This window comes from Burkholderia sp. MSMB1498, assembly GCF_001526245.1.
GTDB classification, from domain to species: Bacteria; Pseudomonadota; Gammaproteobacteria; order Burkholderiales; family Burkholderiaceae; genus Burkholderia; species Burkholderia savannae.
In genome coordinates, this window is sequence record NZ_LOYJ01000044.1 from 1 (window position 1) to 100,368 (window position 100,368).

The 100,368-nt window shown below is 68.2% G+C and carries 95 protein-coding genes and 2 pseudogenes; 46 read left to right on the forward strand and 51 right to left on the reverse strand.

Annotated elements, in window-relative coordinates; genetic code table 11:
- Nucleotides 1-133: 133 nt before the first annotated feature.
- Entirely contained in the window at nucleotides 134-1,048 is a 915-nt protein-coding gene (locus WS91_RS08065; protein ID WP_081989558.1) for a DMT family transporter, read from the reverse strand.
- 111 nt (nucleotides 1,049-1,159) lie between these two features.
- Here WS91_RS08065 and WS91_RS08070 point away from each other — a divergent pair, with 111 nt between their 5' ends.
- On the forward strand, nucleotides 1,160-1,648 hold the full coding sequence (locus WS91_RS08070) for an Lrp/AsnC family transcriptional regulator (protein WP_038748296.1): 489 nt from the start codon (nucleotides 1,160-1,162) through the stop codon (nucleotides 1,646-1,648).
- A 303-nt stretch (nucleotides 1,649-1,951) separates the two neighbouring features.
- Here WS91_RS08070 and WS91_RS08075 read toward each other — a convergent pair whose 3' ends face one another.
- Nucleotides 1,952-2,845, reverse strand: coding sequence for an alpha/beta fold hydrolase (locus tag WS91_RS08075; RefSeq protein ID WP_038748297.1), 894 nt, complete (start codon nucleotides 2,843-2,845; stop codon nucleotides 1,952-1,954).
- Nucleotides 2,846-3,141: 296 nt separating this feature from the next.
- On the opposite strand from WS91_RS08075, the gene WS91_RS08080 reads away from it, so the two are divergent.
- Nucleotides 3,142-4,101, forward strand: a complete 960-nt coding sequence (locus WS91_RS08080; RefSeq protein WP_059670087.1) for an NAD(P)H-dependent flavin oxidoreductase — start codon at nucleotides 3,142-3,144, stop codon at nucleotides 4,099-4,101.
- A gap of 300 nt (nucleotides 4,102-4,401) precedes the next feature.
- Here the strand turns inward: WS91_RS08080 and WS91_RS08085 are convergent, their stop codons facing one another.
- The 3 genes from WS91_RS08085 to WS91_RS36725 all read right to left on the reverse strand — a co-directional run bounded on the left by WS91_RS08085 (nucleotide 4,402) and on the right by WS91_RS36725 (nucleotide 7,489).
- Complete coding sequence (locus tag WS91_RS08085; protein ID WP_038748302.1) at nucleotides 4,402-5,364, reverse strand: LysR family transcriptional regulator; 963 nt, start codon at nucleotides 5,362-5,364, stop codon at nucleotides 4,402-4,404.
- Nucleotides 5,365-5,523: 159 nt separating this feature from the next.
- Entirely contained in the window at nucleotides 5,524-6,600 is a 1,077-nt protein-coding gene (locus WS91_RS08090) for a porin (protein WP_059670088.1), read from the reverse strand.
- A gap of 406 nt (nucleotides 6,601-7,006) precedes the next feature.
- Nucleotides 7,007-7,489: a hypothetical protein gene (locus tag WS91_RS36725; protein WP_038748305.1), complete on the reverse strand. Its 483-nt coding sequence runs from the start codon at nucleotides 7,487-7,489 to the stop codon at nucleotides 7,007-7,009.
- 379 nt (nucleotides 7,490-7,868) lie between these two features.
- Between WS91_RS36725 and WS91_RS08100 the strand changes: the two genes are divergently transcribed.
- From WS91_RS08100 to WS91_RS08125, 6 genes are all read left to right on the forward strand, one after another.
- The gene (locus WS91_RS08100; protein WP_038748307.1) at nucleotides 7,869-8,912 is read left to right on the forward strand and encodes a bile acid:sodium symporter family protein; all 1,044 of its coding nucleotides are present in this window, start codon (nucleotides 7,869-7,871) and stop codon (nucleotides 8,910-8,912) included.
- A 512-nt stretch (nucleotides 8,913-9,424) separates the two neighbouring features.
- Nucleotides 9,425-10,984, forward strand: coding sequence for a methyl-accepting chemotaxis protein (locus tag WS91_RS08105; protein WP_059670089.1), 1,560 nt, complete (start codon nucleotides 9,425-9,427; stop codon nucleotides 10,982-10,984).
- Nucleotides 10,985-11,199: 215 nt separating this feature from the next.
- Complete coding sequence (locus tag WS91_RS08110; protein ID WP_038748310.1) at nucleotides 11,200-12,219, forward strand: LacI family DNA-binding transcriptional regulator; 1,020 nt, start codon at nucleotides 11,200-11,202, stop codon at nucleotides 12,217-12,219.
- Entirely contained in the window at nucleotides 12,216-13,658 is a 1,443-nt protein-coding gene (locus tag WS91_RS08115; RefSeq protein WP_059670090.1) for an AGE family epimerase/isomerase, read from the forward strand. Before WS91_RS08110 ends, WS91_RS08115 begins: the two co-directional genes overlap by 4 nt.
- A complete protein-coding gene (locus WS91_RS08120; RefSeq protein WP_059646913.1) occupies nucleotides 13,655-14,563 on the forward strand; it encodes a carbohydrate kinase family protein in 909 nt (302 codons plus the stop codon). The genes WS91_RS08115 and WS91_RS08120 overlap by 4 nt, the downstream gene beginning before the upstream one ends.
- A 637-nt stretch (nucleotides 14,564-15,200) precedes the next feature.
- Complete coding sequence (locus tag WS91_RS08125) at nucleotides 15,201-15,425, forward strand: hypothetical protein (protein ID WP_038748316.1); 225 nt, start codon at nucleotides 15,201-15,203, stop codon at nucleotides 15,423-15,425.
- A gap of 237 nt (nucleotides 15,426-15,662) precedes the next feature.
- On the opposite strand, the gene WS91_RS08135 is transcribed toward WS91_RS08125, so the two are convergent.
- Nucleotides 15,663-15,857 (reverse strand): DUF2905 domain-containing protein, encoded by a 195-nt coding sequence (locus WS91_RS08135; RefSeq protein WP_038748319.1) that lies wholly within the window; start codon nucleotides 15,855-15,857, stop codon nucleotides 15,663-15,665.
- 18 nt (nucleotides 15,858-15,875) lie between these two features.
- The gene (locus WS91_RS08140; protein WP_059670091.1) at nucleotides 15,876-17,066 is read right to left on the reverse strand and encodes a class I SAM-dependent methyltransferase; all 1,191 of its coding nucleotides are present in this window, start codon (nucleotides 17,064-17,066) and stop codon (nucleotides 15,876-15,878) included.
- Between the two features lie 13 nt (nucleotides 17,067-17,079).
- On the opposite strand from WS91_RS08140, the gene WS91_RS08145 reads away from it, so the two are divergent.
- The 5 genes from WS91_RS08145 to glmS all read left to right on the forward strand — a co-directional run bounded on the left by WS91_RS08145 (nucleotide 17,080) and on the right by glmS (nucleotide 23,045).
- Nucleotides 17,080-18,180 (forward strand): SDR family NAD(P)-dependent oxidoreductase, encoded by a 1,101-nt coding sequence (locus WS91_RS08145; RefSeq protein WP_059670092.1) that lies wholly within the window; start codon nucleotides 17,080-17,082, stop codon nucleotides 18,178-18,180.
- Between the two features lie 76 nt (nucleotides 18,181-18,256).
- Nucleotides 18,257-18,661, forward strand: coding sequence for a dihydroneopterin aldolase (locus WS91_RS08150; RefSeq protein WP_038748324.1), 405 nt, complete (start codon nucleotides 18,257-18,259; stop codon nucleotides 18,659-18,661).
- Nucleotides 18,658-19,653 (forward strand): tRNA 2-thiocytidine(32) synthetase TtcA, encoded by a 996-nt coding sequence (ttcA, locus tag WS91_RS08155; protein WP_059646918.1) that lies wholly within the window; start codon nucleotides 18,658-18,660, stop codon nucleotides 19,651-19,653. The genes WS91_RS08150 and ttcA overlap by 4 nt, the downstream gene beginning before the upstream one ends.
- A gap of 135 nt (nucleotides 19,654-19,788) precedes the next feature.
- The gene (gene glmU / locus WS91_RS08160; protein ID WP_059578328.1) at nucleotides 19,789-21,150 is read left to right on the forward strand and encodes a bifunctional UDP-N-acetylglucosamine diphosphorylase/glucosamine-1-phosphate N-acetyltransferase GlmU; all 1,362 of its coding nucleotides are present in this window, start codon (nucleotides 19,789-19,791) and stop codon (nucleotides 21,148-21,150) included.
- A gap of 62 nt (nucleotides 21,151-21,212) precedes the next feature.
- Nucleotides 21,213-23,045 (forward strand): glutamine--fructose-6-phosphate transaminase (isomerizing), encoded by a 1,833-nt coding sequence (gene glmS, locus WS91_RS08165; protein WP_059670093.1) that lies wholly within the window; start codon nucleotides 21,213-21,215, stop codon nucleotides 23,043-23,045.
- 75 nt (nucleotides 23,046-23,120) lie between these two features.
- Here the strand turns inward: glmS and WS91_RS08170 are convergent, their stop codons facing one another.
- The 9 genes and pseudogenes from WS91_RS08170 to WS91_RS08210 all read right to left on the reverse strand — a co-directional run bounded on the left by WS91_RS08170 (nucleotide 23,121) and on the right by WS91_RS08210 (nucleotide 32,947).
- Nucleotides 23,121-23,504, reverse strand: a complete 384-nt coding sequence (locus tag WS91_RS08170; RefSeq protein WP_038748331.1) for an avidin/streptavidin family protein — start codon at nucleotides 23,502-23,504, stop codon at nucleotides 23,121-23,123.
- A gap of 267 nt (nucleotides 23,505-23,771) precedes the next feature.
- Nucleotides 23,772-24,113, reverse strand: a complete 342-nt coding sequence (locus WS91_RS08175; RefSeq protein ID WP_038748333.1) for a copper-binding protein — start codon at nucleotides 24,111-24,113, stop codon at nucleotides 23,772-23,774.
- Nucleotides 24,110-27,319 (reverse strand): annotated as a pseudogene (locus WS91_RS08180) (efflux RND transporter permease subunit). The gene WS91_RS08175 and the pseudogene WS91_RS08180 overlap by 4 nt, the downstream one beginning before the upstream one ends.
- Nucleotides 27,316-29,001, reverse strand: a complete 1,686-nt coding sequence (locus tag WS91_RS08185; protein WP_059670094.1) for an efflux RND transporter periplasmic adaptor subunit — start codon at nucleotides 28,999-29,001, stop codon at nucleotides 27,316-27,318. Before WS91_RS08185 ends, WS91_RS08180 begins: the two are co-directional and overlap by 4 nt.
- 10 nt (nucleotides 29,002-29,011) lie before the next feature.
- Nucleotides 29,012-30,310, reverse strand: a complete 1,299-nt coding sequence (locus WS91_RS08190) for a TolC family protein (RefSeq protein ID WP_059670095.1) — start codon at nucleotides 30,308-30,310, stop codon at nucleotides 29,012-29,014.
- Nucleotides 30,311-30,403: 93 nt separating this feature from the next.
- Nucleotides 30,404-30,772 (reverse strand): hypothetical protein, encoded by a 369-nt coding sequence (locus tag WS91_RS08195; RefSeq protein ID WP_038748341.1) that lies wholly within the window; start codon nucleotides 30,770-30,772, stop codon nucleotides 30,404-30,406.
- A gap of 164 nt (nucleotides 30,773-30,936) precedes the next feature.
- On the reverse strand, nucleotides 30,937-31,434 hold the full coding sequence (locus WS91_RS08200) for a TPM domain-containing protein (RefSeq protein ID WP_038748342.1): 498 nt from the start codon (nucleotides 31,432-31,434) through the stop codon (nucleotides 30,937-30,939).
- On the reverse strand, nucleotides 31,434-32,282 hold the full coding sequence (locus WS91_RS08205; RefSeq protein WP_059670096.1) for a TPM domain-containing protein: 849 nt from the start codon (nucleotides 32,280-32,282) through the stop codon (nucleotides 31,434-31,436). The genes WS91_RS08200 and WS91_RS08205 overlap by 1 nt, the downstream gene beginning before the upstream one ends.
- A complete protein-coding gene (locus tag WS91_RS08210) occupies nucleotides 32,279-32,947 on the reverse strand; it encodes a LemA family protein (RefSeq protein WP_059670097.1) in 669 nt (222 codons plus the stop codon). The genes WS91_RS08205 and WS91_RS08210 overlap by 4 nt, the downstream gene beginning before the upstream one ends.
- 651 nt (nucleotides 32,948-33,598) lie before the next feature.
- Here WS91_RS08210 and WS91_RS08215 point away from each other — a divergent pair.
- Together WS91_RS08215 and WS91_RS08220 are read left to right on the forward strand one after the other, a co-directional pair.
- The gene (locus WS91_RS08215) at nucleotides 33,599-33,805 is read left to right on the forward strand and encodes a DUF2933 domain-containing protein (protein ID WP_231752000.1); all 207 of its coding nucleotides are present in this window, start codon (nucleotides 33,599-33,601) and stop codon (nucleotides 33,803-33,805) included.
- Nucleotides 33,806-33,979: 174 nt separating this feature from the next.
- The gene (locus tag WS91_RS08220; RefSeq protein WP_059670098.1) at nucleotides 33,980-36,385 is read left to right on the forward strand and encodes a heavy metal translocating P-type ATPase; all 2,406 of its coding nucleotides are present in this window, start codon (nucleotides 33,980-33,982) and stop codon (nucleotides 36,383-36,385) included.
- Between the two features lie 80 nt (nucleotides 36,386-36,465).
- Here the strand turns inward: WS91_RS08220 and WS91_RS08225 are convergent, their stop codons facing one another.
- The 4 genes from WS91_RS08225 to argG form a co-directional block, all read right to left on the reverse strand.
- Nucleotides 36,466-36,666 carry a heavy-metal-associated domain-containing protein gene (locus WS91_RS08225; RefSeq protein WP_038748349.1) on the reverse strand — a complete coding sequence of 67 codons (201 nt, stop codon included), beginning with the start codon at nucleotides 36,664-36,666 and terminating at the stop codon, nucleotides 36,466-36,468.
- Nucleotides 36,667-37,099: 433 nt separating this feature from the next.
- Nucleotides 37,100-37,807, reverse strand: a complete 708-nt coding sequence (locus WS91_RS08230; protein ID WP_059578396.1) for a hypothetical protein — start codon at nucleotides 37,805-37,807, stop codon at nucleotides 37,100-37,102.
- Between the two features lie 98 nt (nucleotides 37,808-37,905).
- Nucleotides 37,906-38,409 carry a hypothetical protein gene (locus WS91_RS08235; protein ID WP_038748353.1) on the reverse strand — a complete coding sequence of 168 codons (504 nt, stop codon included), beginning with the start codon at nucleotides 38,407-38,409 and terminating at the stop codon, nucleotides 37,906-37,908.
- Nucleotides 38,410-38,700: 291 nt separating this feature from the next.
- A complete protein-coding gene (argG, locus tag WS91_RS08240; RefSeq protein ID WP_038748355.1) occupies nucleotides 38,701-40,041 on the reverse strand; it encodes an argininosuccinate synthase in 1,341 nt (446 codons plus the stop codon).
- Nucleotides 40,042-40,874: 833 nt separating this feature from the next.
- Between argG and WS91_RS37235 the strand changes: the two genes are divergently transcribed.
- The 3 genes from WS91_RS37235 to WS91_RS08260 all read left to right on the forward strand — a co-directional run bounded on the left by WS91_RS37235 (nucleotide 40,875) and on the right by WS91_RS08260 (nucleotide 42,645).
- Nucleotides 40,875-41,060 carry a hypothetical protein gene (locus WS91_RS37235; protein ID WP_197430323.1) on the forward strand — a complete coding sequence of 62 codons (186 nt, stop codon included), beginning with the start codon at nucleotides 40,875-40,877 and terminating at the stop codon, nucleotides 41,058-41,060.
- A 656-nt stretch (nucleotides 41,061-41,716) separates the two neighbouring features.
- Nucleotides 41,717-42,163, forward strand: coding sequence for a hypothetical protein (locus WS91_RS35655; protein ID WP_156432329.1), 447 nt, complete (start codon nucleotides 41,717-41,719; stop codon nucleotides 42,161-42,163).
- 176 nt (nucleotides 42,164-42,339) lie between these two features.
- Nucleotides 42,340-42,645, forward strand: coding sequence for a DUF4148 domain-containing protein (locus WS91_RS08260; protein ID WP_038748633.1), 306 nt, complete (start codon nucleotides 42,340-42,342; stop codon nucleotides 42,643-42,645).
- A gap of 146 nt (nucleotides 42,646-42,791) precedes the next feature.
- Here the strand turns inward: WS91_RS08260 and gor are convergent, their stop codons facing one another.
- The 5 genes from gor to WS91_RS36730 all read right to left on the reverse strand — a co-directional run bounded on the left by gor (nucleotide 42,792) and on the right by WS91_RS36730 (nucleotide 47,072).
- On the reverse strand, nucleotides 42,792-44,153 hold the full coding sequence (gene gor / locus WS91_RS08265) for a glutathione-disulfide reductase (RefSeq protein WP_059578286.1): 1,362 nt from the start codon (nucleotides 44,151-44,153) through the stop codon (nucleotides 42,792-42,794).
- 182 nt (nucleotides 44,154-44,335) lie between these two features.
- Complete coding sequence (locus WS91_RS08270) at nucleotides 44,336-44,560, reverse strand: hypothetical protein (RefSeq protein WP_038748363.1); 225 nt, start codon at nucleotides 44,558-44,560, stop codon at nucleotides 44,336-44,338.
- Between the two features lie 350 nt (nucleotides 44,561-44,910).
- Entirely contained in the window at nucleotides 44,911-45,096 is a 186-nt protein-coding gene (locus WS91_RS08275; protein ID WP_038748365.1) for a hypothetical protein, read from the reverse strand.
- Nucleotides 45,097-45,169: 73 nt separating this feature from the next.
- Nucleotides 45,170-46,819 carry an NRAMP family divalent metal transporter gene (locus WS91_RS08280; protein ID WP_038748366.1) on the reverse strand — a complete coding sequence of 550 codons (1,650 nt, stop codon included), beginning with the start codon at nucleotides 46,817-46,819 and terminating at the stop codon, nucleotides 45,170-45,172.
- Between the two features lie 112 nt (nucleotides 46,820-46,931).
- A complete protein-coding gene (locus tag WS91_RS36730; RefSeq protein ID WP_038748367.1) occupies nucleotides 46,932-47,072 on the reverse strand; it encodes a hypothetical protein in 141 nt (46 codons plus the stop codon).
- A gap of 1,080 nt (nucleotides 47,073-48,152) precedes the next feature.
- On the opposite strand from WS91_RS36730, the gene WS91_RS08290 reads away from it, so the two are divergent.
- The 6 genes from WS91_RS08290 (at nucleotide 48,153) to WS91_RS08320 (ending at nucleotide 54,566) form a co-directional block, all read left to right on the forward strand.
- Nucleotides 48,153-48,422, forward strand: coding sequence for a hypothetical protein (locus WS91_RS08290; RefSeq protein WP_038748370.1), 270 nt, complete (start codon nucleotides 48,153-48,155; stop codon nucleotides 48,420-48,422).
- 98 nt (nucleotides 48,423-48,520) lie between these two features.
- Nucleotides 48,521-50,059, forward strand: a complete 1,539-nt coding sequence (locus WS91_RS08295; RefSeq protein ID WP_059670100.1) for a carbohydrate porin — start codon at nucleotides 48,521-48,523, stop codon at nucleotides 50,057-50,059.
- Nucleotides 50,060-50,465: 406 nt separating this feature from the next.
- Nucleotides 50,466-51,713 carry a bacteriohopanetetrol glucosamine biosynthesis glycosyltransferase HpnI gene (hpnI, locus tag WS91_RS08300; RefSeq protein WP_038748373.1) on the forward strand — a complete coding sequence of 416 codons (1,248 nt, stop codon included), beginning with the start codon at nucleotides 50,466-50,468 and terminating at the stop codon, nucleotides 51,711-51,713.
- 91 nt (nucleotides 51,714-51,804) lie between these two features.
- On the forward strand, nucleotides 51,805-52,785 hold the full coding sequence (locus WS91_RS08305; RefSeq protein ID WP_197422224.1) for a lysylphosphatidylglycerol synthase domain-containing protein: 981 nt from the start codon (nucleotides 51,805-51,807) through the stop codon (nucleotides 52,783-52,785).
- A 348-nt stretch (nucleotides 52,786-53,133) separates the two neighbouring features.
- The gene (locus WS91_RS08315; protein ID WP_038748377.1) at nucleotides 53,134-53,697 is read left to right on the forward strand and encodes a hypothetical protein; all 564 of its coding nucleotides are present in this window, start codon (nucleotides 53,134-53,136) and stop codon (nucleotides 53,695-53,697) included.
- Nucleotides 53,698-53,756: 59 nt separating this feature from the next.
- Entirely contained in the window at nucleotides 53,757-54,566 is an 810-nt protein-coding gene (locus tag WS91_RS08320; protein ID WP_059670102.1) for a hypothetical protein, read from the forward strand.
- Between the two features lie 162 nt (nucleotides 54,567-54,728).
- On the opposite strand, the gene WS91_RS08325 is transcribed toward WS91_RS08320, so the two are convergent.
- The 4 genes and pseudogenes from WS91_RS08325 to WS91_RS08340 all read right to left on the reverse strand — a co-directional run bounded on the left by WS91_RS08325 (nucleotide 54,729) and on the right by WS91_RS08340 (nucleotide 57,555).
- On the reverse strand, nucleotides 54,729-55,865 hold the full coding sequence (locus WS91_RS08325; protein ID WP_038748634.1) for a porin: 1,137 nt from the start codon (nucleotides 55,863-55,865) through the stop codon (nucleotides 54,729-54,731).
- A gap of 182 nt (nucleotides 55,866-56,047) precedes the next feature.
- Complete coding sequence (locus WS91_RS08330) at nucleotides 56,048-56,419, reverse strand: glyoxalase superfamily protein (protein WP_059670103.1); 372 nt, start codon at nucleotides 56,417-56,419, stop codon at nucleotides 56,048-56,050.
- Nucleotides 56,389-57,193 (reverse strand): annotated as a pseudogene (locus WS91_RS08335) (YoaK family protein). Before WS91_RS08335 ends, WS91_RS08330 begins: the two are co-directional and overlap by 31 nt.
- A 17-nt stretch (nucleotides 57,194-57,210) precedes the next feature.
- The gene (locus WS91_RS08340; RefSeq protein ID WP_038748385.1) at nucleotides 57,211-57,555 is read right to left on the reverse strand and encodes a zinc ribbon domain-containing protein YjdM; all 345 of its coding nucleotides are present in this window, start codon (nucleotides 57,553-57,555) and stop codon (nucleotides 57,211-57,213) included.
- A gap of 112 nt (nucleotides 57,556-57,667) precedes the next feature.
- Here WS91_RS08340 and WS91_RS08345 point away from each other — a divergent pair, with 112 nt between their 5' ends.
- Nucleotides 57,668-58,006: a hypothetical protein gene (locus WS91_RS08345; protein WP_059670104.1), complete on the forward strand. Its 339-nt coding sequence runs from the start codon at nucleotides 57,668-57,670 to the stop codon at nucleotides 58,004-58,006.
- Between the two features lie 285 nt (nucleotides 58,007-58,291).
- Here WS91_RS08345 and WS91_RS08350 read toward each other — a convergent pair whose 3' ends face one another.
- Nucleotides 58,292-58,822 carry a chromate transporter gene (locus WS91_RS08350; RefSeq protein WP_059643261.1) on the reverse strand — a complete coding sequence of 177 codons (531 nt, stop codon included), beginning with the start codon at nucleotides 58,820-58,822 and terminating at the stop codon, nucleotides 58,292-58,294.
- Complete coding sequence (locus WS91_RS08355; protein WP_038748389.1) at nucleotides 58,819-59,421, reverse strand: chromate transporter; 603 nt, start codon at nucleotides 59,419-59,421, stop codon at nucleotides 58,819-58,821. The genes WS91_RS08350 and WS91_RS08355 overlap by 4 nt, the downstream gene beginning before the upstream one ends.
- Nucleotides 59,422-59,518: 97 nt before the next feature.
- Here WS91_RS08355 and WS91_RS08360 point away from each other — a divergent pair, with 97 nt between their 5' ends.
- A complete protein-coding gene (locus WS91_RS08360) occupies nucleotides 59,519-60,400 on the forward strand; it encodes a transcriptional regulator GcvA (RefSeq protein ID WP_059670105.1) in 882 nt (293 codons plus the stop codon).
- 265 nt (nucleotides 60,401-60,665) lie between these two features.
- Here WS91_RS08360 and WS91_RS08365 read toward each other — a convergent pair whose 3' ends face one another.
- The 13 genes from WS91_RS08365 to flgB form a co-directional block, all read right to left on the reverse strand.
- Entirely contained in the window at nucleotides 60,666-61,973 is a 1,308-nt protein-coding gene (locus WS91_RS08365) for a solute carrier family 23 protein (RefSeq protein ID WP_038748393.1), read from the reverse strand.
- A 710-nt stretch (nucleotides 61,974-62,683) separates the two neighbouring features.
- Complete coding sequence (gene flgL, locus WS91_RS08370) at nucleotides 62,684-63,916, reverse strand: flagellar hook-associated protein FlgL (protein WP_059578219.1); 1,233 nt, start codon at nucleotides 63,914-63,916, stop codon at nucleotides 62,684-62,686.
- Nucleotides 63,917-63,931: 15 nt separating this feature from the next.
- Nucleotides 63,932-65,935, reverse strand: a complete 2,004-nt coding sequence (gene flgK / locus WS91_RS08375; protein ID WP_059578216.1) for a flagellar hook-associated protein FlgK — start codon at nucleotides 65,933-65,935, stop codon at nucleotides 63,932-63,934.
- A gap of 197 nt (nucleotides 65,936-66,132) precedes the next feature.
- Nucleotides 66,133-66,891, reverse strand: a complete 759-nt coding sequence (locus WS91_RS08380) for a flagellar brake protein (RefSeq protein WP_038748403.1) — start codon at nucleotides 66,889-66,891, stop codon at nucleotides 66,133-66,135.
- 215 nt (nucleotides 66,892-67,106) lie between these two features.
- Nucleotides 67,107-68,042, reverse strand: coding sequence for a flagellar assembly peptidoglycan hydrolase FlgJ (flgJ, locus tag WS91_RS08385; RefSeq protein ID WP_038748405.1), 936 nt, complete (start codon nucleotides 68,040-68,042; stop codon nucleotides 67,107-67,109).
- Complete coding sequence (locus WS91_RS08390; RefSeq protein WP_052145091.1) at nucleotides 68,043-69,236, reverse strand: flagellar basal body P-ring protein FlgI; 1,194 nt, start codon at nucleotides 69,234-69,236, stop codon at nucleotides 68,043-68,045.
- A 5-nt stretch (nucleotides 69,237-69,241) separates the two neighbouring features.
- The gene (gene flgH, locus WS91_RS08395) at nucleotides 69,242-69,964 is read right to left on the reverse strand and encodes a flagellar basal body L-ring protein FlgH (RefSeq protein WP_038748409.1); all 723 of its coding nucleotides are present in this window, start codon (nucleotides 69,962-69,964) and stop codon (nucleotides 69,242-69,244) included.
- A gap of 20 nt (nucleotides 69,965-69,984) precedes the next feature.
- Nucleotides 69,985-70,773 carry a flagellar basal-body rod protein FlgG gene (flgG, locus tag WS91_RS08400; protein ID WP_038748411.1) on the reverse strand — a complete coding sequence of 263 codons (789 nt, stop codon included), beginning with the start codon at nucleotides 70,771-70,773 and terminating at the stop codon, nucleotides 69,985-69,987.
- Nucleotides 70,774-70,805: 32 nt separating this feature from the next.
- Nucleotides 70,806-71,567, reverse strand: a complete 762-nt coding sequence (gene flgF, locus WS91_RS08405; protein WP_038748414.1) for a flagellar basal-body rod protein FlgF — start codon at nucleotides 71,565-71,567, stop codon at nucleotides 70,806-70,808.
- 25 nt (nucleotides 71,568-71,592) lie between these two features.
- The gene (gene flgE / locus WS91_RS08410) at nucleotides 71,593-72,834 is read right to left on the reverse strand and encodes a flagellar hook protein FlgE (protein ID WP_038748416.1); all 1,242 of its coding nucleotides are present in this window, start codon (nucleotides 72,832-72,834) and stop codon (nucleotides 71,593-71,595) included.
- A 27-nt stretch (nucleotides 72,835-72,861) separates the two neighbouring features.
- The gene (flgD, locus tag WS91_RS08415; protein WP_059578202.1) at nucleotides 72,862-73,737 is read right to left on the reverse strand and encodes a flagellar hook assembly protein FlgD; all 876 of its coding nucleotides are present in this window, start codon (nucleotides 73,735-73,737) and stop codon (nucleotides 72,862-72,864) included.
- Nucleotides 73,738-73,789: 52 nt separating this feature from the next.
- Nucleotides 73,790-74,215, reverse strand: coding sequence for a flagellar basal body rod protein FlgC (gene flgC / locus WS91_RS08420; protein ID WP_038748420.1), 426 nt, complete (start codon nucleotides 74,213-74,215; stop codon nucleotides 73,790-73,792).
- 84 nt (nucleotides 74,216-74,299) lie between these two features.
- Nucleotides 74,300-74,791 carry a flagellar basal body rod protein FlgB gene (gene flgB / locus WS91_RS08425; RefSeq protein WP_038748422.1) on the reverse strand — a complete coding sequence of 164 codons (492 nt, stop codon included), beginning with the start codon at nucleotides 74,789-74,791 and terminating at the stop codon, nucleotides 74,300-74,302.
- A 235-nt stretch (nucleotides 74,792-75,026) separates the two neighbouring features.
- Between flgB and flgA the strand changes: the two genes are divergently transcribed.
- The 15 genes from flgA to WS91_RS36740 all read left to right on the forward strand — a co-directional run bounded on the left by flgA (nucleotide 75,027) and on the right by WS91_RS36740 (nucleotide 85,362).
- Complete coding sequence (gene flgA / locus WS91_RS36735; RefSeq protein ID WP_059670106.1) at nucleotides 75,027-76,625, forward strand: flagellar basal body P-ring formation chaperone FlgA; 1,599 nt, start codon at nucleotides 75,027-75,029, stop codon at nucleotides 76,623-76,625.
- 103 nt (nucleotides 76,626-76,728) lie between these two features.
- Complete coding sequence (gene flgM, locus WS91_RS08435) at nucleotides 76,729-77,073, forward strand: flagellar biosynthesis anti-sigma factor FlgM (RefSeq protein ID WP_038748426.1); 345 nt, start codon at nucleotides 76,729-76,731, stop codon at nucleotides 77,071-77,073.
- 25 nt (nucleotides 77,074-77,098) lie between these two features.
- Entirely contained in the window at nucleotides 77,099-77,593 is a 495-nt protein-coding gene (locus WS91_RS08440; RefSeq protein ID WP_161788665.1) for a flagella synthesis protein FlgN, read from the forward strand.
- A 1,056-nt stretch (nucleotides 77,594-78,649) separates the two neighbouring features.
- Nucleotides 78,650-78,940, forward strand: coding sequence for a RebB family R body protein (locus WS91_RS08445; RefSeq protein ID WP_006024230.1), 291 nt, complete (start codon nucleotides 78,650-78,652; stop codon nucleotides 78,938-78,940).
- 32 nt (nucleotides 78,941-78,972) lie between these two features.
- Entirely contained in the window at nucleotides 78,973-79,242 is a 270-nt protein-coding gene (locus WS91_RS08450) for a RebB family R body protein (RefSeq protein ID WP_006024229.1), read from the forward strand.
- Between the two features lie 38 nt (nucleotides 79,243-79,280).
- Nucleotides 79,281-79,547, forward strand: a complete 267-nt coding sequence (locus WS91_RS08455; RefSeq protein ID WP_038748430.1) for a RebB family R body protein — start codon at nucleotides 79,281-79,283, stop codon at nucleotides 79,545-79,547.
- Between the two features lie 54 nt (nucleotides 79,548-79,601).
- Nucleotides 79,602-79,874, forward strand: coding sequence for a RebB family R body protein (locus WS91_RS08460; RefSeq protein ID WP_006024227.1), 273 nt, complete (start codon nucleotides 79,602-79,604; stop codon nucleotides 79,872-79,874).
- An 88-nt stretch (nucleotides 79,875-79,962) separates the two neighbouring features.
- Complete coding sequence (locus WS91_RS08465; RefSeq protein WP_038748432.1) at nucleotides 79,963-80,154, forward strand: RebB family R body protein; 192 nt, start codon at nucleotides 79,963-79,965, stop codon at nucleotides 80,152-80,154.
- Nucleotides 80,155-80,159: 5 nt separating this feature from the next.
- Nucleotides 80,160-80,693, forward strand: a complete 534-nt coding sequence (locus WS91_RS08470) for a RebB family R body protein (protein ID WP_059670107.1) — start codon at nucleotides 80,160-80,162, stop codon at nucleotides 80,691-80,693.
- Between the two features lie 49 nt (nucleotides 80,694-80,742).
- Nucleotides 80,743-81,090, forward strand: a complete 348-nt coding sequence (locus WS91_RS08475; RefSeq protein WP_038748436.1) for a hypothetical protein — start codon at nucleotides 80,743-80,745, stop codon at nucleotides 81,088-81,090.
- Between the two features lie 42 nt (nucleotides 81,091-81,132).
- On the forward strand, nucleotides 81,133-82,233 hold the full coding sequence (locus tag WS91_RS08480; protein ID WP_059670108.1) for a hypothetical protein: 1,101 nt from the start codon (nucleotides 81,133-81,135) through the stop codon (nucleotides 82,231-82,233).
- A gap of 56 nt (nucleotides 82,234-82,289) precedes the next feature.
- Nucleotides 82,290-82,571 carry a hypothetical protein gene (locus WS91_RS08485; protein ID WP_226383081.1) on the forward strand — a complete coding sequence of 94 codons (282 nt, stop codon included), beginning with the start codon at nucleotides 82,290-82,292 and terminating at the stop codon, nucleotides 82,569-82,571.
- Entirely contained in the window at nucleotides 82,568-82,924 is a 357-nt protein-coding gene (locus tag WS91_RS08490; RefSeq protein WP_038748441.1) for a hypothetical protein, read from the forward strand. The genes WS91_RS08485 and WS91_RS08490 overlap by 4 nt, the downstream gene beginning before the upstream one ends.
- A gap of 182 nt (nucleotides 82,925-83,106) precedes the next feature.
- Nucleotides 83,107-85,062, forward strand: a complete 1,956-nt coding sequence (locus WS91_RS08495; RefSeq protein WP_231752002.1) for a hypothetical protein — start codon at nucleotides 83,107-83,109, stop codon at nucleotides 85,060-85,062.
- A gap of 81 nt (nucleotides 85,063-85,143) precedes the next feature.
- Nucleotides 85,144-85,362 (forward strand): hypothetical protein, encoded by a 219-nt coding sequence (locus WS91_RS36740; RefSeq protein ID WP_059670109.1) that lies wholly within the window; start codon nucleotides 85,144-85,146, stop codon nucleotides 85,360-85,362.
- On the opposite strand, the gene WS91_RS08505 is transcribed toward WS91_RS36740, so the two are convergent.
- Nucleotides 85,343-86,914: a helix-turn-helix domain-containing protein gene (locus WS91_RS08505; protein ID WP_059670110.1), complete on the reverse strand. Its 1,572-nt coding sequence runs from the start codon at nucleotides 86,912-86,914 to the stop codon at nucleotides 85,343-85,345. The genes WS91_RS36740 and WS91_RS08505 overlap by 20 nt on opposite strands.
- A 475-nt stretch (nucleotides 86,915-87,389) precedes the next feature.
- Here WS91_RS08505 and WS91_RS08510 point away from each other — a divergent pair, with 475 nt between their 5' ends.
- On the forward strand, nucleotides 87,390-88,112 hold the full coding sequence (locus WS91_RS08510) for a response regulator transcription factor (RefSeq protein ID WP_059670111.1): 723 nt from the start codon (nucleotides 87,390-87,392) through the stop codon (nucleotides 88,110-88,112).
- On the opposite strand, the gene WS91_RS08515 is transcribed toward WS91_RS08510, so the two are convergent.
- The 5 genes from WS91_RS08515 to WS91_RS08540 form a co-directional block, all read right to left on the reverse strand.
- Nucleotides 88,076-90,310, reverse strand: coding sequence for an ATP-binding protein (locus WS91_RS08515; protein ID WP_231752003.1), 2,235 nt, complete (start codon nucleotides 90,308-90,310; stop codon nucleotides 88,076-88,078). The genes WS91_RS08510 and WS91_RS08515 overlap by 37 nt on opposite strands.
- 961 nt (nucleotides 90,311-91,271) lie before the next feature.
- Complete coding sequence (locus tag WS91_RS08525) at nucleotides 91,272-92,513, reverse strand: multifunctional CCA addition/repair protein (protein ID WP_038748450.1); 1,242 nt, start codon at nucleotides 92,511-92,513, stop codon at nucleotides 91,272-91,274.
- Complete coding sequence (locus WS91_RS08530) at nucleotides 92,510-93,157, reverse strand: glutathione S-transferase family protein (protein ID WP_038748452.1); 648 nt, start codon at nucleotides 93,155-93,157, stop codon at nucleotides 92,510-92,512. Before WS91_RS08530 ends, WS91_RS08525 begins: the two co-directional genes overlap by 4 nt.
- Before the next feature lie 64 nt (nucleotides 93,158-93,221).
- Nucleotides 93,222-94,181, reverse strand: coding sequence for a complex I NDUFA9 subunit family protein (locus WS91_RS08535; protein WP_038748454.1), 960 nt, complete (start codon nucleotides 94,179-94,181; stop codon nucleotides 93,222-93,224).
- 138 nt (nucleotides 94,182-94,319) lie between these two features.
- A complete protein-coding gene (locus WS91_RS08540; protein ID WP_059670114.1) occupies nucleotides 94,320-96,275 on the reverse strand; it encodes a lytic transglycosylase domain-containing protein in 1,956 nt (651 codons plus the stop codon).
- A 21-nt stretch (nucleotides 96,276-96,296) separates the two neighbouring features.
- On the opposite strand from WS91_RS08540, the gene WS91_RS08545 reads away from it, so the two are divergent.
- A complete protein-coding gene (locus WS91_RS08545) occupies nucleotides 96,297-96,893 on the forward strand; it encodes a 5-formyltetrahydrofolate cyclo-ligase (protein WP_038748458.1) in 597 nt (198 codons plus the stop codon).
- A gap of 150 nt (nucleotides 96,894-97,043) precedes the next feature.
- On the opposite strand, the gene WS91_RS08550 is transcribed toward WS91_RS08545, so the two are convergent.
- A complete protein-coding gene (locus WS91_RS08550) occupies nucleotides 97,044-97,556 on the reverse strand; it encodes a winged helix DNA-binding protein (protein ID WP_038748460.1) in 513 nt (170 codons plus the stop codon).
- 149 nt (nucleotides 97,557-97,705) lie between these two features.
- On the opposite strand from WS91_RS08550, the gene pxpB reads away from it, so the two are divergent.
- The 3 genes from pxpB to pxpA all read left to right on the forward strand — a co-directional run bounded on the left by pxpB (nucleotide 97,706) and on the right by pxpA (nucleotide 100,267).
- Complete coding sequence (gene pxpB / locus WS91_RS08555) at nucleotides 97,706-98,362, forward strand: 5-oxoprolinase subunit PxpB (RefSeq protein WP_038748462.1); 657 nt, start codon at nucleotides 97,706-97,708, stop codon at nucleotides 98,360-98,362.
- The gene (locus WS91_RS08560; RefSeq protein WP_059670115.1) at nucleotides 98,359-99,438 is read left to right on the forward strand and encodes a biotin-dependent carboxyltransferase family protein; all 1,080 of its coding nucleotides are present in this window, start codon (nucleotides 98,359-98,361) and stop codon (nucleotides 99,436-99,438) included. The genes pxpB and WS91_RS08560 overlap by 4 nt, the downstream gene beginning before the upstream one ends.
- 64 nt (nucleotides 99,439-99,502) lie before the next feature.
- Nucleotides 99,503-100,267 carry a 5-oxoprolinase subunit PxpA gene (gene pxpA, locus WS91_RS08565; protein WP_059578165.1) on the forward strand — a complete coding sequence of 255 codons (765 nt, stop codon included), beginning with the start codon at nucleotides 99,503-99,505 and terminating at the stop codon, nucleotides 100,265-100,267.
- Nucleotides 100,268-100,368 lie beyond the last annotated feature (101 nt).

Consider the following 100,368-nt stretch of genomic DNA (forward strand, 5'->3'; position numbering starts at 1 on the left):
TCGCACCCGCACTCGCACTCGCACTCGCACTCGCACTCGCACTCGCACTCGCACTCGCACTCGCACTCGCACTCGCACTCGCACTCGCACTCGCACTCGCACTCGCATCCGCATTAGCATTCGCACGCGGCGCTCAACCGCGCGCCGCGACGCGTCGCGACGGCACGATCCGCCAGCCGAGATTCACCCCCGCCGCGGCGAGCAGGATCAGCGCCGCGCCGAACATCTGGCTCCACGCGAGCGTCTGCCCGAACGCAATCCGATCGACGACGATCGCGACGACCGGATAGACGAACGACAGCGCGCCGATCGTCGCGGTCGGCAGCTTCTGGATCGCGCCGTAGAGCAGCACGTACATGATCCCCGTGTTGACGACGCCCAGCGCGACGAGATCGAGCCACTGGCCCGCCGTCGCGGGCAGCGCGTCGTAGTGGACGAACGGCGCGAGCGCGAGCACGCCGACGCCCGTCTGGAACAGCGCGAGCAGATGCGGCGGCGTGCCCTTCAGACGCTTCGTGACGATCGACGACACCGCGTACAGAAACGCCGCGCCGAGCGCGAGCACGACGCCGTCGAGATACTGGCCGGGCACCGCGAGCACCGCCGGCTCGACGCGCACGACGAGCGCGAGCCCGCCGAACGCAATCGCGAGCCACGCGACGACCGACGCGCTGAGCCGCTCGCGGAACACGATCGCGCCGAGCGCGACGAGCATGAACGGCTGCGTGTTGTAGACGGCCGTCGCCATCGAAATCGACGCGCGCGAATACGCGGCGAACAGCAGCACCCAGTTCGCGACGATCGCGACGCTGCCGATCGCGGCGAGCGCGACCGTGCGCCTGGTCAGCAGATCACGGCGCAGAAAGCCGAGCGCCGCGCAGATGATCAGCATCGTCGCGCCGCCGAACAGGCAGCGAAAGAACACGACGTTCATCAGATGCTGCTGCGACGACACGACGAGCCAGCCGATCGTCCCCGACATCAGCATCGCGACCACCATTTCGAGCGCGCCGCGGCGCGTTTCGTTCGAAGCCATGTCCGAAGCCATGAGAGTTCTCGCAAGAGGAAAGCCTGGCTTTGATTTTAGGGACTTGATTTGCGCATCTCCATCGCTAAACTGAGCGCAGAACGTCTTTCCACCTGTGAAAAGAAGGCTGTCATGCAAAAACGCCTTTCGACGCCGCAGCCGGCGGCGAGCATGCTCGATGTGATCGACCGCGAACTGCTGCGCGCGCTCGCCGACGATGCGCGCCAGCCCGTCAGCGAGCTCGCGCGGCGCGTCGGGCTGTCCGCACCGAGCACCGCCGACCGTCTGCGCCGGCTCGAAGCGCAGGGCGTGATCGCGCGCTTCACGGTCGAGCTCGATCCGCGCGCGCTCGGCTACACGCTGCAGGCGATCGTGCGCGTGAAGCCGCTGCCCGGCCAATTGCATCTCGTCGAGGAACTGTTGCGGCGTATTCCCGAGTTCGTCGAATGCGACAAGGTGACGGGCGACGACTGCTTCGTCTGCCGGCTGTACCTGCGCTCGATCGAGCAGCTCGACGGCATACTCGCGAAGGTGACCGAGCGCGCGGAGACGAGCACGGCGATCGTCAAGTCGACGCCCGTCGCACGGCGATTGCCGCCGCTTGCGATCGAAGAGGATTGACGCGCGCGGCGCGCACGCGAAGCGCGGCGGCGCTGCAAGAGGCGAGCAACCCAAACGCCCGGCTCGCGCAAGCAAAGCCGCATGCCGGGCTAAGGGCCGGCTCGCGGCAACGCCGGCCGACGCCGCGAGCATGTCGCGCTTCGCGGCTGCAACGCACCCGCAACGCAACGCCCCCCGACGCGCCGCATCGCGCCACGCCCGCAGCCCGCAGCCCGACGCACGCTGCACGCTGCACGCTGCACGCTGCACGCACGCCGCGAGCGATTCGCCATCGTCGCCTCCGACTGCCGCAGCCCGAGCAGGTCACGCCACTTCGCGCGCCTCGAAGAACGACAGGATCTCGTCGATCAGCGCGATGGGCGCTTCTTCCGGAATGTAATGCCCGCACGCGAGCGCACGGCCGCTCACGTCGCGCGCGACGCGCCGCCATTCGTCGAGCGGATCGAAGCAGCGCGCGACGACGCCGCGCTCGCCCCACAGCACGCGCAGCGGGCACGCGAGCTTGCGGCCGCGCTCGATGTCCGCGCGATCGTGGTCGAGGTCGATCGTCGCCGACGCGCGATAGTCCTCGCACATCGCATGCACCGCGCCCGGCTGGCGCAGCGCTTCGCGATACGCGTGCAGCGCCTGCGGCGCGAACGGCGCGAGGCCCGCCGAGCGATTGCCCATCACCGCCTCGACGTACGCGTCCGGATGGCCGCCGATCAGCGTCTCCGGCAGCGGCTCCGGCTGGATCAGGAAGAACCAGTGGAAGTACGCGGTCGCGAACGCGCGATCGGTGCGCTCGTACATCGCGAGCGTCGGCGCGATGTCGAGGAGCAGCATCCGCTCGACCGCGTCCGGATGATCGAGCGCCATCCGATGCGCGACGCGCGCGCCGCGATCGTGCGCGCACACGTGGAAACGCGGAAAGCCGAAATGACGCATCACGGCCACCTGATCGGCCGCCATCGCACGCTTCGAATACGGCGCGTGCCGCGCGTCGCTCGCCGGCTTGCCCGACGCGCCATAGCCGCGCAGATCGGTGGCGATCACCGTGAAATGCCTGGCGAGCGTCGCGGCGACGCGATGCCAGATCATGTGCGTTTGCGGGTGCCCGTGCAGCAACAGAAGCGGCGGTCCCGCGCCTCCTTTGACGCCGAAGATGTCGACGTCTTGCGCCGTGACGCGAAACGGCGCGAACTCCTCAAACGACATGGTCTTGTTCTCTCGAATTGTTGTGCTCGTTATTGTAGGAGCGCGATCGTCGCGCCACTGCCGGCGCACCCTCGCAAAGCGTAGAAACAGAGCACTCATTCGACAGCGCCGCCGCGGCGCGTTCATCGAAGCCTGTCTATAATGGCACGACCGTTCGTATTAATTCGTTGCGAGCGCGCAGCCGGCACGACACTCACATAACATATCGACCGCGCGACGGGCGCCCGCGAGGGCGCCGCGACGCAACGAACTTCATGCATTCGCCGCGCTCGCGGCGACGATTCAGGAGACACCGCATGGCCCTGCCCGCCGTCCTGCAAAACCTCTCGCTGCCCGTCATCGCGTCGCCGATGTTCATCGTCAGCTATCCGGAACTCGTGCTCGCGCAATGCAAGGCGGGCATCGTCGGCTCGTTTCCCGCGCTCAACGCGCGCCCGGCCGAATTGCTCGACGAATGGCTCACGCAGATCCAGGCGCAACTCGCCGAGCACAAGGCCGCGAACCCGGACGCCGTGATCGGGCCGATCGCCGTGAACCAGATCGTCCACCAGTCGAACGCGCGGCTCGAGCACGACATCCGCGTATGCGTCGAGCACAAGGTGCCGATCTTCATCACGAGCCTGCGCGCGCCGGCGCGCGAGATCGTCGACGCCGTGCACAGCTACGGCGGCATCGTGCTGCACGACGTGATCAACCTGCGGCATGCGCAAAAGGCGCTCGAGGCGGGCGTCGACGGCCTGATCCTCGTCGCGGCGGGCGCGGGCGGCCACGCGGGCACGACGTCGCCGTTCGCGCTCGTCGGCGAAGTGCGCAAGGTCTTCGACGGCCCGCTCGTGCTGTCCGGCTCGATCGCGAACGGCGGCTCGATCCTCGCCGCGCAGGCGATGGGCGCCGATCTCGCGTACATGGGCACGCGCTTCATCGCGACGCAGGAAGCGCACGCGGTCGACGCGTACAAGCACGCGATCCTCGACGCGAAATCGGCCGACATCATCTACACGAACCTCTTCACCGGCGTGCACGGCAACTACATCCGCGAGAGCATCGTGAACGCGGGCCTCGATCCGGACGCGCTGCCCGAATCCGACAAGACGAAGATGAATTTCGGCGGCGACAAGGCAAAGGCGTGGAAGGACATCTGGGGCGCGGGGCAAGGCGTCGGGCTGATGGACGACGTTCCGTCCGTGGCCGAACTCGTCGCGCGGCTCAAGCGTGAATACGACGACGCGAAGGCGCGGCTCGGGATTCGCGCGTAACGCGCGCCCCTCGCGGCAAGCGGTGCGCGCTGCCTCGGTCGGTCCCTCAGTCGGTCAAGACGCGTGCGCGCCGCGCACGCTGCTTTCGATGCGCGATGCGTCTCGCACCGCGTCTACGCCAATCGAATCGATGCGAACCGATTCGGCCCGGTGCCGACGACGCATGCCCGAAAGCGAAAACAAGAAGCGGTAAACAACAAAAAACAAAACCCTCGCTTCGCGAGGGTTCGTCTTCAGTCTGAGCGCGGACCAGCCGGTCCGCGTTTTTTTGTCGATGCGCGCCGCGCGATGCGATGCGCGTTATCCGAGCCGCTTCATCCGCGGCATCGCGAGCTGCCGCAGCCGCTCGTCGATCGACGGACACAGCGACTGGCCCGCAAAGCGGTCCGCGAGGAAATCGACGAACGAGCGCACCTTCGCCGACACGTGCCGCCGGCTCGCGTACACGGCGTAGATCGGCAGCTCGCGCGGCGGCACCGCGTCGAGCAGGAGCGGCACGAGACGGCCGGACTCGATGTCCTCGCCCACCACTTCGGTGCCGAGAAGGCCGATGCCCGCGCCGCTCAGCACCGCGACGCGCAACCCTTCGAGATGGTTGACGATCACGTTGCCCGACAGCGGCACGCGCGACGCGGCCGCGACGTCGGTGATCGCCGCGTCGAGCAGCGTCTCGTTCGACTCGCGGCGAATGAAGCTGTGATGCTGAAGATCGGCGATCGTCGCCGGCGTGCCGTGCTTCGCGAGATAGTCGGGCGACGCGACGAGCAGAATGTGCGCGGTCGCGATCTGCCGCGCGACGAGCGACGACGACTTCATGCCGGCGGGCGCGGCGCGCACCGCGACGTCGTAGCCTTCGTCGATCAGCTCGACGACGCGATCGGACAGCGTGATCTCGACCGTCACGTCGGAGTAGCGCTGCGCGTACGACGTCACCGCGTCCATCACGTGCCGCAGCCCGAACGCGGACAGCGACGTCACGCGCAGCCGCCCTTGCGGCACGACGCTCGCGGCGCCCACCGCCTGTCCGGCCTCGTCGAGTTCGGTGAGCGCCTGCACGAGCCGCTCGTAATATTCGCGCCCCGCCTCCGTCGGCGCAACGCGGCGCGTCGTGCGATGCAGAAGACGCGCACCGAGCTGGTGCTCGAGATGCATCACATGCTTGCTCGCCATCGCCGCCGACATTTCCATGCGCTCGGCCGCGCCGACGAAGCTGCCGACTTCGACGACATAGCGAAACACATTCATGCTGACGAGGGTATCCATCCGAAATGCTCGCAATCGAGGGGAATTATGCAATCGCAAGCAACTGTAACAAAGCTGGTGAATTGAAAACGTCAAAAAAGGCAAAACGGCGCCGTTTAATGTGACGCTGCTCACTTTTTCGTACATCGACCGGGCGGCGCGCGCCCGGCTTGCGATTCTTTAGAACTTCGCACGAATTCCCGCGCCGAACGTGTCGCCGCTCGACATGCCCGAGTAACGATCGTTCATGTACGCCGCATATACGTCGGTGCGCTTCGACAGCGGATAGTCGTAGCCGAGCGCCCACGTGCGACGCGTCTGATCGAGCCCGCCCGAATCGCGCGAATACGCGTACGACGCGAGCGCGCTGCCCGGCCCGAGCCGCACCGACACGCCGCCTTGCGCGGTGTTCACGTGCCAACTGGCGGCGCTTTGCTCGTTCTTCGTATACATGTATTGCGCGTAGATCTTCGCGACCTTGAAATCGTACGACAGGCCGACCTGCGCGACGCCCTGGCTCTTCATGCCGGCGACGAGCGCGCCGAGATCGCCCGGGCCGCCGTTGAAATTCACGTATTGATAGATGGCCGTCGCGGCGAACGGACCGTTCGAATAGTTCAGCTGGCCGCTCCACTTCTTCGAGCGGTTGTCGCCCGCCGTGTTGCCGAACGCGTACATCGCGGCCGCGTTGAAGCCGCCGAAGGTCGGGCTCGTGTAGTCGATCGCGTTGTTCCAGCCCGAATCGCCGACGACGCCCTGATCGGTCGTGTACGTCGGGAACGTGCCGAGGCCGAGGAACACGTGGTAGACCATCGGCGAGAACACGTACGAATCGACGAACGGATTGAAGAGGATCGTCGAGATGAAGAGTTCCGTCGTGAGGCGCCCGGCGCGCACCGTGCCGTACGGCGTCGAGAGCCCGACATACGCGTTGCGGCCGAAGAACGTGTCGCCGTCGAAGCGGCCGTAGCGCCCGTTCTGCGCGCGGAAGAAATCCTCGAGCGTGAAGATCGCCTGATAGCCGCCGCCGAGATCCTCGGTGCCGCGCAGCCCCCAGTACGACGTCGACATCCCGCCGCCCTGCACGCCCCACGCGCGCTGCCCGCCGGGGAATTTCTGCGCGCCGATCCATTCGTCGACCTGTCCGTAGAGTTGAACGCTCGACTGCGCGCGAACGCCCGACGCGCCCGCGGCCAACGCCGCGACGGCGGCGCACGCGAAAGTGGTTTTCAGCGCGCGGCTGACGGATGACTTCATGAGATCTCCAGAGGGTCGTCTAACGGAAGCGAGGCGAACGGACGCGCGACGTCCGGAAGGCGCGGCGCCGTTCGCGGGCGTCGCCATCTTCCCGAGCCATTTTTCCGGTCAAAAAAGGAGGGACTTATTGCGGATATAGCGTCAGCGTTAACTTCCCGGCGATTTGTCGGGCGTGACCGGCGGGCTTTCCGGTTTCAAGCTGACGAACGGCTTTCCTGTGCGCGCCGATCGTGCGTCGGCGGCAAGGTCGGGCGGCGATTCGAACCGCGAGAAAATGCCGGCTTGCGCGCGTCGTCCTCGCAACGAGGCGCGAAAGATAGCGTAACCAGCGAAATGCACGGAAGGATTTCGCGCGAGTGTCGCGAATTTGCATCAATCGGCGGCGCATGCGCCGGCCGGCGCTCGCTCAGTTGCGGTAGAACGGCGCGAAGAACGGCAGATGCGGCGCTTCGTCCTGGCGCGGGGCTGGCGCGGGACGGCCGCCGCGCTCTTCGTTGTAGCGCGCGACGTCGGCGCGGATCGAGCCGGCACGCATCGGCACGTTCGCCGAGCCGGGCGCGTGCGGCGCCTGGCGCGCCTCGGCGCTGATCGGCCGGTACGGGCTTTGCGCCGCGTAGCGGCCATAGGAAGGCGTCGGACGCAGCCCCCAGCGCTGACGGTAGCCGTTCACGCCGATCCGCGCCTCGCCGCCGTGCGGCGCCGGCAGGTAGCCGGGCGCGCCGCGCCAGCCGCCCGCGCCGCCCGCCGCGTAGTGCGAGCCGCCGCGACCGCCGCCGAAGCCGGGCCCACCGCCATGCGGCGGCTGCGCGAAGGCGAGCGCCGCCGCGAGCGCGCACATCGCGCCCGCCGCCCATCGCCCGATCTTCCGTAATGCCCGTTCCGTCGTCATGATTGGTCTACCGCTTGCTTTTCTGCTCGCGCGCGCACCCGAATCGCGCGCGCAAGCCTTTCAGCGGTAATTTATTGGCGAGGCGAAAGTGTGTCGAGTGCAAAAGTGTTAGACCAAAGGCATCGGTGTAACACCGTGTTACTGCACGGCTTTCAGGGATTCCGCGTACTTTTTTGGACGTCGCGCGCCGCCTGTTTTCGACCGTTTTGGCCGTAAGGTTGCGATGCACCCGCAGCGCGCATCGGCATGCATTCGAATCATTAATCAATTCTTCGAATGAATTTGCCTATTCAATTGCCGACCGCGAGAATATCAGGCTGACAACCGCCGCGCCGCCCGCGAGCCGCGGCGCATCCACCGCATTCGATCGAGACCCGAAATGGCGCGCTCCCGCTTCATTCCCGACAATTTCACGCTCGCGCTCGTCGGCACAGTCGTGCTCGCGAGCTTCCTGCCGTGCCGCGGCGAGGCCGCGCACGCGTTCAACTGGGCGACCAATATCGCGGTCGGCCTGCTCTTCTTCCTGCACGGCGCGAAGCTGTCGCGCGAGGCGATCATCGCGGGCGCGACGCACTGGCGGCTGCACGCCGTCGTGCTGCTCTGCACGTTCGCGCTCTTCCCGCTCCTCGGCCTCGCGCTCAAGCCGGTGCTCACGCCGCTCGTCACGCCCGCGCTCTACGCCGGCGTGCTGTTCCTCTGCACGCTGCCGTCCACCGTACAGTCGTCGATCGCGTTCACGTCGATCGCGAAGGGCAATGTGCCCGCCGCCGTCTGCTCGGCGTCCGCGTCGAGCCTGCTCGGCATCTTCGTCACGCCCGCGCTTGTCGGCGTGATGGTGTCGACGCAGGGCACGGGCGCGACGGCATCGCCGTGGAGCACGATCGGCGCGATCGTGATGCAGCTCCTCGTGCCGTTCATCGCCGGGCAGTTGCTGCGGCCGGTGATCGGCCGCTGGATCGAGCGCAATCGCGGCGTGCTGCGCTTCGTCGATCAGGGCTCGATCCTGCTCGTCGTCTACGTCGCGTTCAGCGAAGCGGTCAACGAAGGCCTCTGGCACCAAATTCCGCCGACCGCGCTCGCGGGGCTCGTCGTCGTCAACGTCGTGCTGCTCGCGGTCGCACTCGCGGTCACGACCATCGTCAGCAAGCGGCTCGGCTTCAATCGCGCGGACCAGATCACGATCATCTTCTGCGGCTCGAAGAAGAGCCTCGCGGCCGGCGTGCCGATGGCGAAAGTGATCTTCGCCGCGCACGCGGTCGGCGCGGTGGTGCTGCCGCTCATGCTGTTCCATCAGATTCAGCTGATGACCTGCGCGGCGCTCGCGCAGCGCTGGGGCGCGCGCGACACGAGCCGCGAGCGGCAGGCCGACAACGCGCACGGCGGCGGGGCGCTCGGCGCGCGCGCGGGCGCGACGAAGCACTGACGCGCGACGCGATGCGGCACTGACGCGCCGCGAAGCTCTGCGCGCGACGCGACGCGGCGCGACGACTCGCCTCGGCCGCGCTGTGTTCGCCTCGCCTCGCAGAGCGCGCTTGCACGCTCCACGCTTGCGCGGCTTCCCGGCAGCGCGACCTCCCGATTTCCCGGCTTCGCCGACTCGCCGGTTTCGTCCGCTGCGCGTGCTCCGGCCCGCCATCGTGCGCTCCGCGGCGATGCACGGCGCGCCGGGCTCCCCGGTTCGCCGATTGATTCGCGCATCTGATTCGCGCATCGCCGCATTCGCGCGCCGCAACGCCCGCGACGCCACACCGAAACGACCGGCAGGCATCCTTCGCCCAATCACGCAACACGCGCCCCTCGCCGCCGACGCCCCAAATCAGGGCGTCGCTTCACGAAAAATTCATTCAACCCGGGGCCCCCGACGCCGTTAAGCCGGCTTCTCGTCACGGCTCGACGCGTCACGAGCGCGACGCGCCGCTTCCGGAACCGCCCCCGATGAACACCACCCGCCTCACCGTCAAAGCCCGTCTGCGCGCCCTCGTCGCGGTCGTCGTCCTCGTGCTCGCCGCCGCCGGCGGCATCGGTCTCGCCGGCGTCGCGCGCGTCGGCGACGCGCTCGCGCACGTCTTCGAGGATCGCGCGAAGACACTGCAGCGAATCTCGTCGATCGACGAGCTCGTCACGCAGACGCGCTACGCGGTCGGCGACGCCGTGCTCGATCCGTCCGCCGCGAAAACCGAAGCGGTCGCCGCGGCGTCGGCGCGCGACGTCGCCGCGATCGATCGCCTGCTCGCCGACTACCGCGCGACGCCGCGCGCCGACGCCGAGCGCGCGCAGGCCGAGCGCCTCGCCGCCGATTGGGCGACGCTGCGCGACAAGGGCATCCGGCCCGCCGTCGATCTGCTGAAGGCGAACAATCTGTCCGAAGCGCAATGGGTCGTCACGCAGACGCTTGACCCCGTCGCGCAACGCGTCAAGGGCGAGGCCGCGCAGTTGCGCCAGTGGCAGCTCCAAGCGGCGCAACACGCGTACGACCGCGCGCGCGGCGTCGCGCGGCTCGTCCAGTGGGCGGTCGCGGGCTGCGTGCTCGCGGGCGTCGTGGCCGTCGCGGTGCTGTGCGCGGCGATGGCGCGCGCGCTCGCGCGGCAATTGGGCGGCGAGCCGGACTACGCGGCGACCGTCGCCAACGAGATCGCATCCGGCAACCTCGCGCTCGACGTGCCCGCCGCCGACGCCGCGCCCGGCAGCGTGCTGCATGCGATGCACGCGATGCGCGCGCGCCTGGCGGCGACGATCGGCACGCTGCAGCGCGCGGCCGACGCGATCGCGCACGCGACGTCCGACATCGCGCACGGCAACCACGACCTGTCGCGCCGCACCGACGAACACGCGGCCGGCCTGCAGCAGACGGCGAGCAGCATGGAGCAGCTCGCCGCGGCCGTGCGCACGAACGCCGATCACGCGCGGCAGGCGAGCTCGCTCGCGATCGCCGCGTCGACGCAGGCCGAGCAGGGCGACGCCGCCGCGCGCGACGCGATCGCGCGGATGGAGGCGCTGTCGGTCCGCTCGCAGCAGATCCGCAGCATCTCGTCGACGATCGAGGGCATCGCATTCCAGACCAACCTGCTCGCGCTGAACGCGGCCGTCGAGGCGGCGCGCGCCGGCCAGGCGGGCCGCGGCTTCGCGGTCGTCGCGCAGGAAGTGCGCGGCCTCGCGCATCGCAGCGCGCAGGCGGCGAAGGAAATCTCGACGCTGATCGCCGACGTGACGGGCGAAGTCGAGCTCGGCGCGGACACGGTGAAGGCCGCGGGCGGCACGATCGTCGGCATGCTCGCGTCGGTGCGGCAGGTCGCGACGCTCGTCGACGAAATCTCGCATGCGTCCGACGAGCAGCGCTCCGGCATCGACCAGGTGAACCGCGCGGTCGCGCAGATGGACGAAATGACCCAGCACAACGCGCTGCTCGTGCAGAAGGCGGCGAGCGCCGCGGGCGCGCTCGCCGACGAAGCGTCCGCGCTGCGCGAGGCGGCGGCGATCTTCCGCGTCGCGGCGTGAGCGACGGCATCGGCATCGGCATCGGCGACGGCATCGGCGACGGCATCACGACGACCCACAAACCGATATCTGTTTAGTATTTTTAGTAAACAATTATGCCCCACCAACCTATTTATAAATAAGCACTTATAAGCCGAATCGACATAGTCCCAGGGCATTGCACGACGATTTTTACTATACAATCGCCAACACCCTAAACATCCCGGCTCAAAACGATGGGCACCACCATTCGCGACGTCGCGCAGGCGGCCAACGTGTCGATCGGCACCGTGTCGCGCGCGCTCAAGAATCAGCCTGGCCTGTCCGAGGCGACGCGCGAGCGCGTCGTCGAGATCGCGCGCCGCATGAACTACGATCCGACGCAATTGCGCCCGCGGATCAAGCGGCTCACGTTCCTGCTGCATCGGCAGCACAACAACTTCGCGACGACGCCGTTCTTCTCGCACGTGCTGCACGGCGTCGAGGACGCGTGCCGCGAGCGCGGGATCGTGCCGTCGCTCCTGACGACGGGCCCGACCGACGACGTGATCCGCCAGATGCGCCCGCACGCGCCCGACGCGATCGCGGTCGCGGGCTTCATGGAGCCGGAGACGCTCGAAGCGCTCGCCGCGACGGGCCGCCCGCTCGTGCTCATCGACATCCGCGCGCCCGGGCTGCGCTCGATCAACGTCGACAACGCGGGCGGCGCCGCGCTCGCGATGCATCACCTGTTCGCGTCGGGCCGCCGACGCATCGCGTTCATCGGCGGCTCGCTCGCGCACTACAGCATCGCGCAGCGCGCGCTCGGCTATCGCCGCGCGTTCTTCGACGCGGGCATGCTGTTCGATCCGTCGCTCGAGCTGTCGATCGACACGAGCCTCGGCCCCGACGCCGGCGCGGCGAACGCGATGCGGCACTTGCTCGACGCGGGCGGCCCGCTGCCCGACGCCGTGTTCGCGTACAACGACGCGGCCGCGCTCGCCGCGATGCGCGTGTGCATCGAGCACGGCGTGCGCGTGCCGGACGACATCGCGTTCGTCGGCTTCGACGACATTCCGGCCGCCGCGCACGCGGCGCCGCCCCTCACGACGCTCGCGATCGACAAGGAGGCGCTCGGCCGGCAGGGCATCGAGCTGCTGCTCGCCGATTCGCCCGCGCAGACCGAACTCAGCCTTCCCGTGCAACTGATCGCGCGGGCCAGCAGCGCGGGCGCCGCACGCACGCCGCGCCCCCTCACCTCGGTACTCGGATCATGACGACCTCAGCCACGCCCGCTTCCCGTCCGACGCCCGACGCGCCGCACGCCACCGCGCCGTACGTCGCGAGCTTCCGCGACCCGCAGTTCCTCATCGCGCACGTCGAGGACACGCTGCGCTTCTACGCGCCGCACGTGTTCGACCCGACGGGCGGCTTCCACCACTTCTTGCGCGACGACGGCAGCGTCTACGACCGCACCACGCGCCACCTCGTCAGCAGCTGCCGCTTCATCTTCAACTACGCGATGGCGTACCGCCACTTCGGCGACGCGCGCGATCTCGACTACGTGCGCCACGGGCTGCGCTTCCTGCGCGACGCGCACTGGGACGCCGAGCACGAAGGCTACGACTGGGAGATCGAATGGCGCGACGGCGAGAAGCGCGCGACGCGCGACGGCACGCGCCACTGCTACGGACTCGCGTTCGTGCTGCTCGCGGCCGCGCACGCGGCGATGGCGGGCGTCGAAGAGGCAAAGCCGCTCATCGCGCACACGTTCGAGCTGATGGAACGCCGCTTCTGGGATCGGGCGGCGGGCCTCTACGCGGACGACGCGACGCCGGGCTGGGCCGTGTCGAGCTACCGCGGCCAGAACGCGAACATGCACGCGACGGAAGCGCTCCTCGCCGCATACGAGGCAACGGGCCACCTGACGTATCTCGACCGCGCGGAGAAGGTCGCGACGAACATCGTGCAGCGGCAGGCCGCGCTGTCGCACGGGCTCGTGTGGGAGCACTTCCACGCGGACTGGTCGGTCGACTGGGAATACAACAAGGAAGACAGCTCGAACATCTTCCGTCCGTGGGGCTTCCAGCCCGGCCATCAGACCGAATGGGCGAAGCTGCTGCTGATTCTCGAGCGCCACCGCCCGCTCGACTGGCTGCTGCCGCGCGCGATCGAGCTGTTCGACGCGGCGTTCGCGCACGCGTGGGACAGCGACCACGGCGGCCTTTGCTACGGCTTCGGGCCGGACTACAAGGTGTGCGACCACGACAAGTACTTCTGGGTGCAGGCGGAGAGCTTCGCGGCGGCCGCGCTCCTCGCGCAGCGCACGGGCAGCGAACGCTTCTGGGACTGGTACGACGAGATCTGGCGCTATAGCTGGGCGCACTTCGTCGATCACCGCTACGGCGCGTGGTACCGGGTTCTCACCTGCGACAACCGCAAGTACAGCGACGAGAAGAGCCCCGCCGGCAAGACCGACTATCACACGATGGGCGCGTGCTACGAAGTGCTGCACGCGCTCGCGGCGAAGCGCGGCGACGGCGGCGGCATGCGCGCGGGCGACGGCGCGGATGATGCGGATGATGCGGATGACGGCGCGGGCGGCCACGGCGAAGCCGCGTCCGCGAAGCGCGGCGACGGACGCGATGGACGCGATGGACGCGGCAAGATCAACGGCGACGGCGCGGCGCGCCGCCGAAACGGAGGAGCGCGATGAGCGCAGGGTTTCCGCAATTCGTGTCGGCGGGCGACATTCTCACCGACATGGTCCGCACGGGCGGCGCGCACTGGACATCGCGCCCGGGCGGCGCCGGCTGGAACGTCGCGCGCGCGGTGGCGCGGCTCGGCGCGCCGAGCGCGTGCGCGGGCGCGGTGGGCCGCGACTGCTTCTCCGACGAGCTGTGGCGCGAAAGCGAGGCGGCCGGCCTCGATCTGCGCTTCCTGCAGCGGGTCGAGCGCGCGCCGCTCCTCGCGATCGTCCACGAAACGCAGCCGCCCGCGTATTTCTTCATCGGCGAAAACAGCGCGGATCTCGCGTTCGATCCGAAGCGGCTGCCCGACGGCTGGCGCGAGCACGCGAAGTGGGCGCATTTCGGCTGCATCAGCCTCGTGCGCGAACCGCTCGCGGCGACGCTCGTGGCGCTCGCCGCCGAATTGCGCGAAGCGGGCGTGAAGATCAGCTTCGATCCGAACTACCGCAATCTGATGACGGACGGCTACCGGCCGACGCTCGCGAAGATGGCCGAGCTCGCCGATCTGATCAAGGTGTCCGACGAAGACTTGCGGCACCTGTTCGCGGGCGAAGACGAAGCGAGCGCGATCGCGCGGCTGCACGCGTTCAATCCGCGCGCGGCGCTGCTCGTCACGCGGGGGCCGGACACGGCGACGCTCTACGCGGGCGGCGAGACACTCGACGCGCGGCCGCCGCGCGTCGAGGTCGCGGACACGGTGGGCGCCGGCGACGCGACGATCGGCGGCTTGCTGTTCAGCCTGATGACGGTGCCGGAGCGCGGCTGGCGCGAGCATTTGTCGTTCGCGCTCGCGGCCGGCGCGGCGGCGTGCCGCCACACGGGCGCGCACGCGCCGACGCTCGACGAAGTCGTCGCGCTCGTCGCGTCGTGACGCGGCTGCGGATGCGGATGCGGCAGATCCGAGCATCGCGCGACGGCATTCGCGCACGAACCGTCGATGCGATTCCGTTCGCGACAGGCTTCGCGCGAACGTGCCGCGCTGAACGTCCTGTCGCGCAATCGGTGCGCGCGAACGGTACGTGTAATCGGCGCGCTCGGGCGGCGCTGCGGGCGAACGGACGGGTCGCGCGACAAGAGACAGGACACACGCCGGCACGAACCTGAACCGGCCGGGCATTGCCGCGCCGCGCGCGCGACGCGCTCGATCGCGCGATGGCCGGCTTGGCCGGCGCGGCCGCTTTGCAGCCGTATATCGCCTCGGATCGTTCGCTTCCCGCACGCGACGATCGAAACCTCGGCGCGCTCGACTCTCGCGGGCCGCGCTTTTCGGATCGGTTTCAGCAACCCCGTCCGCTCCTCTTGTGCGTCAAACCCGTTGCGCCTGATCGGCCATATCCGAGCGACATTGCGCGACAGATCGCGCCTGACGGGGCGCGGCGCTTCACCGGGCAGCCCGACTCGGCCGCCCCGTTTCGCGCGCGCCCTCACCCAGCCGTGCGTTTTCGCCGCCGCTGAAAGCGAGGCGTCGGGATGCTACGATGGGGGCGTCCTTTCTCGGGAGAGGCATCATGGACGGCGGCAACACCTACACGAAGGGCCTTTACACGGCCAAGGCGCATACCCGCAAGACGGATAACGGACGCTTCCAGGGGTACGTGATCCTGTCCCGGGACGAAGGCGGCACGCCCGACAATACGCTCTACGAGGTCGACGCGACGAGCGCGAACGAGGCGGAAGCGTTCAACGAGGCGAAGGCGCTCGCGCACCGGATTCTCGGCGAGCTCGAGCTGTGACGCGCGCGGGCGGCGCCGCGCGCAACGCGCGGCCGATCGGCCTGATCCGCGCCGGGCGGCGCGAACGCGGCGCCGATCGCGCGCCGCGCGCCGCCCGTCCGCTCGAACCCGCAACGCGCGAAGCAAGGCCCGCGCGCGGCTCCGTCGGCGCGCACGCGCCGGCGCCGGCCCGCCGCAACGCCCGCCGTGTCGATCCGGTGCGGCCCGCGCAACGATTCGCGCCGCACGCCGCCGGCGTCACCAGAGCCGCGCGATCACCGACACGATGCCCATGATCACGAGCGTCGACATGAACGGAAACGGATAGGCCCGCGAGCCGAGCCTGAGCGTCACGTCGCCCGGCAAGCGCCCGACGCCGAGCTTCGACAGCCACGGCCACGCGCGCGTGAGCACCATCACGGCGATGAACGTGGTGAGCAGCCAGCGCAGCATCGCATCGCCTCCGGCCGGCTACAGCGTGTGCGAGCGGTCGCCGCGCGCGAACGCGTCGAGCGTGCCGTCGATGCCGCGCGAAAACGCGATCACCTTGAACAGTTCGCCCATCTCCGCCTCGGAAATCAGCTTCTGCACCGCGTTCGCGGCGGGCAGGAAGCGCTGCGCGTCGGTCGGATCGATCTCGGCGAGCACGTCGGTGATGCCCGCGTTCAGCAGGAAGCGCGCCTGCGACGTGTAGCCGAGCAGATCCGCGCCCGCGCCGACGCCCGCCTCGTAGATCGCGCTGAATTCGACGTGCGCGGTGATGTCCTGCAGCCCCGGATATAGGAACGGATCGCCGTGCGCACGGTGCCGGTAGTGGCACATCAGCGTGCCCTGCGCGCGCTGCCGGTGGTAGTACTCGTGGCTCGGAAAGCCGTAGTCGATGAAAAACGCCGCGCCGCGCGCGAGCATCGCGCACACCGTGCGGACGAACGCCGCCGCCGCGTCGTGCGTCTCCGTCACGTAGCCTTCGTCGGCGTCGATCTCGACCACGCGCGCCGCGTCGCCTGCGTGCGCGAGCGGCCGGTCGGCGAACGCGAACGCGAGCGCGCCGTCGACCAAAACGCCGCGCTCGCGCCAGCCGTCCGCATGTTTGACGACGAGCCGCACCGGCATCGCGTCGAGCACTTCGTTGCCGACGACGACGCCCTCGAAGCGCTCGGGCAGCGCATCGAGCCAGCGCACGCGCGCGGCGAGACCGGGCGCGTGCGCCTCGATCGTCTCGCGCTGACGCGCGCGCAGCTCGCCCGACAGGTCGACGATCGCGTATTCGTCGAGCTCGGCGCCAAGCGCGGCGAGCGCGTTCAGCAGCCCCGCCGCGAGCTTGCCCGTGCCCGCGCCGAATTCCATCACGCGCCGCGTGCCGCTCGCCTCGAGCGCCTGCGCGACGGGGCGCGCGAGCGTCTGCGCGAAGAGCGGCGACAGCTCGGGCGCGGTCACGAAATCGCTGCCGTCGTCGGCGCGCCAGCCGAATTTCTGCGCGCCGCCGCTGTAGTAGCCCGCGCCCGGCGCGTACAACACACGCTCCATGTAGCGCGCAAACGTGATCCAGCCGCCCGCCGCGGCGATTTCGGCGCGCAGCGAAGCGGCGAGCGACTCGGACTGCGCAAGCGCGTCGGGGCCGGGAACGGGTAAACTACCGGGTTCGTGAGCTTTCGGATTCATCCCGGCATTGTAAATGACCGCCCCCGCCGACACCTGTGACACATCCGCGGCCCGCACCGCGCGGGTCGTGCTGATTACGGGCGCCGTGCAAGCGGGCGCCGTGCAGACGGCCGCCGCGCCAGCGGACGGCGCGCAAGCGGCACAGACGCGCGCGAAGCAGACGGCCGGCGCGGCCGCCCGGGCGAGTGATGCGCGCGCCGGCGCCTCGAAGACGCACGCGGAGACGCACGCGGCGCCGACGAGCGCCGCGCGGGCAGGCGATGCGCGAGCGAACGTCGCTTCGGACACCGCACGTTCCGGCGGCGCGCCCGCGGCACCCGCAGCACCCGCAGCACCCGCGGCTCCCGGCGCGAACGGCGCGCCGAGCGCGGTCGCCGCGCGCGGCTTGTCGGAAGGAACCGGCAAGGCCGCCCGTGCCGCGCCCGCCGCCGCGCGGCCCGCGCTCGACGCCGCGGCCGTCGGCCGCGCACTCGCCGTCGGCTTCGCGCGGCGCGGCTGGGACGTCGCGCTCGCGGCGGCCGCGGGCGGCGAAGCGCACGCGGCCGCCGCGCTCGCCGCCGAAGTCGAGGCGCTCGGCCGCCGCGCGGCGGTGCTCGTCGCCGATCTGTCGGTCGAGGACGACGTCGCGCGGCTCGTCGCCGGCTGCGGCGCGGCGCTCGGCCGGCCGTCGTGCGTCGTCGCGCAAGCCGCGCCCGTCGCGGACAACGCGCACGACGTCGGCTACGCGTCGCTCGCGAGCGCGATGGCGCGCGGCGTCGCCGCGCCGCTCGTGCTAGCGCGCACGCTCGCCGACGCGACGCCCGACGCCGCGCGCGAGCACGAACGCGAGCGCGCGGTCGTGATTCATCTGCTGGACGAGGCGCTGTTTGATCCGGCGCCCGAGCGCTTGTCGCACTCGCTCGCGCAAGCCGCGCTGCACCGCGCGACGACCGCGCAGGCGCTCGCGCTCGCGCCGAAGGTGCGGGTCGTCGGCCTCGTGCGCGGGCGCGCGCCGCGCGCGGACGACATCGCCGACGCCGCGTGCTATCTCGCGAGCGCGCCGGGCGTGACGGGCGCGACGTTGACCGTCGACGGCGGCGAGCATCTCGCGCCGCCCGCGGACGAGCGGAATTGACGGGCGCGGCCCCGTGCGCACGCATCGACGCCGGGCCGCGCCCCTTTGCATGCATCACCCTTTGACTGGAACGACCATGTTTGCCGCCCTCCTGCATCCCAGGCTCGCCGATTGCCGCAGGCTCTACCTGCGCGACCACGAGGTGTACATGAACATCGGCGCCTTCGAGCACGAGAAGCGCGGCGAACAGCGCGTCGTCGTCAACGTCGACCTGTTCGTGCCGCTCGCGCTGACCACGCCCGTCGAGGACAAGCTGCGCGAAGTCGTCGACTATGATCTGATGAAGCAAAGCGTCGCGCAGTGCGTCGCGCGCGGCCACATCCATCTGCAGGAAACGCTGTGCGACGCGATCGCGGCGGCCCTGCTCGCGCACGACGCCGTGCGCGCGGTGCGCGTTTCCACCGAAAAGCCGGACGCCTATCCCGATTGCGACGCCGTCGGCGTCGAAGTATTTCGCATCAAGGACGAGGAGCGAGCATGAATGCGCCCCACACCCCGCATCTGAACGAAGCCGACGCGGCCGCCGCCGTCGAAGTGAACGCCGCCGAGACCGACCGCCGCGCGCTCACGCGCCGCGAGCAGAAACAGGCGTACGAGAACAACAAGCTGTTCAAGCGGCTCGTGCGCCAGGTCGGCCAGGCGATCGGCGACTACAACATGATCGAGCACGGCGACAAGGTGATGGTCTGCCTGTCGGGCGGCAAGGACAGCTACGCGCTCCTCGACATCCTGATGCGGCTGCGCGAGCGCGCGCCGATCGATTTCGACATCGTCGCCGTGAATCTCGACCAGAAGCAGCCGGGCTTTCCGGAGCACGTGCTGCCCGAGTACCTGACGAAGACCGGCGTGCCGTTCCACATCGAGAATCAGGACACGTACAGCATCGTCAAGCGGCTCGTGCCCGAGGGCAAGACCACCTGCTCGCTGTGCTCACGGCTGCGCCGGGGGATCTTGTACCGCGTCGCGGGCGAGCTCGGCGCGACGAAGATCGCGCTCGGCCACCATCGCGACGACATCGTGCAGACGCTGCTCCTGAACATGTTCTACGGCGGCAAGCTGAAGGGCATGCCGCCGAAGCTGCAGTCGGACGACGGCAAGAACGTCGTGATCCGCCCGCTCGCGTACGCGAAGGAAATCGATCTCGAGAAATACGCGGAGCTGCGCGAATTCCCGATCATCCCGTGCAACCTGTGCGGCAGCCAGCCGAACCTGAAGCGCGCCGAGATGAAGGCGCTGATCCGCGAGTGGGACAAGCGCTTCCCGGGCCGCGTCGACAACATGTTCAACGCGCTGGCGAACGTCGTGCCGTCGCACCTGATGGACACGCAGCTCTTCCCGTTCGCCGGACTGCGCGCGACGGGCCAGGCCGATCCGAACGGCGACATCGCGTTCGACGAAGATCCGTGCGGCACCGACGCGGGTGCGCCGGGCGGCGCGAAGCCCGTGTCGATCGTGCAGTTCGACGATCTGTAAATGGCGGCGCCGCTCGTCGCTCGGCGAGCGGCGCCCACGCATGCGGCCCCCGCCCCGCCCGGCCGCGCAGCCGCGCCGGAAGGGGCCCGCATGCTAGAATGACCAGCTTCGAACTCTCCCTACGAAACTGGCGCCATGAATATCGTGATTTTGGCGGCAGGCACCGGCAAGCGCATGCGTTCCGCGCTGCCGAAAGTGCTTCATCCTCTGGCCGGCAGGCCCCTTCTCTCCCACGTGATCGACACCGCCCGCGCGCTTGCGCCGTCGCGGCTCGTCGTCGTCGTCGGCCACGGCGCCGAAGCGGTGCAGGCGGCCGTCGCCGCGCCCGACGTGCAGTTCGCGGTGCAGGAGCAGCAGCTCGGCACCGGGCACGCGGTGCGCCAGGCGCTGCCGCTGCTCGACCCGTCGCAGCCGACGCTCGTGCTGTACGGCGACGTGCCGCTCACGCGCACGGCGACGCTCAAGCGCCTCGTCGACGCCGCCACCGATGCGCGCTACGGCGTGCTGACCGTCACGCTCGACGATCCGACGGGCTACGGGCGCATCGTGCGCGACCAGGCGGGGTGCGTGACGCGCATCGTCGAGCAGAAGGACGCATCGCCCGACGAGCTGAAGATCGCCGAGATCAACACGGGCATCGTCGTCACGCCGACCGCGCAGCTGTCGATGTGGCTCGGCGCGCTCGGCAACGACAACGCGCAGGGCGAGTACTACCTGACCGACGTCGTCGAGCAGGCGATCGAGGCGGGCTTCGAGATCGTCACGACGCAACCGGACGACGAATGGGAGACGCTCGGCGTGAACAGCAAGGCGCAGCTCGCCGAGCTCGAGCGCATCCACCAGCGCAATCTCGCCGACGCGCTGCTCGCGGGCGGCGTGACGCTCGCCGATCCGGCGCGCATCGACGTGCGCGGCAAGCTCGCGTGCGGCCGCGACGTGTCGATCGACGTGAACTGCGTGTTCGAGGGCGACGTGACGCTCGCCGACGGCGTGACGATCGGCGCGAACTGCGTGATCCGCAACGCGACGATCGCCGCGGGCGCGCGCATCGACGCGTTCTCGCATCTCGACGGCGCGACGCTCGGCGCGCACACCGTCGTCGGCCCGTACGCGCGGCTGCGCCCGGGCGCGGTGCTCGCCGACGAGGCGCACGTCGGCAACTTCGTCGAGGTGAAGAACGCAACGCTCGGCCACGGCTCGAAAGCGAACCACCTGACCTATCTCGGCGACGCGGACATCGGCGCGCGCGTGAACATCGGCGCGGGCACGATCACCTGCAACTACGACGGCGCGAACAAGTTCCGCACGATCATCGAGGACGACGTGTTCGTCGGCTCGGACACGCAGCTCGTCGCGCCGGTGCGCGTCGGCCGAGGCGTGACGATCGCGGCGGGCACGACCGTATGGAAGGACGTCGCCGAAGGCATGCTCGTGCGGAACGACAAGACGCAGACCGCGAAGAGCGGCTACGTGCGTCCCGTCAAGAAGAAGAGCTGAACGGTTTCCCGGGCGCGCGACGACGCGCCCGCATCATTGTCGAGTTTCGAGGATAGATTCTCATGTGCGGAATTGTCGGCGCAGTTGCGCAACGTAACATCGTTCCGGTGCTGATCGAAGGGCTGCGCCGTCTCGAGTATCGCGGCTACGATTCGTGCGGCGTCGCGGTGCTCGACGCTCACGCCTGCACGCCGGGCGCACCGAAGCGCGCGCGCAGCGTCACGCGCGTCGCCGATCTCGACGCGCAGGTGCGCGAATCGCATCTCGAAGGCGCGACGGGCATCGCGCACACGCGCTGGGCGACGCACGGCGCGCCCGTCACGCACAACGCGCACCCGATCTTCTCGTCGAACGCGCTCGCGCTCGTGCACAACGGCATCATCGAAAACTTCGAGCCGCTGCGCGAGGCGTTGCGCGACCAAGGCTATGAATTCGTGTCGCAGACCGACACCGAGGTCGTCGCGCACCTGATCCACAGCCTCTATCGCGGCAACCTGTTCGCGGCCGTCCAGGAAGCCGTCAAGCAGCTGCACGGCGCGTACGCGATCGCGGTGATCCACATGGACGAGCCGAACACCGTCGTCGGCGCGCGCCAGGGCTCGCCCCTCGTCGTCGGCTTCGGCGAGCGCGAGAACTTCCTCGCATCCGATGCGCTCGCGCTCGCCGGCAGCACCGATCGCTTCACGTTCCTCGAGGAAGGCGACGTTTGCGAGCTCACGCTCGACGGCGTGCGGATCGTCGATCGCGACGGCGCGCGCGCCGAGCGCGAAGTGCGCGTCGTCAATGCGTACGGCGGCGCGGTCGAGCTCGGCCCGTACCGGCACTTCATGCAGAAGGAGATCTTCGAGCAGCCGCGCGCGATCGGCGACACGCTTCCTCAAGCAGAAGCGTTCGATCCGTCTCTATTCGGCGAGAACGCGGCCGGCGTGTTCGCCGGCATCGACAGCCTGCTGATCCTCGCGTGCGGCACGAGCTACTACTCGGGGCTCACCGCGAAGTACTGGCTCGAATCGATCGCGAAGATCCCGACGCAAGTCGAGATCGCGAGCGAATACCGCTATCGCGAATCGGTGCCGAACCCGCGCTCGCTCGTCGTGGTGATCTCGCAATCGGGCGAGACGGCCGACACGCTCGCCGCGCTCAAGCACGCGCAGGCGCTCGGCCACGCGCACACGCTCGCGATCTGCAACGTCGCGACGAGCGCGATGGTGCGCCAAACCGAGCTGCAATTTCTCACGCACGCGGGCACCGAGATCGGCGTCGCGTCGACGAAGGCGTTCACGACGCAGCTCGTCGCGCTGTTCGTGCTCGCGGCGACGCTCGGCAAGCTGCGCGGCCACGTCGACGCATCGCGCGAAGCCGACTACCTGAAGCAACTGCGCCACCTGCCTGCCGCGCTCAACGGCGTGCTCGCGCTCGAGCCGCAAATCATTGCGTGGTCCGAAGAATTCGCGCGCAAGGAGAACGCGCTGTTCCTCGGCCGCGGGCTGCACTACCCGATCTCGCTCGAAGGCGCATTGAAGCTGAAGGAGATCTCGTACATCCACGCGGAAGCATATCCGGCGGGCGAGCTCAAGCACGGGCCGCTCGCGCTCGTGACGGAGGCGATGCCGGTCGTGACGGTCGCGCCGAACGACACGCTGCTCGAGAAGCTGAAGTCGAACATGCAGGAAGTGCGCGCGCGCGGCGGCGAGCTGTACGTGTTCGCCGACGCCGATACGCACATCGTCAACGGCGAAGGGCTGCACGTGATCCGGATGCCCGAGCATTACGGGCCGCTGTCGCCGATCCTGCATGTCGTGCCGCTGCAGTTGCTCGCGTATCACACCGCCTGCGCGCGCGGCACCGACGTCGACAAGCCGCGCAATCTCGCGAAGTCGGTGACGGTGGAGTAAGCGCGCACGGCCGAACGAGCGATTCGCCGCGCCACGCCGCGGATCGCTCGCGTCCCGCACCGAAACCTTCCCGCCTCAATCCCTCACGAACGTATCGGCGCCTGCGTTGATCGACGCCCACTCCTCGCCCGCCTCCACCTGCTGCGTCATCTGCCACAGCGTGTTGATCCTGTCGTTCGACGTGCCGGGCTCGCATTGCCCGACCCACGCGGTGATCGCCTGAAACTGATCCCAGTGGACGACGAACGCGATCAGATTGCCGTCGACATAGCCGATCAGATCGCCGCTCGTCGAGCCGCCCTTTTCGCTGACCGCGCTCTCGTACGTGCCCGACACGCTGTCGCCCGACTGCTCGATCCGCATCGTCGAGCCGAGCTCGTTCTTCCAGGTGCCGGAGAAATCGATCGGCGTGCCGGTGCCGACCTTGACGCGCCTGAGCGCATGTTCCAATCGCTGCATCTTTCGCCTCCTCAATTGACGAATCGACGGCGGCCGGCCCGGACGGGGCGCGGGTCGCGCGTAGGCGCCATTCCGTCGGCGCTGCAACACGGATATCTAGAACAATAGTTCATCGCTCGTGACAGCGAGCGCCCTTTCTCCGGAAATTTCGCTGCGTTTCGAGCGGCGGCCGCGCGCGCGACGCCCGCGCCGCGCAACCCGATGCGCGCGCGACCGAAGCATCGCGAACGGGCCGGCCGCCGCCGGCCGGCCCGATGCGCGGAACGCTTATTTCTCGAGCTTCACGATGGTCGGCACGCCGCCCACGTTCTCGACGCGCACCCTCACCTTGTCGCCCGCGCGAACGCGCGCCGCCATCTCCGCGTCCTTCGCCTTGAACGCCATCGTCATCGGCGGCATCCCGACGTTATCGAGCGCGCCATGCTCGAGCGTGACCATGCCGGCCGCGGGGTCGACTTTCCGGACCACCGCGTCGGTCAACGCGGCGTCGGATTGCCGCGACGCATCGTGCGACGACATCGGCATGTTCATGCCCGCCATCCCGTCGGCGGCGATGGCGGGAGCGGCCGCGGCCGCGAGCGTGATCAGCAACACGATCGATTGCTTCATTGAGGTTCTCCGGTATCAAGGGAAGAAAAATCCGCGCCAGCGCGGCCGGCAACGGGGGAACGCCGCGCGCGCATCGCTCGGCGCACGCGGCGGCGCTGCAGCAGCATCCACCCAGCGGGAATGACGAACATCGACAGCAGCGGCGCCGTGACCATGCCGCCCACCATCGGCGCGGCGATTCGCTGCATCACTTCGGAACCCGAACCGTGCCCGAACATGATCGGCACGAGGCCCGCGAGCACGACGGCGACCGTCATCGCCTTCGGCCGCACGCGCAGCGCCGCGCCTTCGCGAATCGCGTCGGCGAGCATCGCCTCGGTCGGCGGCTCGCCGGCGGCGACGCGCCGCGCGTACGCGCTCTTCAGATACAGCAGCATCACGACGCCGAACTCGGCCGCCACGCCGGCGAGCGCGATGAAGCCGACCGCCGTCGCGACCGACACCGCATGGCCCAGCATCCAGACGAACCAGAATCCGCCGACGAGCGCGAACGGCACGGTCGTCATCAGCAGCAGCGCGTCGGCCGCCGAATCGAACGTCACGAACAGCAGCACGAAAATCACGACGAGCGTGGCCGGAATCACCGCGCGCAGCGTCGCGGCCGCACGCTCCAGATACTCGAACTGCCCGGACCACGCGATCGAATAGCCGGGCGGCAGCGCGACCCGCTGCGCGACCGCGCGCTGCATCGCATCGACAGCCGTCTTCAGATCGACGCCGCGAATGTCGACATACACGTAGCCCGACAGCCGCGCGTTCTCGCTGCGGATCATCGGCGGCCCGTCGGCGATCGTCACCGCGGCGACGTCGCGCAGCAGGATCTGCGCGCCGCGCCCGGTGACGATCGGCAATTGCCGCAGCTTTTCGAGCGAATCGCGCACCTCGCGCGGATAGCGGATGTTGATCGGAAAGCGCTCGCGGCCCGCGATCACCTCGCCGACGTTCTCGCCGCCGATCGCCGATGCGACGACGGCCTGCACGTCGCCGATCGAAAGGCCATAGCGCGCAGCCGCGCGCCGGTCGATGTCGACATCGACGTAGCGCCCGCCGTTCAGCCGCTCGGCGAGCGCCGACGCGACGCCCGGCACGCCCTTCACCGCCGCTTCGACCTGCGTTGCGATCCGCTCGACCTGCGCGAGATCCGGGCCGGAGATCTTCACGCCGACCGGCGTCTTGATGCCGGTCGACAGCATGTCGAGCCGGTTGCGGATCGGCGGCACCCAGACGTTCGACAGGCCCGGCACCTTCACGACGCGATCGAGCTCGTCGACGAGCTTCTCGGGCGTCATTGCGGGCCGCCATTCGTCGCGCGGCCTGAAACGGATCGTCGTCTCGAACATCTCGAGCGGCGCCGGATCGGTCGCGGTGTCCGCGCGGCCCGATTTGCCGAACACGGTCGCGACCTCGGGCACCGTCTTGATCAGACGGTCCGTTTGCTGCAGCAGCTCGGCCGCCTTCTGCGCGGAAATGCCGGGCAAGGCGGTGGGCATGTACAGCAGATCGCCTTCGTCGAGCGGCGGCATGAACTCGCCGCCGAGACGCGACACCGGAATCGCGGTGACGACGAGCGCCGCGACCGCGATGCCGATCGCAAACCACGGCCGCTTCAGCGTCGCTTCGAGAAGCGGCCGATAGAGCCGCACGAGCAGCCGGTTCAGCGGATTCGACGCCTCGTGCGGAATGCGGCCGCGAATCAGGTAGCCCATCAGCACCGGCACGAGCGTGACCGACAAGCCCGCCGCCGCGGCGATCGTATACGTCTTCGTGAATGCGAGCGGCGCGAACAGTTTGCCCTCCTGACCTTCGAGCGCGAACACCGGAATGAACGACAGCGTGATGATCAGCAGCGAGAAGAACAGCGCGGGCCCGACTTCCGCCGCCGACGCGGCGATCAGCTCCCAGCGCGCGGCGTTCGGCAGCGGCTCGCCCGGGTGCGCATGCTCGTGAGCCTAGAGATGCTTGTGCGCGTTCTCGATCATCACGACGGCCGCGTCGATCATCGCGCCGATCGCGATCGCGATGCCGCCGAGCGACATCAGGTTCGCGTTGACGCCCTGATAGCGCATCACGATGAACGCGGCGAGCACGCCGAGCGGCAGCGACAGGATCGCGACGAGCGCGCTGCGCAGATGAAACAGGAATACCGCGCATACGAGCCCGACGATCACGAACTCCTCGACGAGCTTGTCCTTCAGGTTGTCGACCGCGCGCTCGATCAGTTGCGAGCGGTCGTACGTCGTCACGAGTTCGACGCCCGCGGGCAGCGAGCGCTTCAGATCGGCAAGCTTCGCCTTCACGGCCTCGATCGTCGACAGCGCGTTCTTGCCGGACCGCATCACGATCACGCCGCCCGCGACTTCGCCTTCGCCGTTCAGCTCGGCGATCCCGCGCCGCATTTCCGGGCCGATCTGCACGCGCGCGACGTCGCCGAGCAGCACCGGCGTGCCGGCGTCGCTCGCGCGCAGCACGACGTTGCGAAAGTCGTCGAGCGTACGCAGGTAGCCGCTCGCGCGCACCATGTACTCGGATTCGGCCATCTCGACGACCGAGCCGCCCGATTCGCTGTTCGCCTTGCCGAGCGCACCGGCGACGTCGGCCTGCGTGATGCCGAACGCGCGCAGCTTGTCGGGATCGAGCACCACCTGATATTGGCGCACCATCCCGCCGATGCTCGCGACTTCCGCGACGTCGGGCACGGCCTTCAGCTCGAACTTCAGGAACCAGTCGTTGAGCGCGCGCAGCTGGCCGAGATCGTGCCGCCCGCTGCGATCGACGAGCGCGTACTCGTAGACCCAGCCGACGCCCGTCGCGTCCGGCCCGAGCGCGACGCTCGCGCCCTGCGGCAGCCGGCTCTGAACCTGATTCAGATACTCGAGCACGCGCGAGCGCGCCCAGTACTGATCGGTCTTGTCGTCGAACAGCACGTAGACGAACGCATCGCCGAACGACGAATACGCGCGGATCGTCTTCGCGCCCGGCACGCCGAGCAGCGTGGTCGTGAGCGGATAGGTCACCTGATCTTCGACCACCTGCGGCGCCTTGCCCGGATACGACGCCTTGACGATCACCTGCGTGTCGGACAGATCCGGCAGCGCGTCGAGCGGCGTGCGGTTCAGCGATAGCGCGCCCCACGCGGCGACGAGCGCGGTCGCGAGCAGCACGAGAAGGCGATTGCGAATCGACCATCGAATGACGTGCGCGATCATCGTGCGCCTCCGATCGGTTCGACCTTCGTCAGCCGATAGCCGTCGTCGGTGCCCTGGAACGCGAAGCGCACCGTATCGCCCGGCTTCACGTTCGCGAACGCGGCGGGCGCGGGCTTGCCGAACGACATCGTCATCGCGCCCCAACCGAGCGCCGGCACCGGCTGATGCGAGAACGTGATGTCGGCCGCGGTGATCTTCTCGATCTTGCCGGTGGTTTCGTAAACCGGCGAGGCGGCGCTCGCGTGCGCAGGCGACGGGGACGACGATGACGTTTGCGCGCTTGTCGCGCTTGTCGCGCTTGTCGCGCTTGTCGCGCTTGTCGCGCTTGTCGCGCTTGTTGCGCTCGTTGCGCTTGTCGCGCGCGCCGTCGCGGCGTCGGCCGTCGTCGCGCGCGCGCCGGCCGCCTCGGCTTCGAGCCTCGGCAACACCGATTTCAGGCTCGCTTCGGAATCGATCAGGAACTGTCCGGATGCAACCACCGTTTCGCCTTCGTTCAACCCGGCCAGCACCTCGGTCTCGTCGCCGACGTCGCGGCCGATCGCCACCTCAGCCGGCCGCAGCCGACCGTCTGCCATCCTGACGATCACGACCGAGCGCTTGCCCGTCGCGATCACGGCGTCGGACGGCACGACGAGCCGCGGCGCCGCATGCGGCGCGTCCACGCGCACGCGCATCAGCATGCCCGGCGTCAGCGTGAACGCGTGGTTATCGATCTCGAGCCGCGCCTGCAGCGTGCGCGTCGTTGCATTGACGCCCGGCAGGATCTCGCGGATCACGCCGCTCACGCGCCGCTGCGGATCGCCCGCGAACGTCGCGTCCACGCGCATGCCGGGCCGCACGCCGGAGGCGAGCGCCTCCGGCACGTCGACGACGAGCCACAGCGTCGACAGCCCCGCGATCTTCGCGATCGTCTGCCCGGGCGTCACCATCGCGCCGTCACGCACGTTCAGCTCGCCGACGACGCCCGCCTCCGGCGACGCGAGCACGACGTGCGTCTGCGCGCGGCCCGTCCGGTCGAGGCTCGCGATCACGCCGTCGGGAATCGACAGCGCACGCATTCGCGCGCGCGACGCGGCAAGCAGCTCCGCATCCATTCCACCGCGCTTGAGTGCGAGATATTCCTCCTGCGGCGCGAGCCAATCCGGCACGAACAGCGACGCGACCGGCGCGCCCTTCGCGATGCGCTGCATCGGCGCGTTCGCGTACAGTCGGTCGATATAGCCCGTCACGCGCGACTGCACGACCACCGCGCGCGATTCGTCGAATTGCGTCGTACCGACCGCGTCGAATCCTTCGTCGACGTCGCGCCGTCGCACGCTCGCATAGCGAATGCCCAGGTTCTGCTGCAGGCCGGGATCGATGCGCACGCCCGCGTCGCCGCCGCCGTCGTCCGCGTAGACAGGTTCGAGCGGCATGTTCATGAAAGGCGACTTGCCGGGCTTGTCGAAATGCTGGTTCGGCGCCATCGGGTCGTGCCAGTACAGCACCTTTCTGCCCGTCTTCGGGTCGACCGTGCCGGCGGCGGTTGCGGCGGTTGGGCGATTCGCCGCGCCGGCCGCGGACGCCGCCGCGGCTGCGTGCACGCGCGGCGCAAAGCGGGCGCCCGCGAAATAGCCGGCGGACAATAACGAAACGGCGGCGAACGTCATCAGCATCGCACGCGTCAAGCGAGTGTGGTTCATGTTCGCTCCTTCATTGTGCGGCGAGCGTCGCCGACGGGACGATCTGATATTCGAGCTGCGCCCAGCTCTGCGCGACGTCGCGTTCGAGATCGAGCACTTGCAGACGCGCATCGAGCCGCGCGCGGCGCGCGGCGAACGCGTCGGCGAGCGAGCCCGCGCCCGCGTGATACGCGGCGTCGGCAAGCCGCACGCGCTCGTCGGCCGCGGGCAGCAGCGATCGATCGAGCTCGGCGAGCCGCGCGCGGCCGCTCGCGAGCGTCGCCGACTGCGTGCGAATGTCCGCCTCGACCTGCCGCCGCGCGTCCTCGTACATCAGCCGCGCCTTCGTTGCGAGCGCGCGCTTCTGCGAGACGTCGCGATCCTGCCGGTCGCGACGATCGATCGGCAGCGGAATCGTGACGCCGATCGACACCATGTTCGCGTACGGCGCGCCGCGCTGCTGATACGCGATCTCCCACGTCCAGTTCGGGCGGCGCTCGCTGCTCGCGACGGCGACATCGGCGTCGGCAACCGCCACGTCGTCGTCCGCCGCGATGAGCGTCGGCTGCACGTGGCTCAGTTCGTCCGGAGGCAGCGACGGCACGAACGACACCGGCGCGGGCGGCTCGCCCGACACGTCGGATACCGGCACGGCAGTCCAGCGCGACAAGCCGATCAATGCGGTGTCGAACGCCTGCTGAGCGTTCGATTGGCGGTCGCGCGTCTGCGCGAGCAGCGCGCGCGCCTGCACCGCGTCGGCGGCCGTCGCCTTCGCGCCGCGATAGGCGGCCTGCGTCGCGGCAAGTTCGCGGCTCATCTCGTCGACGAGCTCGCGCTGCAGCGCGAGCGCCTTCTTCGCATAGGCCGCGTTGAGCCACGCGACCGCCGTCTGCTGGCGCACGCTTGCGAGTTGCAGCAGATAGCCGGCGCGCTCGCGGCCGACGACTTCGTTCGCGAGCGCGGTGCGCAGCCGGCGCTTGTCGCCCGACACCCATTCCTGCGCGATGCCGATGCGGCGCATCGTCATCGATTCCTGACCGATCGTGAAGCGTTGCGGGCCGTCGATCGGCAGATTGTCGATGCCGGCCTTGAGCATCGGATCAGGCAGCTGCCCGGCTTTGACGGCGGCCTCGGCGCTCGCCTGGACGGAAGCCTGCGCCGCCTGCATCGCCGCCGATCGATCGGTCGCCGATTGCAATGCGGCGTCGAGCGTGAAAGGCGCCGGTTGAGCGAACGCGGCGGCCGCGCTCGCGAAAGTGAGCGCCGCGACGAGCGTGCGCGCGCGCAGGCGCGCACGCCGGCCACGCGGCGCGCGATATGTCGAATACATGTGCTGAACCCCAGCGATGGAATCCCGAACGGATTCCGCGTCCCGAGTGCGGGACGAACCCGCCGCATGTGCGGCGAACCTGTCGGAGCGGGGTTAGGCGGTGCGCGGAGGTCGCCACAATCCGCCCGGCTCGCGGACGGTAAGCGACTTCGCGTAATGGAAGACGACCTGACGGCTCTCGCCCGCGGGGCGGACTACGTCAGACGCCGGCATCGGATGATAGAGGCTGCCGAACTGGCACTGCACCATGACTTTGCAGAAGACGATCTTCGCTTTGCCGGTCTTGCCGGCAGCCGTCGATTTCATCGATTCGCAGTCCTGCGACGGCGGCATCGCGCCGTCGACGCCCATCGACATCGTCTGCTGCATCGGGCAATCGCCGACGAGGCCGCTCGCCGCCAGCCCGGTCAAGGGCAGCGTCGCGCACCACAGCAGCACGAGAAGCAGGCGAAGGATCTTCATCGCGCAAGAGTATAGCGCAGCGAATGTGCATCGTTCGTCACGATCGTATCGAATGTTGCTTGCAATCGGGTTGCGGGTTGCGCATCGCTTGTCCGGCATCGCATCGCGTCTCGTCGAGCCGAGCCAATCGGATCGCGCCCGTGCGTCGCGACGCCGCGCACGGCTCACAGCACGACGGGCGCGCTCGACAGCTCGTCGCCCGGCGCCTTGCGCGCCGGATAGTGCCGCGCGAGCAACGCGGTGACGCGCTCGATTCCGTGGATCGAGCCCGCTTCGAAGCGGCCGCGGCGAAATTCCGCCTCCATCGCGCGGCACACCTCCTCCCAGTCGTCGCTGTCGACGCGCGCGTGTATCCCGCGATCGGCGACGATCTCGACGTCGTGATCGGCGAGCAGCAGATAGATGAGCACGCCGTTGTTGTGCTCGGTATCCCAGACGCGCAGTTCGGAAAACACGTCGATCGCCCGTTCGCGCGCGCTCACGCCCTTGAAGAGCGCCGACGCGTGCAGCGCCCCCTCGACCGCGAAGCGAAGCTGGCCGACGTGCTTCTCGTGGCTCGCCTCGACCGCGTGCCCGATCTTGCGGAGCGTGCGCTTCGGAAACGCCGCGGCGACGCGCCAGCGTGTCATCAGCAGATGCCTCGCGATTCGTCCGATATCCATCACCACCTCCCGGACGCGCCGCCGCCGCCGAAACCGCCGCCGCCGCCGCGAAAGCCGCCCTGCCCGCCGCCCCAGCCGCCGCGCCCGCCGATGAACGGCCCGCCGACGCGCGCGCCCATTCCGCCGCCGAACAGCGTGAAGAAGAGCGCGATCGCGGCCGCCGCGATCGCGACGAGCAGCGCGCCGGACAACAGCCACGCGACGAAGCCGACCACGCCGCCCGTGACCACCGAGCCCGCGAGCCGGCCGAATATCGCGCGCAGCACGCCGCCCGCGGCGATCGCCATCACGAACAGCACGGGCAACAAGCGGCCGAGCCCGCCATCCTCACCGCGGCGCGGGCGCGGCGGCGGCAGCGGCTCGCCTTCGATCACGCGCATCATGCTGCCGACGCCCGCCGAAATTGCGCCGTAGAAATCGCCGCGCCGCAAGCTCGGCACGATGACCTCGTCGATGATCCGATGGCTCGTCGCGTCGGTCAGCAAGCCTTCGAGGCCGTAGCCGACTTCGATGCGCAGCGTGCGATCGTTCTTCGCGACGATGAGCAGCGCGCCGTCGTCGACGTTCGCGCGGCCGAGCTTCCATTGCTCGACGACGCGGATCGAATACTGCTCGATCGTCTCGGGCTGCGTCGTCGGCACGATCAGCACGGCGATCTGGCTGCCCTTGCGCGCCTCGAAATCCTTCAGCGACTGCTCGAGCGTCGCGCGCTCGGCGTCCGTCAGCGTGCCCGTCTCGTCCGTCACGCGCGCGGCGAGAGGCGGCACCGGCTGCTCGGCGCGGCACGCTCCGCCGCCGAGCGACGCGAACGTAAGGATGGCGAAGCACGCCGCACGAAAGAGCTTCAATTCGACGCTCCGGCAGCGGGCGCGGGCGCCGGCGTGTTCCCGAAATCGACGCGCGGCGGCCTCGAGATCTCCGCTTCGTTCGCGACCGAGAAGTTCGGTTTTTCCTTGTAGCCGAACGCCATCGCGGTCAGGTTGCTCGGGAACGAGCGTATCGTCGTGTTGTACGCCTGCACCGAGCGGATGTAGCGGTTGCGCGCGACCGCGATGCGGTTTTCGGTGCCTTCGAGCTGCGCCTGCAGATCGCGGAAATTCGCGTCCGACTTCAGTTGCGGATAATTCTCCGACACGACGAGCAGGCGCGACAGCGACGACGTCAGCTGCCCTTGCGCCGCCTCGAATTTCGCGAACGCCTGCGGATCGGACAGCAGCTCCGGCGTCGCGCGAAGCGAGCCGACCTGCGCGCGCGCCTCGGTGACGCGGGTGAGCACTTCGCGCTCCTGATTCGCGTAGCCCTTCACGGTATTGACGAGATTCGGCACGAGGTCCGCGCGCCGCTGATACTGATTCAGCACTTCCGACCAGCTTGCAGTCACTTGCTCGTCCTGCACCTGGATCGCGTTGTAGCCGCAGCCGGACAACGCGAGTGAGAGCATGGCCAGCAACGCGGCCCGGAACCGAAATGACCACGCCGCCGCGGCGCGCGAGACCGAAGTGTGATGTCGCATCTGCTACCTCCGTTGCCGTTTGCCGGAAAAGCTTGCGCCACTCGCCGACGGCCGCTCCGGGATCGCCGGCTTCGGACGGCCCTTTGAGACGAACCCTTTGGGACGGCCCGTTTGGGACGGCCTGTTTTTGGGACAGCCGATCGCGGACGGCCAGTCGTAAATCGGCTGCGCACGCTTCGAATGGATGCTACTTATGCGGTTCCCGATCAGCTTGATTTGCGTCAACGGTCGCCCAGCGCGAACGGACAGCAAAAATCGTGCGCGCGGCTCGCCTCCGTCGTTTCGGATTCGCAAGCAATGGCGCGCCGGGCCATACGCCAGCCGGCAAGTAACGGGGCGCGATTGAGATAGGTCAATTCGCGCCGCCCCGCCGGCGCTACAGTGGGGCAATTATTCGCCTCCGAGTCACGCTCAGGTTCCCGACATGAAAACATGCGAGCGCTTCGCGATTGCAACGGCCCCCGCCCCGTTCGTGACGGAATTCGGGGCGGCTCGCCGCGCGCAGGCATCGGCACGGACAGAAGCCGCACGGCTCGTGCGTCGGCGCGGCTGGCCGCGCATGCGCCCGCCGCCGGCCGGCTGCGATGCGCCGCGCGGAGCAAGACGATGAGCGCCGCGCACGGCCTTCGTTCGCATTGGCGATCGCGCGTCGTGATCGGCGCGCTCTTGCTCGGCGCGATCGCGGCCTTCGTGTGGCTGCCTCGCCATCGATACCACGTTCTAGGCTGGCTGCCGTATCTGTTGTTGTTCGCGTGTCCGCTCGCGCATGTTTTCATGCATCGCGGCCATCGGCGCCGCACCGCTTCGGAAAGCGGTGCGCGCCTCGATTCCGAAGATGGCGATGAGCATCCCCGCTAGCAACGTCCGCTCGCGGCTTCCGTCTCCCACGCTCGCGAAGCCGGCCGGAAAGGCGCAACATCGAACGACGATTCGCCGCCGCACGGCACGGCGATGCGATGACGCGGCGCGCCTCGACGAAACTCGCCGCCGCGGGAGCAACCGACATTCATCGACGCGACAGGAGCGCTTGTCATGCACGACGCACATGTCCATCACGATCACGACCACGGCGCGAACGAACGGCGCGACGCGGCGACGCCCGGCGCAACGGCCGTCGATCCGGTCTGCGGAATGAAGGTGCCGATCGACACGCAACGTCGACACGACTATCAGGGCCTCACGTATCGCTTCTGCAGCGACAAGTGCCTGACGGCGTTTCGCGCATCGCCGCAACGGTTCGTCGGGATGCCGAAGCAGCCGGCCGGCGAAGCCGCGGCGAAGCCGGGCACGATCTACACGTGCCCGATGCACCCGCAGATACGCGCGAGCGCGCCGGGCGACTGCCCGATCTGCGGCATGGCGCTCGAGCCGCTCGCGCCGGGCGCCGGCGACGAGAGAAACCCAGAGCTCGAATCGATGACGAAGCGCTTCTGGGTCGGGCTCGTGCTGTCGGTGCCGCTCGTGCTGATGACGATGGGCAGGATGGCGCTGCCGTTCGACATCGGCGCCGTGATCGACGCGCTGTTCGCGCGCTGGCCGCTGCCGCACTGGCTGGCGGCGTCGTGGTCGCAATACGCGCAGGCGGCGCTCGCGACGCCGGTCGTACTGTGGGGCGGCTGGCCGTTTCTCGTGCGCGGCTGGAAGTCCTTCGCGGCGTGGCGATTGAACATGTTCAGCCTGATCGGGCTCGGCGTCTCGGCGGCCTACCTGTTCAGCGCGTTCGCGCTGCTCTTCCCCCGCGCGCTTCCGCAGGCGTTCCGCAGCGGCCATGACATCCCGCTCTATTTCGAGGCGGCGGCCGCGATCGTGACGCTCGTGCTGCTCGGCCAGGTGCTCGAGCTGCGCGCGCGCTCGCGCACCTCGAGCGCGATCCGCGATCTGCTGCAGCTCGCGCCGCACACGGCGGTGCGCGTGAAGCCCGACGGCATCGAGGAAACCGTGCCGCTGGACGCGGTCGTCGTCGGCGACACGCTGCGCGTGAAGCCCGGCTCGAAGGTGCCGGTCGACGGCGTCGTCGTCGAAGGGCACTCGAGCGTCGACGAATCGATGATCACCGGCGAACCGATGCCGGCCGAGAAGACGGAGGGCAGCGCGGTGACCGGCGCGACCGTCAACCAGACGGGCACGTTCGTGATGCGCGCGGAGAAAGTGGGCGCCGACACGCTGCTCGCGCGCATCGTGCAGATGGTCGCCGAGGCGGCACGCTCGCGCGCGCCGATCCAGAAGCTCGCCGATCAGGTGTCCGGATGGTTCGTGCTCGCCGTCATCGCGCTCGCCGCAATCGCGTTCGCCGCGTGGGCGGCACTCGGTCCGGCTCCCGCGCTCGCGAACGCGCTCGTCGTCGCGATCAGCGTGCTCATCATCGCGTGCCCGTGCGCGCTCGGCCTCGCGACGCCCGTGTCGATCATCGTCGGCGTCGGCCGAGGCGCGCGCGAAGGCGTGCTCATCAAGGATGCCGAAGCATTGGAGCTGATGGAGAAAGTCGATACGGTCGTCGTCGACAAAACCGGCACGCTGACGGAAGGCCGGCCGCGCGTGCAGACGGTCGTCGCGCTCGATCCGCATCGCGAGCACGCCCTGATCGGCTACGCGGCCAGCCTCGAAGGCGCGAGCGAGCATCCGCTCGCGCAGGCGATCGTCGAGCATGCGAAGCAGGCGGGCGCCGCGCGCGCGCCGGTCGAATCGTTCGATTCGGTGCCCGGCAAGGGCGTGAAAGGCGTGATCGACGGGCAGGCGGTCGCGCTCGGCAATGCGCGTCTGATGGCGGATCTCGCCGTGGACTGCGCGTGGGTCGAAACGGATTCGAACCGCCTGCGCGAAGCCGGCCAGACCGTGATGTACGTCGCGATCGACGGGCGGCTCGCGGGCTACGTCGGGCTCGCCGATCCGATCAAGGAGACGACGCCGGAGGCCGTGCGGCTGCTCAAGGCATCGGGCGCGAGCATCGTGATGTTGACGGGCGACAATCTCGTCACCGCGAACGCGGTCGCGAAAGCGCTGTCGCTCGACGGCGTGAAGGCGGGCGTGCTGCCCGCCGACAAATACGCGTACGTGCAGGCGCTGCAGCGGCAGGGGCACGTCGTCGCGATGGCGGGCGACGGCGTCAACGATGCGCCGGCGCTCGCGCAGGCGAACGTCGGCATTGCGATGGGCACGGGCACCGACGTCGCGATGAACAGCGCCCGGATCGTGCTCGTGAAGGGCGATCTGCGCGGCATCGCGCGGGCGCGCGCGCTCAGCGCCGCGACGATGACGAACATCCGGCAAAACCTGTTCTTCGCGTTCGTCTACAACGCGCTCGGCGTTCCGGTCGCGGCGGGCGTGCTGTATCCGTGGTTCGGCGTCACGCTGAGCCCGATCCTCGCGAGCGCCGCGATGGCGGCGAGCTCGGTGTCGGTCATCGGCAACGCGCTGCGGCTGCGTCGCGCGAAAACCTGAGCGGGCGGCGGTGCACGGCGGCGCGCGCCGCCGTGCACCGATCCCGCGAGTCAACGCGGTACCTCAACCCCGTGCGTCGCTCACGGCGCGACGACAACCGGATGGAACCCGGCAGTTTCGACGATGGCGACCACGCGCTCGACACCGAGCGTCGAGCCGACTTCGACCGCTTTCGACGCGATGTCGACGGAAACGGTCGCGGCAGGATCGACGGCCGTGATCGCTTGCGTGATCGCGTTCGCGCAGCCGCCGCACGACATGTCTTTCACTTCGAGTTTCATGCTGCTTCTCCAAAAGGATGTGAGGCGATCGGAGGATGCATCTTCCCACTGTGGGAAGGTCAAGCGCTGGGGTGTGAGGTGATCGGGTGTGAGGTGATCGGGTGTGAGGTGATCGGGTGTTCGGGTGTTCGGGTGTTCGGGTGTTCGGGTGTTCGGGTGTTCGGGCAGTCGGGCAGTCGGGCAGTCGGGCAGTCGGGCAGTCGAAGCACGGTCGCACGGCCAATCGAACGCGAGCCCCAACGCCGACTCAAACGCGACCACCAACCGCACTACGCGCTCGACGCGGTCGCGGCGATCCCGGTGCACGATCCGCGCGCCGCGTCACGTTCCGGCGGCGCACGATCGCCACGATCGACGGGATCGACGGGATCGACGGGATCGACGCATGTCGCATTCCCGACATTCGCCGAGACCGCCGCGCCGCCCCCGTACGTCAACGCTGCGCCGGCGCCTGGCAGAGCGCGAGATTGTGCAGGATCGCGTCGCCCGTCGACTTGTAGTTGTCGGCATCGCAGGGCGGAAGGCCGAACGCCTCGCTGTGCTCCTGCTGCGCGCGGTAGGCGATCGTATCGGACAGCACGGCCACGCATTGCGCGCGATCGCCGCGGTGATATTCCGTGAGCGCCAGATCGCTCTTCGCCCGGTCCAGCTCGATCCAGTCCATGAAGCCGCTGCACTCGGCGAGCAGCGACGTGAGCGTCGCGCGCGCCGCGCCGTAATCGTGCGCCGCGTATTGCCGGTGCGATCGCTCGGTGCGCACGGCCCGCGACTGATCCGCGCACGCGGCGGGCGGACGCCGGTATTCGCCGTCGAACGACGCGCGCATCCCGCAAAAATCCCGGCACGCTTCGGAGCCCGACGTATCCAGCTTGACGACGCCCTGCCCGCCGGACACCGCGATCCGGCAGACGTTGCCGCCGTCGTTCGCGACGCCGACGCGCCCCTTGAACGTGCCGCTCAACGCGCAGGTATGGCAGTTGCCGCCTATCGTTTCGATGTTGAAGGTATTGCCCTTGACGGTCAGCACGCCGTGCGCGCTTCCGCCTTCGACGTACAGATAGCGGCCCGCGTCCACCGCGGAGCCGGCGGCGAGCGCCGCGACGCTCGCCGACATCGCGGCCGCCGCGACCGTTGCTCGCATGCGGATTCCCCAGTTCATACGTTCCCCTTTCATCGAATTGCCGTGCAACGCGCATGCGCGGCGGCGAATCGCGCGCGCCGGTCGCGACGCGCGCGGCGTCACGCCGATTCGCCCGCCTGCAGCCGCAGCCGCCGCGCCTGCCGCGGCAACACGACGTACATGCCGGCCGCGATGTTCAGCACGAGGCCGATCGCCTGGCCGGCGAGCGGATGGCCGCCGTGGCGCAGCGGCATCGTCACCGCGCTGATCGGCAACGCGGCGAGCGTGGCCCAGCCGGCCGTCGTCAATCCGATCATCAGCGCCTGCCCGAACGACAATCGGCCGGGCGCCGGCAATGCGTGCGCGGCGAACCCCATGCGCACCGTGTATCCGGTGATCGGCAGGCAAATCGCGAAACAGACGACGAAGATCACGAGCGCGAGCGCCATCGCCTTGCCGCTCGGCGGCTGGCCGGCGACGGGAAGGGTTTGCCATATCGTCAAACCGACGATCGCCACGCCGAGAATCCACACCGGCACGCTCGCGAGCGTCTGGCGCCATATGCAGGACCACCACACCGACAGGCGTCGGCCGAGCGTCATCGACGGAAGCATCTGGAACATATCACCCCCCATTCTTGTTATCGGTTCTGCGAACGCGCGATCGCGGCGGCGTTAGACGGTTGATGCGTACGGCGGGCCGGCCTTCGCTCCGGCTCGGCGGCGCGGACAACGAAGCTGTCCGCGGCTTGGTGCGGCTCGGCGCGGCTTTACGCCGTTTCGCCTTCGCCGCGCGCCGCCCGCGCGATTGCGGCGCGGGCGTTTCATTCACGTCGGCCGCCCCGCTTGTTCGCGGCCGGGGGCGAACGTCGGTTCGCTCCCGGCCGCGCGCGGCGGCAAGCGCACGCCAGGGCGTCAGTTGCCGCCCTGGTCTTCCTTCAACTGCGGCAACCCCGACGCCTCGCCCGGCGCCAGCAGGCCGACCTGCGAGTAGATGCGCAGCTTCTCGCGCGTATCGGTGATGTCGAGGTTGCGCATCGTCAACTGGCCGATCCGGTCGCGCGGCGAGAACATCGACTGCACCTTCTCCATCGACAGGCGCTCCGGCTGGTACGTCAGGTTCGGCGAGCGCGTGGCGAGGATCGAGTAATCGTTGCCGCGACGCAGCTCGACCGTCACCTCGCCCGTGACCGCGCGCGCGACCCAATGCTGCGCGGTCTCGCGCAGCATGATCGCCTGCGGATCGAACCAGCGGCCCTGGTACAGCAGGCGGCCGAGGCGGCGGCCGTTCTCGCGGTACTGCTCGATCGTATCCTCGTTGTGGATGCCGGTGACGAGGCGCTCGTACGCGATGTACAGCAGCGCGAGCCCCGGGGCTTCGTAGATGCCGCGGCTCTTCGCCTCGATGATCCGGTTCTCGATCTGGTCGCTCATGCCGAGGCCGTGGCGGCCGCCGATCCGGTTCGCCTCGAGCAGCAGCTCGACCGCATCCTTGTATTCGACGCCGTTCAGCGCGACCGGACGGCCCTCTTCGAAACGGATCGTCACTTCTTCCTTGTCGATCTTCACGTCGTCATGCCAGAACGCGACGCCCATGATCGGATTGACGATCTTGATGCCGCTCTCGAGGCTTTCGAGATCCTTCGCCTCGTGCGTCGCGCCGAGCAGGTTCGAATCGGTCGAGTACGCCTTCTCCGCCGACATCTTGTACCCGAAGCCCGCCTGGCGCATGAATTCGGACATTTCCGCACGGCCGCCGAGCTCGTCGATGAACTGCTGGTCGAGCCACGGCTTGTAGATCTTCAGGTCCGGATTGACGAGCAGGCCGTAGCGGTAGAAGCGCTCGATGTCGTTGCCCTTGTACGTGCTGCCGTCGCCCCAGATGTTGACGCCGTCTTCCTTCATCGCGGCGACGAGCATCGTGCCCGTCACGGCGCGGCCAATCGGGGTCGTATTGAAATACGTGACGCCGGCCGTCGAGATGTGGAACGCGCCGCACTGGAGCGCCGCGATCCCCTCGGCCACGAGCTGCGCGCGGCAGTCGATCAGGCGCGCGCCTTCGGCGCCGTACTGGATCGCGCGCTTCGGGATCGAGTCGTAGTCGTCTTCGTCGGGCTGGCCGAGGTTGGCCGTGTACGCGTAAGGAACGGCTCCCTTGATGCGCATCCAGTGCAGCGCGGCGCTCGTGTCGAGGCCGCCGGAGAACGCGATGCCGACCTTCTGGCCGGCCGGGAGATTTTCAAGAATCGTGGTCATGACGAAAACCGTTCAATCAGTTGGAAGGGGGAATTTGGCGGAATCCAAGAGTATCGGCTGTGCCTGATTATGAGGCAAGTCTCGCGCGCGGCGCGGCCGGCCGGAGATTCGGGGCGTTCGGCGCGGAGAATCGGCGGCCGTGCCGCGATTCGGCGGGCCGCGCGGGCGCGGCCGGAACGCCGCCGCGGCCCGGCTGGAAGGGCTTTGCGGGGGATCGGCTCGGGATCTGCTCGGGATCTGCTCGGGATCGGCCGAGAGCGGGCGATGCGTCGCGCCTGGCTCGGCGATGCGCCTGCGGCTCAAACCATCCTGCGAGCGCTTTGCCGCGGCCAAAGGATTGGATTCGGCCGGGATCGATCGGCGGTTCGACTCGGACTCAACCCGAGTTCGAATCGGGCTCGAGTCGAGTCCGAGTCGGGAGCGATCCGCGTTGGCTCCGCGTTCCGGGCGGAACCGGGCGGATTCGATGTGTCTTCCTGACGGTGATCGCACAAGGCCCGAGAGCCGCTCAGCGGCACGGCAGCGGGCCGGCGGCCAGACATCCGTCGGCCCGCCGCGCCGGTCGACGCGGAAATCGGCCGCCGTCGAGCGCCGCCGACGCGCGTTCGGGCGTCAGGCACGTGGGCGCACGGAGCAGCCGATCGCCGAGCTCCGACCGACGCGCGTCCGAACCGGCCATGCCGACGCCGGCGGTCGGTCAAGCCGCGACGAACACTCCTCGAACGAAATTCATCCGGCCGCCTTGTTTCAGATTTCACCGCGCGCCGCCCGTCGATAATCCCCGCACGCTGCAATGGCGAGGAATGGCGAGGAAGCGCGTCATGTGACGCCCGATGCGCATCGAAATGTTCAACGAACGCGGCAAGAAAACGGCGATGGTCTCGATCGAACAGGCGGCGGCGCTGCTTGATACCGAGGACGTGGATGCCGCGATCCGGTACCTGAGCCAGTTGCGCGCGTCGATGCGGCCGCGATTCCGGAAGTCCCGCCGCGCTCGCCGCAGTACGCGACGAAAATAAAGCCATGCTGGCACATCGAAAAGCACCGCCGTACGACGGCGCCGTTTTGTTCGTGCAGCGCACCGAGCTCGGCCGGGCGAGCTTAGCGTTGCCGACGCATAGCCTCGCGAAGCTGCACGAATCGCTCACGCGCCATCTCGAGTCGAGCAGTCGATGATCCGCACGATTCGCGGCTACGGCATCGTGAAGATCTGCTTCCAGCCGGGCGTGACATCCGCACGGCCGCCGCGCACGTGGCGTCGGCATCGCAGACCGTGCTCAAGCAGATGCCGCCCGGCACGACGCCGCCGCCGATTCTGAACGGCAACGCGTCGACGGTGCCCGTGCCGTAGATCGGCGAAGTCGCGCGCGAGCAGGAGCGTGTCGCCGTTCGCGCACTTCGGCCGTCGCGCGCACGACAGGCGCGACCTGATCGCCCCCGGTCTTCAGCGCATGATCGAGCGTCGTTCCTTCGCGATACGCCGCCGGCACAGGCGCAAACGCGAGCACGCCGCCCGCGATATGCGCGCCGTTCGCCGGAAAGAAGCCGTAATAGTTCGCGTGCATCCGCTCGTGATCGAGCCGGTGATGAATCGCGTCGGCGGTTTCGCCGTCAGGCATCGCATCGCGATAGATCATCTACCAGTCGATCACGCGCGACATCGGCCTCGCGCTTCATGTCGTACGTGATCGCCGTCACGATGCGCCGCGCGCGCAGTGAACCGCATCAGCCCGCCGCGCGCCGTCCCTTTCCAGTCGCGCCCCGATCGCCGCACGTGCGCGCGGACGCATTCGCAGGCGCTTTGCAAGCGCCACCGGCAGCATCGGCCGCGCGCCGTTCGCTTTCGATGGCCTTCCGTATCAGCGTCACGTCGGCGATCGGGCCGCCTTCGCCCTGCACCTTTGCGTACGACATCGCCGGCGCGAACAAACTGGCCGCCAGCACCATTGCGCTCACCGTCCGCTTCATCGCCAACCCCACTCTCGTCTCGTCGGTTCGTTGCCCGTCGCACCGCACACACGGGGCATACGTTGCGTGCGCCATCCGTGAACCCGACGATAGCAACGCGCACAAGACGTTTCGCGAACAGCGGCATGAACAATTATTTAGATATCCGCTCTAAATCTCAAGGCACTGTTTCGCAGATGCGCGTGGATGAAACTCGCGTCACTCGTGCGTTGCCGTTTCGACACATCGCGACGCTTAAGCCTTCATTCCGCGATCGGCGCCTCGGCCGGCATCGCCGGGCAATCCAACGGCTGCCCGAATCGGAGCATCGAATACATGAAGGAGTCGCAGATGAAATTCCCGGTCTGCACGCTCGCCTGCACGTTCGCGCTGACGCTCGGCGCCGCCGCGCACGCCGCGCCGAAGCTCACGCCCGCGCAATGTTCGGACTACCCGTTCGCGCACACGAACGGGCCCGTCACGCGAGCGCAATTGATGAACGAATTGTCCGAACTGGAATCGGTCGGCTACAACCCTTCCGCCGGCGACGAGAACGGCTACCCCGACGACATCGACGATGCGCAGCAAAAGCTGATGCAGAAATATCAGACGGATTGCGTCGGCGCGGGCGGCTCGATCTCGTCGAACGGCAACTGACGGCGGTGCGTACGCCCGCGCATGCCGTTACCCGCGGCACGGTGCGGCGGCCCGAGCGGCCGCGTGTGCGATCCGCCGCCCGCCGCACGTCGCACGTCGCACGTCGCACGTCGCATGTCGCACGTTGCACATCGCGCGAGCGCGCGTCACGCGTCGTCCGGTTCCTTCTGCCGCAGCGTGACGAATTCCTCGGCGGCGGTCGGATGAATGCCGACCGTCTCGTCGAATTGCGCCTTCGTCGCGCCTGCGCGAATCGCGATCGCGACGCCCTGGATGATTTCCGCCGCATCGCGCCCGACCATGTGCGCGCCGACCACGCGCTGGCTGTCGCGCGCGACGACGAGCTTCATGAACGTCTTCTCGTCGCGGCCGGACAGCGTGTGCCGCAGCGCGCGAAACGACGTCTTGTAGATGTCGAGCGCGCCGAACTCGGCGCGCGCGTCCGCCTCGGTGAGCCCGACCGTCGCGACCTCCGGCTGGCTGAACACGGCGGAAGGAATGTACCGATGGTCGGCCGCGATCCGCTTGCCGCCGAACAGGTTCGCCGCGAGCAGCATGGCGTCGCGCGTCGCGACGGGCGTGAGTTGCGGACGGGCGGTGACGTCGCCGATCGCGTGGATCGACGGCGCCGTCGTCGTCGAATACGCATCGACTTCGATCGCGCCGCGCGCATCGCGCGCGACGCCGGCCGCCTCGAGCCCGAGCGCGTCGCAATTCGCGACGCGCCCCGTCGCGTACAGCACCGCGTCGTACGGCCCGTACGCGCCCGTCGCGAGCTTGAGCGTCAGCGCGCCGTCGGCGCCGCGCTCGATCGCCTCGACGCTCGAGCGCGTGTGGATCGCGACGCCGTGCTTCGTCATCTCGTCGTGCAGCACGCGCCGCACGTCGTCGTCGAAGCCGCGCAGGATCTGCTCGCCGCGATAGAACAGGTCGACGTCGGCGCCGAGCCCGTCGAAGATGCCCGCGAACTCGACCGCGATGTAACCGCCGCCGACGATCGCGATCCGCCCGGGCAGCTCGGGCAGGCTGAGCGCCTCGCGCGACGTGATCGCGTGCTCGATGCCGGGAATCGGCGGCATGACGGGCCGCGAGCCCGTCGCGACGCCGATGTGCCGCGCGGTGACGCGGCGCCCCGCGACGTCGACCGTGTGCGCGTCGACGAGCGTCGCGCGCCCCGCATGGATCTCGACGCCCGATTTGTTCAGCAGATCGACGTAGACGCCGCTCAGGCGCGCGATCTCGCGATCCTTCGCTTCGATGAGCGTCGGCCACGAGAACAAACCGATGTCGAAGGTCCAGCCGAAGCCGGCCGCATCCTCGACGTCATGGCCGTAATGCGATGCATAGACAAGCAGTTTTTTCGGAATGCATCCGCGCAGCACGCAGGTGCCGCCGATCTGCTCTTCCTCGGCGATGCCGACGCGCGCACCGTAGGATGCCGCGACCCGGCCGAGGCGCACGCCGCCCGAGCCCGCGCCGATGACAAAGAGATCGTAATCGAATTCCATGGCGTCGCCTGATCAAAGCCTCGATGACCCGACGATAGCAAGATTTCGCCTTTCGTGCGGCCGCGAGCGCGCGTACTGTCATGCACCGCAATCATCTGTGGATTGCGCGCGGCGAAAAAAAAGCGGAAGGCGATGCCTTCCGCTTCGTGTCGCGCGAGATGCCGGATCTTCGCGCCGACGCGTCACGCCTGCGATGCGTCGCTGTCCGGCGCGGCGGCGTTCTCGCCGTCCGCCGCTTCGTCGTCCTTCTTTTTCTCGACGAGATTCTCGAGCGCCTCGGCGCCCTTGAAGCCGCCAACCGCGGCCGCGGCCTTCGTCAGCAGGCCGGCATCCGGATCGACCTTCTCGGCTGCCTCGACGGCCGCCACCGCGCCTGCAATCTCACCTACCGTATTCAAGATTCCCATCGCAATCACCGTTTAGGTTGAACGTGAGCGAGCATGATTGCATGGACATTCATGCAGCGCCGCGTTTTGTAACATTCGGTAGCGCCCGTTACTCCGGGCGCCACCGCTCGCGAGAGCCGATGCGCGAAACATCGGCGAAGGCGCGCTCCGGCGGACGACAGCGAACCAGGCACGCACGCGCGGCGCGATCGGCGACGATCGCGAAGCCGCGCGCAAGCAGCTTAGCTCACTCCCGCCCGCGCAACTGTCAAACTATGTCGGATGGTTTTCGTCCGGCTTTCATTCGCAGGAATCCTCTACTTTCCCGCGAGCGGCACTACGCGCGGCGCGCGCCGCGCGCACGCTTGGGCTCATTCGCTTGCGCCGGATGCGGGCGCGGCCGCCACGGCGCCGGTGCTCGCCGGCACGTCGGATGCGGCGGCCGCCGCGACGGCCGCATCGTTGGTCTTGCTGCTCACTTCGTCGTCGTCCGTTCTCGTGCACGCGGCGATCAGCAACACCGCGATCATCGATGCAGCCCACGCGTAACGCTTCATCCTGTCGCTCCCGCAAGAATTGGAATCGTCGGAAAACGGCCGGCTGCGCGCTGCGAACGGCCGCACGCGCCGGCTACCTGAAAAACGCCATCTGCACGACCTTCACGATCACGAGCCCGACCGCGAGCACCAGATAGCCGCGCAGCACGCCCATCCAGATGCGCGTCGACATCGTGATCCGCGGCGCGGGCAGCGTGTCGAGCGGCGGCATCCGCCACGTGTCGCGCAGGCTGCGGTCGACGGCCGGCTCGGCCGGCTCGATGCCGCGCTTGCGCAGCGCGAGTGTCGCGACGTAGCCCGCCGCCGCGAGCAGCGTGCCGCCCGCGAGCACCTCGAGCATCGTCTCGCCGCTCATGTCCGGATACATCACGGACGCCGTCAGGATAATCGACAACATCACGAGCACCCAAATCACCGCGCCCGTGAACAGATTCAGTTTCGTCGAGTTGACCCACGGGCCGAGCACCGCCTTGTCGTTGCACAGCAGCAGCAGGAACACGGTCGCGCTCGGCAGCAACACGCCCGCGAGCGTCTGCACCGCTTCCGTGAGCAGCCCGAGCGGGCTGCCCGGAATCAGCACGAGCGCGGCCGCCGCGGCAACGATGCCGAAATAGACCAAGTAGAAGCCCTTCGCGTCCGACACGCTGCGATGAAGCGAGTGACGGATCTTGAACACGTCGCCGATCGCGTACGCGGTCGCGAGCGACACCGCCGCCGCGCCGATGATCGACGCGTCAAGCAGCGCGATCGCGAAGAGCGTCGCGCTCGTGTGGCCCGCGTACTTCGCGAGGCCCGCGATCACGCCGCCCGCGTCGGTGAAGTTGCCCGCCTCGGGGCGTCCCTCGAAGAGCGCCGCACAGAACGCGATCATCGCGATCGCGCCGATCATCACGAACACGATGCCGATCCACAGGTCCACCTTCTCGTATTTCATGAAGCGCGGCGTGATCCGCTTGTCGATCACGTAGCTTTGCTGAAAGAACAGCTGCCATGGCGCGATCGTCGTGCCGACGATGCCGATCACGAGCAGCATCACGTCGGAGAGCTTCGCGTGCGTGGGCCAACCCGGCACGAACAGGTCGCGCGTCATCTGATGCACGGGCGGATGGATCGATACGAGCACCGGCACGAGCAGCAGGCTCAGCAGGCAGAGCACGACCGCGAAGCGCTCGAACCGGCGAAAATCGCCCGTACTGACGGCCGCCATCGTGAGCGCCGCGGCAATGCACACCCCCGCAACCTTCGACACGCCGAAGAAGTCGAGCACGAACGTGATGCCGATGAACTCGGTGACGATCGTGAGCGCGTTCAGGATGAAGAGGTCGATCACGCTGAACGCGCCCCAGAACTTGCCGAAGCGCTCGAAGATGAGGCGTGCGTGACCGACGCCCGTGACGGCGCCGAGACGCAGCACCATCTCCTGATTCACGAACAGAACGGGCACGAGCAACAGCAGCGTCCACAAGAGCGTCGTGCCATAGTTCTGGCCCGCTTGCGTATAAGTGCCGAACGCGCCGGCGTCGTTGTCGCCGACCATCACGATGAGGCCCGGCCCGAGAATCGCGAGCAGCGTGCGCAAACGCGCCCACCAGTTGCTGCGAGGCGCGGTGTCGTGATGCGCGATCGTGCCGAGCGCGCCCTTGATGTCGCCGATGTGCGCGTGATCGAGGACCGCGCTGCGCTCGACGGCGATGGGGGGCGAGACGTCGGTTGGCGTGGACATATGGGTTCTCCCCGGTAGGTATGGTTTTCGTCGGCGCGCATCCCCGGCATGCGCGAAGCGCAAGCACCGCGACGCGGCGCCGCGCTCGGCGCATGCCGAAGCGCATCGAGTTTCAGGAAATCAGCGCTTTCAGACGCTGCCAGAACGAGACGGCCGCCGGCTTGCCGGCGGATTCGAGCGACAGCATCGCGTCGTAGTGGACGCGCGATTCCTGGACGTGCGGCAGTTGCGACAGAAGCAGACCGAATTGCATGATGATTCTCCGGGCGCGGGTTCTCGCGCATGGCGGGAAGCCGCGTGCCCGAATCTCATGCGCGCGATGCGCTTATCGATCGAGCCCCACGCGCTTCCCTTGATGATCGAAATCGAAAAGATCGAGGGTGCGGCATATGGGATAACTGTCACAGTCCGGCATGTCGGCTCCTTGTCTGACGGTTGGCTTACCGCGTGCACGCATGCACGACGAGCGCGCACGCGAACACGCGCGCTCGACGCGCCGTCATGCGAAGCATGCGGCAGCGCCGAGCGAACGCGCGCCGCGAACCGGGGTTCGCGGCGAATGCCGAACGGGCGCGCGAAAACGCAGCGCTCATGCGGCGCGAATCAAGGGTGCACGGGGAGTGGTATTCGGAACTGTGACGCGCACCGTCTGCCTGGTTGGCTCGACGGCGGCGATGAAAAGGGCGCGGACGTCTTGCCGGTCAGGCGAAATAACTGCTCGAAGATCGACTACTGCAGGTGTCCAAGGCAGATGCCCCATTTGTGAAGATGGCCGGATTCTAGGTAGGCGACAAACTCAATGTCAATGACGTTCATCGACTTCGCGAAAAAAAATTCCGCGTTTGCGGCGCTGTAAGTTTTTACGCGATGAAACCGGGCCCGTTGCTTTCAATCGCTCGCGAAAGGAAAGTCATCGAAAGCCGGAACGTGCGTCGTGCGGCGGCGGCGGCGCGCACGCACGCACGCACGCGCCGATTTTGACGGATGCTGATCGATCCGGCATCTTTATTCGTTTTTTACTTGCGCGCCCACGCGCGGCACGCATACAATCCGCCGCAATTCGTCACAGAAGGAGAGTCCCTCGTGGACACGTCCCCCAGTAGTTGCAGTTCGATGCCGGTCGAAGCCGGCAACGCAATCGCGCGCTAGCCGCCTGGTTCTCCTTCGCCGCTAGCTCGCATTGGTCGAGTTAGCGCGCTTCATCGCGGGTGGCCTTCGTCCGCCCCGTCCGCAGCACGCTTCCTCTGTTCAGTTCTCGTCGCAGGCCGCCTTCCGGCGCGCAAGCGATGCGTTACGTCGTCCGGCGCAGGCCGGAGCGGACGGGAGCGAAGTCATGTTTGTTCAATTTTTCAAGGCTAAGCTCGGACGCTACGCCCATCTCGCGAGCCACCGGATCGTCGTGTCGTCGATCTCGCCGCTCGCGCATGCGGCGAACGCTTCGAGCAACGGCACGGCGCCGGGCGCGGGGTTTCTCGTCTGGCCGGTCAGTTGCGCGATCGTCGGCGCCGTCGCGGGCGCCGTCGGGATCGTCGCGCTGCTGTCCGCCTCGGGTTGTCGCACCGGTCTGAATCAGGCGATGCGCGTTAGCTGGTGGTTCTCGTAAGCACCCGGCAAGCCCGACGGTTCGCCGTGTCCGGCGGGCGACCTCAAGCGGCGAGCGGGCGGTATCCTCGCCCGCATTCATCCAAGCAACGATTCGTCATGAAGAAAACCATCCATCGCATGCTCGTCAAATCCGGCGTCGTTTCCGGCCTGCCGTTGCTGCTGTCGCTCGGCGTCTCGCCGCCCGCGCTCGCGCAAGCCGCGAATGCCGCCGCCGCGTCGCCCGAAAGCGTCGCGCAGCCGTCGCCCGCGGCCGCCGCATCGCCTGCATCGCCCGCGGCGGACGGCGCACAGACGCCGACCGCCGCGCAGGCCGCCGATGCCGCCGCCACGCCCGCTCCCACCGGCTTCTGGGAGCGTTCGAACCTGTTCGGCGACATGGGCGGCCTGCGCACCAAGCTCGGCGATCACGGGATCACGCTGAACCTGCAGGAAACAAGCGAGTACCTGCGCAATCTGTCCGGCGGCACGCGCCGCGGCGGCGCGTACGACGGCCTCACGCAATTCGGCTTCAGCGTCGACACCGAAAAGGCGATCGGCCTGCCCGGCGGCACGTTCAACGTGTCGGGCCTGCAGATTCACGGCACGAGCCTCACGTCGCGCAATCTGCAACTGCTGCAGACCGCGAGCGGCATCGAAGCCGAAGGCACGACGCGCCTCTGGGAGCTGTGGTACCAGCAGTCGTTCGCGGGCGGCCGCGCCGACGTGAAGATCGGCCAGCAAAGTCTCGATCAGGAATTCATGGTGAGCCAGTATGCGGGCACGTTCATCAACGCGACGTTCGGCTGGCCCGTGCTGCCCGCCGTCGACATGCCGGCGGGCGGCCCCGCGTACCCGCTGTCGTCGCTCGGCGTGCGGCTGCGCTACAAGCCGTCCGATGCGTGGACGGTGATGGCTGGCGTGTTCGACGGCAACCCGGCGGGCGGCGCCGGCGACGCGCAGCAGCTCAACCGTCACGGCACGGACTTCAACCTGCACAACGGCGCGCTATTCATCGGCGAGTTGCAGTACGCGCTCAACGCGCCGCCCGCCGATCCGAAGGCGCCGCAGCCGGCAGGCCTGCCGGGCATGTACAAGCTGGGGGTCTGGTACAACTCGGAGCGCTTCAACGATCCGCGCTACGACACGAACGGCATGCCGCTCGCCGATCCGGCGAGCAACGGCGTCGCCGCGACGCATCGCGGCGACTACGGCCTCTACGCCGTCGCCGACCAGATGGTGTGGCGCCCGAGCGCGGACAGCCCGCGCTCGCTGAACGTATTCGCGCGCGTGATGGGCGCGCCGGGCGATCGCAACGTGGTCGATTTCGCGCTGAACGCGGGCGTCACGCTGAAGGCGCCGTTCGCGGGACGCGACAACGACACGGCGGGCCTCGCCGTCAGTTACGCGAAAATCGGCTCGCACGCGCGCGGCAACGACGGCGACGTCGGCGTGTTCACGACGCCGGGCTATCCGGTGCGCCGCGCGGAAACGCTCATCGAAGCGACGTATCAATATCAGGTGACGCCGTGGTGGCAGTTGCAAGCGGACTTCCAGTACGCATTCCGTCCGGGCGGCGGCATTCCCAATCCGAACGACCCGGCTACGCGCATCGGCAATGAAGCGATCGTCGGCGTGCGCACGACGATCACGTTCTGAAGCGTTTCGTCTTCCTCAGCTTTCGCATGCCTTTCACGTTTCGCGCGCGGTGCCGCCGCCAGCGGCATCGCGCGCGCACCCGTCGCTCTCGCGCCGTCAAATTGCTTAAACCGATTTGTCACCGGAATGCCATCAGAAAGTCGGCTCCGCACTTTACTGTGGCTCGTTCGGCCGCGCGCAAGCGGCGCTCCGCATAACCGAGCAATTGCGCCACGCGGCCGGATGCGGCATGCTGAACCGGACGCCCATCCCACGCGAACGCCCGGCTCGGCGCCTCCCGACGAAAGTCGCCTTCACGCGGAGCCATCAGCTTGTTCTGTTCCGATCTCGCCGCTTGCCGCCACGATCGCCCGAACGATCGCGCCCCCGCCGCTCGCATGCGCCGCCACGTTCGCAAGGCCGCGCGATGAAGGCGCTCGCATGGCTCGCCGGCGCCGTCGCCGCGCTGCTCGCGGCGGAGCTGATTTCATTCGGCGACATCGGGCATCTCGTCGCGCTGCTCGCCGCGTCGCTCGCCGCGCTTTGCGCACTCGCCGCCGCGTTCGGCTGCGCATATACGCTGTTCGCGGCGATCCTCACGCAGCGTTTCTTCGCACGCGCGCCGCACGAGCCGCGACACTGCCCGCCCGTGACGATCGTCAAGCCGCTGCACGGCACCGAGCAGGCGTTGTTCGCGAACCTCGCGAGCTTTTGCGAGCAGCGCTACGACGGCCCGATCCAGTATTTGTTCGGCGTGCACGATCGCGACGATCCCGCGCTGCGTGCCGTCGACGCATTGCGCGACGCATTTCCGCGCGCACACGTGACGATCGTCGCCGACGCACGCCTGTACGGACCGAACCGCAAGATCGCGAACCTCGTCAACATGCTGCCCGCCGCCGCGCACGACGTGCTGATCTTCGCGGACAGCGACGTGAGCGTCGGCCCCGATTACGTGCGGCATATCGTCGGCGAGCTCGACGAACCGGGCGTCGAGCTCGTGACCTGCGTGTATCGCGGCCGTCCCGATCCGGGCTTCTGGCCGCGCGTCGAGGCGCTCGTCACCAATCACCAGTTCCTGCCGGGCGTCGTGACGGGCCTCGCGCTCAAGCTTGCGCGGCCGTGCTTCGGCCAGACGATCGCGATGCGCCGCGCCACGCTCGACGCGATCGGCGGCCTCACGCAATTCGCACACCATCTCGCCGAGGATCACGCGATCGGCGAAGCGGTGCGCGCGCGCGGCGCGCGAGTGGCGGTGCCGCCGTTCGCCGTCGAGCACGGCTGCGTCGAGACGCGCGTCGCGCGGCTCGCCGAGCACGAATTGCGCTGGAGCCGCACGATCCGCGCGGTCGATCCGCGCGGCCATCTCGGCTCGCTGCTCACGCATCCGCTCGCGCTCGCGCTGCTCGGCGCCCTGCTGTCGAACGGCGCGGCGTGGGCATGGTCGCTCGTGCCCGTCACGCTCGTCGCGCGCATCGCCGCGAAGCACATCGTCGATCGTGCGACGAAGCGGCCGGTGCGCGACCTGTTGCTGCTGCCGCTCGCGGATCTGATCGCGTTCGGCATCTTCGTCGCGAGCTTCTCGTCGTCGCGCGTGATCTGGCGCGGCTTCAGCTTCGATGTCGACCGTGACGGCCGCCTGTGCCCCGCGCCTGAAAAACGCCCGAATGCCTGATCGGCGCCGCGCGTCGAATAGGCCTTTCTTCGTCATGCAAAACGAATCGACTCGATCTCGAACCGGCACGCCCGCCGTGCTCAACCGGCAACTGATGAAGCACGCGGGGCGCATCGCTGCGCTCGCGGGACTCGCGGTATCGCTCTGGCTCGTCGCGCGCGACAATCCCCGCGAAGTGCTCGGCCTGATGCGCGCCGCCGGCGTCGGGCTCGTCGTCGCGGCCGCGTCGCATCTGCTGCCGATGCTCGCGAATGCGAAGGACTGGCAGACGCTGATCGCGCCGCCCGACCAGCCGCGCCTGCGCGCGATGCTGCGCCTCGTGTGGATTCGCGAATCGGTGAACGGGCTGCTGCCCGTCGCGCGCATCGGCGGCGAGTTCGTGTCGTTTCGCCTGCTGCGCGCGCACGGCTTGACGGCGCCCGCGGCGAGCGCCAGCCTCGTGTCCGACATGCAGCTCACGCTGATCAGCCAGGCGCTCTTCGCGCTCGCGGGCGTCGGCTATCTGCTCACCCGCGCGACGTCGGACACGCTGCGCGTCGCCGGCATGTTCGCATGGGGACTCGCCGCGCTCGCGCCGCTTCTGATCCTGTTCGCACTTGTTCAACATGCGAAGCCGTTCGAGCGCGCGATGCACGCGCTCAATCGCGTCGCGGGCGGTCAACTCGCGTCGCTCGTCGATCGCTCCGCGCAGGTCGACGATGCGCTGAAAGCCGTCTGGCGGCGGCGCGGCACCGTCATGCGCTATCTGTTCTTCTGGCAGCCGCTGCAGCATCTCGCGACGTCGATCGAGATCTGGCTCGCGCTGCATTTTCTCGGCGCGCCCGTGTCGCTCGTCGATGCGCTCGCGATCGAGGCGCTGATCCAGGCGCTCAGCAGCGCCGCGTTCTTCGTGCCGGGCGGGCTCGGCGTGCAGGAAGGCGGCTTCGTGCTGATCGGCGGCGCGCTCGGGCTCGATCCGGCAACGTCGCTCGGGCTCGCGGGCGCGCGGCGAATCCGCGATCTGCTGATCTTCGTGCCGGGCCTGCTCGCCTGGCAGTTCGCGGAGGCGGCCGTCGCGGCGCGCCGTTCGTAGGCGCTCGACGCGGTTCGGCGAGCGCACGCGCGCCGTCACGCCACTTTCAATTTCCGCATGCATGATCGGGCTGGACCGCATCTCGATTCGCGCCGGCGCGCGCATCGCTCGACGCGCGTTCTCGCACCGGTGCATCACGTCGCACGACGAAACAATCGAAGACATTGACGCCGCACACGAATCGCAGCGAGGCGAAGTCCTTGCTGTCGATACGGTGACGCTTCCCCGTTGCATCGATTTCTTGTAACGTTTGCGAGCCGTTGGCGGGATCGAGGACCGCCGGATCGCGACGCGCTGCAGGTCGCGGTCCACAACCAATACAAGACTCACAACAACAAAGGAGGGGACATGCGATGGCAATACCCAACTGCGGCCGCGCTCGCGATCGCCGCATTCGTGTGGGCCTGCGCGCGGATCGTGTCGACCGATGCCGCGCCCGCCGCCGCGCCGGCTGAGCGAGCGGAATCGACCGTTCCCGCCGCGCAGGCGAACGCATTCACCGCCGCGTCATCGGCGGCGCCGCGCTCCGCGCCGCCGCCGCTTCCCCCGCGCGTCGCCGAGTACATCGCGCACGAATACGCGAATTCGGCCGTCACGCGCGAAGCGCTCACGCAGATCGCATATGGCTGGAGCCAGGCCGTCAACGACGTCCGCGATCCGGCCGACGCGAAAACGGCCGGCGACGCGATCGCGAAAGGCATCGCGTGCGCACTGAGCGCACGCGTGCTCGTGAAGGCGGGCGTCGACCAGCAGACGATGCTCGACCGGATCAAGGGCACGCGCGCGGTCATGCTCGACACCGAAGCGGACACGCTCGCCTACATCCGCTTCCAGTCGCTCGCAGGCGGCCAGTTCTTCGACGATCCCGGCTCCGCCTCGTGCGGCTTCAATCCAACGTCCATGCCGAATTGAGCTTACCCGTGCTGTAGCGCTTCAACCATCAACCGAGGGGACTTTCGATGAAAAAGTTAGTGACGCTGATGATTGCCGGCGCGCTCGTCGCGCTGCCCTACTCCACGCGCCTGAACGCCGCGCAGACGGTGACGGCCGCAACCGCCGCGCCCGGCTCCGCGATCGTGTTCGTCAACGGTATCAACAACACGTTCGACGATGCGATCGCGAGCCTGCAAGTGCTGAAGAACGAGCTGAACGCGCGCGACGCGAACAACGCCTACGTGTACGGCAACGCTTACAACGCGACGCAGGGCGCGTTCAACGATCTGTGGCAGGTGTTCAAGCAAAAATCGGTCGAAGGCACGAACCCGGCGGACTTCTGGCGTGCGATCGACGGCGGCGCGATTCCGGCGGGCGGCATGGACGCGGCGCTGCAACAGAAATACATCGACATCCTGACCAAGAACAACATTCCAGAGCTGCCCGATCACCTGAACCAGTACCGCACGTACCTGCAGCAGAGCCGCAAGGTCGTGCTCGTCGGCCACTCGCAAGGCACGCTGTACGCGAACTTCGAGATGAATCTGCTGATCACCGGGCCGGATCGCGCGCAAGGCAGGATCAGCGCGGTGAACGTCGGCAACGCGGCGCGCTATCTGCTGCCGGGCTCGAGCTATCTGACGTCGTCGTCGGATACGGTGATCGGCAGCCTCGGGCTCGTGCAGACGGTGCTGCCGTCGAACTTCTCGCTCGGCTTGCATCTGCTCACCGATCCGCTCGGCCATTCGTTCACGAAGATCTACATGAACCAGTCGTTCACGGCGGCGAAGCAGATCCTCACGCAAGTATCGCAGCAGGCAAGCAACACGGTGATGGCGGCGCGCTAACCCGCACGGCGTGCGTCGCGTGCGATGCACGCGCTGCGTTCTCGCCTCGTGCGACGCGGTTGGCGCGCATCGACGGCGAATTGCGCGGCGCGCCGCATGCCGCAACGAAAAAAGGCCCGCGCGCGCGGGCCCTTTCCGCCGTTCCGCGCGGCGTCCGGCCGCTCAGAAGATGTTGCGCAGACCGATCGCGACGCCCGTCTGGTTGCTGCGGCCCGGCAGTTCGACCGTCGCCGCGCCGTTCACCTTGTTGAAATCGACGGTGCCGTAGATCTCGGTGCGCTTCGACAGCGCGTACTCGACGAGGCCGACGAACGTGTAACGGTTGCCGCTGTCGAGCTGGCCGTTCGCGACCGTCGCGTTGCGCATCCGGTCGTAGTAGAACGCGCCCGTCAGCGTGAGCGCGGGCGTCGCTTGCCAGCTCACGCCGGCGAACGGACCGTCGTCGATCCGGCCCGTGCGCTTCGGCGCGCCGGTCGTGAAGAGGCCCGGTTGCTGCGCGAGCAGCGTGTCGACGAAGCCCGTGTCGTCCTTCGAGTGCAGGTAGCCCGCGTAGATCTTCGCCTTGCTGAATGCGTAGACGACGTTCGCGTGATAGATCGTCTGCTTGCGGTTCGAGTTGTCGCTGTTCTGCTGGACGCCCGCCGCGACGCTCACCGGCCCGGCGACGTACGACAGCGAGAAGCCGTACATGTTGCCCGCGCCCATGTGGCCGGGAATCTGGCCGGAGAAGCCGCCCGAGCCCGTCGACGACGTCGAATCGGTGCCGAACGAGTACATCGCGCCGATCGTCAGGCCGCCGAACGTGCCGCGATACTTGACCGAGTTGTCCGCGTACAGGCCCGCGCCGAGCGCGACGGGCAGCCACGCGTTCTCCAGATAGTTGCCGACCGTCAGCGGATCGTACGTATCGCTCAGCAGATCGAACAGCACGGTCTTCTGGCGGCCGAGCGTCACGGTGCCGTACTGGCTCGTCAGGCCGACGTACGCGGCGCGATTGAAGATGCGCTTGCTGTCCGAGAACGAGCCGTCCTGCAGATTGACGCCGCTCTCGAGATTGAAGATCGCCTTCAGGCCGCCGCCCAGATCTTCGCTGCCGTGCAGGCCGATGCGGCTGTTGGTGATCGCGCCGTTCGTCATGAAAAATCGGCCGTCGTTCTGCGCGTTCGAGTTGCTCAGATAGCGCAGGCTCACGTCCGCGACGCCCCAGAGCGTCACCGAACTCTGCGCCATCGCCTGCTGGCCTGCGGTCGCCAGCATCACCCCTCCTACCAGCCCCGCGATTTTGGTGGTTTGCTTCATGCGCTTTCCTTTGTGAATTGTCTCCGTCTCTTCTTCGGCCACGGCCGCGGCCGGCTCCGCCGCGTGCGGCGGGCCCACGAATCATATGACGATGTAAGCTCTGTAAAAAAATAAACGCCGCGAGAATCGCGGCGTTGTCGTGGTGGCGCAACGATGCGCGCCGGCGGACGGCGCTCGGGGGCTCAGGCGCCCTGCGCGTCGCGCTCGCAAAAGCGCAAGCGGTTGCCGAACGGATCGGCGATCTGCATCACCCGCCCCCAGTCGTATCGCTCGATACCCGGGCGCGCATACGGATAGCGCTTGGCATTCAGCTCGGCATGTAGCGCGTCGATGCCTTCGAGCGGCACGAAGACGGTCGAGCCCGGCGTCGCGTCGCCGTGATGCTCGCTCAGATGCAGGATCAGATCGCCGCGCCGCACTTCGGCGTAAAGCGGCAAGCCGGGCTCGAAGCGATGCTCCCATCCGAGCGTGAAGCCCAGGAAATCGACGTAGAACTCCTTTGCCTTTTGCTCGGAGAAGATCCTCAGCACCGGAATCGCGGAAGAAAACTGCATGAATACGCCCTCGCTATCGTTCTTGTTTCTTGGTCAATGCGTTCGATGGATTCGCCGCGCCGCGCATCGCGCGCAGCGTCGTCAGTCGCGTCGCGCGACGACATCCGCATCGTAACGCGCGCGCCGAACGATTTCAGCGAACGCCGCGACGAGCAGCAGAACGGCGCCCCACAACGCGCCGTCGCCGATCATGCGCGTGACGAAGCCGCCCGCCACCGCGCCCGCCAGAAAGCACGAGCTGATCACGGCAAGCAGGCCCGAGTCGTGCAGCGCGAGCGCATCGTAGCGTGGGATCAGGCCGGCGAACAGCAGTTGCGCGGAGCGCCGCAGGTTGCCCGTCGTCATCACCGACGTGTACGACAGGTTCTCGAGATGCGTAAACGACATCGTCTGCAGCGTCGCGACGAACGAAATGCCCGGAATCAGCCACGCGCTCGACATCGCGGGCCAGCCGAGCGACGCGAACGCGAGGAAGACGATCTCGACGATCAGGCTGATGAACGCGGTATGCCGAATCAAGCCCTTCTGCGCGGCGAGGCCGAGCGTGTGCGCGACGAACACCGCGATCACGAAACCGACGAGCGGCGGCACGTGATGCAGCGCCTGCGCCCAGTCGCCCGCCGACACGTTGATCCCGAGCAGCGCGACGTTGCCCGTCATCGTGTTCGCGAACACGTGGCCGTGGCCGACGTACGTGTACGCGTCGAGATAGCCGCCCGACAGCGTGAGCAGCGACGCGACCGTCAGGTTGCGGCTTGCGGCGTCGAGATTCATCGTCCGTCGCGCGCCGCTCAGACCTTCTTCAGATAGCACGCCTTCAACATGAAATTGCCGGCGTCCATCTTGCAATCGACTTCGTGATCGCCGCCGACGAGACGGATGCTCTTCACCTTCGTGCCCATCTTCAGCGTGATCGACGAGCCCTTCACCTTCAGGTCCTTGATCAGCACGACGGCGTCGCCGTCGGCGAGCGCGTTGCCGTTCGCGTCCTTCACGACAGCTGCCGCGTCGTCATCGGCGGCACTCGCTTCGCCCGCGATCGGCCATTCGTGCGCGCAGTCCGCGCAAATATAATGTTCGCCGTCCGGGTACGTGTTTTCCATCGCGCATTGCGGGCAGGCGGGAAGAGTCGACATGGTGTTGCAACCTTGTTTGCAATTGATTCGGTGGACGGAAGTATACTCGCCCGTCCGCGCCCGCCGCCCGCGGCCGGCGAACCGCCTCTCGATTCACCGCATCGACCTTGCCATGACAGCCGCCAAGTTCTTCCTGCGCTACACCCTCGTGCCGTTCGTCGCGATCGTGCTCGTCGTCGTGTGGACGTTCAACCGCGAGTCGGACGAAATCGACGCGCGCCAGTATGCGGCGCTCGTCGCCGCCTATCCCGGCTTCACGCCGGATCTGCAGAGCGAAGTGAACCGCGCGATGCGCGACGGCAAGCTCGCGAAATCCGATTACTCGTCGATCGTCCGCGATTCGCTCAATCACGGCTACGTGCTCGACTGGTCGTCGCCGGGCGGCGATCTGAACGCCGAGCGCGGCAAGCTGCTCGGCCTCGTGAAGCGCAACGCGCACTCGTCCGAATGACGGCCGGCGAAGCGCCCGGCAACGCGGCCGGCTCGCGCGAACGTTGACGGGATTCGTCGGCGACGCCCGGTCGCACGGCGCAAGCGCGCCGTGCGGAGCTGATCCGACCCGCGCATCGCATGCCGCGACGATGCGCTCGAAACGTCTGCGTCGCAAATCCGGCGCGCGAAGCCCAGGGGGCCGAAGCCCGAGAATCGAGATTCAACGGCCCAGTGTCGAACTTCCCGGCTCGCTCGAAGTCACGCCGCGATGCTCAGCCGTTGCACGGCGCCGCGCCCGCCATCGCTATCCGACGAATCCGCCGATAAGCCCGACGAGCGCGCCGCCCGCGAGCAGCCACAGCGGATGCACGCGGGTACGGTACGCGAGCGCCGCGACCGCCGCCGTGACGCCCCATTGCAGCGCCGACCGGTTCGACGCCTCGGAGATCAGCGCCGCGCTCGCGATGACGAGGCCCGCGGTGACGGGCATCATCCCCTGCTGCACGTAGCGCCGCCACGGCTTGTCCTTGAAGCGCTCCCACGCGTGCAGCGCGGCCATCGTCACGATCGACGACGGCCCGAACTTCGCGAGCGACGACACGAGCAGGCCCGGCCAGCTCGCGACGTGCCAGCCGACGAGCGGCACGATCATCATGTTCGGCCCGGGCGCCGCCTGCGCGAGCGCGAAGAGCGCGGTGAACGCCTGCGCGCTCATCCAGTGATGGACATCGACGACCTGCCGCTGCATCTCGGGCAGGATCGTGTTGCCGCCGCCGAACGCGAGCAGCGACAGCTGGCCGAAAATCACCGCGAGGGAAACGAGCGTGTCGCTCATCGCCGCACTCCCTGCGCGCGTTCGTTCGCGCCGCGCGGGGCGCGCGACGCGAGCCAGATGCTGACGGGCGTCAGCACGAGCATCGTCGGCAGCAACGGCGTGCGCAACACCGCGATCGCGACGAACGCGAGCGCCGCGACGCAAGCGGCCGTGCGCGCGTGGCGCAGCGGCTTCGCCACCTTTATCGCCATCGCGATCAAGAGGCCCGCCGCGGCCGCCGCGAGGCCGCCGAACAGATGATGAACGCCCGGGTTCTGCTGCGTCTTCGCATACAGCACGCCGAGCGCGATGACGACGAGCGTCGGCCCGGCGACGAGGCCGAGCAGGCCGGCGATCGCGCCCGGCACGCCGCGAAACCGCATGCCGACCGCGACCGACAGATTGATCACGTTGCCGCCCGGCAGGAACTGGCAGAGGCCGAGAAGATCGGCGAACTCGTCGGCCGTCAGCCAGCGGCGCTCCTCGACGAGCGCGCGCCGCGCGAACGGCAGCGCGCCGCCGAACGAGATCAGCCCGAGGCCGAGGAAACCGATGAACAGATCGGCGACGCTCACGTCGACCGCATGGCCGCCGTCATCGGGTTCGGAACAGGATTGCATGGGAGTCCTCGCGATTGTCACGAGCCGAGGTTACGCCCGATCGCCGCGGAGTCCAAACGATTTTATCGGCGCGCCTTTGTGATCTAGAATCACAAGCATGGCACGCGATCTCCCACCGTTTCCGGCACTGAAGGCCTTCGAAGCCGCCGCAAGACATGAAAGCTTCAGCGCCGCGGGCGAAGAGCTGCATGTGACCCACGGTGCCATCAGCCGGCAGATTGCCGCGTTCGAGGCGTGGCTCGGCAAGCCGGTGTTCCATCGGCACGGCAAGCGGGTGAAGCTCACCGACGAAGGCCGCCGCTATCTCGCGACCGTCGAGGCGGCGTTCGACAGCATCGCACGCGCAACCGAGCAGTTGCGCGAGACGGGCGCGGCACGCGTGCTGCGCATCAACGCGCTGCCGACGTTCGCGATGAAGTGGCTGCTGCCGCGCCTGTCGCGGTTCCAGCGCGAGGTGCCGAACGTCGAGCTGAAGCTGTCGACCTCGAACGCGCCGCTCGGCTCGCTCGACGCCTTCGACGTCGCGATCCGGCGCGGCCCCGGCCGCTGGCCGAACTGCGCGAGCGGCCGCTTTCTCGACGAAAGCGTGATTCCCGTGTGCAGCCCCGCGCTCCTGAAGCGCGCGCCGATCGCGAGCGCGGACGATCTCGCGCGTCACGTGCTGCTGCATTCGGACACGCGCCCGGACGCGTGGCGCGAGTGGTTCACGGCGGCGGGCACGCCGATGAAGGGCCGCAAGAAGCAATCGTTCGATCACTTCTATCTGGCGCTGCAGGCGGCCGTGGACGGCCTCGGCGTCGCGCTCGGGCCGCTGCCCCTCATCGCCGACGAACTCGCGAGCGGCCGGCTCGTGACGCCGCTGCCGGGCCCGCGCATCGCGACGCGCAGCTACTGGTGGATCGCGCCGCGCGAAACGGCGGGCGAGGCGCTCGTCGGGCGGTTCTGCGCGTGGCTCGAAGCGCAGGCGCATGGGGGCTGATGAGCCGCCGGGCGTCGAGCGGGGAAGCGCGGCGTGGCCGAGGGGCGCGCGGCACGCCAATCGGGTGACGGACCAGTCGCGCGACGAAAGTCATGCGATCGCAGCCCCGCCGCATTTCGACCGCCGCATTTCGACCGCCGCATTTCGACCGCCGCATTTCGACCGCCGCATTTCGACCGCCGCATTTCGTGCGCCGCACTTCGACCACCCCGCACCAGGCAATGCAATTCGAGCCGCACGCCAATCGAGGCCACCCCGCCGCCGCTCACACCATCGGCCCCGGCTCCTTCTCCTTGCGCAGCAGCGCGTATAGGATGATCGCGCCGAACGTCGCGGTGCCGATCCCGCCGAGCGCGAAGCCGCCGAACTTCAGCGAGAAGTCGCCCGCGCCGAGCACGAGCGTGACGGCGGCGACGATCAGATTCCGGTTGTCGGAAAAGTCGACGCGGTTCACGACCCAGATCCGTGCGCCCGTCACCGCGATGAGCCCGAACACGACGATCGACACCCCGCCCAGCACCGGCCCCGGAATCGTCTGAATCACCGCGCCGAACTTCGGCGAGAAGCCGAGCGCGATCGCGATCAGCGCGGCCGCGACGAACACGAGCGTCGAGTAGATCCGCGTCACCGCCATCACGCCGATGTTCTCCGCATACGTCGTCACGCCCGTGCCGCCCATGCTGCCGGAGACGATCGTCGCGAGCCCGTCGCCGACGAACGCGCGGCCGACGTAGCGGTCGAGGTTGCGGCCCGTCATCGCGCTCACCGCCTTGATGTGGCCGAGATTCTCGGCGACGAGGATCACCGCGACGGGCGCGATCAGCAGGATCGCGTGCGGATCGAACACGGGGCGGTGAAACGTCGGCATGCCGAACCAAGCGGCGTTCGCGACGCTCGCGAAATCGATCGGCTTGCCGAGCCCCATGCCGTTGGTGAGCGCCGCATAGATCGCGTACGCGATCAGCACGCCGACGAGAATCAGGAGCCGCTGCAGCATCCCGCGCGCGAACACCGCGACGCCGCCGACGCAAAGCACGGTCACGAGCGCAAGCGTGGAATCGAACGTCGACGCGGACACGCCCTTCACCGCGATCGGCGCGAGATTGAGGCCGATCACCGCGACGATCGAGCCCGTGACGACGGGCGGCATCAGCGCCTCAATCCAGCGCGTGCCGACCGCCGACACGACGACGCCGATCAGCGCATAGGCGACGCCGCACGCGACGATCCCGCCGAGCGCGACGGGGATGTTCGGATTCGCGCCGCTGCCGCCGTAGCCCGTCACCGCGATCACGAGGCCGATGAACGCGAAGCTCGAGCCGAGATAGCTCGGCACGCGGCCGCCGACGAGCGCGAAGAACAGCAACGTGCCGATTCCGGACATCAGGATGCAGAGATTCGGATCGAAGCCCATCAGAAGCGGGGCGAGCACCGTCGAGCCGAACATCGCGACGACGTGCTGCACGCCCATCGCGAACGTCTGCGGCCACGGCAGGCGCTCGTCGGGCGCGACAACGCGGGCCGCGTCGTCGCGCGACGGCGCGCGCCAACGCGGGAAATAGGAATCGGCCATCGCGGAATTCTCCTTGTTGTCTGGATTGAGGCGCGCGCGACGGCGCGTCGAGGCAAAATCACGCGCGAGTGTACGAAGCGGGAATCGCGCTGACAAGCGGCGCGCAAAAACGGCCGCGGCGCGGGATGCGCGCGGACAGGAAACGCAAGGAAGGGGAAAGGAAGCGCATCCGCGCGGAGGTGATGAAAACGGGCCGCGACCGCGGACGGCGAGGGTGACGAAGGAACGCGGCTTGGAAGCCCCGCGCGCGATCTCGCCGGGCGCGCGCCGCCGATTCGGAAAGGCGGCCAGGCCGACAAAGCGCGCCTGGCCGCGGCCGATGGGACTGAGGAGACCGATAAGGCCGATGCAGTCGATACGGCCGGTGCCCCACGCGCGCGACGCAATCGCAACCGCTGCCGCTGCCGCTGCGCACGGCAAGTCACAGCGCACGAAAGCGGTCCCGCTGCGTCCCGTCGGCGCGGTCGCGCCTGCGAAGGCGGCGGCGCCGGCGAAGCCACCGATGCCACCGATGCCACCGAAGCCACCGATGCCGACGGTAAAACGCCCGCCCCGAAAAGCAAAACGGGCGGCAAGAGCCGCCCGCTTGATCACCGCCATGCGTCGTGCACGCGCGGCGCGGCCGCAAACCGCGCCGTCGACGAACCGATCACCCGTCGCCCCGCCCCCGCCTCGCCGGCCGCCCCGCCGCCGAGCGCGAGCCGCGACGCTTACGGATTCAGATACTGGAACAGCGACAGGTTCTGCATCTGCACGAACGCCTTCTGCGCGGCGCTCAGCGAATTCTGCAGTTGCAGGAACTGGCTGATCGCGGCGGGCAGATTCGTGTCGGTCAGGTTCGACAGGCTGTTCGCCGCCTGCAGCGAATTCGTCGACGTCACCGACTGTATCGCCTTCACCTCCTGCATGCGGCCGCCGACCGAGGCCTGCACGGTCAGCACGTTCGTCAGCGTGTTCATCAGCTTCGTCGATGCGGTGGCCATCGCGTTCGAGAGCGCGGTCGACGCGGTCGGGCTGTTGCCGACGGGCGCCTTCAAAGCGGCGATCGCCGTGTCGAGCGTCGCGAATACGTCGGCGCCCGATTGCGGGGCGGGCGTCACCGTGAACTGGTCGCCCGCCGCCGGCGTGCCCGACACCGCGACCGTCTGCCCGCCGAGGTTGATCCCCTGGCCCGACGAGTATGGCTGCGCGGCGCTCGTCGTCGGCGGCTGGACCGTGTTGTCGGTCACCGTATAGGTAGGCGCCGCCGCCGTGCCGCCGAAGGTGATCGTGAACTGGTGCGCGTTGGTCGGATCGGACGGATTCGTGATGCTGACCGCGCCGACCGTGCCCGTGCCCGTGTTGCTCGCGGCCGCGGCCGGCACCGGAAGGCTGCCGAGGAACGGCACCGACAGGAACACGCTCGCGCCGTTGTCGCCCTGCGAGACCGTGTTCGTGTCGGCGATCTGCACGACGCGCGAGCCGTAGTCGCCGCTGTAGTTGACGCCCCCGCCCGCCTTGTTCGCGAACGGCGCGGTCGTCGGCTGGAAGCCCGCGAACACGTAGTTGCCCGCGCCGTCCGTCGTGTTCGCGAGCGTGAGCAGGTGATCGCGCGAACCCTGGAGCTGAGCGGCGAGCGCCGCGCGATCGCTGTCCGACAATCCGCCGTCGCCCGCGTGCATGATCGTCTGATACGCGGCGTTGAGCGCGTCGCTCACGCTCGTGAGCGTCGAGGATTCGGTCTGCAGCGACGTCAGCACCGTCGACTGGTTCGACGTGTACTGCGCGAGCGTCGCCGACGTGGCCGTCAGCTGCACCGCCTGCGCGGCCGCGAGCGGGTTGTCGGCGGGTGTCGTCAGGCTGACGCCGCTCGCCACCTGCTGGTAGAGCTGAGCGATCTGCGCCTGTTGGTCGTTCATCATGCTGACGTTCAGGCTGTAGAGCTGAGAGCTGGAAATGCGCATCGCCGTCTACCTCGTTCAGTTGAACAGACCGAGCACGGTCTGGAACAGCGAGTCCGCCGTCTGGATCACCTTCGCGTTCGCCTGATACAACTGCTGGTACTGCATCAGGTTCGCCGCTTCCTCGTTCTGGTTCACGCCCGACACCGCCTGCTGCTGCGCCGTGATCTGGCCGACGAGCGCCGTCTGCGCGGTGCTCGACGCCTTCAGCTGGCTCGCCGCGTTGCCGATCGCGTTCACGTAGCCCGCGTACGCGCCCGTCAGCGTGGTCGTGCCGTTGTTCATCGTCTTCGAGCTCACGAGCTGCGACAGCGCGAGCGCGTTGCGGCCGTCGTTCGTGCCCTTGTTCGCGCCGATCGTGAACTGATCGCCGTCCGCGGGTGCGCCCGACAGCGACACGCTCACGCCGTTCATCACGCCGGACGGCGCGGGCTGCGTCGTGCTCGAGATCGTCAGCGACGCGCCGACCGACGCATCGTAAGGCACGGGCGTCGTCGCGCTCGTGATGTTGACCGACGTCGGCGGCGTGCCCGCGATCGTCACCGTCGTGCCGACCGGGAAGCCGGAGAGCGTCTTCGACGACGCGTTGTAGGTGAGCGTCGTCGTGCCGGACGGCAGTTGATAGCCCGCGCTCACCGAGCCCTGCGTGATCGCGCCCGTGCCGCTGTTCGTCGACGTGGCCGCCGCGAGCACCGGCGACGCGGCCGCGATCGCCGAGCCGCTCGAAGTGGCGAGCGCGAAGCCGTCGAGCGCGCCGCGCGTCGGCAGCACGGTGAACGCGTCGCCGGCGGCGGGCGTGGCCGAAAGCGACAGATTCAAGCCGCCGATCGTCATCGTCGGCGGGTTGGTGGTCGGCGTCGCGGTGCCGACGACGCTGCCCGTCGCGCGATCGGTCAGCGTGTACTTCGAGCCGTCGTACGACAGCGAATAGTCGCTCGACGTCGGCTGCGAGCCGTTCGCGAACGACACGGACAGCGTCGCGCCGCCGGTATTGCCCTGATTCGCGTAGACGGTCGGGCCGCCGGCCGTGAACAGGTTGCCGCCCGGATTGCCCGACAGGTCGATGCCGAGCGCGTTCTGCGCATTGACCTGCGACGCGAAGCTGACCGCGAGCGCGCCGAGCTGCGCCTGCGCCGGATCGAGCGTCTGGCTGCGGAACGCGAGCAGGCCGCCCAGCGTGCCGCCCGTCAGCGACACGTCGGGCAGGTACTGCGGGCTGCCCTGCGGATTCGCGCCCGCGACGCCCTGCGACACGATCGTGAGCTCGCTCGGATCGGACTTCGACGCGACCGCGGCCAACTGATAGCTCGCATTCCCGACGACGAGCGGCTGGCCGCCCGAAAGGAACACGCTGTAGCTGCCGCTGCTCTGCACGACCTGCACGCCGGCGAGCTGCGACAGGTTCGACACCGCGAGATCGCGCTGGTCGAGCAGTTGGTTCGGCGGCTGCCCCTGCGCGCTCGCCGACGCGATCTGCTCGTTGAGCTGCGCGATCTGCGCGGTGTAGCTGTTGATCTGCGTGACGGTGTCGGTGAGCTGAGAATTCACGCTCTGCCGCAGTTGCGAATACTGCTGGCCCGCGGCGACGAGCTGGCTCGCGAGCGTCTGCGCGTTGCTGATCGCGGTCTGCCGCGCGGACGGATCGGCCGCGTTGTTCGCGACCGTCTGCAGGCCGGTGAAGTAGTTCGTGATCGCGGTCGAGATGCCGGCCGTCGGGCTGCCGACGTAGTTGTTCAGTTGCGCGACGAGCGAATAGTAGGTCGACAGCGAGCTGCCTTGCGTCTGCGCCGCGTTGAGCTGGTTCGACAGATACTGGCTGTACTGCCGCTGGACCGTCACGGTCGTCACGCCTTGCGGCAAATAGCCGCTGCTCGTGTACTGGCCGCTCGCCTCCGAATACACGGGGCGCTCGACCGAATAACCGGGCGTCGCCGAATTGCTGATGTTCTGACCGGTCGTGGTGATCCCCCAGAGCGCGGCGTTCAGGCCGCTGATCCCGAGGTTCATGAGGGTATTGGACATGCGCGATCCTATGAGCCGGCCGCGCCGCGGCTGCCGGGTTGCGTAGACTCCCGGTATAACGGCCGCGCGTGAGAAAAATTGAGGGAATGCGCGCGCAAAAATGCATGCGGCGCGCCGCGGCCGGCGCGCGGGCGCCGTCGCGATGGCTGCGGGCGTCGCGTGCGGCCTGGCCCGCACGGGCGCGATGGCCGCGCGGCTCAGGCCCGCGCGAGCTGCCGGCGCTTCATCTCGAGCTGCGTGATGAGGCGCTGCAGCGTGTTCTCCGCGCTGCCCGGCAGCGACAGGAAGCGAAAGCCCAGTTGGTAGCGGCGCGTGCCGTTCGGCGCGTCGGTCGAGCGGTGCGACACGAGCTGCAGATCGAGCGACAGCATCCCATGGCCGTTCAGGTTCAATTCGACGTCGGGCAGCGTCGTGCCGAGCTCGAGCGTCGACACGCGCTCGTCGACCGTGCGCAACCCGAGGCCGCCGAGCGACAGGTTGTGCACTTCGAACAGGAAAGTCTCGCCGTCCGGCAGCTTGCCGCGGCACACGTAAGGATCGAGGATCGGCGCGTCGACGCGGAAATATTCGCGGCGCTGCACGCAGTACAGCACGTCGGGGAAATCGGCTTCGAACGCGGGAAGGTTCTCGTAGCGGGTCTCGCGCGGGGTCGCGGTCGAGAATTCGACGCGCACGCCCTCCGGCGCCGCATGAAACACGCAGTCCGGCGCGGCGAGGATGCCCGCGTTCTGGTCGGCGAGCGCGCCCCAGTCGAACACGAAGGTTCGCGCGCCGACGTCGACGTCGAGAATGCGCGTGACAAGCTGACCGCCCTGGTACTGGACGGTCAGGAAATCTCCTCGATTGACGAGATTGCGCAGCTGCACGCCGATCTCGAGCGGATTGCGGCGGCCGTAATCATGGCCGGAATGCGCGGCGGCGCTCGCGGCCTGACTCGTCGACTGTTCGGTATTCATGGCTTGCCGGTATTTTATCTCGATGCGCCTGGCGGACTTCGGGGGCGCGTTATGACCAGGCGCGATCCGCCCGATCGTTGGTCTCTCACGTTTAGCGGCAACAGCAGCGCAAAGTTTAGATCGAAACCCGAGTTTATTTTTTCAGCAAACGTTAAAACCGCGCGAGGCCAGGCCTGGCGCGGTCCGAAATGTACCGAACGGTTGCTCGGCTTGCGTCAGCCGATCTGCTGCATGATCGAAATCAGCTTTTTCGCGTAGTGCGGATCGGTCGCATAGCCGGCCTTCTGCATCCCGTGCGCGAAGCCTTCCGCGCTCTGCCCCGAGTTCAGCACGCCCGCGTAGCGCGGGTTGTTCTTCAACAGGCTCGCGTAGTCGGTCATCGCGTGCTCGTACGAGTCGTACGCGCGGAACTGCGCGACGACGCGGTGCGGCTTGCCGTTCGAATACTCGGTCGTGACGGCCGACACCGTGCGCCCCGTCCAGCCCTTCGTCGCCTTGATGCCGAATACGTTGTAGCTCGATTCGCCGTTCGCGCCGCGGATCTCGCGCTTGCCCCAGCCCGATTCGAGCGCCGCCTGGCCGACGATGAAGCGCGCCGGAATGCCGGTGGCCGCGCTCGCCGCCTGCGCGGCGCCCGCCATCTTCTCGACGAACGCGTCCGCCCGCTCGGAGCCGCCGTTGCCCTTGAGCGGCGGCGTGAGCGCGCTCGCCGCCGAATAGCCGCGCTTGCCCGCGAGCGCGCCGTTGCCGGGCGCCTCGTTCGCGTTCGCATACGCCTTCGCGAGTGCGCTCATCGCGGCCATGCCGCCTTCGCTCTGCGTGTCGGGCGCGACATTCGCGTTGCGCATCAGCTGCTTCGTCAGCGCGTCGGCGACGCCGATTCCCTTCGACGACAGCTGCTGCGCGAGCTGCTGGTCGAGCATCGACGTGTACGTCTTCGTCGAGTTCGAATCGAACGGGCTGTCCGACGGCGTCGCGTCGCGCATGCTCTTGAGCATCATCTGCGTGAACATCGCGTCGAACTGGCCCGCGACCATCTTCACGCCTTCGCGCGGCGTCGCCGCCGCGGCCTTCGAGCGCAGCGCGTCGAACCCTTGAACGTCGAGCGCGAAGCGCTGCGACAGATCGTTCGCTTTCGTGAAAGTCGTCACTTAGATGATCTCCAGATCCGCGCGCAGCGCGCCCGCCGCCTTCATCGCCTGAAGGATCGACATCAGATCCGCGGGCGTCGCGCCGAGCGAGTTGAGCGCCTTCACCACTTCGGCGAGGTTCGCGCCCGCCGTCACCATCCGCAGCGAGCCGTTGTCCTGCTTGAGCTGGATCTGCGACTGCTGCGCGACGACCGTCTGGCCATTCGAGAACGGCCCCGGCTGCGACACGACGGGCTGCGTATTGACGATGACCGACAGATTGCCGTGCGCGACCGCGCAGTTCTGCAGCGTCACCATCTGATTCATCACGATCGAGCCCGTGCGCGCGTTCAGGATCACCTTCGCCGCCGCCTTCTCGGGGCTCACTTCGAGGTTCTGCAGCCGCGCCATGAACGCGACCTGCTGCGCCGAATCGGCGGGCGCCGTCAGCTGGATCGTGCGGCCGTCGAGCGCCGTCGCGGTGCCCGCGCCGAAGCTCGAGTTCACCGCCGACACGATCCGCTGCGCGGTGCCGTAATCCATGTCGTTCAATTGCAGCTGCAGCGTGCCGTTCATCTGCGCGAGCGCGTTCGGCACCGAGCGCTCGACGATCGCGCCGCCCGCGACCCGCCCCGCCGCGAGCTGGTTCACCTGCACGCGGCTGCCGTTCGCCGCCGCGCCCGCGCCGCCCACCGCCATGTTGCCCTGCGCGAGCGCGTACACCTGGCCGTCCGCGCCCTTCAGGGGCGTGAGCAGCAGCGTGCCGCCGCGCAGGCTCTTCGCGTTGCCGAGCGACGACACCGTCACGTCGATCGCCTCGCCCGGCCGCGCGAACGGCGGCAGCGTCGCCGTCACCATCACCGCGGCGACGTTCTTCAGCTGCATGTTCGTCATCGCCGACGAGCCGCCGCCGTTCGCCGCGCCGTTGTTGATCGAGATGCCGAGGTTCGCGAGCATGTTCGCGAGCGTCTGCGTGGTGAACGGCGTCTGCATCGTCTGGTCGCCGGTGCCGTCGAGGCCGACGACGAGGCCGTAGCCGATCAGCGGGTTGTCGCGCACGCCCTGGATCTGCGCGAGATCCTTCAGGCGCTCCGCGCGCGCGGCGACGGGCGCGAATGCGAGCGCGAGCGCGCAGGCGGCGAGCGCGCAGCGCGCCGCCGCGCGGCGATTCGATCGGACGAGAGGGCGCACGACGCGCGCGAGCAAGGTACGCATCGTCTTCACCACGGCGCGATGTTGAGGAAGAAGCGTTGCAGCCAGCCCATCGTCTCGGCTTCGTTGATGTAGCCCTTCGCCGAGTATTCGATCTTCGCGTCCGCGACCTGCGTCGAGTAGACCGAGTTCTGGCCCGAGATCGTGTTCGGATTGACGACGCCCGAGAAGCGCACGAATTCGTTGCCCTGGTTGATGAGCATCTGCTTCTCGCCGCTGACGATGAGGTTGCCGTTCGGCAGCACGTTCGTCACCGTCACGGTGATCGTGCCGTTGAACGTGTTCGCCGCGCTCGCGCCGCCCGTCGCGGTGAACTTGTTCGCGCCCTCCGCCGACAGGTTCGCCTTGTTGAAGAGGCCGCCCAAGAAGCCCGCCGTCGGCACGTCGAAGCTCGTGTTGCCCTGCCGGTTCGTGTTCGCGCCCGACGACTTCGTCGCGTTGATGTTCTCCGCGATCACGATCGTCAGGATGTCGCCGACGTTGCGCGGCCGCTGATCCTCGAAGAGCGGCCGGCCCGCGTAGCCCGGGTTGTAGATCGAGCCGGGCGCCTGCATCGCGGGCGGCATCGGCGGCGGCGCCGACATCGGCTGCTGCGTGATCGGCTCGCGCGGCAGCTGCGCGCAGCCCGCGAGCGCGAGCGCGGCGGCGGCGAGCGCGGCGGCGGCCGGACGGCGCGCGGCCGCGACGCGCGCGCGGCGCGCCGATGGCGGAAGGAAACGAACCTGCTTCATGGCTTCTGACCTGGGGCCCGTTAGCGCGACATCTGCGTAACGGTCTGCAGCATCTGGTCGGACGTCGTCACGGCCTTGCTGTTGATTTCGTACGCGCGCTGCGTCTGGATCATGTTGACGAGCTCCTGAACGACGTTCACGTTCGACGATTCGACATAGCCCTGCTTGAGCGTGCCCGCGCCGTTCAGGCCCGGCTGCGACACGTTCGGCTGCCCCGACGACGTCGTCTCCGCGAACAGGTTCTCGCCCTTCGCGTCGAGGCCGGCCGGGTTGATGAACGTCGCGATCTGGAGCGCGCCGATCTGCACCGCGTTGTTCGAGCCCGGCTGCGTGATCGACACGACGCCGTCGCTGCCGATCGTGAGCGACGTCGCGTTCTGCGGAATCGTGATCGCCGGAATCACCTGATAGCCGCTCGACGTGACGAGCTGGCCCTGCGCGTTGGTCTGGAACGAGCCGTCGCGCGTGTACGCATTCGTGCCGTCCGGCATCAGCACCTGGAAGAAGCCCTGGCCGTTGATCGCGATGTCTTTCGAGCCGCCCGTCTGCTGCAGGCTGCCCTGCGTATACAGCCGCTCGGTCGCGACCTGCTGGACGCCCGTGCCGAGCTGCAGGCCCGACGGCAGCTCGGTCTGCTGCGTCGCGTTCGCGCCCGGCTGGCGGATGGTCTGGTACATCAGGTCCTCGAACACCGCGCGCGAGCCCTTGAAGCCGTTGGTGCTCACGTTCGCGAGGTTGTTCGAGATCACGTCCATCTGCGCCTGTTGCGCATTCATGCCGGTCGCGGCGATGTAAAGGGAACGGTTCACGTGTTGACTCCTTGTCTGGCGCTTCGCGGCGCTCAGCTGAAATTGAGCAGCTGGTTCGCCGCCTGCTCGTTCTGGTCGGCGGACTGGATCAGCTTCGTCTGCAATTCGAACGCGCGCGCGTTGTCGATCATCGACACCATCGCCGCCACCGGATTGACGTTGCTGCCTTCGAGCGAATTCGGCACGACCTTCACGGCCGGATCGGCGTCGGCGGGATTACCGTCCGCGGTGCGGAACAGGCCGTCGTTGCCGCGCGTCATCGTCGCGGCGTCGGGGTTCACGAGCTTCAGTTGATCGATCATCGCGACGGCGGTCGGCGGATCGCCCGGCATCAGCGCCGACACCGTGCCGTCCGCGCCGATCGTCAGCTGCGCGTTCGGCGGCACCGCGAGCGGGCCGCCGTTGCCGACGACGGGCAAGTTGCTCGCGGTCACGAGCTGCCCGTTCTCGTCCACGTGCAGGTTGCCCGCGCGCGTGTACGCCTCGCTGCCGTCCGGCAGCATCACGGACAGCCAGCCCGGCCCCTGAACCGCGACGTCGAGCGGATTGCCCGTGCGCTCGATCGGGCCCGACGTGAAGTCCGCGCCGGGCGTCGACGACAGCGTGTAGGTGCGCGTCGTCGCCGGATCGACGTTGCCGCTGCCGTCGTCGAAGTTCATCGGCACCGCGCGAAACGTCGCGAGCTGCGCGCGGAACCCCGTCGTCGACGCGTTCGCGAGGTTGTTCGCGACGACGGACTGCTGCTCGAGCGACTGCGTCGCGCCCGTCATCGCCGTATAGATCAGTCGGTCCATGGCTGGCTGTTGTCCGCGAAGGCGATTACAGGTTGATGAGCGTCTGGTCGACGGTCTGCTGCGTCTTGATCGTCTGCGCGTTCGCCTGGTAGTTGCGCTGCGCGGTGATCAAGTCGACGAGCTGGCTCGTCAGGTCGACGTTCGAGTTTTCGAGCGCGCTGCCTTGCAGCGTCCCGTGGTTCGTGCTGCCGGGCGCCGAGATCTGCGGCACGCCCGACGCGGCCGTCTCGACGTACTGGTTGTTGCCGACGTTCGCGAGGCCGTTCGGGTTGTTGAAGTTCGCGAGCACGATCTGGCCGAGCGTCGACGTCTGGCCGTTCGAGTAGTTGCCCGTGACCTTGCCGTCCGTGCCGATCGAGAAGGTCGTCAGCATGCCGCTCGCGAAGCCGTTCTGCGCGAGGTTGTTGATGCCGCTCTTGCCGCCGTACTGCGTCGTGCCGGTGAGGTCGAGCGTCAGGGTCTGCGGGTTCGCCGCGCCCGTCGTCGTCGGGATCGTGAACGAGAACTGGCCGACGTTCGTCGTCGGCGCGCCGCCCGGCACCGTCGTGCCCGTGATCGTGCCGCCCGTGTTGAAGCTGACCGCGCCGAGATCGGTCGGCGTCTGGCCGGACGGCCCCGCGTACGTCTCCCACTGGCCCGACGTCGCGCTCTTCACGAAATACAGGTTGACGTTCTGCGAGCCGCCGAGCGTGTCGAACACCTGCACCGACGTCGTGTAGTTGTAGCTCGTCGGATCGGAATAGTTGAACGGCGTCGTCGTCGGCACCGGATCTTGCGAGTTCAGGTTGAACTGGCCGGTGATCTTCGTTGTCGCGGTCGGCGCGATGTTGGTCGTCGGCGCCTGCAGCGGCACGGTCGCCGCGGTGTTGATCACGCCGTTCGCGTTCGCCGCGTAGCCCATCAGGTTCAGGCCCTGCGAGTTGACGATGTAGCCGTTCTTGTCGCGCTGGAACGTGCCGTCGCGTGAGTACGTGGTCACGCCGTTGTTCGACATCTGGAAGAAGCCGTTGCCGTTGATCGCGACGTTCAGCGACGACGTGCTGGACGAGATCGTGCCCTGGCTGAACTGCTGCTGCACCGACGCGAGCATCGTGCCGATGCCGATCGGGTTGTTCACGGCCGATGCGACCGAATTCGCGTACATGTCGGAAAACTGCGCGGTGCTGCCCTTGAAGCCCACCGTGTTGGCGTTCGCGATGTTGTTGCCGATCACGTCGAGATCGCTCGACGCGCCCGCCAAACCGCTCAAACCCTGTTGATAGCCCATCTCGGTCTCCGTAGCGAAGAAGCTGGATTAGTTGGTGGAAGACGAGGAGCTGCCGTTCGACGCGCTCTTCGTGTTCGGGAAAATCGACGCGACCTGGCTGAAGCCGACCGTCGAGCCGTTCGACAGCACGAGCCCCGGCGTGCCGTCCGCCTGCTTGACGACGCTCAGCACCTGCGCGGACGACAGCGTCGTGGGCGCGTACTGCTTGCCGGACGTGTCGGTGTAGCTCGCGCTGATCGTGTAGGTGCCGTCGGGCAGCGCGTTGCCGGCCGTGTCGGTCGGCGTCCAGTTGAACGGCACCGTGCCCGCCGACTGCGCGCCCGCGTTGATCGTGTTGACGACGACGCCCGACGCGTTCTTCACGGTGATCGTCAGGTTCGACACGGCGCTCGTGAGCTGCACGCCGAACGGCGAGGCCGCGCCGCTCTTGACGGGCACGGTGTTGCCCGGGGCGAGCACGTTCGAGCCGATCAGCATCGCCGCCTGGGTCTGCTGGCCCGCGGTGAGCTGCGACGACAGCGACGTGAGCGCCGTGTTCAGCTGCGCGATGCCGCTCACGGTGTTGATCTGCGCGAGCTGCGACGTCATCTGCGAGCTGTCGACGGGGCTCGTCGGGTCCTGATTCTTGAGTTGCGTGACGAGCAGCGTGAGGAACGTCGTCTGCAGGTCGGCCGCCGACGTCGTCGACAGCGAGCTCGCGACGTTGATGTTCGCGTTCGTGCCGCCGGTGCCGCCGGCGCCGTTCGTACCGTTCGTGCCGCTGGCGTTGCCGGCGCCGCTCGTGCCGCTCGCCGCGTTCGTGCCCGTCGTGCTCGACGATTGGCTGTTCGAGCTCATCGTGTCGAACGGCAGCGGGTTCACGGTGGTGCCGCTGCTGCCGATGGTCGTAAAGGAGGATGTCATCCCGGTTCGCCTTTCTCTGCTATGCGTGTTTCGGTCGATGGAAAGCCGCGCGTCAGCTGCCGATCGTCAGCGTCTTCAGCATCAGCTGCTTCGCGGTGTTGAGCGTCTCGACGTTCGCCTGGTACGAGCGCGACGCGGAAATCATGTTGACCATCTCCTGCACCGGATCGACGTTCGGCATCGTCACGTAGCCGTTCTGGTCGGCGGCGGGGTTCGACGGGTCGTAGGTCGTCTTCATCGGCGACGGATCGTCGATCACCTTGGTCACCTGCACGCCGCCGACGCCCTGGCCCGACGCGGTGCGCGCGCGCCCCATCGGCGCGGTCGCGAACACCACCTGCTTCGCCTTGTAGGGCTTGCCGTCGGGGCCCGTCGCGCTGTCGGCGTTCGCGAGATTCGACGCCGTCACGTTCAGACGCTGCGACTGGGCCGACATCGCGGAACCCGCGACATCGAAAATGTTCATCAACGAAGGCATGCGTACTCCTTATCGCGTTGCGCGCTCATTCAACCGTTTCCCGTGACGCGCGCGACACGCGGGAAAAAGCGCCGAAGCGGCGCGTCACGAACTCGAATTCGACGTGATCGCGGCGATCATCGTCTTGATCTGCTGGGTCATCACCGTCATCCCGGCCTGGTAATGCACCGCGTTGTCGGCGAACTGCACGCGCTCGGTGTCGAGATCGACGGTGTTGCCGTCGAGCGCCGGCTGCTGCGGAATCCGGTACTGCGCGCGGCCGTAGTCGTCGCTCGGGCCGCCCGTCGGAATCAGCTTCACGTTGCCCGCGAGGTGCGCGCCCGACGTCGTCGCCATCGACATCCCGCCCGTCACGCCCGCCGGCTGCGCGAGCGGCAGTTGCGCCGCGTTGCCGGCGCTCGCCGCGCCGTCCTGCTTGAGCGCGCGGGCGAGCGTCGACGAGAAGTTGACGTCGCGCGCGCGGTAGCCGGGGGTGTCGGCGTTCGCGATGTTCGACGACAACAGTTCCTGCCGATATGCGCGCACGTCGAGCGCCTGGCGGCCGAATGCGAATTCGGCATCGAGTTTGTCCAGCATCTGCAAGCCTCCGTCTGAAGATGCGCCGCTCCTTCGCCGCCCGCGATCGACCGCGACGCTCAGTCGCTCGACCACGGGCGGCCAAAGAGGCTTTTTTCCATGAGACGCATGGTAGGCGGGCGACGCAACGGGCAATCGGGCGAATAACCGGCAAAGGGCCCCTCTATTCGCGGTTTGCCGGCGCTCGCCCATCCCTAGAATGCAACCCGTACCAAACGGTTTCGAGGAGGGCGCGATGACGACTGACGCAGGCCGCGCGACGCGCACGCGCTTCGCGGCGGCGCTCGCGCTGGCGGGCTGGATGTGCGGCGCGCTCGCGCAACAGGCGGGCGACGGCGGGATGATCGTGATTCCCGGGCGCGGCGAATCGGCGGAGACGGCGCTCGCGAACGCGGCGAACGCCGCGGGGGCCGGCACGCCGGGCGCGGCCGGCCGGAACGGAACGGGCCATGCGGCGGGCACAGGCGCGTGGAACGCGCAGGCCGCCGCCCAGGCGGCCGCCGTGTGGGCCGGCCGGACCGGCGCGGGATCGGACGATCCTGCCCGCCCCGCGACGGCAGCCGAACGAAACGACGGCCCGATCGTGATCGAACCGAGCCCGGCCGCATCGAGCGACCGGATCGCGGCACCGCCCGCCGTCGGGTGGAGCAGGCAAGCGAATGCGGCCGCGCCGGCAGGCGCGCGCAATGGGGGCGCGAATTCCGGGCGCGCGAATTCCGGGGGCGCGAACTCCGCATCGCCGACGGCCGGATCGAATCCTTCGGCAGGCACGGTGTCAGCGAGAGCCGGATGGCCCCCTCCGGGCGGCGCGAACGCGCCCATCCCCGCGAATCGGAACAACCCGGCGGCAAGCGTCGCCGCCGGCGCCAATCCCGCATTCCGCGCGGGCGCCGCGCCGCGCGCGCCGGCCGATGCGCAGCAGGTCGCGACGGTCGTCGCACGGGACGCGGGCGCGTCCGCCGGCCAGCCCGCCAACGCGCAGGCAACCGCCCAGCCGTGGCAGGCGCGGCGCGCGCAAGCCGCAGCCGCCACGCGAAGCGGCGTGCTTCCCGTGTCGTTGCGCGCGGAGCCCGCGCCGCGCGCGCTGCCGGCCCGTCCCGCGCCGCTTCGCACGGCGGCGTCCGCCGCGTCGGCCGCCGGCGCGCAAACCCCGGCCGCGCCGGCCGCCGCGGCCCCGGTTGCGATTCCGGCCCCGATTCCGGTTCCGGCCGGCCAGCAGGACGGAGAAACGATCCGCCGCGCGGCGCTCGCGTTCCTGCAACAGCAGGCGGCGGGCCTGCCCGGCAAGACCACCATCACGGTCGCGCCAGCGTTCCCGCGCGGCCTCGCCGCATGCACGACGCTCGAGCCGTTCCTGCCGTCGGGCGCGCGCCTGTGGGGCCGCACGACGGTCGGCGTGCGCTGCGCGGGCGAGCGTCCGTGGACGATCTACCTGCAGGCGAAACTCGCCGTCCAGGCGACCTATTACATCGCGGCGCGCCAGATCGCGCCCGGCGAAACGCTGTCCGCCGCCGATCTCGTCGCGCGCGACGGCGACCTGACGACGCTGCCGCTCGCCGTGATCACCGATCCTCAGCAGGCGGTCGGCGCGACCGCGCTCACGCGCGTCGCGGCCGGGCTGCCGCTGCGCCAGGATCTGCTGAAGAGCGCGGCGTCGGTGTCGATCGGGCAGACGGTGCGGGTCGTCGCGTCGGGGCAGGGATTCACGATTTCGGCCGACGGCAGCGTGCTCAACAACGCGGCGCCCGGCCAGCAGGTGCGGGTGCGGATGGCGGCGGGCCAGATCGTCACGGCGATCGTCAAGGACGCCGCGACGGTCGAGATCCCCCTCTAAGATTGCAAACTTTCGTTGATTCAGGGATTTACCGAAAAACGGGTGCTAAAGTTCGGGCCGGCCTTGCCGTTATCGTGGTCAAACCCGTACAGGAAACACCATCGTGAAAGTCGATTCCACCACTACTTCGAACGCCCGCACGCTGTCGAACGCCAGTGCGGGCACGGCTCGCACGCAAGCCGGCCAGCCGGCCGCGGCTCAGGCGCCTGCCGGCGCCGCGAGCGCGCCGACGGGCGGGGATGCGAACGTGAGCCTGTCCGGCCTGTCGTCGACGCTGCGCGGCCTGGCCGCCTCGGGCAGCGCCGACATCGATACCGCGCAGGTCGAGGCGATCCGGGACGCGATCAAGAACGGCACGCTGTCGATCGACACGGGCAAGATCGCCGACGGAATCCTGCAGACCGCCCGCGATTTGCTGAAGCAGCCGCCGCAAACGGGCAACAGCTGAGCCGGCTTCACGGCCGGACGACGGAATGCGTAACACGGCGCACGGACGGTCCGCGCGCCGCCAAGTCGAGCCAAACGAGATGAGAGACGAACTGCTGGCCACGGTCAACGACGAGCACGCGACGATCGAAGCGTTCGCGTCCCTGCTCGCCTACGAGGAAAAGGCGCTGACGACGGCATCGCCGATCGACGCGCTGCCGGGCATCGTCGACAGGAAAACCGAGCTGATCGAAAAGCTCGCGCAGCTCGAACGCCAGCGCGACACGCTGCTCGCGTCGCGCGGCCTGCCGGCCGGCAAGAAAGGAATGGATCGCGCGGCCGAAACCGACGCGCGCCTCGCGAACGGCTGGCAGTTGCTGCAGCAATCGGCCGAGCGCGCGCGCCACGCGAACGCGATCAACGGAATGCTGATCCGCATTCGGATGGACTACAACGAACGCACGCTCTCCGTGCTGCGCGCCGCGCCGCAGCGCAACGGCTTTTACGGGCCGGACGGCCGCGTCGCGACGGCCGCGCCCTAAATACGCCCCTCGATCGCCGGGCGCGGCTCGCGCGTCGGCACGGGCTCTCGAAGCAAGCCGAGCCGGCGTCGATCGTGCTCATTCGCGACGATCGATATCGCGAATCGGCTTCATTCGCGCCGCCTGCCGGCGCCTTCGTCGTCCCCGCTCATCCCTCGGACGCCACAAGCTGACTCGCGCGCGAGCGCCGGACGATGGCTGTCCCGAGCGCGGCGGAATGCGCGTGAATCGTTGCCCTGCCCGGCGCCCCATGTTCCCGTCGCCCGATTGCCCCGAATCCGGCGACGCGCATCGCCCCGACTTTTCCTCCCCTGACTCATTACGCGTGGACGACTTGGCGGCTCCGGCGTCGCCCGTTTGCACGCGTCGCAAACCGGGATTCGACCGGGCTCCGCTTCCCGCGCCGGAATCGAGCGGGGAACCCGAGGCCGCCTGCCTCTGCCTCTGCCTCTGCCTCTGCCGTTGCCGTTGCCGTTGCCGTTGCCGTTGCCGTTGCGGTTGCGGTTGCGGTTGCGGTTGCGGTTGCGGTTGCCGTTGCGGTTGCCGTTGCGGTTGCCGCCACCGCACCGCGACCACCGCCGCCGCCGCCGCCACCGCTACCGCTGCCACCGCCGCTGCCGCCGCAAACCATCACATCGCATGACGCTGCGTCGAAGCAAGACGTCCCGGCCGCCAGTTCACGCATCGTCCGCGCCGCCGGCCATCGAAGCGGCACCCGAGACCACCCGAGACTTCTTATCCGGCCGGCGGCGCCCTTTCACGTCCGCCCGAATCCAATCGGAACTTCCCCCGCAAATCGGCGCTTTTTCCGCACGCCGCAATTCGCTCCACGACGGAAATCGAGGCCGACACGGCGAATTCGCTGATCCGCGCGGCCCGTTCATTCGGCCGATTACGACCGTTTTTCCGATTCGGCGCCGCGTTTTCCGTAGATCGCACCAATTGCGCCCACGGTTGCTTTCCTAAGATGTTTTCACGGACCTACCAAGCGACGCAGGGTTCGTACCGAAAACACATCCCGCCGAAAGGCAGCTTCATGTTCATCAAGGAGCAACCATGGCATTTCCGACCAGCGTCAACGACCAGATCACCGATTCCGTCACCCAGGCCAATACCAAGGTATTGGGCGATGCGCCGGCGATCGCGATGGGCAACCTCTATCAGGCCACGGCGCAAGCGCTCGCCAATACCGCCCACAACGCCACCAACGCTCAGCAGCAAAGCTACGTCACCACTCAAGCCGCCACCACGATGGGCGTGGCGACGCTGTACTCGCTCGACACCGCCGCCACCGGCGTATCGACCAAGGACATCCTGAGCACCGGCGTTCGCGGCCTCGGCAGCTGATCGCCCAAGCCTAATTCATTGAGGAGCCCGACATGGCTTTTCCGACCAGCGTCAATGACCAGATCACCGATTCCGTCACCCAGGCCAACACCAAAGTGCTGGGCGACGCGCCGGCCATCGCGATGGGCAACCTGTACCAGGCTACAGCGCAAGCCTTGGCCAACGCGGCGCACAACGCGACCTACGCGCAGCAACAGAGCTACGTCACGGCGCAAGCCGCCACCACGATGGGCGTCGCGACGCTGTATTCGCTCGACACGGCCACGACCGGGATCGCCACCACCAAGATCCTCGGCACTTGAGGACTGCCGGCGACCGTTGACACCAAGGAGTTGAGCACATGGCCTTTCCCACCGCCGTCAACAACCAGGTTACCGATTCGGTGACCCAGGCGAACACCCAGGTGCTGGGTGTGTCTGCGTCCATTGCGATGGGCAACCTGTACCAGGCCACGGCGCAGGCCTTGGCCAACGCGGCACACAACGCGACCCTGGCGCAACAGCAGATGTACGTCACGGCGCAGGCTGCGACCACGATGGGCGTCGCGCTGCTGTACTCGTTGGATACCGGCAGTACGGCAATGGCGACCAAGAAGATCCTCGGCTGAGGGTCCTGCGTCGATCACCACGCCTCGTCATCCATATATTAAGGAGTATGAATCATGGCATTTCCCACTTCAGTCAACAGCCAGATCACCGATTCGGTCTCGCAAGTCAACACGAAGGTACTGGGCGACGCGCCATCCGTCGCGATGGGCAACCTGTACGTGGCGACGAGCCAGGCGCTGTCGAACGCCGCCCACAACGCCACGAACAATCAGCAGCAATCGTACGTGACGATGCAGGCGTCCACCACGCAGGCCGTGTCCACGCTGCTGACGGTGGAAACGGGCACCACGGGCGCCGCCACCGCGGAAATCCTCGGCCTGAAATAACCACGCGTGACGCCCGCGGCCGACGCACCGGGGTACGCGGGCGCCGCGCGCGCCAGCCATCGAGTATTCCGCTGAACCGGTCTGCGCGATGCCCGAGCTCGCCGTAGGTCAAACGGCCGCAGTCGCGATGGCAATGACCTATCTCGCGATGGCCGACAGCCTCGGCATCGCGATGAGCAATGCCGTCGCCAATCAGCAGCGAGGCCAGGTCATCGCCGGCGCGGCCACGACTCAGGTTCTCGCCTTGATCATCGCAAAGGGAAGCCAACAGGGAAGCTAACCGTCATGAGCACCGATGACAGCTCCGTCAACAGTCAAATCGTCGACGCCGTCAGCAACGTCGTCACGCTGACGACCGGCCAAGCGCCGTCACAAGCGTTCGGCATGCTCGACGCCGTCTTGCTGGAGACGCTCGGCATGGCAATGCACAACGCGGTGAGCCGCCAGCAAAGCGCAGGCATGATCAATTCGGCCGCGCTGACGGCCGCGTGCGCGAAGATCCTCGCCGTGCCGTTCCCGGTCCCGCCGCCGCCTCCGCCGCCCGCGCCGACGCCGCCGCCCGACGTGCATCCGCTGCCGGGCCCCGACGAATCATTGTCGCCCGTTTCCGTCGTGGAGGCGGCCGTCAAGGAAGGCGAGACCGCGTTCGGTGAAGCCAAGGCCGCCCTCGACGAGCTGAAGGTCTCGGCCGACACGGCCGCGCAGGACGCGGGCGACGCCGAGTATGCGCTGGATCAGTTCGCACAATCGGTCACGGCGGCCCTATCGAAGCCCGGCGGCGACACGCCGATCCACGGCGGATCGAGCGGCAAGAGCTGACGGGGTTCATGCGGATTGCTGAACAATTCAATACACCGAAGGAAATGTCATGGACCCCTCGAAGGTGAACTCTCAAGTCATCGACGTGATCAACCAGAGCCAGCTCGCGACGATGAGCCCGCAGGTGGTGCTGACGAGCGGCGCGGGCAAGGCCTACCAGTCGGTCGCCCAATCGACCGCGCTCGCGGTACAGGACGCGACCGACGCGCTGCGCAACATCACCACGATCGCGACGACGGCCGCCGGCGTGGCGATGGCGCAGTTCCTCGCCACCGGCAAGCCGCAATACGCGGCGGCGCTCACCCAGGCGCAGGACATGATGAAGTCCGCGACCGACGACTACGCGAAGATCGGCACGGTCGCCGCGACCGTGCTCAAGGGCTTCCCGGCGGGCTGAAGCGGACGGTATGCACCCGCAGTCCGACCAAGGAGCATTGCCATGACCGTATCCGTTGCCGGCAAGTTGATACCGCAGCCCGACGCGCTGTCCGATATCGGAAAGCGGGCGCTCGAGTTCGTCGACGGCGGCACCGAGTGGCTCGACTGGGCCGCCACCGCGCCGACGGCGCGTTACGCCTTCGCGGACGAAACCGAGCTGATCGCCACGGTGCAGCAGGGGCTGCACGTGTCGCGGCATACGCTGCTGCCGCAACTCGGGCTGATGGTCAGTCCGGTGAAGCTCATGACGCTGAGCCTGGCCGACCTGAATGTCCTCGCGCGCGCCGAAAGCGGCGACGGCTCCTCCGTCGTGGCCGCGCAAGTCGCGAAGATTCTCTCGGAACACGGTCTCGTCACACGCGACGAACTGGCCGCGGGCGTCAGTTTTCTCGCACAACTCGGCGTCAAATCGGCGCCGCTGTTTCAGGCGCTCGGCTTCGACGAAAGCCTCGCGGTCACGAACCTCATGCACCTGCCGCAGAGCACGAGGCAACAGCCGTTGCAGCAGGAAGCGGCGTCGTTCGCGTTGAAGCAGGCGCGCACCGTGCACGAGTTCTGCGACTTCTATCGGTTTTATCTCGACTATGCGGAACAACTGAACAGCAGCGCCGCCACGCCCGAGCGACGCGATGCCGCGGCCACCGACGCTTCGCAAGCGTTGCTGCGGGTTCTGTTCGGCGCGCTCGACTGCCCGCAAGTACAGGGCCTGGCCGGGCCGTCCGAAGTGGCGCAGACGGTGCGCAACTGGCTCGCTCAAGGCCGGCTGGTGGGTTTTGCGAGGTTGTCGCAGGGCGCGCAGCAGATCGTCCAGCACACCGCCTACAAGGGCGAGACCGGCGAGGCGGCCAAGCGCATCGTCGATCTCTTCATGCATGCGGCGCAGTCGTTTCTGGCGGCCCACCAGCCCGAGCGCGGCACGATGGGCCAGGATGGCGCGACATGTCTGTTCCTCGTCGAGTCGGCGCAGCTGCGCGCCGAATTGCAGTTGAGCGGCAACGGCGTGATTTCACTGAGCGACTTCGGCGCGAGACCTGCCGCGCCGGCGGCGCTTGCGACCATCGAGTCGGACCGAGCGTCCACAGAACAGGAGAACGCATCGTGAGCATTCCCAAGATATCGATTCAAGAGGTATCCGAACGAATGGAAGATCCGCAAACGGTGGCCGACCGGCTGCGCGTGTCGGCACCGTCCGGCGTCGCGCCGTCCATCACGCCACCCATCACGCCGCGCATCACGCCGGCCGACGCGCCGCCGGACTTCTCGAGCGCGAGCGCCGTCGTCGCCGACATGCGCAGGGAAGCGCGCGCGAAGGCTGAGCAGATGGTGATGGAAGCCAGACAGGCGCTGCTGGAATCGCTGCATGCGTTGCACGCGACCGGAAAGGCCGATGCTGTTTCCGGCGTTGCGGCTGCGGCGTCGAAAAAGCGAGGCAAGCGATGAAACCTCAACGCAACGTATCGGCGACGAACCCGCCCGAGTCCATTTCGCAGATCGCCGAAACGCAGGCGCAAGAGGCGGTCGACAACGCGGTCGCGGCCAGCGACGAGGCGATGCGGGCCGCGTTGAGCAGCACGGCGCACGCCGGCGCGGCCGACGGCGGTCACGCCGCGCTCGACGAGGCGGCAAAGCTCGCGGAACAGGCGCTCGCGGCCGCGCTAAGCGGTGCGGCCGCGAGCGAAGCCGCCGTGGCGAACGCGTCGCGGCAAGCCGGCGAGGCCGAGACTCGCGCGGTCGAAGAAGCGCAGCGACTGGCCGAGCAGGCGATGGCGGCTGCGGCGGGGCGGGTGGAGTAGCGCATGGATACCCCCGACTTCGAGAGAGGTGCGCGTTCAGCTTGCAACCTTGTAACGAGCCAGGCCGCAATCAAATCGCGACGGAACGAGGCCGGGGGCTTGCCGGCCGTCGACGAAGAACTCGCCACGCTGCGGCGGCATTCGTCGAGTGCCGCCATCGGCGGTTTAGCTTAGGAGCACGTATGAAAGAAGAGCACGACCAGCGATCGGCACGGCGCGCGATGAGCGCCTGGCTGACCACGCAAATCAACAATGTGGCAAAGCCTGACGGCAATACGGCAACGCCTCACCCCATCGCAACGCCGGCTATCCGTGAATGCGTCTTGTCGGCGCTGCAGAAAATCGACACCGACATTGCCCAACTGAACCGATCGCTACAAGACAAGTACTGCCTAGCCCCGAACCGTGACCTGGTGAAGTTCTATATGAAGGGCGGCAATGCTTTCGAATGCGTACGGAATCCGACTGGGGCGGAAGCTAAGCAATACGGCGGCGGTACATCAGACTGGGATACGCAGATCATTGTCGACCCTTGGGCGCCGGTGCCGCTGCAGGCCATCATCTATGGCCTTCTGGAAGAACTGGTGATGAACACCATGATCGAAGCCGGCGCAGAAATCGCGTCGGTAGCCGGAGAATTCGTCAAAGAAACGGGCAACCGCTGGACAGACGAGCGAGCCACGCTCGATGGAGGGAAATGCTCAGCCTATACGCTTCAATACGACGACCCACAATCGCTGCGGCGGGTGTTCGACCAGCAGCGTCTCGGGCTCTGGACCAACGACCAGCGCCGGATATCTGATCCGAACATGTCGACCCAAGAGCAAAAGCGCATTCCCGGCATCCTGCTCAATGACGCAATCCGACCATTCATCCTGCACCGGCTTGGCTACACCTGGCACGCGAAGCTGGATCAACACGAACCGCCGGTCCGTCAAGAGAACGTGGGGGATATTCGCAAGCCGGTGCTGATGGAGCTGATCGACGTCACGCTGCCGCGGCGCGACACGATCGAGGCGGTGACGGTCTGGGAGGAACTGGCGCAGGGGCTAATCGAAATCGAAAAATACGATGTCGGAGTGAAAATGCCTGACGGCACCAATCCTTCCCACGGGCCCGTGAAGCTGCCGTTGCCGAACATCATGTATCACCTGCGAGAAATCGCCACGATGCTGTGCGAGATCGCAGACGGTAGCTCGCATCATCAGGACAAGCTCGCGAAACGTTTTACGCGCTTCAAACTAATCTGGGACAACGGTGACGCGAGTCAGTGGCAAGACATCATCCACGCACTTAGCGCAATGGCTGGCGCAAGCGACGGCGAGATGGCCAAGGTAATCGATCGCCACACGCCGTTTCCTAAACCCAACAGCACAGTCACCGAAAAGATCAAAGATCACGTCAAGGATGAAAAGCAGAAGGAAGACATCTTGGGGAATAAAGATCCGGCCTACCGCCTGGCCCGCAACTTGATGGACCGGATTGCCGACAGCGCAGCGAGCCAGGAAGGCTGTTTCGATCGAAAAGGCCATGTCAGCTTGACGTTGCCGATTCGCTTCGACAAGGAGCGGGCCCAATTAAGGCGATGGTTCGACGACGCGATAAAGAGGCTTCCCCCCGCCGTCGCCGCGGGCATACTCGAAGCCGCGTTCAGCGACGACCTGGTGTTAATCGGCTTCCTGGAACAGAACGAATACCTGTCACCGAGCAAGATTGGCTTTTCGGGGGTGTTTCAGGCCATGATGATTCGCGTGGCCACCAAGGTGCAAGTGGATGTGCTACTCGCGTTGTTCCAGACATTGCTCGATTCAGGCTCCGCCGGCGCCCAAAACGCTCGGCGGAAAAACTCGGTGCGTTTTCGAGTCTATAGCGTGCCGCGCGCCACCGGTGTCACCCATGAGTCGACGATGGTGGTGTTCAATGGGGGCAAGGCAATCGCTTATCTGTCCGTTACCACTGCAACGCGAGGCGAGGCGCCGTTCCGGCGCGACCCGGTCGATCCCGATCTGGACTACGCATCGCTGCCGGAAATCGCCGCGCAACGCAAAGTCGCTGCGGCTCTGATCGAGGACTACCTGGTTCGCCAGGCAATCTCGCGACAATACGAGGCGCTGAAAACGCTACTCCCCGTGATTTGATCGGTGGTGGCCGCAGAGGCCGCGCGGTGTCGCCTCGCGCGACACATCGATCGACATGCTCGTCGGAAAAGGACCAAGGCCATGCCCTTTTACGCAGGCTTCGACACCGACATCTTCCCCGGCCCACTGCAGCTCGCCTGCCGGTTGCGGCTACCCAGGCGCGATGGCGTGGCAGCACCTGCAAACTGCGTGTTGATGCCCGCAACGATGCAGGTGGACCTGAGCGCGTCGAAGCTGAAAGACCCGTCCGCCCCGTCCGTATCGCGATGGCAGCGGCACGTCACGCAATCGAGCCCCTGAACTCGCGCGGACTCAACCCCACGATGCGCCTGAAGCTCTTTTCGAAGTGGCTCAGGTCGCCGAAGCCGACGCTCAGCGCGACTTCGGTCACGCGCGGACAGTCGTCGCGCATCAGCAATTCCTTCGCCTTCTCGATGCGAATGTGCTGAAGCAGCGGCTTGAACGCGACATTCAGCGTGTGACGGAACAGGTAGCTCAAATGCGACGGGCTCACGTGCGCATGCTGCGCCAGCTGCTCCATCGAAACCGGATTGGCGTAATGTTCGCCGAGATACAGCAGCGCCTTGCGCAGCGCCTTATGCAATCGCGCCAGCTCCGCGCCATTGCGCATCATCGCGCACCGGGCCCAGTGGGCAGGCGTCGCCGAAGCGCGCAATGCGGCGGCGTCCGGCTCCGTCGCGCGCGGCGACATGTCGTCGTCGCGATCCGAAACGCGCGTCGCGCCGGCGCGCTCGCTGCGCGGCTGAGAAATCAGCCACGGCACGTGAAGCGCGACATCCGCGCGGCCGATGGCCGCATCGCCCGTCATGACCGCAAGACGCGCGATCACGCGCTCCAGTTCATACAGATTTTCCGGCCACGCATAGAGCCGGCAAATCTCGAGCAGCGCGTCGCCGCACTTGCGCTTCGCGACGTAGCCATGATGTTCGAGCGCCGCGACGATCAGCGGCGCGATGTCGTCCTGGCGCAGGCGAAGCGGCGGCACCGTCACCGACAGGAAATCGAGCTCGGCCAGCACGGCTTGCGAGAATCGCCCCTCTTCCACGCATCGTCGCAGATCGGAGGTCGTCGACGCGACCACGCGCACCTCGCACTCGTCCGGCACCACCAGCCATTGCCCGAGGCGCGAATGCAGATGCTGGCGCAACTGGTTCTGAAGCCGGGGCGCGAGCTCGTCGATGCCGTTGAAGAACAGGGTGCCGCCCGCCGCCTGTTTGAACCATTGCGCCGGCTCGCCGGCAGGATCGGCGCAATTGACTTCGATGAACGGCCCGTCCCGCCGAGGGCCGCAACAATGCAGCGCCGCCGCCAACGGAGCTTTCTCGGTGCCGAACTCGCCGGTGAGCAACACGGGCAACGTGCTGAACGACGCCTTTTCGACGAAAACCTCGACGCGGTGCAACGGCTCGGACATGCCCACCAGCAGCAAGCTGCGGCTCAAACGCTGCTGGGCCCACCGTTGCACGTCGTAACGCTTGCACAGCAGCGCGCAGCGATGCGCAAAGGCGGCCCCCCACTCGGCGAACGCGTCCGAACGGCCGGCGCCGCCCCGCGCATTCAGCCGCAGCGTGCCGAGTTGCTCGCCCGCATATGTGACCGGGAATCGCGCCGAATGCTCGTCCGGCGCAGTATGTTCGTCGACGTTCGTCTCGTCGAGCCATGCGAGATCGAACAGTTCGCCGTTGCGATTCGACTGCAGGACGCCCACGCCGCGCAGCCACAATGACGCGCTCCCCACGCCCAGTTGCCGAACGAATGCGCGCACCAACGATTCGAGCAGATCGGGGAACGTCCGATAGGGACGATAGACGCCTCGCAAAAGCGATTCCACGTCGATGGCCTCGTTCGCGCGTTGACGACTTCGATCATCCCGGCATCGAGATGCGCATGCCGAACTTCATCGCTTGCCCGACGCGGGCGGGCGCTCCTGCCTGCGTGATGTCGAATCCGGAAACAGTCCGCATCTGGCGTCTCCCTCGCGTGATTCATTGGCGTGTCGCGATGACGGCGCGGCGTAGCCGCGCGCCATCGCGAGTACATGAAGTATGCAAGCCGCGCGCGCCACCGAATGAGACGAGCGAGCCGTTGTCAATCGTTGTTCACATGGGGCGCGGCGTCACGCAGCGACAGAGCCGTGACAGCGGCAAGCTGCCGTGCGGCGGCAGGCGAACGTCGAACATTCGATTGCGCGCTCCGCGTAACATGACGGCGGACAATGTGTCGGCTGACGTCAACGGCGGAATCGGAACCGAATTTTTTCAATCCGCGAATCGATTGCCTGAATTGGTTATCCCGAAGGAGAAACCATGGAAGCTTCGCCGGGCCGCATCCTCGTCGTCGAAGACGACCCCATCACCCGCACGATGCTGGCCCGCTATCTGAGTGACGCGGGCTTCGACCTCCTCACCAGCGACAATGTCGCGCAAGCCCGCGAGGCGCTGCGCGCCGCGCCAGCCGACGTGCTGCTGCTCGACATCAACCTTCCCGACGGCGACGGCATCTCCCTCGCCCGCGAGCTGCGCGAGCACAGCGCCGCGGGCATCATCTTCGTGACGCAACGCGACGGCGACATCGATCGCGTCCTCGGCCTGGAAACCGCCGGCGACGACTACATCACCAAGCCGATCCGACTGCGCGAGCTGCTCGCCCGCGTGCGCGCCCTGCTGCGCCGGCAACGGCTGTATCGCGAGATCGCGCCTGTCGACTCGGTGCTGACGTTCGGCGGCTGGCTGATCGACCTTCGGCGCCGGGAACTCGCGCTGTCGGGCGGCGCCGTGCTGCCCCTCACCCCGCGCGAATTCGATCTGCTGGCCGCGCTCGTGATGGTTCGCGGCGCGACGCTCACGCGCGAGTATCTGCTCGAAGTGGTCAGCAAGCGCGAGCACACGGCGGACTCGCGCAGCGTCGACACCTTGATCGCCCGATTGCGCCGCAAGATGTCCGACGACGCCGGCACGATGCGCTGCCCGATCGGCACGGTAGTCGGGATCGGCTACCGGCTCGATGCCGCGGTGAATCGCGGCAGTTGACGACTGCGCCGCGCACCGCGCGCCTCGCGCGCGATTTTGCGCAATGCGTCGAAGCTGTGTTCGAATTCGATGCCGAGCGCGACCACGAGTGCGGCAAGCTCGGAGGCGTCGTCCCGAGCGGCCGCCCGTTTCACCCGCTCGGCGAGACGCCCGAGTCTCGCGAGCCCCAATGCCGCCGCCGAGCTCGTCAGCCGGTGTGAAAGCGCGTTGATTCGATATGCGTCGCGCTGCGCGACGGCTTCGCCGAGCTCGTTCAGCAAACGTCGCCCCGCATGCCTGAACTGATGCACGAGCCAGCCGAGCGCGGCGGCGCCGAGCGCGTCGGCATGCTCGCTCAGACAAGCGAGATCCACCGCCGCGTCCGTCGGCCAGATCTTGTCCGAAGGTCGAGGCCGCGCGACAGCCGTGCCGCCGACTGTCTCGAGCACCCGGTGCAGCGCATCTCGCCGGATCGGCTTCACCAGCACCGACGTAAAGACATCGGCCGCGCCGGCGCTGTGCACGCCAACGAGATCCGCAGTCAGCACGACGATCGGCATCTCCCGCCGCGCCTGTTCGCGCGCGTCTTGCGCGCGTATGCGACGCGCCGTTTCGATGCCGTCGACGAACGGCATGTGAAGGTCGACGAACACGCCGTCGAAATGCTCGCGAGCGGTTTGCGCGAGCGCGGCCTCCGCGCTGCCCACGGGCATGGCGTCGTGGCCCGCCTGAGTCAGGAGGCCGCCAATCACGATCTGGTTGATCGGATCGTCGTCGACGACGAGAAGCTTCAGCCGCCGCGACGGAGGTGACGCGGGCGTATCCGGCGGCGTCGCCGCGGCCGCCGCGGCCACGGGCACCACGACCTGGAACCGGCTGCCGGCGCCATGCTCGCTCGCCACCGTGATCGCGCCGCCCAACATGCCGACGACGCGCCGGCACACGGCCAACCCGAGGCCCGCGCCGCCGAAGCGGCGTGCAATCGATTCGTCGGCCTGAGCGAAGTCATCGAAAATCCGCGCCAGCATGTTTTCCGGAATGCCGATTCCGGTGTCCTCGACGGCGATCTCCAGTTGCAGCTCGTCCGCCGCGCGGCCACGCATGGCCAACGAAACGCCGACGCGCCCCCGCTCGGTGAACTTGACCGCGTTGCTCAACAGATTCATCAGCACCTGGCGCAGGCGGCCGGCGTCGGCGTGCAGCGCTTGCGGCACGTCACGACTGACGACGACGTCGATGGTTGTCTGCCGGGCCAACGCACGCGCGTGCATCAATTCGGCGACGCCTTGAACCAGTTGCCGAGGATCGAAATCGGTCGAAACCGGCGCCTCGACCACGACGCCCAGCCGCACGTAATCGATCATGCTGTCGAGCAGGCCGATCAGATGTTCGGCGCAATCTCGCGCGATAGTGACCTGACGGTGCTGTATCGCGTCCAGCCGCGAGCCCTCGAGCAGTTGCAGCGAGCCGAGCACGCCGTTCATGGGCACGCGGACCTCATGACTGACTACGGCCAACAATCTCGTCTTGGCTCGGTCGGCGGCTTCGGCCGCGTCCTTGGCGCGCTGCAGCGCCTCGCGTTGATGGGCGTCGCTGCGCACGCGGGCGAATTCCCGTCGGCGCATTCGCTCGACACGCCAGAGCTGTTGCAAACCCGTCGCGAGCGCGAAACCCATCGCGATCGACATCGGACAGAGCAGCGACATCGCCGCGCACCGCCATCGCAGTATCGCGATGAGCCCGACCGCAAAGCACGCGCCGTTGATCGCGCTCGTCACGAAGCGCAGCGGCAGGAAAGTCACGAGCCCGAACAGCACGGTTTGCATGACCAGCAAGTTCGACGGGCTCGCGACACCCTCGGCGATCGCCTGCAGATCGATGACGATCGCCCAAGCCAGCAGCAGGCAATGGAGCGCGGGGGCCTCTATCGGCCGGCGCAACCGCAACAGCAGCCATGCCGACCACACGACCGCGGCGAAGCGCAGCCCGAACTGGATGGCCGACTCGAGCTCGAATCCGGCCTGCCTGATGTCGTTGAGCGCAAAAGAGAGCGCGGCAATGACCGCAACCCATATCGCGGCCCGCGCCTGATATACGGTTTCCGACACGCGGCATCGGCGGAAGGTCTGTTCGGTTTCCGCGTCGACAAATTCAGGAATTACGCCCCTCAGCATGTCGGCAGTCATAGTTGTTCTGATTAAGCAATACCCGTCGGGCATGCGGGTCGGGCTGGCCAGCTGGAATTTTAAGAGCTGAAAGAATCGATGGCAGCATTCGTTTTCGAGATCGAGGAATCATGAGCCGAAAACACGGCGAGAATCGCGGCGCGCCCGCCCTGCCGTGCTCACGAACCCATGACCCCGATCCGGAAAAAACGATGTCGAGACCGAAACGGAAGATTGAAGGCCGGTTCCGTCGATTGCCGGAGCCTGAAAACAGGCGAATAACGAAGCCGTCCGCCCCGGACCGCAATTCGGGAAAGATTTCGTTTGCGCAATGAAGAGGGATATCCGGAATACCGCGGGCGAAACGATACGCGCCTTAATCAAGTCTTTCGGAATGAATCGGCATGATCGATTCTTCATGCGGCCCGATCGTGGCCGCGCGCCGATTCATTGAGCCGCGCTATGCAAGCGGATAACGGATCGGCCAAAGCGAGGCGGGGCGCCGTCAGGCGCAAGGCGACCGTGCGTCGGGGCGCTCTCGCGCGCCAGCAAGCGCGGCGATTCGACGACGCCGGTCCGTATCCGTGAAAAATCGCCCTTCAGGCCGCCGATGGCCTTGCGGATGTCGCGCGCGAAGGATGCGACCTGGATCGCCGTTCCCTGCGCCGCCGGCGCAGCGCGGCGATCGGCCCGCATTTCCCGCCCCACGGGCCGGTGATCGGCGGTCTACGCCGAAATCGGATCGGCCGCCCGCGCGCGGCCTTGGGCGCGCCCGCGCCCGACATGCGTTCAATCGGCGCATCCCGGCGAACTGTCGATCGTCGAATGGATCATGTCGGCCGAGGCTGCCGAAAAGGCGGTTCGACGGTCGACGGGGTCGCTCGAATGATGGTGAGGTTCTGCGAGATTGGGACGCCTCGCTTCGGCGCCGCTCGCGCAAGCAACCTGCAACGCGGCTGAAGGATCGGTGCAAGCGCCCGATCGGCGGGCTCGCCGCCGATGCCGCTCGCCGCATTCATCTCCCTTCCCCGATCGCCTCCGCGACCGCGCGCACGCGCGCCCCGTGCACCGCATCCTTGATCTTCGCGGGCTCGCCCGCGTGAGCCTGCGCGATCGCGCCCGCGTCGACCGAGCGCGCGGCGACGAGCGCCTGCCGCAGCCGCTCGGCCTGCGGATAGGGCGTCGCCTCGAGGCCCAGGCGGCCGCGCGCATCGGCCTCGCTCGCCTGCAGCGCCTCGGCGAAGCGCGCGGGCTTGCGCAGCGCGTCGGCGCGCTCGAGCAACCGCACGAGCGCGGCCGCGCCCATCTCCATCACGCGATGCAGGTTGCCGTGCTCGCGCGCGACGACGAGCGCCAGATCGCGGCACTCGTTCGGCACGCGCAGCCGCTCGCACAGCGGCTTCAGCAGCTCGACGCTGCGCCCCTCGTGGCCGATGTGGCGCGGCAGCACGTCGGCGGGCGTCGTCGCCTTGCCGAGATCGTGCGTGAGCGCCGCGAAGCGCACGGGCAGCGAATAGCCCTGCTTCGCCGCGTGATCGATCACCATCATCACGTGGACGCCGGTATCGACTTCCGGGTGATAGTCGGCGCGCTGCGGCACGCCGAACAGCGCGTCGATCTCGGGCAGGATTCGCGCAAGCGCGCCGCATTCGCGCAGCACCGCGAACATCCGCGCGGGCTTCGCTTCCATCAGCCCGCGCGCGAGCTCCTGCCACACGCGCTCGGGCACGAGCGCGTCGACCTCGCCCGCCTCGGTCATCTCGCGCATCAGCACGGCCGTGCGCGGCGCGACCGAAAAATCGGCGAAGCGCGCAGCGAAGCGCGCGACGCGCAGAATCCGCACCGGGTCCTCGACGAACGCGTCGCCGACGTGCCGGAACACCTTCGCGCGCAAGTCCGCCTGCCCGCCGAACGGATCGACGACCGGCCCGACGAGCGCGCCGCCCGGGCTCACTTCGCGCGCCATCGCGTTGATCGTCAGGTCGCGCCGCGCGAGATCCTGCTCGAGCGTCACGTCGGGCGCGTAATGGAACCGGAAGCCGTGATAGCCGGCCGCCGTCTTGCGCTCGGTGCGCGCGAGCGCGTATTCCTCGTGCGTGTCCGGGTGCAGGAACACCGGAAAATCCTTGCCCACCGGCTTGAAGCCTTGCGCGGCCATCTGCTCGGGCGTCGCGCCGACGACGACGTAGTCGCGGTCGCGCACCGGCAGGCCGAGCAATTCGTCGCGGATCGCGCCGCCCACCGCGTAGACATTCATCGCGACGGCCCGTAGATGTCGATCACACGGGTTTCGCCGCGCGCGCCCTCGATCCATTCGCGCACGGCCGGCAGCTCGGCCACGCGCGCGGCATAAGCGCTCGCTTCGGCCGACAGCGGCGGCTCGTACGTCTTGAAGCGCAGCACGACGGGCGCGTACATCGCATCGACGATCGAAAACTCGCCGAACAGGAACGGGCCGCCCGACGCGGCGAGACAGGTGCGCCACAGCTCGTCGATGCGCGCGACGTCGGCAAGCGCGGCGGGCGTCGCGCCACGCCCCGGGTGCGATTCGCGCACGTTGAGCGGCATGTCGCTGCGCAGCGCGCCGAAACCCGCGTGCATCTCGGCGCACACGCTGCGCGCCTGCGCCCGCGCGGCCGGGTCGCGCGGCCACAGCGCGTATTGCGGGAAGCGCTCGGCGAGCGTTTCGAGGATCGCGAGCGAATCCCAGACCGCGCCGCCGTCGTCGTCGACGAGGCACGGCACCTTGCCGGACGGCGAGTGCGCGCGGATACGCGCCGTCGTGTCGTCGAGGCGCAGCCCGATCATCACTTCGTCGAACGGAATCGCGAAGTGCTTCATCAGCACCCACGGGCGCATCGACCACGACGAGTAGTTCTTGTCTCCGATCACGAGTTTCATGGGGTTCTTCCTGTAGTTGTCGATTGTCCGGCCGACCGGCAGCGGCCGCCATCGTTGCGGATGCTCACCGGCGCGAGCGCCAGCCGGAAAAGCGCGAGCGCAGCGCGGCGTCGCCGATGTAGGTCGGCGCGATGCTTTCGAGGCTCGCGGGCGTGATCCCGAGCTCGGGCGAGATCGGTCCCGTCATCACGCTCGGCACCGACAGCGAAGCGAGATTGTCGCGCGTGATGAGCGGCTCGCCCGGCAGCATCTCGAACACGCAGGCTTGCAGCCGCGCAAGCGCGTCGGGCAGCCGGACGATTCGCGCGTGGCGGCCGACGAGCCGGCCCGCGTAGCGCACGAGCTCCTCGAGCCGATACGTGCGCGGCCCGCCGAGCTCGTAGGTCTTGCCGCGCGTCGCGTCGCGCGCGCATGCGTTCGCGATCGCCTGCGCGACGTCGCCGACGTAGATCGGCTGCATCAGCGCATCGGGCATCGCGAGCGGCACCACCGGAAAGATCCGCTGAAGCCGCGCGAACGTATTGAGGAACGCGTCGCCCGGGCCGAACACGATCGACGGCCGGAACACCGTGACGCCGAGCGCGCCCGCCGCGGCCTGCGCGTGCAGCGCGGCCTCGCCGTCGCCTTTCGAGCGCAGGTACATGCTGGGCGCGCGCGGATCGGCGCCGAGCGCGCTCACGTGGAGCACGCGCGGCACGCGCGCTTCGATGCACGCCGCTGCGAGCGCCGCGGGCAGCGCGACGTGCAGCCGCTCGAAGCCCTCGCCGTACGGCGTGCCGCGCCCGCCGTGCAGCACGCCGACGAGATCGACGGCCGCTCTCGCGCCCGCCACGAAGCGCGCAAGTGCGCGCACGTCGAAGGCGGAAAGCTCGACGATGTCGACGGGCAGCATCGCGAGATGCCGCGCATGCTCGCGGCGGCGCGTCGCGATCCGCACGCGCGCGCCCGCTTCGACGAGCGTGTTGACGAGGCGGCTGCCGATGAAGCCCGTGCCGCCGAGTACGGCGATGGTCTGGCCCTGCATGATCGTGCCCCACCAAAGCGCGCCGCCGCGCGACGCGCGGCGGCGAAACCCACACGAAACCCCGGCTACGCCCGCAAAACGCTTGCGCTTGCGCGACGCTCACGCGCGCCGCATCCGCGCGGCGCGGCGCGGCGCGCGTCACGGCGCGATGAAGCCGAGGCGAGCCTTCAGCGACTGCGGCTTCTTCTCGAAGAGCGCCGCATAGTACGTCTCGTTCGACAGCACGTTCTTCACGTAATCGCGCGTCTCGTTGAACGGGATCGTCTCGGCGAAGATCGCGCCCTCGACCGGCCGCGCGAGCGCCTGCCGCCACTGGGCAGGCCGGCCCGGCCCGGCGTTGTAGCCCGCCGTCGCGAGCACCGCCGAGTTGTCGAACTTCTGATAGATGTCGGACAGATACCAGGTGCCGAGCTGCACGTTCGTGTCGATGTCGTGCATCTGCGCGCGCGTGACCGTGCCGAGGCCGAGCTTCTTCGCGACGAGCTGCGCGGTTGCCGGCATCAGCTGCATCAGGCCGCCCGCGCCCACCGACGAGCGCGCGTTCGTGATGAAGCGCGACTCCTGGCGGATCAGCCCGTACGCCCATTCGATGTCGAGCCCGTTGGTCTGCGCGTAGCGCTCGACGACGTCGCGGTACGGCGACGGATAGCGCAGCGAGAAATCGTGCTCGGCCGTCGTGCGATCGGCCGTGTTGACCGTGCGGTCGAGCAGGTCGACGCGCTTGCCGTACTCGGCCGCCGCGAGCAGTTGCCGATCGGTCATCCCGCGCAGCGACCAGTTCCATTCGCGATTGCCCTCGAGCCGCAGATTGAGCGCGTAGAAGCGCTGCGCGAGCGCGAAGCCCGGCACCTTGCTCATCGCGTCGATCTCGGCGTCCGTCACCTTCGTGCGCGGCGGGATCACCGTCTTCTGGCCGAGCTCCTCGCCCGCGAGCTGGCCGTAGAAGTTGAACTGCCCGGCGATCCGCTCGAATTCCTGGTTCGCCTTCAGCGTGTCGCCCGTCTCCTTCAGCGCGCGGCCGCGCCAGTAAATCCACGTCGTGTCGTCGCGCAGCCGCTCGGGCATCTGGTCGATCGAGCGGCGCACCATCGGCCAGTCGCCCGCGAGCAGCGCCGCGCGCACGCGCCACTCGTACGCGGAATTCGAGAGCGGCGCGTCCATCGATTTGCGATACCACGACGACGCCTGCGGCAAGCGCTTCACCGCCGCCTGATAGCCGATCTCGCCCCAGCCGATCGCCTGCTCGGCGGCCGACAGCGTCGACGCGAGCGACGTGAGCTGGCCCGCCGCCGCCTCCGGATCGTTGCGCGCCATCCGCGTGATCGCGACGAGCGCGAGCTGCCGCGACGCGGCGTCGGCGCCGACGCCGCGCGCGAGGAAGAGCGGCGGCGCGCTCGTCACCTGGTCGAAGGCGGCCGGGCGCGGGCCGAGCGCGTCGGCGATCTTGCCGCCGAGCGTCGTGTAGTTCTGCTCGTACGCGAGGCGCACCTGCGCCCACACGTCGTCGCTCGAGAACTGCTGGTTCGCCGCGAGCGCGGTGATGAGATCGACGCACGCGTCGCCGTAATACTTCGGCTCGACGAGCAGCTCGCGCGCCATGTCCGCGACGTTCTCGCCGCGCGCCGCGCGCGATTCGAGCGAATAGCACTTGACCTGCGTGTCGTCGTCGAGCACGAAGCGCCTGTATTGCTCGTCGAAATTGCGCCAGTCGTGGCGCGCGCCGAGCACGAGCAGGTAATCGTTGCGCATCCGGTCGGCGATCGCCTGGCCGTCGTAGCGCGACAGGAACGACAGCACCGGCGCGTCGGGCGCGTCGAGCCGCGCATGGCCCGACGAATCGAACAGCTGCGGCTTGATCTGGAAGTATTCGAGATACGACGGCGCCGGATAATTCGGGATCGTCGCCGCGAGTTGCGCGGCGCGCACCGGATCGTTCTTGCGCGCGGCTTCGCGCAGCTGGACGAAGGCCTGATCGTCGTTCGACGACGCTTCGTCGGCGGTCTGCGCGGCGCAGGCGGCCGCCCCGACGGCCAGCACGGCGGCGACGAGGGGCGCCGCGACCGCGCGATATACTCGAAAAAGGCTGGTGGACATCGTTGTGAACGGAGCACTCTAGTGAGCGAAAGCATAGCACGCGCCCCGGCGCCGAATCCGAAGCAAACGCTGCGCGAAACGCTTGCGCAGCGCCGCCTCGACGCGAATCGCTCGGCGCTCGCGCACGACGCGCTCGCGCAGCGCGTGCTCGCGATCCTCGCGGACAGCGCGCCGCGCACGGTCGGCTTCTATTGGCCGCTCGCGGGCGAGTTCGACGCGCGCGACGCGATCGCGTCGTGGCTCGCGGGCGATGCGGGCCGGCAGGCCGCGCTGCCGGTGATCGGCCAGCCCCGCACGCCGCTCGAATTCCACGCGTGGACGCCCGATGCGCCGATGCGCGAGGGCCGCCATCGGATTCCCGAGCCCGCGGCGGGCGCGCGGCTCGTGCCGGACCTGCTGCTGATTCCGTGCGTCGGCTTCGATCACGGCTGCTTCCGGCTCGGCTACGGCGGCGGGTATTACGACCGCACGCTCGCCGCGTGGCCCGGCGCCGCGCGGCCCGTGACGGTCGGGCTCGCCTACGACGCGTGCGGGGTGCGCGAGCTGCCGCGCGAAGCGCACGATCTGCCGCTCGACTGGATCGTCACCGAATCGCGGAGTTACCGCTCGGGCGACTGAGGCGGCGACACGGCGGCACGGCGGCACATCGACGCGCCTGACGCGGCCGACGCGGCCGCCAAGCCCGACGCGCAGACATATCGACGCGCCCGACATATCGACGCGCCCGACACGCGGGCGCGCCGCCCGTCGGGCCGCCGCCAAGCCCGCCTAGAGCGAAGCGGCCGCGCGCGCCGCGGTGTCGTACAACCCGGACGCGTGGCGCAACAGTTGCGCGGCGTCGCCGATCTGCTCGTTCGTGAGCCCGCTGTCCTTCAGGGTCTCGATCAGGCAGCGCTCGCGCACGTCGCGATACTTGAGGCAGAGCGCGCGGCCCGCGCCGGTCGCCTCAAAGAACACCTCCTTGCCTGTCTTTTCGCTTTTTACGTACCCTCTAGCTACCAGCTTCTTGAGCGCATACGTCGCGACGTGCGTGTCCTCGATGTTGAGCACGAAGCAAATGTCGGCGAGTTTCTTCTTGCGGTCCCGGTGGCTCACGTGGTGCAGCAGCGACACTTCGACGGCCGTCATGTCCTTCGCCCCCGCAGCAGCCATGCACCGGACCATCCAGCGATTGAACGCGTTTCCCGCCATGATGAGCGCATATTCGAGCTCGGACAGCTCCGCGCTCGTCTCGGAAACGAGATGTTCGGACGATACGATCTTGGTCGGATGACGCTGCATGGCGAATCGGCGAAGGTGGAGCGAAGGTGCGCGAAAGTGTACGCCAAGATCGTCCGCGCGGCGTCCGCCGAAATTTTTCGACGAGAAGTTATCGACATTTTATTGATAATGTATTCTTCACCCGGCCCAACGCCGTTTGCTTGCCATCGATGATCACTCCACGCATCTATCCGCTTGGCGATACCGCCCTCGTCTGCGAGGCGCCCCCTCCCGCGACGCTCGAATGCCAGCGCCGCGTGTGGGCGGTCGCGAGCGCGGCGGCGGGCTGGCCGCACGTCGTCGACGTCGTGCCCGGCATGAACAATCTGACGATCGTGTTCGATCCGCTCGAGACGACGGCCGACGCGCTCGCGCCGCTGATGAAGACCGCGTGGCGCGATGCGGACCAGGTCGCCGAAAGCAGGCGCGAGGTCGAGATCCCCGTCGAGTACGGCGGCGCGTTCGGCCCCGATCTCGACGCGGTCGCGAAGCACACGGGGCTTGCGCGCGACGAAGTCGTGCGGCGCCATTCGGCGGGCACCTACGTCGTGTTCTTCCTCGGCTTCCAGCCGGGCTTCACGTACATGGGCGGCCTCGACGGCTCGCTGCACACGCCGCGGCGCGCCGCGCCCCGGCTCGAAGTGCCGGCCGGCTCGGTCGGCATCGGCGGCGAGCAGACGGGCATCTATCCGGCCGCCGCGCCGGGCGGCTGGCAGCTGATCGGCCGCACGCCGCTCGCGCTCTTCGATCCCGCGCGCACGCCGCCGACGCTGCTGCAGCCGGGCGATCGCGTGCGCTTCACCGTCGCAGGAGTGCATAGCGGATGACTTCACGCCAAGGAACAGGCGGCATCGAAGTGCTGCGCGCCGGCCCGCTCTCGACGATCCAGGATCTCGGCCGCCGCGGCTATCGCCATCTCGGCGTCGCGCAAAGCGGCGCGCTCGATTCGCTCGCGCTCGAAGTCGGCAATCGCCTCGTCGGCAACCGGCCGGACGCCGCCGCGATCGAAATCACGCTCGGCCCCGCGTCGTTCCGCTTTCCGCGCGCCACACGCGTCGCGATCACCGGCACCGAGTTCGGCGCGACGCTCGACGGCGTGCCCGTCTACTCGTGGTGGAGCGTGCCCGTCGCGGCCGGCCAGACGCTCGCGCTGCCCGTCGCGAAGCGCGGGATGCGCGGCTATCTGTGCGTGGCGGGCGGCATCGACGTGCTGCCGATGCTCGGCTCGCGCAGCACCGATCTCGCGTCGCGCTTCGGCGGCCTCGGCGGGCGCATGCTGCGCGACGGCGATCGCCTGCCCGTCGGCATGCCGCCCGCCGGCGCGCCCGCGTGCGTCGCGCCCGACGCGCCCGAGTTCGGCGTGAAGGCGCCCGCGTGGTGTGCGTTCGCGCGCGTCGACGAGCATCCGCGCCGCCACAAGCACACGCACGCCGCATGGGCGATGCCCGTGCGCGTGCTGCCCGGCCCGCAATACGCGGGCTTCGCGCCGGCGGCGCAACAGGCGTTCTGGGACGAGGAATGGGTCGTCACGCCGAACAGCAACCGGATGGGCTACCGGCTCTCGGGCGCGAAGCTCGAACGCGCGGAATCGGGCGACCTGCTCTCGCACGCGGTGCTGCCGGGCACGATCCAGGTGCCGGGCAACGGCCAGCCGATCGTGCTGATGAACGACGCGCAGACGACGGGCGGCTATCCGCGGATCGGCGCGGTGATCCGCGCGGACCTCTGGAAGCTCGCGCAGGCGCGCCTGAACCTGCCGATCCGCTTCGTCCGCGTGACGGCGCCGGCCGCGCGCGGCGCGCTCGCCGCCGAGCGCGCGTACCTGCGGCAGATCGACATCGCGATCGAGATGCGCGAGGAGGCGCTGCAGCGCACGCGCGCCGCGCGCGGGGTGGCCGCATGAGATTCTGGAGGACCGAGGGCCGCGGCGCGGCCGGCCGGTCGCGAACGCTTTAGGCAGAAACATCATGGAAATCGATTTGAACGCCGACCTCGGCGAAGGCTGCGGCTCCGACGAGGCGCTTCTCGACCTCGTCACGTCGGCGAACATCGCGTGCGGCTGGCACGCGGGCGGCGCCCAGGCGATGCGCGACTGCGTGCGCTGGGCGGTGGAAAAAGGCGTGTCGATCGGCGCGCATCCGAGCTTTCACGATCCGGAGAACTTCGGCCGCAAGGAAATGGACTTGCCCGCGGGCGAAATTTACGCGGGCGTGCTGTATCAGCTCGGCGCGCTGTCCGCGATCGCGCAGGCGGAAGGCGGGCGCATCGCGCACGTGAAGCCGCACGGCGCGCTGTACAACCAGGCGGCGCGCGACGCCGAGATCGCCGACGCGGTCGTGTCCGCGATCCACGATTTCGATCCATCGCTCGCGGTGTTCGGCCTCGCGAAGAGCGGCTTCGTCGAAGCCGCGCGGCAAGCCGGGCTCGTCGCCGTCGAGGAAGTGTTCGCCGACCGCGGCTATCGCGCGGACGGCTCGCTCGTGCCGCGCAGCCAGCCGGGCGCGTTCGTCGAAGACGAGGACGAGATGCTCGCGCGCACGCTCGAAATGGTCCGCGGCCATCGCGTGCGCGCGGTCACGGGCGAATGGGTGCCGCTCAACGCGCAGACGGTCTGTCTGCACGGCGACGGTCCGCACGCGCTCGCGTTCGCCAGGCGAATTCGCGCGGCGCTCGAGGCGGCCGGCATCGACATGCACGCGCCAGGCGCGGAGCATGCGGGAGCGCGCGCTTAAGGGCGCTAGGTTCAAAGGCCCGAAGGGTTCGGGGTTCGGGGTTCGGGGTTCGGGGTTCGGGGTTCGGGGTTCGGGGTTCGGGGTTCGGGGTTCGGGGTTCC

Excerpts from the sequence above, each read along its gene's own strand:
- WS91_RS08065 (WP_081989558.1), bottom strand. The coding sequence starts at position 1,048 with ATGGCTTCGGACATGGCTTCGAACGAAACGCGCCGCGGCGCGCTCGAA.
- WS91_RS08070 (WP_038748296.1), top strand. The coding sequence starts at position 1,160 with ATGCAAAAACGCCTTTCGACGCCGCAGCCGGCGGCGAGCATGCTCGAT.
- WS91_RS08075 (WP_038748297.1), bottom strand. The coding sequence starts at position 2,845 with ATGTCGTTTGAGGAGTTCGCGCCGTTTCGCGTCACGGCGCAAGACGTC.
- WS91_RS08080 (WP_059670087.1), top strand. The coding sequence starts at position 3,142 with ATGGCCCTGCCCGCCGTCCTGCAAAACCTCTCGCTGCCCGTCATCGCG.
- WS91_RS08085 (WP_038748302.1), bottom strand. The coding sequence starts at position 5,364 with ATGGATACCCTCGTCAGCATGAATGTGTTTCGCTATGTCGTCGAAGTC.
- WS91_RS08090 (WP_059670088.1), bottom strand. The coding sequence starts at position 6,600 with ATGAAGTCATCCGTCAGCCGCGCGCTGAAAACCACTTTCGCGTGCGCC.
- WS91_RS36725 (WP_038748305.1), bottom strand. The coding sequence starts at position 7,489 with ATGACGACGGAACGGGCATTACGGAAGATCGGGCGATGGGCGGCGGGC.
- WS91_RS08100 (WP_038748307.1), top strand. The coding sequence starts at position 7,869 with ATGGCGCGCTCCCGCTTCATTCCCGACAATTTCACGCTCGCGCTCGTC.
- WS91_RS08105 (WP_059670089.1), top strand. The coding sequence starts at position 9,425 with ATGAACACCACCCGCCTCACCGTCAAAGCCCGTCTGCGCGCCCTCGTC.
- WS91_RS08110 (WP_038748310.1), top strand. The coding sequence starts at position 11,200 with ATGGGCACCACCATTCGCGACGTCGCGCAGGCGGCCAACGTGTCGATC.
- WS91_RS08115 (WP_059670090.1), top strand. The coding sequence starts at position 12,216 with ATGACGACCTCAGCCACGCCCGCTTCCCGTCCGACGCCCGACGCGCCG.
- WS91_RS08120 (WP_059646913.1), top strand. The coding sequence starts at position 13,655 with ATGAGCGCAGGGTTTCCGCAATTCGTGTCGGCGGGCGACATTCTCACC.
- WS91_RS08125 (WP_038748316.1), top strand. The coding sequence starts at position 15,201 with ATGGACGGCGGCAACACCTACACGAAGGGCCTTTACACGGCCAAGGCG.
- WS91_RS08135 (WP_038748319.1), bottom strand. The coding sequence starts at position 15,857 with ATGCTGCGCTGGCTGCTCACCACGTTCATCGCCGTGATGGTGCTCACG.
- WS91_RS08140 (WP_059670091.1), bottom strand. The coding sequence starts at position 17,066 with ATGAATCCGAAAGCTCACGAACCCGGTAGTTTACCCGTTCCCGGCCCC.
- WS91_RS08145 (WP_059670092.1), top strand. The coding sequence starts at position 17,080 with ATGACCGCCCCCGCCGACACCTGTGACACATCCGCGGCCCGCACCGCG.
- WS91_RS08150 (WP_038748324.1), top strand. The coding sequence starts at position 18,257 with ATGTTTGCCGCCCTCCTGCATCCCAGGCTCGCCGATTGCCGCAGGCTC.
- ttcA (WP_059646918.1), top strand. The coding sequence starts at position 18,658 with ATGAATGCGCCCCACACCCCGCATCTGAACGAAGCCGACGCGGCCGCC.
- glmU (WP_059578328.1), top strand. The coding sequence starts at position 19,789 with ATGAATATCGTGATTTTGGCGGCAGGCACCGGCAAGCGCATGCGTTCC.
- glmS (WP_059670093.1), top strand. The coding sequence starts at position 21,213 with ATGTGCGGAATTGTCGGCGCAGTTGCGCAACGTAACATCGTTCCGGTG.
- WS91_RS08170 (WP_038748331.1), bottom strand. The coding sequence starts at position 23,504 with ATGCAGCGATTGGAACATGCGCTCAGGCGCGTCAAGGTCGGCACCGGC.
- WS91_RS08175 (WP_038748333.1), bottom strand. The coding sequence starts at position 24,113 with ATGAAGCAATCGATCGTGTTGCTGATCACGCTCGCGGCCGCGGCCGCT.
- WS91_RS08185 (WP_059670094.1), bottom strand. The coding sequence starts at position 29,001 with ATGAACCACACTCGCTTGACGCGTGCGATGCTGATGACGTTCGCCGCC.
- WS91_RS08190 (WP_059670095.1), bottom strand. The coding sequence starts at position 30,310 with ATGTATTCGACATATCGCGCGCCGCGTGGCCGGCGTGCGCGCCTGCGC.
- WS91_RS08195 (WP_038748341.1), bottom strand. The coding sequence starts at position 30,772 with ATGAAGATCCTTCGCCTGCTTCTCGTGCTGCTGTGGTGCGCGACGCTG.
- WS91_RS08200 (WP_038748342.1), bottom strand. The coding sequence starts at position 31,434 with ATGGATATCGGACGAATCGCGAGGCATCTGCTGATGACACGCTGGCGC.
- WS91_RS08210 (WP_059670097.1), bottom strand. The coding sequence starts at position 32,947 with ATGCGACATCACACTTCGGTCTCGCGCGCCGCGGCGGCGTGGTCATTT.
- WS91_RS08220 (WP_059670098.1), top strand. The coding sequence starts at position 33,980 with ATGCACGACGCACATGTCCATCACGATCACGACCACGGCGCGAACGAA.
- WS91_RS08225 (WP_038748349.1), bottom strand. The coding sequence starts at position 36,666 with ATGAAACTCGAAGTGAAAGACATGTCGTGCGGCGGCTGCGCGAACGCG.
- WS91_RS08230 (WP_059578396.1), bottom strand. The coding sequence starts at position 37,807 with ATGCGAGCAACGGTCGCGGCGGCCGCGATGTCGGCGAGCGTCGCGGCG.
- WS91_RS08235 (WP_038748353.1), bottom strand. The coding sequence starts at position 38,409 with ATGTTCCAGATGCTTCCGTCGATGACGCTCGGCCGACGCCTGTCGGTG.
- argG (WP_038748355.1), bottom strand. The coding sequence starts at position 40,041 with ATGACCACGATTCTTGAAAATCTCCCGGCCGGCCAGAAGGTCGGCATC.
- WS91_RS37235 (WP_197430323.1), top strand. The coding sequence starts at position 40,875 with ATGCGCATCGAAATGTTCAACGAACGCGGCAAGAAAACGGCGATGGTC.
- WS91_RS35655 (WP_156432329.1), top strand. The coding sequence starts at position 41,717 with ATGTCGTACGTGATCGCCGTCACGATGCGCCGCGCGCGCAGTGAACCG.
- WS91_RS08260 (WP_038748633.1), top strand. The coding sequence starts at position 42,340 with ATGAAATTCCCGGTCTGCACGCTCGCCTGCACGTTCGCGCTGACGCTC.
- gor (WP_059578286.1), bottom strand. The coding sequence starts at position 44,153 with ATGGAATTCGATTACGATCTCTTTGTCATCGGCGCGGGCTCGGGCGGC.
- WS91_RS08270 (WP_038748363.1), bottom strand. The coding sequence starts at position 44,560 with ATGGGAATCTTGAATACGGTAGGTGAGATTGCAGGCGCGGTGGCGGCC.
- WS91_RS08275 (WP_038748365.1), bottom strand. The coding sequence starts at position 45,096 with ATGAAGCGTTACGCGTGGGCTGCATCGATGATCGCGGTGTTGCTGATC.
- WS91_RS08280 (WP_038748366.1), bottom strand. The coding sequence starts at position 46,819 with ATGTCCACGCCAACCGACGTCTCGCCCCCCATCGCCGTCGAGCGCAGC.
- WS91_RS36730 (WP_038748367.1), bottom strand. The coding sequence starts at position 47,072 with ATGCAATTCGGTCTGCTTCTGTCGCAACTGCCGCACGTCCAGGAATCG.
- WS91_RS08290 (WP_038748370.1), top strand. The coding sequence starts at position 48,153 with ATGTTTGTTCAATTTTTCAAGGCTAAGCTCGGACGCTACGCCCATCTC.
- WS91_RS08295 (WP_059670100.1), top strand. The coding sequence starts at position 48,521 with ATGAAGAAAACCATCCATCGCATGCTCGTCAAATCCGGCGTCGTTTCC.
- hpnI (WP_038748373.1), top strand. The coding sequence starts at position 50,466 with ATGAAGGCGCTCGCATGGCTCGCCGGCGCCGTCGCCGCGCTGCTCGCG.
- WS91_RS08315 (WP_038748377.1), top strand. The coding sequence starts at position 53,134 with ATGCGATGGCAATACCCAACTGCGGCCGCGCTCGCGATCGCCGCATTC.
- WS91_RS08325 (WP_038748634.1), bottom strand. The coding sequence starts at position 55,865 with ATGAAGCAAACCACCAAAATCGCGGGGCTGGTAGGAGGGGTGATGCTG.
- WS91_RS08330 (WP_059670103.1), bottom strand. The coding sequence starts at position 56,419 with ATGCAGTTTTCTTCCGCGATTCCGGTGCTGAGGATCTTCTCCGAGCAA.
- WS91_RS08340 (WP_038748385.1), bottom strand. The coding sequence starts at position 57,555 with ATGTCGACTCTTCCCGCCTGCCCGCAATGCGCGATGGAAAACACGTAC.
- WS91_RS08345 (WP_059670104.1), top strand. The coding sequence starts at position 57,668 with ATGACAGCCGCCAAGTTCTTCCTGCGCTACACCCTCGTGCCGTTCGTC.
- WS91_RS08350 (WP_059643261.1), bottom strand. The coding sequence starts at position 58,822 with ATGAGCGACACGCTCGTTTCCCTCGCGGTGATTTTCGGCCAGCTGTCG.
- WS91_RS08355 (WP_038748389.1), bottom strand. The coding sequence starts at position 59,421 with ATGCAATCCTGTTCCGAACCCGATGACGGCGGCCATGCGGTCGACGTG.
- WS91_RS08360 (WP_059670105.1), top strand. The coding sequence starts at position 59,519 with ATGGCACGCGATCTCCCACCGTTTCCGGCACTGAAGGCCTTCGAAGCC.
- WS91_RS08365 (WP_038748393.1), bottom strand. The coding sequence starts at position 61,973 with ATGGCCGATTCCTATTTCCCGCGTTGGCGCGCGCCGTCGCGCGACGAC.
- flgL (WP_059578219.1), bottom strand. The coding sequence starts at position 63,916 with ATGCGCATTTCCAGCTCTCAGCTCTACAGCCTGAACGTCAGCATGATG.
- flgK (WP_059578216.1), bottom strand. The coding sequence starts at position 65,935 with ATGTCCAATACCCTCATGAACCTCGGGATCAGCGGCCTGAACGCCGCG.
- WS91_RS08380 (WP_038748403.1), bottom strand. The coding sequence starts at position 66,891 with ATGAATACCGAACAGTCGACGAGTCAGGCCGCGAGCGCCGCCGCGCAT.
- WS91_RS08390 (WP_052145091.1), bottom strand. The coding sequence starts at position 69,236 with ATGCGTACCTTGCTCGCGCGCGTCGTGCGCCCTCTCGTCCGATCGAAT.
- flgH (WP_038748409.1), bottom strand. The coding sequence starts at position 69,964 with ATGAAGCAGGTTCGTTTCCTTCCGCCATCGGCGCGCCGCGCGCGCGTC.
- flgF (WP_038748414.1), bottom strand. The coding sequence starts at position 71,567 with ATGGACCGACTGATCTATACGGCGATGACGGGCGCGACGCAGTCGCTC.
- flgE (WP_038748416.1), bottom strand. The coding sequence starts at position 72,834 with ATGGGCTATCAACAGGGTTTGAGCGGTTTGGCGGGCGCGTCGAGCGAT.
- flgD (WP_059578202.1), bottom strand. The coding sequence starts at position 73,737 with ATGACATCCTCCTTTACGACCATCGGCAGCAGCGGCACCACCGTGAAC.
- flgC (WP_038748420.1), bottom strand. The coding sequence starts at position 74,215 with ATGCCTTCGTTGATGAACATTTTCGATGTCGCGGGTTCCGCGATGTCG.
- flgB (WP_038748422.1), bottom strand. The coding sequence starts at position 74,791 with ATGCTGGACAAACTCGATGCCGAATTCGCATTCGGCCGCCAGGCGCTC.
- flgA (WP_059670106.1), top strand. The coding sequence starts at position 75,027 with ATGACGACTGACGCAGGCCGCGCGACGCGCACGCGCTTCGCGGCGGCG.
- WS91_RS08440 (WP_161788665.1), top strand. The coding sequence starts at position 77,099 with ATGCGTAACACGGCGCACGGACGGTCCGCGCGCCGCCAAGTCGAGCCA.
- WS91_RS08445 (WP_006024230.1), top strand. The coding sequence starts at position 78,650 with ATGGCATTTCCGACCAGCGTCAACGACCAGATCACCGATTCCGTCACC.
- WS91_RS08450 (WP_006024229.1), top strand. The coding sequence starts at position 78,973 with ATGGCTTTTCCGACCAGCGTCAATGACCAGATCACCGATTCCGTCACC.
- WS91_RS08455 (WP_038748430.1), top strand. The coding sequence starts at position 79,281 with ATGGCCTTTCCCACCGCCGTCAACAACCAGGTTACCGATTCGGTGACC.
- WS91_RS08460 (WP_006024227.1), top strand. The coding sequence starts at position 79,602 with ATGGCATTTCCCACTTCAGTCAACAGCCAGATCACCGATTCGGTCTCG.
- WS91_RS08465 (WP_038748432.1), top strand. The coding sequence starts at position 79,963 with ATGCCCGAGCTCGCCGTAGGTCAAACGGCCGCAGTCGCGATGGCAATG.
- WS91_RS08470 (WP_059670107.1), top strand. The coding sequence starts at position 80,160 with ATGAGCACCGATGACAGCTCCGTCAACAGTCAAATCGTCGACGCCGTC.
- WS91_RS08475 (WP_038748436.1), top strand. The coding sequence starts at position 80,743 with ATGGACCCCTCGAAGGTGAACTCTCAAGTCATCGACGTGATCAACCAG.
- WS91_RS08480 (WP_059670108.1), top strand. The coding sequence starts at position 81,133 with ATGACCGTATCCGTTGCCGGCAAGTTGATACCGCAGCCCGACGCGCTG.
- WS91_RS08490 (WP_038748441.1), top strand. The coding sequence starts at position 82,568 with ATGAAACCTCAACGCAACGTATCGGCGACGAACCCGCCCGAGTCCATT.
- WS91_RS08495 (WP_231752002.1), top strand. The coding sequence starts at position 83,107 with ATGAAAGAAGAGCACGACCAGCGATCGGCACGGCGCGCGATGAGCGCC.
- WS91_RS36740 (WP_059670109.1), top strand. The coding sequence starts at position 85,144 with ATGCCCTTTTACGCAGGCTTCGACACCGACATCTTCCCCGGCCCACTG.
- WS91_RS08510 (WP_059670111.1), top strand. The coding sequence starts at position 87,390 with ATGGAAGCTTCGCCGGGCCGCATCCTCGTCGTCGAAGACGACCCCATC.
- WS91_RS08515 (WP_231752003.1), bottom strand. The coding sequence starts at position 90,310 with ATGCCCGACGGGTATTGCTTAATCAGAACAACTATGACTGCCGACATG.
- WS91_RS08525 (WP_038748450.1), bottom strand. The coding sequence starts at position 92,513 with ATGAATGTCTACGCGGTGGGCGGCGCGATCCGCGACGAATTGCTCGGC.
- WS91_RS08530 (WP_038748452.1), bottom strand. The coding sequence starts at position 93,157 with ATGAAACTCGTGATCGGAGACAAGAACTACTCGTCGTGGTCGATGCGC.
- WS91_RS08535 (WP_038748454.1), bottom strand. The coding sequence starts at position 94,181 with ATGCAGGGCCAGACCATCGCCGTACTCGGCGGCACGGGCTTCATCGGC.
- WS91_RS08540 (WP_059670114.1), bottom strand. The coding sequence starts at position 96,275 with ATGTCCACCAGCCTTTTTCGAGTATATCGCGCGGTCGCGGCGCCCCTC.
- WS91_RS08550 (WP_038748460.1), bottom strand. The coding sequence starts at position 97,556 with ATGCAGCGTCATCCGACCAAGATCGTATCGTCCGAACATCTCGTTTCC.
- pxpB (WP_038748462.1), top strand. The coding sequence starts at position 97,706 with ATGATCACTCCACGCATCTATCCGCTTGGCGATACCGCCCTCGTCTGC.
- WS91_RS08560 (WP_059670115.1), top strand. The coding sequence starts at position 98,359 with ATGACTTCACGCCAAGGAACAGGCGGCATCGAAGTGCTGCGCGCCGGC.
- pxpA (WP_059578165.1), top strand. The coding sequence starts at position 99,503 with ATGGAAATCGATTTGAACGCCGACCTCGGCGAAGGCTGCGGCTCCGAC.